100 protein-coding genes (1 of these 100 running past the window's edge) are annotated in these 115,343 nt (G+C 53.9%); 59 read left to right on the top strand and 41 right to left on the bottom strand.

What is annotated here, in order from left to right:
- From murF to mutT, 14 genes are all read left to right on the top strand, one after another.
- Window positions 1–234, top strand: partial view of a UDP-N-acetylmuramoyl-tripeptide--D-alanyl-D-alanine ligase gene (gene murF / locus EOS98_RS18610; protein ID WP_000626637.1) — the end only. 1,125 nt of this gene lie to the left of the window's left edge; 234 of the gene's 1,359 nt are visible here — the last part of the coding sequence; the start codon falls outside the window, past its left edge; the stop codon is at window positions 232–234.
- A complete protein-coding gene (gene mraY / locus EOS98_RS18605) occupies window positions 228–1,310 on the top strand; it encodes a phospho-N-acetylmuramoyl-pentapeptide-transferase (protein ID WP_000964138.1) in 1,083 nt (360 codons plus the stop codon). The genes murF and mraY overlap by 7 nt, the downstream gene beginning before the upstream one ends.
- Window positions 1,311–1,312: 2 nt before the next feature.
- Window positions 1,313–2,629: a UDP-N-acetylmuramoyl-L-alanine--D-glutamate ligase gene (murD, locus tag EOS98_RS18600; protein ID WP_000796443.1), complete on the top strand. Its 1,317-nt coding sequence runs from the start codon at window positions 1,313–1,315 to the stop codon at window positions 2,627–2,629.
- Window positions 2,629–3,873, top strand: coding sequence for a cell division protein FtsW (gene ftsW, locus EOS98_RS18595; RefSeq protein ID WP_001239803.1), 1,245 nt, complete (start codon window positions 2,629–2,631; stop codon window positions 3,871–3,873). The genes murD and ftsW overlap by 1 nt, the downstream gene beginning before the upstream one ends.
- Window positions 3,870–4,937: an undecaprenyldiphospho-muramoylpentapeptide beta-N-acetylglucosaminyltransferase gene (murG, locus tag EOS98_RS18590; RefSeq protein WP_052867545.1), complete on the top strand. Its 1,068-nt coding sequence runs from the start codon at window positions 3,870–3,872 to the stop codon at window positions 4,935–4,937. The genes ftsW and murG overlap by 4 nt, the downstream gene beginning before the upstream one ends.
- Before the next feature lie 118 nt (window positions 4,938–5,055).
- Entirely contained in the window at window positions 5,056–6,531 is a 1,476-nt protein-coding gene (gene murC / locus EOS98_RS18585; protein WP_001096070.1) for a UDP-N-acetylmuramate--L-alanine ligase, read from the top strand.
- Window positions 6,524–7,444 (top strand): D-alanine--D-alanine ligase, encoded by a 921-nt coding sequence (locus EOS98_RS18580; RefSeq protein ID WP_000763903.1) that lies wholly within the window; start codon window positions 6,524–6,526, stop codon window positions 7,442–7,444. Before murC ends, EOS98_RS18580 begins: the two co-directional genes overlap by 8 nt.
- 1 nt (window position 7,445) lies before the next feature.
- Window positions 7,446–8,276, top strand: coding sequence for a cell division protein FtsQ (ftsQ, locus tag EOS98_RS18575; RefSeq protein ID WP_000075728.1), 831 nt, complete (start codon window positions 7,446–7,448; stop codon window positions 8,274–8,276).
- Window positions 8,273–9,535 carry a cell division protein FtsA gene (gene ftsA / locus EOS98_RS18570; RefSeq protein ID WP_000588463.1) on the top strand — a complete coding sequence of 421 codons (1,263 nt, stop codon included), beginning with the start codon at window positions 8,273–8,275 and terminating at the stop codon, window positions 9,533–9,535. The genes ftsQ and ftsA overlap by 4 nt, the downstream gene beginning before the upstream one ends.
- A gap of 60 nt (window positions 9,536–9,595) precedes the next feature.
- Complete coding sequence (gene ftsZ / locus EOS98_RS18565) at window positions 9,596–10,747, top strand: cell division protein FtsZ (RefSeq protein WP_000462785.1); 1,152 nt, start codon at window positions 9,596–9,598, stop codon at window positions 10,745–10,747.
- Between the two features lie 100 nt (window positions 10,748–10,847).
- Window positions 10,848–11,765, top strand: coding sequence for a UDP-3-O-acyl-N-acetylglucosamine deacetylase (lpxC, locus tag EOS98_RS18560; protein ID WP_000595487.1), 918 nt, complete (start codon window positions 10,848–10,850; stop codon window positions 11,763–11,765).
- A 278-nt stretch (window positions 11,766–12,043) separates the two neighbouring features.
- Window positions 12,044–12,541 (top strand): secA translation cis-regulator SecM, encoded by a 498-nt coding sequence (gene secM / locus EOS98_RS18555; RefSeq protein ID WP_000014336.1) that lies wholly within the window; start codon window positions 12,044–12,046, stop codon window positions 12,539–12,541.
- A 61-nt stretch (window positions 12,542–12,602) separates the two neighbouring features.
- Complete coding sequence (secA, locus tag EOS98_RS18550) at window positions 12,603–15,308, top strand: preprotein translocase subunit SecA (RefSeq protein ID WP_000905757.1); 2,706 nt, start codon at window positions 12,603–12,605, stop codon at window positions 15,306–15,308.
- A gap of 151 nt (window positions 15,309–15,459) precedes the next feature.
- Window positions 15,460–15,855, top strand: a complete 396-nt coding sequence (gene mutT / locus EOS98_RS18545) for an 8-oxo-dGTP diphosphatase MutT (protein WP_000736058.1) — start codon at window positions 15,460–15,462, stop codon at window positions 15,853–15,855.
- A gap of 33 nt (window positions 15,856–15,888) precedes the next feature.
- On the opposite strand, the gene EOS98_RS18540 is transcribed toward mutT, so the two are convergent.
- Complete coding sequence (locus tag EOS98_RS18540) at window positions 15,889–16,878, bottom strand: aldo/keto reductase (RefSeq protein WP_001200034.1); 990 nt, start codon at window positions 16,876–16,878, stop codon at window positions 15,889–15,891.
- Window positions 16,879–16,963: 85 nt separating this feature from the next.
- On the opposite strand from EOS98_RS18540, the gene EOS98_RS18535 reads away from it, so the two are divergent.
- On the top strand, window positions 16,964–17,905 hold the full coding sequence (locus EOS98_RS18535; RefSeq protein WP_023250216.1) for a LysR family transcriptional regulator: 942 nt from the start codon (window positions 16,964–16,966) through the stop codon (window positions 17,903–17,905).
- On the opposite strand, the gene yacG is transcribed toward EOS98_RS18535, so the two are convergent.
- The 3 genes from yacG to coaE are packed head-to-tail and all read right to left on the bottom strand — an operon-like array spanning window position 17,902 to window position 19,466.
- On the bottom strand, window positions 17,902–18,093 hold the full coding sequence (gene yacG / locus EOS98_RS18530) for a DNA gyrase inhibitor YacG (RefSeq protein ID WP_001286419.1): 192 nt from the start codon (window positions 18,091–18,093) through the stop codon (window positions 17,902–17,904). The genes EOS98_RS18535 and yacG overlap by 4 nt on opposite strands.
- A gap of 9 nt (window positions 18,094–18,102) precedes the next feature.
- Window positions 18,103–18,846 carry a cell division protein ZapD gene (gene zapD / locus EOS98_RS18525; RefSeq protein ID WP_000557441.1) on the bottom strand — a complete coding sequence of 248 codons (744 nt, stop codon included), beginning with the start codon at window positions 18,844–18,846 and terminating at the stop codon, window positions 18,103–18,105.
- Window positions 18,846–19,466 (bottom strand): dephospho-CoA kinase, encoded by a 621-nt coding sequence (gene coaE, locus EOS98_RS18520; protein WP_001270913.1) that lies wholly within the window; start codon window positions 19,464–19,466, stop codon window positions 18,846–18,848. Before coaE ends, zapD begins: the two co-directional genes overlap by 1 nt.
- A gap of 225 nt (window positions 19,467–19,691) precedes the next feature.
- On the opposite strand from coaE, the gene EOS98_RS18515 reads away from it, so the two are divergent.
- Window positions 19,692–20,735, top strand: a complete 1,044-nt coding sequence (locus EOS98_RS18515; RefSeq protein WP_001217365.1) for a GMP reductase — start codon at window positions 19,692–19,694, stop codon at window positions 20,733–20,735.
- Window positions 20,736–20,765: 30 nt separating this feature from the next.
- Here EOS98_RS18515 and hofC read toward each other — a convergent pair whose 3' ends face one another.
- The 4 genes from hofC to nadC all read right to left on the bottom strand — a co-directional run bounded on the left by hofC (window position 20,766) and on the right by nadC (window position 24,905).
- The gene (hofC, locus tag EOS98_RS18510) at window positions 20,766–21,968 is read right to left on the bottom strand and encodes a protein transport protein HofC (protein WP_127821195.1); all 1,203 of its coding nucleotides are present in this window, start codon (window positions 21,966–21,968) and stop codon (window positions 20,766–20,768) included.
- Entirely contained in the window at window positions 21,958–23,343 is a 1,386-nt protein-coding gene (gspE, locus tag EOS98_RS18505; RefSeq protein ID WP_126524281.1) for a type II secretion system protein GspE, read from the bottom strand. The genes hofC and gspE overlap by 11 nt, the downstream gene beginning before the upstream one ends.
- Before the next feature lie 9 nt (window positions 23,344–23,352).
- The gene (gene ppdD / locus EOS98_RS18500; protein WP_126524280.1) at window positions 23,353–23,790 is read right to left on the bottom strand and encodes a prepilin peptidase-dependent pilin; all 438 of its coding nucleotides are present in this window, start codon (window positions 23,788–23,790) and stop codon (window positions 23,353–23,355) included.
- Between the two features lie 221 nt (window positions 23,791–24,011).
- A complete protein-coding gene (nadC, locus tag EOS98_RS18490) occupies window positions 24,012–24,905 on the bottom strand; it encodes a carboxylating nicotinate-nucleotide diphosphorylase (protein ID WP_001135136.1) in 894 nt (297 codons plus the stop codon).
- An 87-nt stretch (window positions 24,906–24,992) separates the two neighbouring features.
- On the opposite strand from nadC, the gene ampD reads away from it, so the two are divergent.
- Both ampD and ampE read left to right on the top strand, forming a co-directional pair.
- Window positions 24,993–25,556, top strand: a complete 564-nt coding sequence (gene ampD, locus EOS98_RS18485) for a 1,6-anhydro-N-acetylmuramyl-L-alanine amidase AmpD (protein WP_079953725.1) — start codon at window positions 24,993–24,995, stop codon at window positions 25,554–25,556.
- A complete protein-coding gene (gene ampE / locus EOS98_RS18480; protein WP_000172035.1) occupies window positions 25,553–26,407 on the top strand; it encodes a beta-lactamase regulator AmpE in 855 nt (284 codons plus the stop codon). The genes ampD and ampE overlap by 4 nt, the downstream gene beginning before the upstream one ends.
- Window positions 26,408–26,498: 91 nt before the next feature.
- Here the strand turns inward: ampE and EOS98_RS18475 are convergent, their stop codons facing one another.
- The 3 genes from EOS98_RS18475 to aroP form a co-directional block, all read right to left on the bottom strand.
- Complete coding sequence (locus tag EOS98_RS18475) at window positions 26,499–27,449, bottom strand: family 43 glycosylhydrolase (protein WP_076937524.1); 951 nt, start codon at window positions 27,447–27,449, stop codon at window positions 26,499–26,501.
- Window positions 27,449–28,855: a glycoside-pentoside-hexuronide (GPH):cation symporter gene (locus EOS98_RS18470; RefSeq protein WP_000357539.1), complete on the bottom strand. Its 1,407-nt coding sequence runs from the start codon at window positions 28,853–28,855 to the stop codon at window positions 27,449–27,451. Before EOS98_RS18470 ends, EOS98_RS18475 begins: the two co-directional genes overlap by 1 nt.
- 163 nt (window positions 28,856–29,018) lie before the next feature.
- Window positions 29,019–30,392, bottom strand: coding sequence for an aromatic amino acid transporter AroP (gene aroP / locus EOS98_RS18465; protein WP_164550774.1), 1,374 nt, complete (start codon window positions 30,390–30,392; stop codon window positions 29,019–29,021).
- Window positions 30,393–30,954: 562 nt separating this feature from the next.
- On the opposite strand from aroP, the gene pdhR reads away from it, so the two are divergent.
- The 5 genes from pdhR to EOS98_RS18440 all read left to right on the top strand — a co-directional run bounded on the left by pdhR (window position 30,955) and on the right by EOS98_RS18440 (window position 38,644).
- The gene (gene pdhR, locus EOS98_RS18460; RefSeq protein ID WP_000331771.1) at window positions 30,955–31,719 is read left to right on the top strand and encodes a pyruvate dehydrogenase complex transcriptional repressor PdhR; all 765 of its coding nucleotides are present in this window, start codon (window positions 30,955–30,957) and stop codon (window positions 31,717–31,719) included.
- Between the two features lie 159 nt (window positions 31,720–31,878).
- Window positions 31,879–34,542 (top strand): pyruvate dehydrogenase (acetyl-transferring), homodimeric type, encoded by a 2,664-nt coding sequence (gene aceE, locus EOS98_RS18455; protein WP_000003841.1) that lies wholly within the window; start codon window positions 31,879–31,881, stop codon window positions 34,540–34,542.
- Between the two features lie 14 nt (window positions 34,543–34,556).
- Window positions 34,557–36,446, top strand: coding sequence for a pyruvate dehydrogenase complex dihydrolipoyllysine-residue acetyltransferase (gene aceF / locus EOS98_RS18450; protein WP_126524278.1), 1,890 nt, complete (start codon window positions 34,557–34,559; stop codon window positions 36,444–36,446).
- A 200-nt stretch (window positions 36,447–36,646) separates the two neighbouring features.
- Entirely contained in the window at window positions 36,647–38,071 is a 1,425-nt protein-coding gene (gene lpdA / locus EOS98_RS18445; protein ID WP_001519338.1) for a dihydrolipoyl dehydrogenase, read from the top strand.
- A 288-nt stretch (window positions 38,072–38,359) separates the two neighbouring features.
- Entirely contained in the window at window positions 38,360–38,644 is a 285-nt protein-coding gene (locus EOS98_RS18440; protein WP_000765363.1) for an outer membrane protein, read from the top strand.
- A gap of 37 nt (window positions 38,645–38,681) precedes the next feature.
- Here EOS98_RS18440 and EOS98_RS18435 read toward each other — a convergent pair whose 3' ends face one another.
- A complete protein-coding gene (locus EOS98_RS18435; RefSeq protein ID WP_000757452.1) occupies window positions 38,682–39,473 on the bottom strand; it encodes a DUF2950 family protein in 792 nt (263 codons plus the stop codon).
- Window positions 39,474–39,485: 12 nt separating this feature from the next.
- A complete protein-coding gene (locus EOS98_RS18430; protein ID WP_126524277.1) occupies window positions 39,486–41,111 on the bottom strand; it encodes a DUF3300 domain-containing protein in 1,626 nt (541 codons plus the stop codon).
- A 388-nt stretch (window positions 41,112–41,499) separates the two neighbouring features.
- Here EOS98_RS18430 and acnB point away from each other — a divergent pair, with 388 nt between their 5' ends.
- A complete protein-coding gene (gene acnB, locus EOS98_RS18425) occupies window positions 41,500–44,097 on the top strand; it encodes a bifunctional aconitate hydratase 2/2-methylisocitrate dehydratase (protein WP_126524276.1) in 2,598 nt (865 codons plus the stop codon).
- A 39-nt stretch (window positions 44,098–44,136) separates the two neighbouring features.
- On the opposite strand, the gene EOS98_RS18420 is transcribed toward acnB, so the two are convergent.
- Window positions 44,137–44,601 (bottom strand): hypothetical protein, encoded by a 465-nt coding sequence (locus EOS98_RS18420; protein WP_127821194.1) that lies wholly within the window; start codon window positions 44,599–44,601, stop codon window positions 44,137–44,139.
- Window positions 44,602–45,010: 409 nt separating this feature from the next.
- A complete protein-coding gene (locus tag EOS98_RS18415; RefSeq protein WP_001101536.1) occupies window positions 45,011–45,334 on the bottom strand; it encodes a low molecular weight protein tyrosine phosphatase family protein in 324 nt (107 codons plus the stop codon).
- Window positions 45,335–45,604: 270 nt separating this feature from the next.
- Between EOS98_RS18415 and yacL the strand changes: the two genes are divergently transcribed.
- From yacL to EOS98_RS18390, 5 genes are all read left to right on the top strand, one after another.
- A complete protein-coding gene (gene yacL, locus EOS98_RS18410; RefSeq protein ID WP_000384308.1) occupies window positions 45,605–45,967 on the top strand; it encodes a protein YacL in 363 nt (120 codons plus the stop codon).
- Between the two features lie 234 nt (window positions 45,968–46,201).
- Entirely contained in the window at window positions 46,202–47,155 is a 954-nt protein-coding gene (locus tag EOS98_RS18405) for a 2-keto-3-deoxygluconate permease 1 (protein ID WP_001022089.1), read from the top strand.
- Entirely contained in the window at window positions 47,152–48,423 is a 1,272-nt protein-coding gene (gene dtnK / locus EOS98_RS18400; protein WP_000782192.1) for a D-threonate kinase, read from the top strand. Before EOS98_RS18405 ends, dtnK begins: the two co-directional genes overlap by 4 nt.
- Window positions 48,413–49,396, top strand: coding sequence for a D-threonate 4-phosphate dehydrogenase (locus EOS98_RS18395; RefSeq protein ID WP_023206088.1), 984 nt, complete (start codon window positions 48,413–48,415; stop codon window positions 49,394–49,396). The genes dtnK and EOS98_RS18395 overlap by 11 nt, the downstream gene beginning before the upstream one ends.
- A gap of 9 nt (window positions 49,397–49,405) precedes the next feature.
- The gene (locus tag EOS98_RS18390) at window positions 49,406–50,173 is read left to right on the top strand and encodes a DeoR/GlpR family DNA-binding transcription regulator (RefSeq protein WP_000678254.1); all 768 of its coding nucleotides are present in this window, start codon (window positions 49,406–49,408) and stop codon (window positions 50,171–50,173) included.
- Window positions 50,174–50,202: 29 nt separating this feature from the next.
- On the opposite strand, the gene speD is transcribed toward EOS98_RS18390, so the two are convergent.
- The 3 genes from speD to EOS98_RS18375 form a co-directional block, all read right to left on the bottom strand.
- On the bottom strand, window positions 50,203–50,997 hold the full coding sequence (gene speD / locus EOS98_RS18385) for an adenosylmethionine decarboxylase (RefSeq protein ID WP_000734276.1): 795 nt from the start codon (window positions 50,995–50,997) through the stop codon (window positions 50,203–50,205).
- A gap of 20 nt (window positions 50,998–51,017) precedes the next feature.
- Complete coding sequence (gene speE / locus EOS98_RS18380; protein WP_000829968.1) at window positions 51,018–51,878, bottom strand: polyamine aminopropyltransferase; 861 nt, start codon at window positions 51,876–51,878, stop codon at window positions 51,018–51,020.
- A gap of 106 nt (window positions 51,879–51,984) precedes the next feature.
- On the bottom strand, window positions 51,985–52,332 hold the full coding sequence (locus tag EOS98_RS18375) for a YacC family pilotin-like protein (protein WP_000846613.1): 348 nt from the start codon (window positions 52,330–52,332) through the stop codon (window positions 51,985–51,987).
- A 201-nt stretch (window positions 52,333–52,533) separates the two neighbouring features.
- Here EOS98_RS18375 and cueO point away from each other — a divergent pair, with 201 nt between their 5' ends.
- A complete protein-coding gene (cueO, locus tag EOS98_RS18370) occupies window positions 52,534–54,144 on the top strand; it encodes a multicopper oxidase CueO (protein ID WP_000946056.1) in 1,611 nt (536 codons plus the stop codon).
- Between the two features lie 77 nt (window positions 54,145–54,221).
- Here the strand turns inward: cueO and EOS98_RS18365 are convergent, their stop codons facing one another.
- Window positions 54,222–56,612 (bottom strand): glucose/quinate/shikimate family membrane-bound PQQ-dependent dehydrogenase, encoded by a 2,391-nt coding sequence (locus EOS98_RS18365; protein WP_126524275.1) that lies wholly within the window; start codon window positions 56,610–56,612, stop codon window positions 54,222–54,224.
- A 205-nt stretch (window positions 56,613–56,817) separates the two neighbouring features.
- Here EOS98_RS18365 and hpt point away from each other — a divergent pair, with 205 nt between their 5' ends.
- Window positions 56,818–57,354, top strand: a complete 537-nt coding sequence (hpt, locus tag EOS98_RS18360; RefSeq protein WP_000683342.1) for a hypoxanthine phosphoribosyltransferase — start codon at window positions 56,818–56,820, stop codon at window positions 57,352–57,354.
- A gap of 57 nt (window positions 57,355–57,411) precedes the next feature.
- On the opposite strand, the gene can is transcribed toward hpt, so the two are convergent.
- Window positions 57,412–58,074, bottom strand: a complete 663-nt coding sequence (gene can, locus EOS98_RS18355) for a carbonate dehydratase (protein WP_000651590.1) — start codon at window positions 58,072–58,074, stop codon at window positions 57,412–57,414.
- A 108-nt stretch (window positions 58,075–58,182) separates the two neighbouring features.
- Here can and EOS98_RS18350 point away from each other — a divergent pair, with 108 nt between their 5' ends.
- Together EOS98_RS18350 and EOS98_RS18345 are read left to right on the top strand one after the other, a co-directional pair.
- A complete protein-coding gene (locus EOS98_RS18350; RefSeq protein ID WP_000150628.1) occupies window positions 58,183–59,109 on the top strand; it encodes an ABC transporter ATP-binding protein in 927 nt (308 codons plus the stop codon).
- Entirely contained in the window at window positions 59,106–59,876 is a 771-nt protein-coding gene (locus EOS98_RS18345) for an ABC transporter permease (RefSeq protein WP_000983418.1), read from the top strand. Before EOS98_RS18350 ends, EOS98_RS18345 begins: the two co-directional genes overlap by 4 nt.
- A gap of 113 nt (window positions 59,877–59,989) precedes the next feature.
- Here EOS98_RS18345 and EOS98_RS18340 read toward each other — a convergent pair whose 3' ends face one another.
- The 4 genes from EOS98_RS18340 to stiA are packed head-to-tail and all read right to left on the bottom strand — an operon-like array spanning window position 59,990 to window position 64,918.
- A complete protein-coding gene (locus EOS98_RS18340; protein ID WP_126524274.1) occupies window positions 59,990–61,066 on the bottom strand; it encodes a fimbrial protein in 1,077 nt (358 codons plus the stop codon).
- 8 nt (window positions 61,067–61,074) lie between these two features.
- Window positions 61,075–63,621, bottom strand: coding sequence for a fimbrial outer membrane usher protein (locus tag EOS98_RS18335; RefSeq protein WP_126524273.1), 2,547 nt, complete (start codon window positions 63,619–63,621; stop codon window positions 61,075–61,077).
- Window positions 63,622–63,647: 26 nt separating this feature from the next.
- A complete protein-coding gene (stiB, locus tag EOS98_RS18330; RefSeq protein ID WP_001086408.1) occupies window positions 63,648–64,331 on the bottom strand; it encodes a fimbrial biogenesis chaperone StiB in 684 nt (227 codons plus the stop codon).
- Between the two features lie 47 nt (window positions 64,332–64,378).
- Complete coding sequence (stiA, locus tag EOS98_RS18325; protein ID WP_126524272.1) at window positions 64,379–64,918, bottom strand: Sti fimbria major subunit StiA; 540 nt, start codon at window positions 64,916–64,918, stop codon at window positions 64,379–64,381.
- Window positions 64,919–65,287: 369 nt separating this feature from the next.
- On the opposite strand from stiA, the gene EOS98_RS18320 reads away from it, so the two are divergent.
- A complete protein-coding gene (locus EOS98_RS18320; protein WP_000901958.1) occupies window positions 65,288–65,728 on the top strand; it encodes a PTS sugar transporter subunit IIA in 441 nt (146 codons plus the stop codon).
- Window positions 65,729–65,789: 61 nt separating this feature from the next.
- Window positions 65,790–67,019: a polysaccharide deacetylase family protein gene (locus EOS98_RS18315; RefSeq protein WP_045341801.1), complete on the top strand. Its 1,230-nt coding sequence runs from the start codon at window positions 65,790–65,792 to the stop codon at window positions 67,017–67,019.
- A gap of 6 nt (window positions 67,020–67,025) precedes the next feature.
- Here EOS98_RS18315 and panD read toward each other — a convergent pair whose 3' ends face one another.
- The 9 genes from panD to thpR form a co-directional block, all read right to left on the bottom strand.
- Window positions 67,026–67,406, bottom strand: a complete 381-nt coding sequence (panD, locus tag EOS98_RS18310; RefSeq protein ID WP_000621526.1) for an aspartate 1-decarboxylase — start codon at window positions 67,404–67,406, stop codon at window positions 67,026–67,028.
- Window positions 67,407–67,500: 94 nt separating this feature from the next.
- Entirely contained in the window at window positions 67,501–68,355 is an 855-nt protein-coding gene (gene panC / locus EOS98_RS18305; RefSeq protein ID WP_000905350.1) for a pantoate--beta-alanine ligase, read from the bottom strand.
- A 125-nt stretch (window positions 68,356–68,480) separates the two neighbouring features.
- Complete coding sequence (gene panB, locus EOS98_RS18300; RefSeq protein WP_000805489.1) at window positions 68,481–69,272, bottom strand: 3-methyl-2-oxobutanoate hydroxymethyltransferase; 792 nt, start codon at window positions 69,270–69,272, stop codon at window positions 68,481–68,483.
- A gap of 120 nt (window positions 69,273–69,392) precedes the next feature.
- Window positions 69,393–69,872 (bottom strand): 2-amino-4-hydroxy-6-hydroxymethyldihydropteridine diphosphokinase, encoded by a 480-nt coding sequence (gene folK, locus EOS98_RS18295; RefSeq protein ID WP_000150777.1) that lies wholly within the window; start codon window positions 69,870–69,872, stop codon window positions 69,393–69,395.
- Window positions 69,869–71,266 carry a polynucleotide adenylyltransferase PcnB gene (pcnB, locus tag EOS98_RS18290; RefSeq protein ID WP_204355897.1) on the bottom strand — a complete coding sequence of 466 codons (1,398 nt, stop codon included), beginning with the start codon at window positions 71,264–71,266 and terminating at the stop codon, window positions 69,869–69,871. Before pcnB ends, folK begins: the two co-directional genes overlap by 4 nt.
- Window positions 71,267–71,427: 161 nt before the next feature.
- Window positions 71,428–72,324 (bottom strand): tRNA glutamyl-Q(34) synthetase GluQRS, encoded by an 897-nt coding sequence (gene gluQRS / locus EOS98_RS18285; RefSeq protein WP_126524271.1) that lies wholly within the window; start codon window positions 72,322–72,324, stop codon window positions 71,428–71,430.
- Between the two features lie 68 nt (window positions 72,325–72,392).
- Entirely contained in the window at window positions 72,393–72,848 is a 456-nt protein-coding gene (gene dksA / locus EOS98_RS18280) for an RNA polymerase-binding protein DksA (RefSeq protein WP_001155232.1), read from the bottom strand.
- A gap of 176 nt (window positions 72,849–73,024) precedes the next feature.
- The gene (gene sfsA / locus EOS98_RS18275; protein ID WP_000899408.1) at window positions 73,025–73,729 is read right to left on the bottom strand and encodes a DNA/RNA nuclease SfsA; all 705 of its coding nucleotides are present in this window, start codon (window positions 73,727–73,729) and stop codon (window positions 73,025–73,027) included.
- A 16-nt stretch (window positions 73,730–73,745) separates the two neighbouring features.
- Complete coding sequence (gene thpR, locus EOS98_RS18270) at window positions 73,746–74,276, bottom strand: RNA 2',3'-cyclic phosphodiesterase (protein ID WP_001294178.1); 531 nt, start codon at window positions 74,274–74,276, stop codon at window positions 73,746–73,748.
- Between the two features lie 72 nt (window positions 74,277–74,348).
- Here thpR and hrpB point away from each other — a divergent pair, with 72 nt between their 5' ends.
- From hrpB to stfH, 13 genes are all read left to right on the top strand, one after another.
- On the top strand, window positions 74,349–76,778 hold the full coding sequence (gene hrpB, locus EOS98_RS18265; RefSeq protein ID WP_164848125.1) for an ATP-dependent helicase HrpB: 2,430 nt from the start codon (window positions 74,349–74,351) through the stop codon (window positions 76,776–76,778).
- Between the two features lie 140 nt (window positions 76,779–76,918).
- Window positions 76,919–79,441: a bifunctional glycosyl transferase/transpeptidase gene (gene mrcB / locus EOS98_RS18260; RefSeq protein ID WP_000918127.1), complete on the top strand. Its 2,523-nt coding sequence runs from the start codon at window positions 76,919–76,921 to the stop codon at window positions 79,439–79,441.
- Window positions 79,442–79,733: 292 nt separating this feature from the next.
- Window positions 79,734–81,923: a ferrichrome porin FhuA gene (fhuA, locus tag EOS98_RS18255; protein WP_000113219.1), complete on the top strand. Its 2,190-nt coding sequence runs from the start codon at window positions 79,734–79,736 to the stop codon at window positions 81,921–81,923.
- Window positions 81,924–81,971: 48 nt separating this feature from the next.
- Window positions 81,972–82,769: a Fe3+-hydroxamate ABC transporter ATP-binding protein FhuC gene (fhuC, locus tag EOS98_RS18250; RefSeq protein ID WP_001157203.1), complete on the top strand. Its 798-nt coding sequence runs from the start codon at window positions 81,972–81,974 to the stop codon at window positions 82,767–82,769.
- The gene (gene fhuD, locus EOS98_RS18245; protein WP_001205359.1) at window positions 82,769–83,659 is read left to right on the top strand and encodes a Fe(3+)-hydroxamate ABC transporter substrate-binding protein FhuD; all 891 of its coding nucleotides are present in this window, start codon (window positions 82,769–82,771) and stop codon (window positions 83,657–83,659) included. Before fhuC ends, fhuD begins: the two co-directional genes overlap by 1 nt.
- Window positions 83,660–83,673: 14 nt before the next feature.
- Window positions 83,674–85,713, top strand: coding sequence for a Fe(3+)-hydroxamate ABC transporter permease FhuB (gene fhuB, locus EOS98_RS18240; protein WP_127821217.1), 2,040 nt, complete (start codon window positions 83,674–83,676; stop codon window positions 85,711–85,713).
- 940 nt (window positions 85,714–86,653) lie between these two features.
- Window positions 86,654–87,214, top strand: coding sequence for a fimbrial major subunit StfA (gene stfA / locus EOS98_RS18230; protein ID WP_001090554.1), 561 nt, complete (start codon window positions 86,654–86,656; stop codon window positions 87,212–87,214).
- An 85-nt stretch (window positions 87,215–87,299) separates the two neighbouring features.
- A complete protein-coding gene (locus tag EOS98_RS18225) occupies window positions 87,300–89,957 on the top strand; it encodes a fimbrial biogenesis outer membrane usher protein (protein ID WP_127821192.1) in 2,658 nt (885 codons plus the stop codon).
- A 17-nt stretch (window positions 89,958–89,974) separates the two neighbouring features.
- Window positions 89,975–90,727 carry a fimbrial chaperone StfD gene (gene stfD / locus EOS98_RS18220; RefSeq protein ID WP_079971713.1) on the top strand — a complete coding sequence of 251 codons (753 nt, stop codon included), beginning with the start codon at window positions 89,975–89,977 and terminating at the stop codon, window positions 90,725–90,727.
- 18 nt (window positions 90,728–90,745) lie between these two features.
- On the top strand, window positions 90,746–91,258 hold the full coding sequence (locus tag EOS98_RS18215) for a fimbrial protein (protein WP_001250312.1): 513 nt from the start codon (window positions 90,746–90,748) through the stop codon (window positions 91,256–91,258).
- Window positions 91,255–91,731: a fimbrial minor subunit StfF gene (stfF, locus tag EOS98_RS18210; protein ID WP_000737993.1), complete on the top strand. Its 477-nt coding sequence runs from the start codon at window positions 91,255–91,257 to the stop codon at window positions 91,729–91,731. Before EOS98_RS18215 ends, stfF begins: the two co-directional genes overlap by 4 nt.
- Window positions 91,731–92,261 carry a fimbrial protein gene (locus EOS98_RS18205; protein ID WP_126524269.1) on the top strand — a complete coding sequence of 177 codons (531 nt, stop codon included), beginning with the start codon at window positions 91,731–91,733 and terminating at the stop codon, window positions 92,259–92,261. Before stfF ends, EOS98_RS18205 begins: the two co-directional genes overlap by 1 nt.
- Entirely contained in the window at window positions 92,261–93,100 is an 840-nt protein-coding gene (gene stfH, locus EOS98_RS18200; protein WP_126524441.1) for a fimbrial adhesin StfH, read from the top strand. The genes EOS98_RS18205 and stfH overlap by 1 nt, the downstream gene beginning before the upstream one ends.
- Window positions 93,101–93,198: 98 nt before the next feature.
- Here stfH and hemL read toward each other — a convergent pair whose 3' ends face one another.
- Window positions 93,199–94,479: a glutamate-1-semialdehyde 2,1-aminomutase gene (gene hemL, locus EOS98_RS18195; RefSeq protein ID WP_039590357.1), complete on the bottom strand. Its 1,281-nt coding sequence runs from the start codon at window positions 94,477–94,479 to the stop codon at window positions 93,199–93,201.
- 169 nt (window positions 94,480–94,648) lie between these two features.
- On the opposite strand from hemL, the gene clcA reads away from it, so the two are divergent.
- Complete coding sequence (gene clcA / locus EOS98_RS18190; protein WP_000845429.1) at window positions 94,649–96,070, top strand: H(+)/Cl(-) exchange transporter ClcA; 1,422 nt, start codon at window positions 94,649–94,651, stop codon at window positions 96,068–96,070.
- An 81-nt stretch (window positions 96,071–96,151) separates the two neighbouring features.
- Entirely contained in the window at window positions 96,152–96,496 is a 345-nt protein-coding gene (erpA, locus tag EOS98_RS18185; protein ID WP_001278668.1) for an iron-sulfur cluster insertion protein ErpA, read from the top strand.
- A gap of 100 nt (window positions 96,497–96,596) precedes the next feature.
- Here the strand turns inward: erpA and EOS98_RS18180 are convergent, their stop codons facing one another.
- The 3 genes from EOS98_RS18180 to mtnN are packed head-to-tail and all read right to left on the bottom strand — an operon-like array spanning window position 96,597 to window position 98,748.
- Complete coding sequence (locus EOS98_RS18180) at window positions 96,597–97,220, bottom strand: TRIC cation channel family protein (RefSeq protein WP_000964234.1); 624 nt, start codon at window positions 97,218–97,220, stop codon at window positions 96,597–96,599.
- Between the two features lie 36 nt (window positions 97,221–97,256).
- A complete protein-coding gene (btuF, locus tag EOS98_RS18175) occupies window positions 97,257–98,057 on the bottom strand; it encodes a vitamin B12 ABC transporter substrate-binding protein BtuF (protein WP_000240674.1) in 801 nt (266 codons plus the stop codon).
- On the bottom strand, window positions 98,050–98,748 hold the full coding sequence (gene mtnN, locus EOS98_RS18170; protein ID WP_000689822.1) for a 5'-methylthioadenosine/S-adenosylhomocysteine nucleosidase: 699 nt from the start codon (window positions 98,746–98,748) through the stop codon (window positions 98,050–98,052). The genes btuF and mtnN overlap by 8 nt, the downstream gene beginning before the upstream one ends.
- Window positions 98,749–98,832: 84 nt before the next feature.
- Between mtnN and dgt the strand changes: the two genes are divergently transcribed.
- The 3 genes from dgt (at window position 98,833) to cdaR (ending at window position 103,217) form a co-directional block, all read left to right on the top strand.
- Window positions 98,833–100,350: a dGTPase gene (gene dgt, locus EOS98_RS18165; RefSeq protein ID WP_000146450.1), complete on the top strand. Its 1,518-nt coding sequence runs from the start codon at window positions 98,833–98,835 to the stop codon at window positions 100,348–100,350.
- 129 nt (window positions 100,351–100,479) lie between these two features.
- On the top strand, window positions 100,480–101,907 hold the full coding sequence (gene degP / locus EOS98_RS18160; protein WP_000753958.1) for a serine endoprotease DegP: 1,428 nt from the start codon (window positions 100,480–100,482) through the stop codon (window positions 101,905–101,907).
- A 152-nt stretch (window positions 101,908–102,059) separates the two neighbouring features.
- Window positions 102,060–103,217, top strand: coding sequence for a DNA-binding transcriptional regulator CdaR (gene cdaR, locus EOS98_RS18155; RefSeq protein ID WP_000929420.1), 1,158 nt, complete (start codon window positions 102,060–102,062; stop codon window positions 103,215–103,217).
- Between the two features lie 88 nt (window positions 103,218–103,305).
- Here cdaR and EOS98_RS18150 read toward each other — a convergent pair whose 3' ends face one another.
- A complete protein-coding gene (locus EOS98_RS18150; RefSeq protein ID WP_000272193.1) occupies window positions 103,306–103,692 on the bottom strand; it encodes a DUF3461 family protein in 387 nt (128 codons plus the stop codon).
- A 246-nt stretch (window positions 103,693–103,938) separates the two neighbouring features.
- On the opposite strand from EOS98_RS18150, the gene EOS98_RS18145 reads away from it, so the two are divergent.
- Window positions 103,939–105,240, top strand: coding sequence for an MFS transporter (locus tag EOS98_RS18145; RefSeq protein ID WP_000017195.1), 1,302 nt, complete (start codon window positions 103,939–103,941; stop codon window positions 105,238–105,240).
- Between the two features lie 35 nt (window positions 105,241–105,275).
- Here EOS98_RS18145 and dapD read toward each other — a convergent pair whose 3' ends face one another.
- From dapD to map, 3 genes are all read right to left on the bottom strand, one after another.
- Window positions 105,276–106,100, bottom strand: a complete 825-nt coding sequence (gene dapD, locus EOS98_RS18140) for a 2,3,4,5-tetrahydropyridine-2,6-dicarboxylate N-succinyltransferase (RefSeq protein WP_001186673.1) — start codon at window positions 106,098–106,100, stop codon at window positions 105,276–105,278.
- A 29-nt stretch (window positions 106,101–106,129) separates the two neighbouring features.
- Window positions 106,130–108,802: a bifunctional uridylyltransferase/uridylyl-removing protein GlnD gene (gene glnD, locus EOS98_RS18135; protein ID WP_001094519.1), complete on the bottom strand. Its 2,673-nt coding sequence runs from the start codon at window positions 108,800–108,802 to the stop codon at window positions 106,130–106,132.
- Window positions 108,803–109,039: 237 nt separating this feature from the next.
- Window positions 109,040–109,834: a type I methionyl aminopeptidase gene (gene map, locus EOS98_RS18130; protein ID WP_001018214.1), complete on the bottom strand. Its 795-nt coding sequence runs from the start codon at window positions 109,832–109,834 to the stop codon at window positions 109,040–109,042.
- A gap of 450 nt (window positions 109,835–110,284) precedes the next feature.
- Between map and rpsB the strand changes: the two genes are divergently transcribed.
- The 5 genes from rpsB (at window position 110,285) to ispC (ending at window position 115,031) form a co-directional block, all read left to right on the top strand.
- Window positions 110,285–111,010 (top strand): 30S ribosomal protein S2, encoded by a 726-nt coding sequence (gene rpsB, locus EOS98_RS18125; RefSeq protein WP_000246886.1) that lies wholly within the window; start codon window positions 110,285–110,287, stop codon window positions 111,008–111,010.
- Between the two features lie 257 nt (window positions 111,011–111,267).
- The gene (gene tsf, locus EOS98_RS18120; protein ID WP_000808106.1) at window positions 111,268–112,119 is read left to right on the top strand and encodes a translation elongation factor Ts; all 852 of its coding nucleotides are present in this window, start codon (window positions 111,268–111,270) and stop codon (window positions 112,117–112,119) included.
- Between the two features lie 144 nt (window positions 112,120–112,263).
- The gene (gene pyrH / locus EOS98_RS18115; RefSeq protein WP_000224567.1) at window positions 112,264–112,989 is read left to right on the top strand and encodes a UMP kinase; all 726 of its coding nucleotides are present in this window, start codon (window positions 112,264–112,266) and stop codon (window positions 112,987–112,989) included.
- 146 nt (window positions 112,990–113,135) lie between these two features.
- The gene (frr, locus tag EOS98_RS18110; RefSeq protein ID WP_000622423.1) at window positions 113,136–113,693 is read left to right on the top strand and encodes a ribosome recycling factor; all 558 of its coding nucleotides are present in this window, start codon (window positions 113,136–113,138) and stop codon (window positions 113,691–113,693) included.
- A gap of 141 nt (window positions 113,694–113,834) precedes the next feature.
- Window positions 113,835–115,031 (top strand): 1-deoxy-D-xylulose-5-phosphate reductoisomerase, encoded by a 1,197-nt coding sequence (ispC, locus tag EOS98_RS18105; protein ID WP_000811905.1) that lies wholly within the window; start codon window positions 113,835–113,837, stop codon window positions 115,029–115,031.
- Window positions 115,032–115,343 lie beyond the last annotated feature (312 nt).

Raw genomic sequence — 115,343 nt, 5'->3', positions numbered from 1 at the left:
GGCGAGGCCGCAAAAGCGGCGGGTATTGATCGCGTGTTAAGCACCGGAAAACTCAGTCAGGCTATCAGCCACGCCAGCGGCGTCGGCGAACATTTTGCCGATAAAGCCGCGCTCATTGCGCGTTTACACGCTCTGCTTCAGGAGCAACCGATGATGACTATTTTAGTGAAAGGATCACGCAGCGCCGCGATGGAAGATGTGGTTCATGCGTTACAGGAGAAAGGTTCATGTTAGTTTGGCTGGCCGAGCATTTGGTCAAATATTATTCCGGCTTTAACGTCTTTTCTTATCTGACGTTTCGCGCCATCGTCAGCCTGTTGACCGCGCTGTTCATCTCTTTATGGATGGGCCCGCGTATGATCGCTCGTCTGCAAAAACTCTCTTTTGGCCAGGTGGTACGTAACGATGGCCCGGAATCGCACTTCAGTAAACGCGGTACGCCGACGATGGGCGGCATCATGATCCTTACGGCGATTGTGATTTCCGTTCTGTTATGGGCTTACCCGTCTAACCCGTACGTCTGGTGCGTGCTGGTGGTATTGATCGGCTACGGCATTATCGGTTTTGTCGATGACTATCGCAAAGTGGTGCGGAAAGATACCAAAGGGCTGATTGCGCGCTGGAAATATTTCTGGATGTCGGTTATCGCGCTCGGCGTGGCCTTTGCGCTTTATCTCGTCGGGAAAGACACGCCCGCGACCCAACTGGTGGTGCCGTTCTTTAAAGATGTTATGCCGCAATTGGGGCTGTTTTACATTCTGCTGTCCTACTTTGTCATCGTCGGTACGGGTAACGCCGTAAACCTGACCGACGGGCTTGATGGTCTGGCGATCATGCCGACTGTTTTCGTTGCCGCCGGCTTTGCGCTGGTGGCCTGGGCGACCGGGAACATGAACTTCGCCAATTATCTGCATATTCCGTATTTACGCCATGCGGGCGAGCTGGTGATTGTCTGTACGGCGATTGTCGGCGCGGGATTAGGATTCTTGTGGTTTAACACCTATCCGGCGCAGGTTTTTATGGGCGATGTCGGATCGCTGGCGTTGGGCGGCGCGTTGGGCATTATCGCCGTGCTGCTGCGTCAGGAGTTCCTGCTGGTGATCATGGGCGGCGTCTTTGTGGTGGAAACTCTGTCGGTCATCCTGCAGGTGGGTTCCTTTAAACTACGCGGACAGCGTATTTTCCGTATGGCGCCTATCCATCACCACTATGAACTGAAAGGCTGGCCGGAACCGCGCGTGATTGTGCGCTTCTGGATTATTTCGCTGATGCTGGTGCTGATTGGCCTGGCAACGCTGAAGGTACGTTAATCATGGCTGATTACCAGGACAAAAACGTCGTCATTATTGGTCTGGGCTTAACCGGACTCTCTTGCGTGGACTTTTTTCTCGCCCGCGGCGTGACGCCGCGGGTGATGGATACTCGCGTGACGCCGCCGGGTCTGGATAAGCTGCCGCAAGAGGTTGAGCGTCACGTTGGCGGCCTGAACGACGAGTGGCTCTTAGCGGCGGATTTAATCGTCGCCAGCCCTGGTATTGCTCTGGCGCATCCCTCTCTTAGCGCTGCCGCCAGCGCTGGAGTGGAAATTGTCGGCGATATCGAACTGTTTTGCCGCGAAGCGCAGGCGCCGATTGTGGCCATCACCGGCTCGAACGGCAAAAGCACCGTGACCACCTTAGTGGGCGAGATGGCGAAAGCGGCGGGCGTCAATGTCGGCGTTGGCGGCAATATCGGTCTTCCGGCGCTGATGCTGCTGGATGCCGATCGCGAATTGTACGTGCTGGAATTATCCAGTTTCCAACTGGAAACCACGTCAAGTTTGCAAGCGGCGGCGGCAACGGTGCTCAACGTCACTGAAGATCATATGGACCGGTATCCGTTTGGTTTGCAACAGTACCGGGCGGCGAAACTGCGCGTCTACGAGAAGGCGAAAGTGTGCGTAGTGAATGCCGATGACGCGTTGACGATGCCGGTACGCGGGGCCGATGAGCGCTGCGTCAGCTTTGGCGTCAATATGGGGGATTATCACCTTAATCGTCAGCAGGGCGAAACCTGGCTGCGAGTCAAAGGCGAGAAGGTGCTGAACGTGAAAGAGATGAAGCTTTCCGGGCAGCATAACTATACCAATGCGTTAGCGGCGCTGGCGCTGGCGGATGCCGTAGGTCTGCCGCGCGCCAGCAGTTTGAAGGCGTTGACGACATTTACCGGTCTGGCGCATCGCTTCCAGCTGGCGTTGGAGCATAACGGCGTACGTTGGATCAACGACTCGAAAGCGACCAACGTCGGCAGTACCGAAGCGGCGCTAAACGGTTTGCATGTGGACGGTACGCTGCATCTGCTGCTGGGCGGCGACGGTAAGTCGGCAGACTTTTCTCCGCTGGCGCGCTATCTGACCGGCGATCGTATCCGCCTGTATTGCTTTGGGCGCGATGGCGCGCAGCTTGCCGCACTGCGTCCGGAAATCGCCCAACAGACTGAGACGATGGAAGAGGCGATGCGTTTGCTGGCGCCGCGCGTTCAGCCGGGTGATATGGTGCTGCTGTCGCCCGCCTGCGCCAGCCTCGATCAGTTTAAAAATTTTGAGCAACGGGGCGATGTCTTTACCCGTCTGGCGAAGGAGTTAGGTTGATGCGTTTATCTCTCCCCCGTCTGAGAATGCCGCGCGTACCAGGCTTTGGCCTCCTGGCCTGGCTGTTTGCGGCGCTTAAAGGCTGGGTGATGGCTTCGCGCGATAAAGACGCCGACAGTCTGATCATGTATGACCGCACGCTGCTATGGCTGACCTTCGGGCTGGCGGCGATTGGTTTTGTCATGGTGACGTCGGCCTCCATGCCAGTCGGGCAGCGCCTGGCGAACGATCCGTTTTTGTTTGCCAAACGTGATGCGCTCTATATCTTCCTGGCATTTTGTCTGGCGATGGTCACGCTACGTTTGCCCATGACCTTCTGGCAAAAATACAGCACGACGATGCTGATTGCGTCGATCATTATGCTGCTTATCGTGCTGGTCGTCGGGAGCTCGGTCAACGGGGCGTCACGCTGGATTGCGCTGGGGCCGCTGCGTATTCAGCCTGCGGAGTTTACCAAGCTGTCGCTGTTCTGCTACCTCGCGAACTATCTGGTGCGTAAGGTTGATGAAGTGCGAAATAACCTGCGCGGCTTTTTAAAACCAATGGGCGTGATTCTGGTGCTGGCGGTGTTACTGCTGGCGCAGCCTGACCTCGGGACGGTGGTCGTACTGTTTGTCACCACGCTGGCGATGCTGTTTCTCGCCGGGGCGAAATTATGGCAGTTCATCGCCATTATCGGGATGGGCATCTCGGCGGTGATTCTGTTAATCCTCGCCGAACCGTATCGTATTCGCCGCGTTACCTCGTTCTGGAACCCCTGGGAAGATCCGTTCGGCAGCGGTTATCAGCTGACGCAGTCGCTGATGGCTTTTGGTCGCGGTGAGATATGGGGGCAAGGGCTGGGGAATTCGGTGCAGAAACTGGAGTATTTGCCGGAGGCGCACACCGATTTCATCTTCGCCATTATTGGGGAAGAACTGGGTTATATCGGTGTGGTATTGGCGCTTTTAATGGTATTCTTCGTCGCTTTTCGCGCGATGTCGATTGGCCGTAAGGCATTGGAGATTGACCACCGTTTTTCCGGATTTTTAGCGTGTTCTATCGGTATCTGGTTTAGTTTCCAGGCGCTGGTAAACGTTGGCGCGGCCGCGGGGATGCTGCCGACCAAAGGTCTTACGCTGCCGCTGATCAGTTATGGCGGGTCGAGTCTGTTGATTATGTCGACGGCCATTATGTTTTTATTACGTATTGATTATGAAACGCGTCTGGAAAAAGCGCAGGCGTTTACACGAGGTTCTCGATGAATGGTCAACCGAAGCGGTTAATGGTGATGGCGGGCGGTACCGGCGGGCACGTGTTCCCGGGACTGGCCGTTGCGCATCATTTAATGGCCCAGGGCTGGCAGGTTCGCTGGCTGGGTACCGCCGATCGTATGGAAGCGGATTTAGTGCCGAAGCATGGCATCGACATTGACTTTATTCGGATCTCCGGTCTGCGCGGTAAAGGCGTAAAAGCGCTTCTGGCGGCGCCGCTGCGGATTTTTAACGCCTGGCGGCAGGCGCGGGCGATCATGAAGCGGTTTAAGCCGGATGTCGTGCTGGGAATGGGCGGTTATGTTTCCGGCCCCGGCGGTCTTGCCGCCTGGTCATTGGGTATTCCGGTCGTTTTGCATGAGCAAAACGGTATCGCCGGGCTAACCAATCAGTGGCTGGCCAAAATCGCGACCACGGTGATGCAGGCGTTTCCCGGTGCGTTTCCGAACGCGGAAGTGGTGGGTAACCCGGTGCGTACCGACGTACTGGCGTTGCCGTTGCCGCAGGTGCGTCTGGCCGGTCGTGACGGCCCGATTCGCGTGTTGGTGGTCGGCGGTTCTCAGGGGGCGCGAGTCCTGAACCAGACGATGCCGCAGGTTGCCGCCAGACTGGGCGATACGGTTACAATCTGGCATCAAAGCGGAAAAGGCGCGCAGCTCACGGTAGAGCAGGCATATGCCGGGGCGGGACAACCGCAACATAAGGTAACGGAATTTATCGATGACATGGCCGCCGCCTATGCATGGGCGGATGTGGTGGTATGTCGTTCCGGCGCTTTAACGGTGAGCGAGATCGCCGCCGCCGGATTACCGGCGATATTCGTGCCGTTTCAGCATAAAGACAGGCAGCAGTACTGGAATGCGCTGCCGTTAGAAAACGCCGGCGCAGCTAAGATTTTTGAGCAGCCGCAGTTTACTGTAGAGGCTGTCGCCGACACCCTGGCGGGGTGGTCGCGCGAGGCGTTGTTAACCATGGCGGAGCGTGCCCGCGCGGTATCCATTCCGGATGCTACCGAGCGCGTCGCCAGTGAAGTCAGCCGGGTTGCCCGGACATAATTTGTGGCGGTGCCTTTTGCATCGCAGGGTTTTTCTACCCTCAATAATTTGGGTTGCAGGCAAGCCAACGCATCTGCAATTTGAAGTATGGCGGGTATTGGAGTTAATGGCGTAAAGAATGAATACACAACAACTGGCAAAACTGCGTTCCATCGTGCCCGAAATGCGTCGCGTTCGGCACATTCACTTTGTCGGCATCGGTGGTGCTGGTATGGGCGGTATTGCCGAAGTTCTGGCCAATGAAGGGTATCAGATCAGTGGTTCCGATTTAGCGCCGAATCCGGTGACCCAGCAGTTGACGAGCCTGGGGGCGACGATTTTCTTTAACCATCGTCCGGAAAATGTGCGTGATGCCAGCGTGGTCGTCGTTTCCAGCGCAATTTCCGCGGATAACCCGGAAATTGTCGCGGCGCATGAAGCGCGTATTCCGGTTATTCGCCGTGCGGAAATGCTGGCGGAACTGATGCGTTTTCGCCACGGCATCGCCATTGCCGGGACGCACGGAAAAACCACAACGACCGCGATGGTGTCCAGTATTTATGCCGAAGCGGGGCTGGACCCGACTTTTGTGAATGGCGGTCTGGTGAAAGCCGCAGGCGTTCATGCGCGTCTGGGCCATAGTCGTTACCTGATTGCCGAGGCAGATGAGAGCGACGCGTCCTTCCTGCATTTGCAGCCGATGGTCGCGATCGTCACCAACATCGAAGCCGACCATATGGATACCTATCATGGCGACTTTGAAAATTTAAAGCAGACGTTTATTAACTTCCTGCATAACCTGCCGTTCTACGGTCGCGCGGTAATGTGCGTCGACGATCCGGTCATCCGCGAGTTGCTGCCGCGGGTGGGGCGTCAGACCACGACGTATGGCTTTAGCGAGGATGCTGACGTCCGCGTAGAAGATTATCAGCAGATAGGGCCGCAGGGGCACTTTACGCTGTTGCGCCAGGGAATGCCGGATCTGCATGTCACGTTGAATGCGCCGGGTCGCCACAATGCCCTGAATGCCGCTGCGGCAGTGGCGGTAGCGACCGAAGAAGGCATCGCCGATGACGCTATCCTGCGCGCGCTGGAAAGCTTCCAGGGGACCGGGCGTCGTTTTGACTTCCTCGGCGAGTTCCCGCTTGAGCCGGTGAATGGTAAAGCCGGGACGGCGATGCTGGTGGATGATTATGGCCATCATCCGACTGAAGTAGACGCCACCATTAAAGCTGCGCGAGCAGGGTGGCCGGATAAAAACCTGGTGATGCTGTTTCAGCCGCACCGTTACACGCGCACGCGCGATCTGTATGACGATTTCGCCAATGTGCTGACCCAGGTCGATGCGCTGCTGATGCTGGACGTTTACCCGGCGGGCGAAGCGCCGATTCCGGGCGCGGATAGCCGTTCTTTATGTCGTACGATTCGTAATCGGGGAAAAATTGACCCGATTCTGGTTTCCGATCCGGCTCAGGTTGCGACAATGTTAGCGCCGGTGCTGACGGGTAACGACTTGATATTAGTGCAAGGCGCAGGAAATGTTGGCAAAATTGCGCGTTACTTATCTGAAATCAAGCTGAAGCCGCAAATCCAGGAGGAAGAGCAACATGGCTGATAAAATCGCGGTCCTGTTGGGCGGAACCTCTGCGGAGCGGGACGTTTCGTTAAATTCCGGCGCGGCAGTGTTGGCCGGGCTACGTGAAGGCGGCATTGATGCGTATCCCGTCGATCCGCAAGAGGTCGATGTCGCGCAGCTTAAAGCAATGGGCTTTCAGAAGGTCTTTATTGCGTTGCATGGCCGTGGCGGTGAAGATGGCACCTTACAGGGAATGCTTGAACTGCTCGGCCTGCCTTATACCGGCAGCGGCGTGATGGCCTCGGCGCTTTCCATGGATAAACTGCGCAGTAAATTGCTGTGGCAGGGCGCAGGCTTACCGGTTGCGCCGTGGGTCGCGCTGACGCGCGCTGAGTTTGAAAAAGGCCTTAGCGAAGAACAAAAAGCGCGAATTTCGGCGCTGGGTTTACCGCTGATCGTCAAACCCAGCCGTGAAGGCTCCAGCGTCGGTATGACGAAAGTAGTAGAAGAAAATGCTTTACAGGGTGCGTTATCATTGGCTTTTCAGCATGATGACGAAATACTGATTGAGAAATGGCTGTGCGGTCCGGAATTTACGGTGGCGATAGTTGGCGAAGAAATTTTACCGTCAATTCGTATCCAACCGGCAGGAACCTTCTATGATTATGAGGCGAAGTATCTCTCTGATGAGACTCAGTATTTCTGTCCTGCCGGTTTAGAAGCGTCCCAGGAAGCCGCGCTACAGTCTCTCGTCCTGCAGGCATGGAAAGCTTTAGGCTGCACGGGATGGGGGCGTATTGACGTCATGCTGGACAGCGATGGTCAGTTTTATCTGCTGGAAGCCAATACTTCTCCGGGGATGACCAGCCATAGTCTGGTGCCGATGGCGGCGCGTCAGGCGGGAATGAGCTTCTCGCAGTTAGTGGTACGAATTCTGGAGTTGGCGGACTGATATGTCGCAGGCTGCGCTGAACACGCGAAACAGTGATGAAGAGACGCCTTCTTCACGCCGCAATAATGGAACGCGTCTTGCAGGAATTTTATTCCTGCTGACGGTACTGTGCACCGTGTTTGTTAGCGGGTGGGTCGTGTTAGGGTGGATGGAAGATGCGCAGCGTTTACCGTTATCAAAGCTGGTATTAACCGGCGAGCGTCACTACACGCGTAACGATGATATCCGTCAGGCGATACTGGCTCTGGGCGCGCCGGGAACCTTCATGACGCAGGATGTGAACATTATCCAGAGCCAGATTGAGCGTTTGCCGTGGATTAAACAGGCCAGCGTCAGAAAACAGTGGCCTGATGAATTGAAGATTCATCTGGTTGAATATGTGCCGATTGCGCGTTGGAATGATCAACATATGGTCGATGCTGAAGGGAACACCTTCAGCGTGCCGTCAGACCGCATCGGCAAACAGGTTTTACCCATGTTGTATGGCCCGGAAGGCAGCGCGAGTGAAGTGTTGCAGGGATACCGCGAGATGGGGCAGGTGCTGGCTAAGGATAAATTCACTCTAAAGGAAGCGGCGATGACCGCACGTCGCTCCTGGCAATTGACGCTTAATAACGGCATTAAGCTCAATCTCGGCAGGGGCGATACGATGAAAAGGTTGGCTCGCTTTGTAGAACTCTATCCGGTTTTACAGCAGCAGGCGCAAACCGATGGCAAACGGATTAGCTACGTTGATTTGCGTTATGACTCAGGTGCGGCAGTTGGCTGGGCGCCGCTCCCCCCTGAGGAATCTAATCAGCAACAGAATCAGGCACAGGCAGAACAACAATGATCAAGGCGACGGACAGAAAACTGGTAGTAGGACTGGAGATTGGCACCGCGAAGGTTGCCGCTTTAGTAGGGGAAGTTCTGCCCGACGGTATGGTCAATATCATTGGCGTGGGCAGTTGCCCATCGCGGGGTATGGATAAAGGCGGGGTGAATGACCTTGAGTCAGTGGTGAAATGCGTTCAGCGCGCCATTGACCAGGCGGAATTGATGGCCGATTGCCAGATCTCCTCGGTATATCTGGCGCTTTCCGGCAAACATATTAGCTGTCAGAATGAAATTGGTATGGTGCCCATTTCCGAAGAGGAAGTGACGCAGGAAGATGTGGAAAACGTCGTGCATACTGCGAAGTCAGTGCGCGTGCGCGATGAACATCGCGTGCTGCATGTGATTCCTCAGGAGTACGCCATTGACTACCAGGAAGGCATTAAAAATCCGGTCGGTCTTTCCGGCGTGCGTATGCAGGCGAAAGTACATTTGATTACCTGCCACAACGATATGGCAAAAAACATTGTCAAAGCTGTTGAACGTTGTGGTCTGAAAGTTGACCAACTGATATTTGCCGGACTGGCGGCCAGTTATTCCGTGTTAACGGAAGATGAACGTGAACTGGGCGTCTGTGTCGTGGATATCGGCGGTGGTACAATGGATATCGCCGTTTATACTGGCGGCGCGCTGCGTCATACCAAAGTGATCCCTTACGCGGGGAACGTGGTGACCAGCGATATCGCTTATGCCTTTGGTACGCCGCCGAGCGATGCTGAAGCCATTAAAGTCCGCCACGGTTGCGCGCTGGGTTCCATCGTCGGTAAAGACGAAAGCGTTGAAGTACCAAGCGTAGGCGGGCGTCCGCCGCGCAGCCTGCAACGTCAGACGCTGGCGGAAGTGATTGAGCCGCGTTACACCGAGCTGCTCAATCTGGTCAACGAAGAGATATTGCAATTACAGGAACAGCTTCGCCAACAAGGGGTAAAACATCACCTGGCGGCGGGGATTGTGTTAACCGGCGGCGCGGCGCAAATCGAAGGGCTTGCTGCTTGCGCTCAGCGCGTGTTTCATACGCAGGTGCGTATCGGCGCGCCGCTGAATATCACCGGTCTGACGGATTATGCCCAGGAGCCGTATTACTCAACGGCGGTGGGATTGCTTCACTACGGGAAAGAGTCCCACTTAAACGGTGAAGCAGAAGTGGAAAAACGTGTTACGGCATCAGTTGGCTCGTGGATCAAGCGACTTAATAGCTGGCTGCGAAAAGAGTTTTAATTTTTATGAGGCCGCCAGATATTACGGCCTCAGGCGACAGGCACATGACGGAGAGAGATTATGTTTGAACCTATGGAACTAACCAACGACGCGGTGATTAAAGTCATCGGCGTCGGTGGTGGCGGCGGTAACGCTGTTGAACACATGGTGCGCGAGCGCATCGAAGGTGTTGAATTCTTCGCGGTGAATACCGACGCTCAGGCGTTGCGTAAAACGGCGGTTGGCCAGACCATTCAAATTGGTAGCGGCATTACCAAAGGTCTGGGCGCCGGCGCTAACCCGGAAGTCGGTCGTAACGCGGCGGACGAAGACCGTGAAGCGCTGCGTGCGGCGCTTGAAGGCGCAGACATGGTATTTATCGCGGCAGGCATGGGCGGCGGTACCGGAACCGGCGCGGCACCAGTGGTTGCTGAAGTGGCAAAAGATTTAGGTATTCTGACCGTTGCCGTGGTGACTAAGCCTTTCAATTTTGAAGGCAAAAAGCGCATGGCATTTGCGGAGCAGGGTATCACAGAACTGTCCAAACATGTGGACTCGTTGATCACCATCCCGAACGACAAGCTGCTGAAAGTGCTGGGCCGTGGTATCTCCCTGCTCGACGCGTTCGGCGCGGCTAACGACGTGCTGAAAGGCGCGGTTCAGGGTATCGCAGAGCTGATCACCCGCCCGGGCCTGATGAACGTCGACTTTGCTGACGTGCGTACCGTGATGTCTGAAATGGGCTACGCAATGATGGGCTCCGGCGTGGCGAGCGGTGAAGACCGTGCGGAAGAAGCGGCTGAAATGGCTATTTCTTCTCCGCTGCTGGAAGATATCGACCTGTCCGGCGCGCGCGGCGTGTTGGTCAACATTACTGCGGGCTTCGACCTGCGTCTGGATGAGTTCGAAACCGTCGGTAACACCATCCGTGCCTTTGCATCGGATAACGCCACCGTGGTTATCGGTACCTCTCTGGACCCGGATATGAATGATGAACTGCGCGTGACGGTAGTGGCGACCGGTATTGGTATGGACAAACGTCCGGAAATCACTCTGGTCACCAATAAACAGGTGCAGCAGCCGGTGTTGGATCGTTATCAGCAGCACGGTATGGCGCCGCTGACGCAGGAGCAAAAAACGGTCGCGAAAGTGGTTAACGACAATACACCACAGGCGGCGAAAGAGCCGGATTATCTGGATATCCCCGCATTCCTGCGTAAGCAAGCTGATTAAGAATTAGCTGGAATTTGGGATTCTGGGCTCTTTGTGCTAAACTGGCCCGCCGAATGTATAGTACACTTCGGTTGGATAGGTAATTTGGCGAGATTATACGATGATCAAACAAAGGACACTTAAACGTATCGTTCAGGCGACTGGCGTCGGTTTACACACCGGCAAAAAAGTCACCCTGACATTACGCCCTGCGCCGGCCAATACCGGGGTCATCTATCGTCGCACCGACTTGAATCCACCGGTAGATTTCCCGGCCGATGCCAAATCTGTGCGTGATACCATGCTCTGTACGTGTCTGGTGAATGAGCATGATGTACGGATTTCAACCGTTGAGCACCTGAACGCTGCTCTGGCGGGCTTAGGTATCGATAACATCGTTATTGAGGTTAATGCCCCGGAAATCCCGATCATGGATGGCAGTGCCGCTCCGTTTGTCTACCTGCTGCTTGACGCCGGTATTGATGAACTGAACTGCGCCAAAAAATTCGTACGCATCAAAGAGACTGTTCGGGTTGAAGATGGCGATAAATGGGCTGAATTCAGACCGTACAATGGTTTTACGTTGGATTTCACCATCGACTTTAACCATCCGGCGATCGATTCCAGCAGCCAGCGCTACGCGATGAACTTCTCTGCGGATGCGTTCATGCGCCAGATCAGCCGTGCGCGTACCTTCGGTTTTATGCGTGATATCGAATATCTGCAGTCCCGCGGCCTGTGCCTGGGCGGCAGCTTCGATTGTGCCATCGTTGTTGACGATTATCGCGTATTGAACGAAGACGGCCTGCGTTTTGAAGATGAATTCGTTCGTCACAAAATGCTCGACGCGATCGGTGACTTGTTCATGTGTGGTCACAATATTATTGGTGCGTTTACCGCGTATAAATCCGGTCACGCATTGAATAACAAATTGTTACAGGCAGTCCTGGCAAAACAGGAAGCCTGGGAATTTGTGACCTTCCAGGACGACGCAGAACTGCCGTTGGCTTTCAAAGCGCCTTCGACGGTACTGGCATAACGACATACGCTGTCGTATAAAATTCGACTGGTTAACCTGGCACTCTCTCCGGCCAGGCGAGCCAGTCGTTTTTTTTACTATCCTTTATCTGCGCTTTCCTTAATACAGCCATTTTGACAGGGTTAAATGGAAACACGGCGCGTTCGCTGTTTTCTTAGCCGATTTTCACCTTAGCTTCTCGTCATTACTGCTGTAGCGCGTACGCTTTAATGATAAGATTTGTGCGCAAATTGTTTTGATTCCGTAAGCCCATGAGGGGCATATCAGGTGGCAATGACGTGAGTGGAATACTGACGCGCTGGCGACAGTTAGGCAGACGATACTTCTGGCCGCATCTCTTATTAGGGATGGTCGCGGCGAGTTTTGGTTTGCCCGCGCTCAGTAACGCCGCTGAAACCAATACGCCTGCAAGGACGACCGCCAGCACCGCGTCTAAAGTTAACTTTAGCCATCTTGCGCTGTTAGAAGCCTCTAACCGTCGTCCCAATTTCACCGTAGATTACTGGCATCAGCACGCTATTCGCACGGTGATTCGCCACCTTTCTTTTGCAATGGCGCCGCAAACGCTGCCCGTTGCCGACGCGCCGTCGCCATTACAGGCGCATCATATCGCCTTACTGAATACGCTCAGCGCGATGCTCACGCAGGAGGGCACGCCGCCGGCGATTGTTCGCCGCCTCTCCCTGGCGTATTTTGCGCCACAAACCGCATTTAGCATCCCGGCCTGGATAAGTCAGGCGCAGGGTATCCGCGCCGGTCCGCAACGTCTCAGCTAACGAAAAAAGACCCTTTTACTTTATTTGTAGCTCCGCGGCGCGGGGCATTTGAGACTTTATTATGCTAATCAAATTATTAACCAAAGTATTCGGTAGCCGTAACGATCGTACGCTGCGTCGTATGCGTAAGGCCGTCAGCCTTATTAATGCGATGGAACCGGAGATGGAAAAACTCTCCGATGACGAACTGAAAGCGAAAACCAACGAATTTCGCGCCCGTATTGAAAAAGGCGAAAGTGTAGAGAGCCTGATTCCGGAAGCGTTCGCGGTGGTGCGTGAAGCCAGTAAACGCGTCTTTGGGATGCGTCACTTCGACGTTCAGCTATTGGGTGGTATGGTGCTCAACGATCGCTGTATCGCCGAAATGCGTACTGGTGAAGGTAAAACGCTGACCGCAACGCTGCCAGCCTACCTGAACGCGCTGTCCGGCAAAGGCGTTCATGTGGTAACCGTGAACGACTATCTGGCGCAGCGTGACGCCGAAAACAACCGTCCGCTATTCGAATTCCTCGGTATGTCCGTTGGTATCAACCTGCCAGGTATGCCTGCGCCAGCCAAACGTGAAGCTTACGCTGCCGACATCACTTACGGCACTAACAACGAATACGGTTTTGACTACCTGCGCGACAACATGGCGTTCAGCCCGGAAGAGCGCGTGCAGCGTAAACTGCATTATGCGCTGGTGGATGAGGTTGACTCCATCCTGATCGATGAAGCGCGTACGCCGCTGATTATTTCCGGCCCGGCGGAAGATAGCTCGGAAATGTACAAAAAAGTGAACAAAATCATTCCGCACCTGATTCGTCAGGAGAAAGAAGATTCTGACACTTTCCAGGGCGAAGGCCACTTCTCCGTTGATGAGAAAGCGCGCCAGGTTAACCTGACCGAACGCGGTCTGGTGCTGATCGAAGAGCTACTGGTGCAAGAAGGCATTATGGATGAAGGCGAGTCGCTCTACTCGCCTGGCAATATTATGTTGATGCATCACGTCACCGCCGCGCTGCGCGCGCACGCGCTGTTTACCCGTGACGTGGATTACATTGTGAAAGACGGCGAAGTCATCATTGTTGATGAACATACCGGTCGTACCATGCAGGGGCGTCGCTGGTCTGACGGTCTGCACCAGGCGGTAGAAGCGAAAGAAGGCGTTGAAATTCAGAATGAAAACCAGACGCTGGCGTCTATTACCTTCCAGAACTACTTCCGTCTGTATGAAAAGCTGGCCGGTATGACCGGTACGGCGGATACTGAAGCCTTCGAATTTAGTTCTATCTATAAGCTGGACACCGTCGTTGTTCCGACCAACCGTCCGATGATCCGTAAAGATTTGCCGGATCTGGTCTACATGACCGAAGCGGAAAAAATCCAGGCCATTATCGAAGATATTAAAGAGCGTACCGCGAACGGTCAGCCAGTGCTGGTCGGGACGATTTCTATCGAGAAATCTGAAGTGGTCTCCAGAGAGCTGACCAAAGCGGGCATCAAACATAACGTACTGAACGCAAAATTCCACGCCAACGAAGCAGGCATCGTTGCGCAGGCTGGTTATCCAGCGGCGGTCACTATCGCTACCAACATGGCGGGTCGTGGTACCGATATTATGCTGGGCGGTAGCTGGCAGGCGGAAGTCGCCGCGCTGGAAGCGCCGACGGAAGAACAGATTGCGCAGATTAAAGCGGACTGGCAGGTACGCCATGACGCGGTTCTGGCTGCCGGCGGTCTGCATATCATTGGCACCGAGCGCCATGAATCCCGCCGTATCGACAACCAGCTGCGTGGCCGTTCCGGTCGCCAGGGCGATCCGGGTTCTTCCCGTTTCTACCTGTCGATGGAAGATGCGCTGATGCGTATTTTCGCCTCCGATCGTGTCTCCGGTATGATGCGTAAACTGGGGATGAAGCCGGGCGAAGCGATTGAGCACCCGTGGGTGACGAAAGCTATCGCTAACGCGCAGCGTAAAGTAGAAAGCCGTAACTTCGATATTCGTAAGCAACTGCTGGAATATGATGATGTGGCGAACGATCAGCGCCGTGCAATTTATACCCAGCGTAACGAACTGCTGGATGTGTCTGACGTGAGCGACACCATTAACAGCATTCGCGAAGATGTCTTTAAGGCGACTATCGACGCCTACATTCCGCCGCAGTCGCTGGAAGAGATGTGGGACATCCCGGGTTTGCAGGAACGCCTGAAAAACGACTTCGACCTGGAGATGCCGATTGCCGAATGGCTGGATAAAGAGCCGGAGCTGCATGAGGAGACGCTGCGTGAGCGCATCCTGGCGCAGTCCATCGAGGTGTATCAGCGTAAAGAAGAGGTGGTTGGCGCTGAAATGATGCGTCATTTCGAAAAAGGCGTGATGCTGCAAACGCTCGATTCCCTGTGGAAAGAGCACCTGGCGGCGATGGATTACCTGCGTCAGGGTATTCATCTGCGCGGCTATGCGCAAAAAGATCCGAAGCAGGAATACAAGCGCGAATCCTTCGCTATGTTCGCCGCGATGCTGGAATCGCTGAAATATGAAGTGATCAGTACCCTGAGCAAAGTCCAGGTACGTATGCCGGAAGAGGTCGAAGCGATGGAAATGCAGCGTCGCGAAGAGGCGGAGCGCCTGGCGCAGATGCAGCAGCTAAGCCATCAGGATGACGATACCGCCGTGGCTGCCGATCTGGCCGCCCAAACCGGCGAACGTAAGATTGGACGTAACGATCCTTGCCCTTGTGGTTCCGGTAAGAAATACAAACAGTGTCACGGCCGCCTGAGCTAATGCGATAAACTTACCGGCCTGATAAGACATAATGTGTTGCCATCAGGTCGGTGCTGGCATTATTGCCGAAGGGCGCTACGCTTATTCGGCCTGGCATTGAACACAGATAAAAAGGCGCAGGCGACTGCGCCTTTTTTATGGATGCAACAAGATGAAAAAACTGCAAATCGCGGTTGGGATTATCCGCAACCCGAACGACGAAATTTTTATTACCCGACGCGCCGCTGATGCGCATATGGCGAACAAGCTGGAATTTCCCGGCGGAAAAATTGAAGCCGACGAAACACCAGAGCAGGCGTTGATCCGGGAGCTACAGGAAGAGGTGGGGATTACGCCAACACAGGTGACATTATTCGACACTCTGGAATATCAATTCCCGGATAGACACATTACGCTGTGGTTTTGGCTGGTTGAACGCTGGGAGGGCGAACCGTGGGGGAAAGAAGGACAGCCGGGACGGTGGATCGCGCAAAACGCGTTGAATACGGACGATTTTCCGCCGGCCAATGAACCGATTATTCGTAAATTACGCCAATTTGCGCCTTAGTGGGGGATCGCAACACGATCCCCATCGATCTTATTAGCGATTTAATGTCGACATAATTTCCGGCCAGTAGCGGGGGCCGGCCGCGGCGTCGTGAGGAAAAACCGCCTCAATTGCCGCCAGCTCCTGCGGGCTTAGGGTCAGTGATAACGCGCCGAGGTTTTCATCCACCCTGGCGCAGTGGCGGGTGCCGGGAATGGGAACGATGTGCCTGTTGCGGGCCAGCAGCCAGGCCAGCGCTAATTGTGCGGGGGTACACTCTTTTTCGCGTGCCATTTGTTTTATTGCTTCAGCCAGACGTAAATTGCGCGAGAAGTTCTCACCCATGAACCTGGGATTTGTGCGACGGAAGTCATTCGCAGCAAAATCTTCTGGCGTTTTAATCGTACCGGTCAGAAATCCGCGTCCCAGCGGGCTGTAAGCGACGAATCCTATACCCAACCGTTCACAGGTGGAAAGTGCTGAAATTTCCGCTTCGCGGGACCAAAGCGAATACTCACTTTGCAGCGCGGTAATAGGGTGAACGTTATGGGCGCGTTCCAGCGTTTGCGTTGATGCTTCGGATAGCCCGAGATAACGCACTTTTCCCTCGCGCACCAGGTCCGCCATTGCACCGACAGTCTCTTCTATGGGGACTGATGGATCAACGCGATGTTGGTAGTACAGATCGATATGATCGACCCCCAGGCGTTGCAGACTTTGCTCACAACTACGGCGAACGTACTCCGGCCTGCCATTGACGCCACGCGCCATAGGGTTAGCAGGGTCGAGAACGATACCAAATTTCGTCGCTAAAAATACCCGATCGCGACGATCGGCGATGGCTCTTCCGACTAACCTTTCATTGGTATAAGGGCCATACATATCTGCGGTATCGAGCAGTGTTACCCCCTGATCTAACGCATAATGTAGCGTCTTAATTGAGGTGCTGTCGTCATGAGCGCCGTAAAATGCGCTCATGCCCATACATCCCAGTCCGATGGCTGACACTCGCGGTCCGTTTGCGCCTAATGTACGATATTGCATACTACCTCCATGAGGATATTTTGTGCATGGCAGGCAGTCTATACCTGGCGTATAAGATGAAAAATAGGGGGAATAAGCATGGTTTATGAAGGCTGGCTTAATAATGCGTCATGATGTGATGTCCATATTGCATGCTTTTTGCATGATTGCTGAAAACCATAGCTTCACGCGGGCAGCGGCGCAGTTACATATTTCCACGTCGGCGTTAAGTCAGAATATGCGTCAACTGGAGGATGAACTTGGCGTGAAATTGTTGAACCGAACCACCCGGCGTGTCGGTTTGACAGAAGCAGGACATGCCTTTCTTGCCAGTATCAGGCCCGCATTGAACCATATTGATGAGGCGATGGAACATGCCCGCCAGAGCCGCGATATACCCGGAGGGACATTACGCCTGACCGTACCGCGCACGGCGGCTACGCTTTTGTTACAACCTAATCTCGCCGGTTTCATGCGCGATTATCCCGATATTCGGCTGGATATCGATGTGAATGACGGTTTTGTGGATTTAATTAACGAACGCTTTGATGCCGGTATTCGCTTTGGCGATGCGGTACAACTTGATATGAATGTCGTTCCGCTCGGTGATGTTTTACGCCCGGCGATCGTAGCATCCCCTGCATACCTTGCGCGTTTTGGCACGCCGCTGCACCCTCAGGAACTCATCAATCACCGCTGCCTTTGCCATCGTTTTACGCGTGAGAGCGGGCTATATCGGTGGGAGTTTGTTCACGGAGCGCAACGGCTGGAAATTACGCCGGAAGCCGCGTTAATGGTGAATGATAAAGCGTTGCGTCTCTCCGCCGCGCGTGATGGGGCAGGGCTAACCTATGTTTTTGAACAGGATGTCCACGAAGACTTACAGGATGGGCGGTTGTGTTCCGTACTTGACGAGTGGCTGCCTGCGGCGGACCGGTTTTATTTGTATTATCCCGGCCGCGCGCATATGGCGCCAAAACTACGCGTATTTATTGATTATTTTTGTCATAAGGCGATATTGCCGTCTCAACAGAGCCATCACCGTTAGCGCTCTTCGCTCCAGTCGTCGCTATCAGACTGGTCGCCGCTGCTGGCGATTCGTTTCTCTTCGGCGGCCCATTCGCCCAAATCAATTAACTGACAGCGTTTAGAACAAAATGGGCGGAAGGGGCTAATTTCCCCCCAGACGACCGGTTTACCGCAGGTCGGACAGTTTACGACGGTCACGTCAGACATTTTTACTCCTTAGCAACAGGCCAGTTCAAAATCAAGACGCTCCGGCACCAGACCATTTTCACTATCCAGCGGCATAAAGCGAATAGCAAAACGGCTCTTATGGCCGGAAATTTGCGGATAAAGTTGTGAATCGAGCGTCAGCATAAGACGCAGCAAATCGGCGTCGTCCCCGTTATCCTGATAAAAACCGTTCAGGCTGGTTTGCTTACGGAAAGGTGCTGAATTACGGATCAGATCAAGCACCAGCGTCAGCGCCTGGGTGAGGGGATTCAGGCTGGCAAGCCAGCTTTCAATCTGGGCGTCGCGCTGCGCCTGTTGTAGGTGCAGCCAGATATGCAGAGTGGGTAAATCGAAACTGCAACAGCCGCCAGGAATACTTAAGCGTTGACGCACAAGGGCAATCAAGCGATCTTCGCGTAGCTGCTGGCCAATCCTCGGGGCGGAGATCAGCACGCTGCCCGCGGATTTTAACTGCTGGCGCAGGGCTTCAATACGGTCTTGATCGACGCCGGGAACCTCAACCCAGGCCTGTAATTTACGCTGCTGGCGCTCCAGTTCTTTCAGCAGTTCGGTACGGACTTCGCCCCGTTCGAACACATCCAGTAGATCGCTGATGTTACGGAAAAAATGCAGTGCGCCAGCATGGTCTGCAATTGGCAGGTTGATGGAGAGCTGTTGGATCAAAAACTCTATGCGCAGCCACGTACGCATCTTCTCATTGAGAGGGTGTTCAAATAGGACCTGGGTGTGCATTACGGTTTTTCCTGTGAGACAAACTGCGACGCGAGCTTAAGATAACTGGCGTGCAGGCGGGCCACATCTGATGCGATAGCATCCGGTGCGCCGTTATTATCAATAACATCGTCCGCCACGGCAAGGCGCGCTTCACGCGTCGCCTGCGCAGCGAGAATGTGTTCAACATGCTCGCGCGTAACATCATCACGCTGCATTGTGCGTATGAGCTGCGTTTCGGGCGTCACGTCAACCACCAGTACGCGGTTGGCTTTTTGATACAGCCTGTTTTCAACCAGCAGAGGCACAACCCATAACACATAGGGCGACGTAGCCTGTTGAAACTGTCGTTGGGTTTCCTGCTGAATTAAGGGATGAAGCAGAGCGTTAAGCCAGGCTTTTTCTTCCGGATGCGAAAAAATACGCTCACGCAGCGCCCGGCGACGTAACGTGCCGTCGGCGGCGATAAGTTCAGAACCAAAATGTTCCGCTATTGCGTTCAGGGCGGGCTGCCCTGGCTCAACCATCTGGCGCGCGATAATATCCGCGTCGATGACGGTTATTCCGAGGTCAGCGAAGGCATCAGCGACGGTACTTTTACCGCTGCCAATACCGCCGGTTAAGGCTACGGTATACCTCATATCTCCAGCTTCCGGAATTTTAGTTTGACAATCAAAAGGTTAAATTTTAAGCATGCAAAGACGATACGCTCTGAGCATTAACCTACTATTCGCCAGGTAAATTTATGGGATTGTAACGTAAAAAAAGAGAATTTCGCAGTCTTGTACGGCCATGATTAGTGCGTATGATAGCGTCACTGGAGTTGTGAGTTTCGATTTTTCGCCATTAACCCCAGGAATCCGTACATGCGTATTGAAGAAGATCTGAAGTTAGGTTTCAAAGACGTTCTTATCCGTCCTAAGCGTTCTACCCTCAAAAGCCGTTCCGATGTCGAACTGGAACGTCAATTCACCTTTAAACACTCAGGTCAGACCTGGTCTGGCGTACCGATTATTGCGGCCAATATGGATACCGTCGGGACGTTTGAAATGGCGCAAGCATTGGCCGGGTTTGATATTCTGACTGCTGTACATAAACATTATACCGTTGAAGAATGGGCAGCCTTTATCAACACGGCTTCGGCTGATGTTCTGAAGCATGTGATGGTTTCCACCGGGACCTCTGATGCTGATTTCGAAAAAACCGTGCAGATTCTGGCGCTGAATCCTGCGCTGAACTTTGTCTGTATTGATGTAGCCAATGGCTATTCAGAACATTTTGTGCAGTTCGTCGCGAAAGCACGTGAAGCATGGCCGACAAAAACAATCTGCGCAGGCAATGTGGTAACGGGCGAGATGTGCGAAGAGCTTATCCTCTCCGGCGCCGATATCGTGAAAGTGGGAATTGGTCCCGGCTCCGTATGCACGACGCGTGTAAAAACTGGCGTTGGTTATCCGCAACTGTCGGCGGTTATCGAATGTGCTGACGCGGCGCATGGCCTGGGCGGCATGATCGTCAGCGATGGCGGCTGCACCATGCCAGGCGACGTAGCAAAAGCCTTTGGCGGCGGCGCGGATTTCGTTATGTTGGGCGGCATGCTGGCGGGGCACGAAGAGAGCGGCGGCAGCGTGGTAGAAGAGAACGGCGAGAAATTTATGCTGTTCTACGGCATGAGTTCGGAATCTGCGATGAACCGTCATGTCGGCGGCGTTGCGAAATACCGCGCGGCAGAAGGTAAAACGGTTAAATTGCCGCTGCGTGGGCCGGTGGGCAATACTGCCCGCGATATCCTGGGCGGTCTACGCTCAGCCTGCACTTATGTCGGCGCGTCTCGCCTGAAAGAGTTGACCAAACGCACCACCTTTATTCGGGTGCAGGAACAAGAAAACCGCATTTTCAATAGCCTCTAATATTCTGGCTGGCGTAAATGTGCGCCAGCCTTATCCCATCCCGCTCATCGCGTCTCCCAGATGAAAAATCGGCAAATACATCGCCACCACCAGCGTACCGATAATTAAACCGGTGATGATCAATAACGCCGGTTCCAACAGCGACGCCAGATTATCGGCCAGCGCCAGCGTAGTTTCACTGTGGTGACGGGCAAGGTTATGCAGCATGATATCGAGTGAACCGGACGCTTCGCCCGTTCTGACCAGTTGCAGGCATAGCGGACTAAATTCCTGGGTATTTTTTAGCGCCAACCAGACCGGATTGCCCGCGGCGATCTCCTGATGTACCTGCGTTAAACGCTGTGACCAGTAAGGGCAGCCGAGGCTATCGATAGCGCTTTCCAGTCCCTGAAGAAAAGGAATGCCTGCGCTTTGGGTCAATGCCAGTACGGTGAATATTTGCGCTAGTTTCTGGCCTCTTATCAGGCGACCCATAACGGGAAGCCGTAGCAGAAGACGCTGCCGCTGCGCTTGCCAGGACGGCTTTTGTTTTACCCTGCGGTGAGCGATAGCAATGAGCATCGTCAGGAACAAGATGAGCCAACCCCATGCCGCCCCCCATTGCGCTATCGCGATAATACCGCGCGTCAGAAGAGGGAGCGGGGTATTGAAGCTACGGTAAATGGCGGCAAATTCCGGCAGAACAAAGTGCAGCATGGCGAAAACGACCAGGGCGGCCATTGTCAGAATAATGGCGGGATAGCGCAGCGCCTTTTTCACGCTAACCGTAATCTGCCGTTGCGCTTTTTGCTGACGGGCCAGTTCAAAGCAGCATTCGGCCAGTTTGCCGGTCAGTTCTCCGGTGCGGATCATCGTCTGGTAGAGCGGCGGAAATACCTGCGGCCAGGAGACTAATGCGCTGGAAAAAGGGACGCCCTGTTCAAGCTCGTGAGCCAGCGTGCGCAACAGCGCTTGCCATTGTCGGTGGGGATGCTGTTGCGCAAGGAGTTCCAGCCCTTCAGAAAGCGTCAGCCCGGCATGAATGAGCGTGGCCAACTGATGAATAATTTCAGCGCTTTGCTCTTCTTTCCACAGTGCGGCGTTAACGCCCATGCGCTTGATGCGAAGCGGCATAATGCGCTGATGTTGCAGGGTGATGATCAGCGCCAGACTATTGTCCGCCCATACAACGTCTTGTTCCAGTTGACCTTTATCGTTAACGCCTTGCCAGCGCCAGAGCTGTTTAACGCTCATGGGGCATTCCCAGAACGCGCAGTATCTCTTCAAAGGACGTCATGCCTTGTTCAACGGCGCGACAGCCATTTTCAAAAAGCGTCCCTGTACCGGTCTGTTGGAGGTGGGCTTCCAGTGCTTGCGCCGATGCGCCGCTCGCAATTAACTGACGTAATGCCGGGGTAACGGTTAACACTTCGAATAACGCGGTTCGGCCATAAAAGCCGTGGTAGCAATGCTGACAGCCGCTTGCCTGCCAGCGCGGTAGCGCGCTGGGCCAAAGATTGGGCGATAGCACCACGGGATCGCTCAGACGCTGTTTGCAGTGCGGGCAAAGCTTCCTTACCAGGCGTTGCGCTACCACCAGCGTAAGCGCCGATGAGATCATCCAGCGTGCTACGCCCATTTGCTGCAAACGTATCAGGGTTTCACTGGTGGAGTTCGTATGGAGCGTTGAAAGTACCAGATGGCCCGTTTGTGCCGCCTTAATGGCGATTTCTGCGGTGTCGCCGTCACGAATTTCACCTACCATGATGATGTCAGGGTCCTGGCGTAAAAGCGCGCGCAGCACATTTTGAAAGGTGAGCCCGGCGCGGGGATGGACCTGCGTCTGGTTAATCCCATCCAGTGGAATTTCTATCGGATCCTCAACGCTACAGAGGTTGATACCCGGCGTATTCCGGGTTTGTAGCGCGCTGTATAGCGTGACCGTTTTTCCGCTACCGGTGGGGCCAGTCACCAGTACCAGCCCCTGAGGTTGCTGTAGGGCTTGTCTAAAAGCGGTAAGTTGTGCCCCGTACATGCCCAGCGTGTCCAGATCCAGCGTTTGTTCAACCTGATGCAACAACCGTAAGACGACTTTTTCGCCTTCTTTACAGGGAAGCGTGGCGATACGAAAAGAGATGCTGTCGCCCGTCAGGTCAACGGTAAATTGCCCGTCCTGCGGCAGCCGATGTTCAGCGATGTCCAAATTTCCCAGGACTTTCAATCTGGCCGTCAGCGCAAGCCCCGTCTCTTTGGCGATGTCCTGCAGAATATGAAGAACGCCGTCGATGCGGAGTCTTATTCGGTAGCGGCTGGCGCCTGGTTCGAGATGGATATCAGAGGCGCGTTTCGCCATCGCCGAGCGTAATGTCTGATTGAGAAGCTGGGCCGCGGTTTCTCCGCCTTTCGCGGCGTTTGCCGAGGGTGCCTGATCCGGCTTATGCCGATGATTTTCCATTTGCTGGCGAGTCCAGCACACAATATCAATCTGTTTTTGCGTAGCGAAATGCAGAGCGTCCAGTAACGCATGAGAGGGCGCGTCGACCACCGCAACAGTGATACTGTTGCTGGCGCTATTGATCAGTACAGCCTGATGACGTTGACACAAGGTGTTGAGCTGAGCGTCTTTCATCTTGTCTCCTTAGTTGGCGTCAAAACGGAAGACATCTTCACAAGCCTGTTGTAACGCGCTGTCGCTTTGAATATTGCAGTTACGCGTCCAGCCGGTAATGCCGTTAGCATTGTCCCAGGCGGGCGTCATGATGACGTTAAGCCCGCTCAGACTCTCCTGGCCGGTAAGCGTGATGACGCCTTTTTCCACGCTCATGCCCGAAACATAACGGGTGATGGCGGGCGAGGGGATACCGTTGACGCCCGCATCGCATGTGCTCGTCCCACCATGTTCCAGAGCGCAGAGTTCGACGGCGGTACGGTAGGGGACAAACGTTTGCAACATATCCGTCAGCGCCGCTTTACGCAGATAGTTCTGGTAAGCCGGAATGCCAATGGCGCTTAAAATGGCGATGATGCCAATAACGACCATCAGTTCGATAAGCGTGAAACCGCGTTGTTTTTCCATTGTTCGCTCCTTGAGTTAGCTGGCGCTACTGTGGCAAACGAGGAAAGAGCAGGCGAGCGGCAAAAGGTAAAACGGGAAGGCGGATTCTGAAGATTTTCGCTGCGTTACATGACACGGCAACGTTATTGCGAGGCGCTACGAATATTTTACCGAATCACGACGCGGATCTACGGACAGGTGATTTATAGACCCGACGGCGCAGCGCCATCGGGCGGAGAGGATCAGCGAAAACGCATGGAGAGATCGAGCGCGCGTACGTGCTTGGTCAGCGCGCCAACGGAGATGAAATCCACTCCGGTTTCAGCAAATTCGCGTAAGGTTTCCGCGGTGACGTTGCCGGATACTTCCAGCCGCGCCTGGCCGTTGACGCGTTTCACCGCCTCGCGCATCTGGTCGGTGTTGAAATTATCCAGCATGATAATATCCGCGCCTGCTTTCAGCGCATCGTCCAGTTCATCCAGATTTTCGACCTCGACTTCTACCGGCACGTCCGGATGTAGCCAGAACGCTTTTTCCACCGCCTGACGAACAGAACCGGAGGCGATGATATGGTTTTCTTTAATCAGGAACGCGTCAGTGAGGCCCAGACGATGATTGGCGCCGCCGCCGCATAAAACCGCATATTTGAGCGCGGTGCGCAGACCCGGCAGCGTTTTACGCGTGTCGAGCAACTGGGTTTGGGTGCCAGCCAGCAGTCCAACGTAGCGGCGTACTTCACTGGCGACGCCGGAAAGGGTCTGGACAAAGTTTAGCGCCGTGCGCTCGCCGGTCAGCAATACGCGAGCGGGGCCGTTCAGTTCAAACACTGTTTGGTTGGCGTGAATGGCGTCGCCGTCATCGACATGCCAGGTGAGGCGCACATCATCGCCCGCCAGTTGGATGAAGACCTCTTCAACCCAGCGCTTGCCGCAGAAAACGCCGTCTTCACGAGTGATCACCGTGGCATGGGCTTGCGTATCTGCCGGCAAAAGTTGCGCGGTGATATCGTTGCCAGCATCGACTTCTCCACCTAAATCTTCACGCAGCGCCTGAGCAACGGCGGCAGGGATATCGAGATTAATGCGTTCCAGTAGCGCGTCACGTCGGTCGTCTGGGTTATAACGGCGAGGCGGCATGATAAAACTCCAAATTGCTAACGAATCATAAGGTAGAAACATGCTACTCTGAAGCAGCTATAAGCACCACTCAAAAGGAGACTCTGCATGTTGCCAGATAAGGGTTGGTTGGTAGAGGCGCGACGCGTCCCTTCTCCGCATTATGATTGCCGTCCGGATGACGAAAAACCGTCCTTGCTGGTGGTGCATAATATTAGCCTGCCCCCCGGCGAGTTTGGCGGTCCGTGGATCGATGCATTATTCACCGGAACGATAGATCCAGACACCCATCCTTTTTTTGCAGAAATCGCTCATCTTCGTGTTTCGGCCCATTGTCTGATTCGTCGCGACGGTGAAATCGTCCAGTATGTGCCTTTTGATAAGCGTGCGTGGCATGCGGGCGTGTCAAACTATCAGGGGCGGGAACGTTGTAATGATTTCTCCATTGGTATTGAGCTGGAGGGGACGGATACGCTGGCTTATACCGATGCGCAGTATCAGCAGCTAGCCGCCGTGACGCGCACGCTTATCGCTTGCTATCCGGCGATCGCCGACAATATGACCGGACACTGCAACATTGCGCCTGACCGCAAAACGGACCCTGGCCCTGCCTTTGACTGGCCGCGCTTTCGCGCTTTGGTAGCCCTTTCGTCGCACAAGGAGATGACATGACGCTGTTTACGACATTACTGGTGCTGATTGTCGAGCGCCTGTTTAAGCTGGGCGAGCACTGGCAGCTCGATCATCGGCTGGAGGCGCTATTCCGTCGGATTACGCATTTTTCGATGTTGCGCACGATGGGAATGACGGCGATCGCGATGGTGGTGACTTTTCTACTGCTCCAGGCGTTAAAAGGGCTGCTATTTAACGTGCCGACGCTGGTGGTGTGGATTCTCCTGGGCGTGCTGTGTATCGGCGCGGGCAAAGCGCGAGTACATTATCACGCCTGGCTGAAAGCGGCGTCCCGTAACGATCCGCATCCTTGCGAGGCGATGGCCAGCGAGCTTACGCTGATTCACGGCGTGCCGCCGGATTGTAATGAGCGTGAATTTTTGCGTGAGCTGCAAAATGCGTTGTTATGGATAAATTTCCGTTTTTACCTCGCACCGCTATTTTGGTTTATCGTTGGCGGTCCATGGGGGCCGGTAACGCTGGTGGGCTATGCGTTTTTACGGGCCTGGCAGACCTGGCTGGCGCGCTATCAGACGCCGCACCAACGTTTGCAATCCGGCATTGACGCTATTCTTCATGTGCTGGACTGGATTCCGGTACGTCTGGCGGGCGTAGTTTATGCATTACTGGGGCATGGCGAGAAAGCGTTGCCGGCCTGGTTTGCCTCGCTGGCGGATCTGCATACTTCGCAGTATCAGGTGCTCACACGTCTGGCGCAGTTCTCACTGGCGCGCGAACCGCATACTGACAAAGTAGAAACCCCCAAAGCGGCGGTGTCGATGGCGAAGAAGGCCTCGTTTGTGGTGGTGGTGATTATTGCGTTGCTCACCATTTATGGGGCATTAGTGTAATGTTGTGCCGATGGCGCTAACGCTTATGCGGCCTACAATGGAAAAATCTGTAGGCCCGGTAAGCGTTAGCGCCACCGGGCAGTGCAACGGCTTAGATCGTATCGGCTGGCGGCACGCCAAAATCAGGCATCCCGTTTTCGTCCCAGCGCACCCGTTTCAGACGCGTATGGCGGTTGGGATCGTACAACGGATCGCCTTCAATTTCGGTGTAATTTCTCGCGTGGTACACCAGTACATCTTCACCTTCCGGCGTTTGCGTAAAGCTGTTATGTCCCGGCCCATACTGGCGATTTTCATAGCTGGTGGTAAAGACCGGGCGCGGTGATTTATGCCAGTTGGCCGGATCGCGCGGATCGTCGTTTACGTTAATCCACAGTAACCCCATACAGTAGTTTTCATCGGTGGCGCTGGCCGAATAGCTGATAAACAGCTTGTCGCCATGCACCACGACGGCCGGACCTTCGTTAACCCAAAAACCCCGACACTCCCAGTCGTACTCTGGCTTACTGAGTCTTACCGGCTCGCCTTTAATCGTCCACGGATTTTCCAGTTCAGCCAGATAAATATTTGAGTTACCGGCAATATCCGGCGCTTTTTGCGCCCACAGATACCACTGCTTTCCCTGATGATAAAAAGTGGTGGCATCGAGGGCGAAGGTATCAAACGGCGTTTTAATTTGGCCTTTCTCCGTCCACTTGCCGGTGAGTGGGTCGGCATCGGCGCACTCCAGGGCAAACATGCGGTGCTGGAACATTCCCTGCTTATCAAGCGCTTGAGTATGGGTAGCGGCAAAATAGATGTACCACTTGTCCGCCAGATGATGAAGTTCCGGTGCCCAGATGAGCTGGCTCATAGGGCCGCTTTCCGGTTTGCGCCAGACGACAACGGGGTCGGCGGCGCGCAACCCTTCCAGCGAATCAGCCCGGCGGATTTCCAGCCTGTCATATTCCGGTACGGAGGCAATAAAGTAGTAATCGCTGCCGTCGCGTAAAATAAACGGATCGGCACGTTGTTCAATAAACGGGTTTGGCCAGTTTGCCATCAGGCTTTCCTTACGCTTTCAGCGGCTTTGAGCTCCTGCAACTCACTCAATTCGCGGTAATTAGTGCGACGTTTTTCCAAATCGTCCTGGATTTTTTTCATCAGTTCACGGTCAACTTTCAGCAGACGTACCACGCCTGCGGTAATCAGATAGCCAACGCCGGGGATAACGGTAAACAACAGCATAATACCGTTCATCGCCGAGGCGCTTTGCGCTTTGGCGCTGGCGTCATAACCGTACCAGGAGAGCAAAAAGCCGACCATCGCCCCGGCAATCGCCAGGCCCAGTTTCAGGAAGAACAGATTACCGGAGAAGCTAATACCGGTAATGCGTTTGCCGGTTTTCCATTCGCCGTAATCATCGACGTCCGCCATCAGCGACCAGTGCAGCGGGGAAGGGATCTGATGCAGAATATTGAGCAGGAAGTAGAGCGCCACTATCATCACGGTAGCTTTCGGATCAAAGAAATAGAACGCGCAGGAGAAAATCGCCAGCGCGATATTGGTCCAGAAAAATACCTTCAATTTACACCAGCGATCGGTTAAGACTTTTGCCAGCATACTGCCGATCATCATACCGACCACGCCAAGGCTAATAAAAAGCGTAGCGAAATGGGTGCTTTGTCCCATCACCCAGGTGACGTAATACATGGTCGCCGCCATACGGATAAACCCCGGGCAGACGTTACATAAGGTCAATAGCAGAATGCGTACCCATTGATCGTTTTTCCACACGTCTTTGAAATCATTCTTCATATCATCGTGCGTCGGAACGGCAGGGCGAACGCGTTCGCGGACGCTGGCAAAGCAGAACAGAAACATACCCATGCCGATAATCGCCAGCACGGTCATCGCCAACTGATAGCCTTTGGCTTTGTCGCCGCCGCCAAACCAGTCCACCATCGGCAATAGCGTTAACGATAGCAACAGCGTCGCGATGCCGACTAACACGAAGCGATAAGCCTGACAGGCCACGCGCTCTTTTGGATCATTGGTGATCACGCCGCCCAGTGAGCAATAGGGAATATTGATGGCGGTGTAGGTCACAGAAAGCAGAAAATAGGTGACGAAAGCATAGACAACTTTGCTGTTATAGCCCCAGTCCGGCGTCGTGAACATCAGCACGCTGAACAGCGCGTAGGGAAATGCAATCCACAGTAGCCAGGGGCGGAAACGACCATATTTACTTTGGGTACGATCGGCAAGCGCGCCCATCACCGGATCGGTAACGGCATCGATAACGCGTACTGAAAGGAGTAAAACACCGACTAACGCCGGGGCAAGACCAAAAATATCCGTATAAAAATAATTAACAAACAGCATGATAGCGCCAAAAATAATGTTACATCCGGCGTCGCCCATGCCATACCCGATTTTCTCTCTTACCGAAAGTCTGCCCTTATCCATTGAGACTTCTCCCCATCAGATGATGGCGGTAATTATTCGCCTGCGAGCTTTTATTTGCGTAGCAGGATCACGCCGCTGATATGGATAAAATGGTTATACGTGGAAAACTGTGAGGCAGATAACACCCTCCCCGGACGGGGAGGGCGGAAAAGTAACGTCACGATCAGTGGGCTTTCACCGTTTTTGCCGTTTTTTCTTTACACAGGTAGCCGACGCCCAGGATGAGCAGCCATACCGGAATCAGCCACACGGAGATCGCCATACCTGGCGTCATCAGCATAATGATCAATACCGCCGCCATAAACAGCAGGCAGAGAACGTTGCCGAACGGATAAAACAGGGCCGGGAAGCGGGTTTTCACGCCCTGCTGCTGTTTCGCGCGACGGAACATCATATGGGCAAGGCTAATCATCGCCCAGTTAATGACCAGCGCGGAGACCACCAGCGCCATCAGCAGTCCGAATGCGGACTCTGGGGCCAGGTAGTTGATCAGCACGCACAGCGCCGTCACGACGGCGGAAACCAAAATGGAGCTCACCGGCACGCCGCGTTTATCGACGTTCAGCAGCGCTTTCGGCGCATTTCTCTGCTGGGCCAGACCGAACAGCATACGGCTGTTGCAGTAAACGCAGCTGTTATAAACCGATAGCGCGGCGGTGAGAACCACGATATTCAGCGCATTGGCGACAAACGTATCGCCCAGCTCATGGAAGATAAGGACAAACGGGCTGGTATCGGCGGTGACGCGAGTCCATGGCAGCAGCGAAAGCAGAACCGCCAGCGAGCCGATATAAAAAATCAGGATGCGATAGATAACCTGATTGGTAGCTTTGGGAATGCTCTGTTCCGGGTTATCGGCTTCAGCGGCGGTGATCCCTACCAGCTCCAGTCCGCCGAACGAAAACATAATAATGGCCATCATCATCACCAGCCCGGTCCAGCCATGCGGCAGAAAGCCGCCCTGTTCCCACAGGTTGCGCACGGTGGCCTGCGGACCAGCGGTATCGCTGAAGAGTAACCACGCGCCGAACAGAATCATAGCGATGACGGCGATCACTTTAATAATGGCGAACCAAAACTCCATCTCACCGAACACTTTAACGTTGGTCAGGTTGATGGCGTTGATAATCACAAAGAAGGCTGCCGCAGAAGCCCAGGTGGGGATCTCCGGATACCAGAACTGGATATATTTACCCACTGCGGTCAGTTCCGCCATGGCAACTAATACGTACAGCACCCAGTAGTTCCAGCCGGAAGCGAATCCGGCAAAGCCGCCCCAGTATTTATAGGCGAAGTGGCTAAAAGAGCCGGCGACCGGTTCTTCAACCACCATCTCTCCCAGCTGGCGCATAATCAGAAAGGCAATAAAGCCTGCAATCGCATAGCCCAGGATAATTCCTGGCCCCGCCGACTGAATAACGGAGGCGCTTCCCAGGAACAAGCCTGTCCCTATCGCGCCGCCCAATGCGATAAGCTGAATATGGCGGTTTTTCAGGCCGCGCTTGAGCTGCTCGCCGTGCTGCTGACTGTCCATTATAAAACCTCGTGTATCGGGCGCGGTTTATTCATAACGCGCTTATTTTGAACGATGCAGTAGTGCGTGTGTAAGTTTGCAATTCCGCTTTTTGTATTGATTTATTTACAAGCTCGTTTTTTAAAATGTCACTTCAACTCTTTCGTCTTGATCAGAATAATGGTATGTGGCCGCGAATGCACCTGCTTTGTGCAGGGGTGATGACGAGTTGCGTAAAAAGAAAGCACTTGTAAATACCTCCTTTTATTTTCCCTTACAGATGTTAATTTGTTTTTATTCATTATTTATGCATAAAAATGCATTTAATCTACTGTTGAATCGGTTCAGATGAGATTTTTTATCGTTTCAAATACGTTAAATCTACCTCCTGGTGGGTAAATTTAACATTTGTGCACAGTTACAGTTTTGAAACATGATTTCTGTAAAATTGTTAAAATGTGCCTCCTTTACTGATTTCAATCAAAACCTGTATGGACAGAAGGTGAATACTTTGTTACTTTAGCGTCACAGACATGAAATTGGTAAGACCAATTGACTCCGGGCAAATGGCTTAAGACAGGAAATCATGGCCTACAGCAAAATCCGCCAACCAAAACTCTCCGATGTGATCGAGCAGCAGCTGGAGTTTTTAATCCTTGAGGGAACATTGCGTCCCGGAGAAAAACTCCCACCGGAACGTGAACTGGCAAAACAGTTCGACGTCTCCCGTCCCTCCTTGCGCGAGGCGATTCAACGTCTCGAAGCGAAGGGATTGTTGCTTCGTCGCCAGGGCGGCGGAACCTTCGTGCAGAGCAGCCTGTGGCAGAGCTTTAGCGACCCGCTGGTGGAACTGCTCTCCGATCACCCTGAATCCCAGTTTGACCTGCTCGAAACGCGCCATGCGCTGGAAGGCATTGCGGCTTATTACGCGGCGCTGCGCAGCACCGACGAAGATAAAGACCGTATTCGCGAGCTGCACCATGCCATTGAGCTGGCGCAAGAGTCCGGCGATCTGGATGCCGAGTCCGAAGCCGTGCTCCAGTATCAAATCGCCGTCACCGAAGCGGCGCACAACGTGGTATTGCTTCATCTGCTAAGGTGTATGGAGCCGATGCTGGCGCAAAATGTGCGGCAGAACTTCGAATTGCTGTATGCGCGTCGGGAGATGCTGCCGCTGGTGAGTACGCATCGCACCCGTATATTTGAAGCCATTATGGCCGGAAAACCAGAAGAAGCGCGTGAAGCGTCACACCGCCATCTGGCGTTTATCGAAGAGATTATGTTGGACAGAAGCCGTGAGGAGAGCCGTCGTGAACGCGCTTTACGCCGTCTGGAGCAGCGCAAGAATTAGTTTTTTCTGGCAGAACGTTAACCAGAAGATGTTGTGAATAACGCGCAAAAATGTGCGCGGCAACTAAACGCAGAACCTGTCTTATTAAGCTTTCTGACGAAAGTTTAATGGGACAGGTTCCAGATAACTCAACGTATTAGATAGATAAGGAATACCCCCATGTCAGAACGTTTCCCAAATGACGTGGATCCGATCGAAACTCGCGACTGGCTACAGGCGATCGAATCGGTCATCCGTGAAGAAGGTGTTGAGCGCGCTCAGTATCTGATTGACCAACTGCTTTCTGAAGCTCGTAAAGGCGGCGTGAAAGTCGCGGCAGGCGCAGGGGCCAGTAATTACATCAACACTATTGCCGTTGAAGACGAACCGGAATACCCGGGCAATCTGGAGCTGGAACGTCGCATTCGTTCTGCTATCCGCTGGAACGCCATCATGACCGTGCTGCGCGCGTCTAAAAAAGACCTTGAGTTGGGCGGCCACATGGCGTCCTTCCAGTCTTCCGCCACGATCTATGATGTCTGTTTCAACCATTTCTTCCGTGCGCGCAACGAACAGGATGGCGGCGATCTGGTGTACTTCCAGGGCCACATCTCTCCGGGCATCTACGCTCGCGCGTTCCTGGAAGGTCGTCTGACCCAGGAACAGATGGATAACTTCCGTCAGGAAGTTCACGGTAATGGCCTCTCTTCCTATCCGCACCCGAAACTGATGCCGGAATTCTGGCAGTTCCCGACCGTCTCTATGGGTCTGGGCCCAATCGGTGCTATCTACCAGGCGAAATTCCTGAAATATCTGGAACACCGCGGCCTGAAAGATACCTCTAAACAGACCGTTTACGCCTTCCTCGGCGACGGCGAGATGGACGAGCCGGAATCCAAAGGCGCGATCACCATCGCCACCCGTGAAAAACTGGACAACCTGGTCTTTGTTATCAACTGTAACCTGCAGCGTCTTGACGGCCCGGTCACCGGTAACGGCAAGATTGTTAACGAACTGGAAGGCATCTTTGCAGGTGCTGGCTGGAACGTTATTAAAGTCATGTGGGGCGGTCGTTGGGATGAACTGCTGCGTAAAGACACCAGCGGTAAACTGATCCAGCTGATGAACGAAACCGTTGACGGCGACTACCAGACCTTCAAATCCAAAGACGGCGCTTACGTGCGTGAGCACTTCTTCGGTAAATATCCGGAAACCGCCGCGCTGGTGGCCGACTGGACTGACGAGCAGATTTGGGCGCTGAACCGTGGTGGTCACGATCCGAAGAAAGTCTACGCGGCACTGAAAAAAGCGCAGGAAACCAAAGGCAAAGCGACCGTAATCCTGGCCCATACCATTAAAGGTTACGGCATGGGCGACACCGCGGAAGGTAAAAACATCGCTCACCAGGTTAAGAAAATGAACATGGACGGCGTGCGTTACGTCCGCGATCGTTTCAACGTGCCGGTTGCCGATGCTGATCTCGAAAAACTGCCGTACATTACCTTCCCGGAAGGTTCTGAAGAACACAAATACCTGCATGAACGCCGTCAGGCGCTGCATGGCTACCTGCCAAGCCGTCAGCCGAACTTCACCGAGAAGTTAGAGCTGCCTCAACTTTCAGATTTCGGCGCGCTGCTGGAAGAGCAAAGTAAAGAGATTTCCACTACGATCGCTTTCGTGCGTGCCCTGAACGTGATGCTGAAGAACAAGTCGATCAAAGATCGTCTGGTTCCGATCATCGCCGACGAAGCGCGTACTTTCGGTATGGAAGGTCTGTTCCGTCAGATTGGTATCTACAGCCCGAACGGCCAGCAGTACACCCCGCAGGACCGTGAGCAGGTTGCTTACTACAAAGAAGACGAGAAAGGCCAGATTCTGCAGGAAGGTATCAACGAGCTGGGCGCAGGCGCATCCTGGCTGGCTGCGGCGACCTCTTACAGCACCAACGATCTGCCGATGATCCCGTTCTACATCTACTACTCCATGTTCGGGTTCCAGCGTATCGGCGACCTGTGCTGGCAGGCTGGCGACCAGCAGGCTCGCGGCTTCCTGATCGGCGGGACTTCCGGTCGTACTACGCTGAACGGCGAAGGTCTGCAGCACGAAGATGGTCACAGCCACATTCAGTCGCTGACTATCCCGAACTGTATCTCTTACGACCCGGCTTACGCTTACGAAGTGGCTGTCATCATGCATGATGGTCTGGAGCGTATGTACGGTGAGAAACAAGAGAACGTTTACTACTACATCACCACCCTGAACGAAAACTACCACATGCCGGCCATGCCAGCAGGTGCCGAGGAAGGTATCCGTAAAGGTATCTACAAACTCGAAACCCTTGAAGGTAGCAAAGGTAAAGTTCAGCTGCTGGGCTCCGGTTCTATCCTGCGTCACGTGCGTGAAGCGGCACAGATTCTGGCGAACGACTACGGCGTAGGTTCTGACGTGTACAGCGTGACCTCCTTCACCGAACTGGCGCGTGATGGCCAGGATTGTGAACGCTGGAACATGCTGCACCCGCTGGAAACCCCGCGCGTTCCGTACATCGCTCAGGTGATGAACGACGCTCCGGCAGTGGCATCTACTGACTATATGAAACTGTTCGCCGAGCAGGTTCGTACTTACGTACCGGCTGACGACTATCGCGTACTGGGTACGGATGGCTTCGGTCGTTCCGACAGCCGTGAGAACCTGCGTCATCACTTCGAAGTTGATGCTTCTTATGTGGTTGTCGCAGCGCTGGGCGAACTGGCTAAACGTGGCGAAATCGACAAGAAAGTGGTAGCGGATGCGATTACCAAATTCAACATCGATGCAGATAAAGTTAACCCGCGTCTGGCGTAAGAGGTAAAAGAATAATGGCTATCGAAATCAAAGTACCGGACATCGGGACAGATGAAGTTGAAATCACCGAGATTCTGGTCAAAGTGGGCGACAAAGTGGAAGCTGAACAGTCGCTGATCACCGTAGAAGGCGACAAAGCCTCTATGGAAGTCCCGTCTCCGCAGGCTGGCGTCGTGAAAGAGATCAAAGTCTCTGTCGGCGATAAAACCGAGACCGGTGCACTTATCATGATTTTCGATTCCGCCGACGGTGCAGCCGACGCTGCACCTGCTAAGGCAGAAGAGAAGAAAGAAGCGGCGCCGGCAGCAGCACCTGCTGCGGCAGCGGCGAAAGACGTTCACGTTCCGGATATCGGCAGTGACGAAGTTGAAGTGACTGAAGTGATGGTGAAAGTGGGCGACACCGTTGAAGCTGAACAGTCGCTGATCACCGTCGAAGGCGACAAGGCCTCTATGGAAGTGCCGGCGCCGTTCGCGGGCACCGTGAAAGAGATCAAAGTGAACACCGGTGATAAAGTGTCTACCGGCTCACTGATTATGGTCTTCGAAGTGGCGGGCGCAGCGCCTGCCGCAGCACCAGCGAAAGCGGAAGCCGCTCCGGCTGCGGCTGCTCCAGCAGCAGCGACGGGCGTAAAAGACGTTAACGTACCGGATATCGGCGGCGACGAAGTTGAAGTCACCGAAGTGATGGTCAAAGTCGGCGATAAAGTTGCCGCTGAACAGTCGCTGATCACCGTCGAAGGCGACAAAGCCTCCATGGAAGTGCCTGCGCCGTTCGCGGGCACCGTGAAAGAAATCAAAATCAGCACCGGCGATAAAGTGAAAACCGGTTCTCTGATTATGGTCTTCGAAGTAGAAGGCGCAGCGCCTGCGGCCGCTCCGGCTAAACAGGAAGCGGCGGCACCGGCTCCGGCGGCGAAAGCTGAGAAGCCTGCTGCCCCGGCTGCCAAAGCGGAAGGCAAGTCTGAGTTCGCTGAAAACGACGCGTACGTTCACGCTACTCCGCTGATTCGCCGCCTGGCGCGCGAGTTTGGCGTAAACCTGGCGAAAGTGAAAGGCACCGGTCGTAAAGGCCGTATTCTGCGCGAAGACGTTCAGGCTTACGTGAAAGACGCAATCAAACGCGCGGAAGTTGCGCCGGCTGCTGCGGGCGGTGGTATCCCGGGTATGCTGCCGTGGCCGAAAGTGGACTTCAGCAAGTTTGGTGAAGTTGAAGAAGTGGAACTGGGCCGTATCCAGAAAATCTCTGGCGCGAACCTGAGCCGTAACTGGGTGATGATCCCGCACGTTACGCACTTCGACAAAACCGATATCACCGATCTGGAAGCGTTCCGTAAACAGCAGAACGCCGAAGCTGAGAAGCGCAAACTGGATGTGAAATACACGCCAGTGGTCTTCATCATGAAAGCGGTTGCCGCTGCTCTGGAACAGATGCCGCGCTTCAACAGCTCTCTGTCCGAAGACGGTCAGCGTCTGACCCTGAAAAAATACATCAACATCGGCGTGGCGGTTGATACCCCGAATGGCCTGGTGGTTCCGGTCTTTAAAGACGTGAATAAGAAGAGCGTGACCGAGCTGTCTCGTGAACTGACCACCATCTCCAAAAAAGCGCGTGATGGTAAGCTGACCGCTGGCGAAATGCAGGGTGGTTGCTTCACTATCTCCAGCATCGGCGGTCTGGGAACTACCCACTTCGCGCCGATTGTTAACGCGCCGGAAGTGGCTATCCTCGGCGTTTCTAAGTCGGCGATGGAACCGGTGTGGAATGGGAAAGAGTTTGTGCCGCGTCTGATGATGCCTATCTCTCTTTCCTTCGACCACCGTGTGATCGATGGTGCTGATGGTGCGCGTTTCATTACCATTATCAACAATATGTTGTCTGACATTCGCCGTCTGGTGATGTAATGAAAAAGCCGGCCCGACGGCCGGCTTTTTTTTGATAATCTCATGGAGTTTGTGAGGTTATTAGCGAAAGCGATAATTCGTGATCCGTTTGTTGTTTCAAAATTGTTAACAATTTTGTAAGATACGGGCGGATAGAACGACCCGGTGGATGATGGGCGATCAAGTACCCCGGACCGCCGGATACAAATAAAGAGGTCATGATGAGTACTGAAATCAAAACTCAGGTCGTGGTACTTGGGGCGGGCCCGGCAGGCTATTCTGCCGCTTTCCGTTGCGCTGATTTAGGTCTGGAAACCGTAATTGTAGAACGCTACAACACCCTTGGCGGTGTTTGTCTGAACGTCGGCTGTATCCCTTCTAAAGCGCTGCTGCACGTAGCAAAAGTTATCGAAGAAGCCAAAGCGCTGGCTGAACACGGTATCGTCTTCGGCGAGCCGAAAACCGATATCGACAAGATTCGTACCTGGAAAGAAAAAGTTATCACTCAACTGACCGGCGGTCTGGCGGGTATGGCCAAAGGCCGTAAGGTGAAAGTGGTCAACGGTCTGGGTAAATTCACCGGGGCGAACACCCTGGAAGTTGAAGGCGAAAACGGCAAAACCGTGATCAACTTCGACAACGCGATCATCGCGGCAGGTTCTCGTCCGATCCAATTACCGTTTATTCCGCATGAAGACCCGCGCGTATGGGATTCTACCGACGCTCTGGAACTGAAAGAAGTGCCAAAGCGTATGCTGGTCATGGGCGGCGGTATCATCGGTCTGGAAATGGGTACCGTATACCACGCGCTGGGTTCAGAGATTGACGTGGTTGAAATGTTCGACCAGGTTATCCCGGCGGCTGATAAAGACATCGTTAAAGTCTTCACCAAGCGCATCAGCAAGAAATTCAACCTGATGCTGGAAACCAAAGTGACTGCCGTTGAAGCGAAAGAAGACGGTATCTACGTTTCGATGGAAGGCAAAAAAGCCCCGGCTGAAGCGCAGCGTTATGATGCGGTTCTGGTGGCGATTGGTCGTGTGCCGAACGGTAAAAACCTCGACGCGGGCAAAGCAGGCGTGGAAGTTGACGACCGTGGCTTTATCCGCGTGGACAAACAGCTGCGCACCAACGTGCCGCACATCTTCGCTATCGGCGATATCGTCGGTCAGCCGATGCTGGCGCACAAAGGCGTTCACGAAGGCCACGTTGCCGCTGAAGTTATCGCCGGGAAGAAACACTACTTCGATCCGAAAGTTATCCCGTCTATCGCTTACACCGAGCCAGAAGTGGCATGGGTTGGCCTGACCGAGAAAGAAGCGAAAGAAAAAGGCATCAGCTATGAAACCGCCACCTTCCCGTGGGCAGCTTCTGGCCGTGCTATCGCTTCTGACTGCGCAGACGGTATGACCAAACTGATTTTCGACAAAGAATCTCACCGCGTGATCGGCGGGGCGATTGTCGGCACCAACGGCGGCGAGCTGCTGGGTGAAATCGGTCTGGCGATCGAAATGGGCTGTGATGCGGAAGACATCGCGCTGACCATTCATGCGCACCCGACGTTGCACGAGTCCGTCGGTCTGGCTGCTGAAGTGTTCGAAGGTAGTATTACCGACCTGCCGAACCCGAAAGCGAAGAAGAAATAATCTTCTGTAGGTGGCAATGCGCCACCCGATACAAAAAAGCGGCTTTACAGCCGCTTTTTTTATGCATAGCAAATCAGATGTGTCAAATGATGGCGAAGGATAACGAAACCGCAAAATTTATCTTTTCCGCAGCAGTACGTTTTTCAAAGCTTATGCCGTCGGTAGTGCCTTTGTCTGTCATTTTCGACCAACTAATTGTTTCATAAGAAATACCTCTCCTTACTTTGTCATCACCCTGAAATTAGTAACTCTATAAAATAATAGCGAGCTAATTATGAGGTTTGATATATGAAACTTTTTCTGACAACAGCAGCGCTAACTGCGACGTTGATTTCCGGCATGGCATTTGCCAGCGATCCCGTCATCCCCTGGGCGACTAACAGCGGCGGTACGGAAAGTACGCATATTGCGGCAATGGGCGAGGATTTGAATGCGCAGCATCAGCAGATCACCCACACGCATGAAGGCGTATGGGCGGCTAATTCCGGCAGCATTCAGGCTGATGAAGCCGCGCTGACCAGCAACAAGCCGCCGGTACAAGGCCACCCGGAATTAATGCCGCATCAGGGCTAATGATCATGGCCTGGCGATAACGCCAGGCGCTTACGGGTTATTCGGCGACCTGCCACTGCGCGTCTGGCGCAAAACGCGTGATAGCCTGAACTTTACTCTCCGTCTCCTTGCCTAAATCCGCCTGATAAATACGATCGTCCTGGTTGACCATAAAACTCATCACCCCGGTTTCGCCGTAATGCATCGGCCAGGCCAGAAGCGCCGCGCCGTGACCGTCGTTATCGCTGATAATACGGAAATGGTAGCCGTGATAGCCCTCGTCTGGCGCTGCGGGGCTAAAGTTTGGGCCTAACGGGCTGGGGACGTCGCCTGCTTTGGTTGGCCAGTACAGGCCATCTTTTTGGCCTTCGCTACTGATTATCCTGTGCGCCCAGCGATGGTTTTGTAAGTAATAATCCTGCTGCGCATCAACGTAAGCATGCATGGCCTGTAAGGTAGAAAGTTCATTTCGCCCAATAGTACGGGTGAGGATCTCATTCCCGGCTGCCGCCATATCAAAGCGCCAGCCGCCAGTCTCTTTCACCATGGGCACCGGGAGCTGCCAGTCTTCTCGTCCGACATTCAGGTGCGCCGTATTGTCTTTTTGTACAATGCGATGGCCTTCGCGCCAGTCACGATTGAAGCGGGCCACGGCCTCGGGATCGGCACCTTCCGGCGGCAGAAATTGCCGCCAGTCATCGCCCAGTAGCGCGGTAAGCTGCGTTTCGTTTTTTCCGGCTACCGCCGCGGCGAAGGCGCTGGCGGCCGCTTCCGGGGAGGGGAACCGTTCCTGCGCGTAGCCCAGCAAGGGTAATGACAGTAACAGAGCGCTTAACATAACCTTTTTCATTATCTGCTCCGGTTAACGGCGATGAAATTCATGATGTTCAGAAAAATGTTCCCGCGCGGCGGCGCGTTGCTCGGTGTTTAAGTGACTGCCGCGACGGCTTTCCAGGCCGCGTAGCTGTTGCGATTGCCATGACGGCGATCGACTGTCGTTCCCGCTAAACACATTGGCGTGCATATTCTGGCGAAATGCCTGACGCTGTTGCGGCGTAGAGGATTCAATACGCTGGCGGGCGGTGTCTCGCTGCTGTTGTGAAACAGGGTGCTGCTGGGCTTTAGCCTTCAGCTCGGAACGATGCTGCTGCGTGGTGGATTTATTCAGTGTCTGCTGCGCCGCCTCGCGACGACTGCTGTTTTGTGTTCCGTCATAGCCACGGTAATTATTACGCTGGGCAATTTGATTTAACTGCTGCGATGCCGCTTTGCGCTGTCTATCGCGGGATGTCTCGCCTGACAGGTTAGCGGGTGATGTATGGCTGCGCTGTTGGAATTGCGTCATGGCCGCCTGGCGCTGACTGTCGCGAGACACTGGCGCTTGCTGCGTTGCGCTTAACCCGCCGCTAACATTGGTGGGATGGAACCGTTGCGCAACGGTATTATTCGGATAGGGGACGCCATTGCGCCAGGCGGGATTATGCTGCCAGCCCATCGTTTGGCCCGGCAGGTTTTGCCCGGATATCCGGTTGAAATTATTGACATTGATGTTGATATTATCGCCATTGTGTTGATAACCGTTACCACCATGATGGTAATCATCATCATGATGGTCGTCGTCATGGTGGTGATGATCGTCGTCATCCCAGTCTATGCTGCTGAACAACGCATAGGTGGTGGCGACGCCCAGGCTATAACCAAAACCTTTAACAAAACTATCGGCAAACTGCTGCCCCGGAGGGGGCGGTAAATACACCGGCGGATAAGCGGTATTGGGCCAGGTGCCATATACCGTCGCGGGGTTATAGTTCGGCACGTACACCACCTGCGGATTCGCGGGTTCAATTTTGATGACGGTCGACGGTGTCGCTGGCGTACTGGCGGATGTGGTGGTTGTTGTCGTCGTGACGGCGGTAGAAGCGCTGGACTTCGGCACGCTGGTGACGGTTTGCTGCGGCGTTGATTTTAGCGAACCGGTTTGTTGAGCGAGCAGACGCAACCTTTGCACCGCATCCATCACATCCTGTGGCTGGGCTAAGAACGCATCGCCCAGGTTTTGCACCCATTGCGGATTCTCGCCCATAAGCGCCATCAACTGGGGAAAGGCGACCAGCGATTTGACGCTGGGGTCCCACGGTTGGCTGGCCACCGCCTGAATAGCGGCATCGCCCTGCAGCGTGGGGTTATCCCGCGACCACTGGACGGCCTGAACCACGTTCGCCGGGTAGGTGGAGGCCATGAGCACCTGCGAAAGCAGGGCATCGGGATAAAGCGCGACAGGCGCGACCCATTGATCGATTTGCGCAGTGGTAAAGGTCGTTTTCGCGACAGGCGCGGGCACAGCGGTCTGCGTTTGCTCAGGGGCGGGAGCTGCCGCCTGCGCGGGCGCTTCGGGAGCGCGGCTTTTAACATACAGTACGCCCGAAGCGGCAAATAACCCGGCACTGCACACAAGGGCAATGAGATGGGGTTTAAAGGGCAACGTCATTTTATCTCTCCCGATTCCAGAGAATCGCTATGGTCATTATGCCTGCCGCCGACGGGGTGCAGTTTCGCGTGAGTATAAAGGGACGATAGTTTAATTTTTAGCTAATGTTGGGATCGATAACGTTACGTGACGATCAAAGCACGAAATGAGGTAAGCATTTATGGCTGCAGCTCCCGTCTCAGTAGAGCATTAGACCATCCTTAACGATTCAGCCACTTTTTTATGTTGCTTTTTTGTAAACAGATTAACACTTAAAGAAAATCCTGTTATTGTGCCTTATGCGGTACCGGGCATTTACCCTACTAACTACTGTCTCACAGGAGCGTGAAGAGAATCGCCCATCAACAAAAGCGCCGCATTATGACAATGAGAGCGAGGAGATATCGTCGTGCTAGAAGAATACCGTAAGCACGTAGCTGAGCGTGCTGCCCAGGGGATTGTGCCAAAACCTTTAGACGCAACCCAAATGGCTTCGCTTGTCGAGCTGCTGAAGACCCCGCCTATGGGCGAAGAAGAATTCCTGTTAGACCTGTTGATCAACCGCGTTCCTCCTGGCGTAGATGAAGCCGCTTATGTTAAAGCCGGTTTTCTCGCTGCTGTCGCGAAAGGCGACACCACCTCCCCGCTGGTCTCCCCAGAAAAAGCCATTGAACTGCTGGGCACCATGCAGGGTGGTTACAACATTCATCCGCTGATTGATGCGCTGGACGATGCGAAACTGGCGCCGATTGCGGCCAAAGCGCTGTCCCACACCTTGCTGATGTTCGATAACTTCTACGACGTAGAAGAGAAAGCCAAAGCGGGCAACGCCTACGCTAAGCAGGTTGTTCAGTCCTGGGCAGATGCCGAATGGTTCCTGAGCCGTCCTGCGCTGGCGGACAAAATTACCGTTACCGTCTTCAAAGTCACCGGTGAAACCAACACCGATGACCTGTCTCCGGCGCCGGATGCGTGGTCGAGACCGGATATCCCGTTACATGCGCAGGCGATGCTGAAAAACGCCCGTGAAGGCATTGAGCCGGATCAGCCAGGCGTTGTCGGCCCGATCAAACAAATCGAAGCATTGCAGAAAAAAGGCTACCCGCTGGCTTACGTGGGTGACGTGGTGGGCACCGGTTCTTCCCGTAAATCCGCGACCAACTCCGTGCTGTGGTTCATGGGCGATGACATCCCGAACGTGCCGAATAAGCGCGGCGGCGGCCTGTGCCTCGGCGGCAAAATTGCGCCTATCTTCTTTAACACTATGGAAGATGCGGGCGCGCTGCCGATTGAAGTTGACGTTTCTAACCTGAATATGGGCGATGTGATTGACGTCTACCCGTACAAAGGCGAAGTGCGTAACCACGAAACCGGCGAGCTACTGGCAACCTTCGAACTGAAAACCGACGTGCTGATCGACGAAGTGCGTGCCGGTGGTCGTATTCCGCTGATTATCGGCCGTGGCCTGACCACCAAAGCGCGTGAAGCGCTGGGGCTGCCGCACTCAGACGTTTTCCGTCAGGCAAAAGACGTGGCGGAAAGCAGCCGCGGCTTCTCTCTGGCGCAGAAAATGGTCGGTCGCGCCTGCGGCGTGAAAGGTATCCGTCCGGGCGCGTACTGCGAACCGAAAATGACCTCCGTCGGTTCTCAGGATACTACTGGCCCGATGACCCGCGATGAGCTGAAAGACCTGGCCTGTCTGGGATTCTCCGCCGATCTGGTCATGCAGTCGTTCTGTCACACCGCAGCCTATCCGAAGCCGGTTGACGTCACCACGCACCACACGCTGCCAGACTTCATTATGAACCGTGGCGGCGTCTCTCTGCGTCCGGGCGACGGCGTGATCCACTCCTGGCTGAACCGTATGCTGCTGCCGGATACCGTCGGTACCGGCGGTGACTCCCATACCCGTTTCCCGATTGGTATCTCTTTCCCGGCGGGCTCAGGCCTGGTGGCGTTTGCCGCCGCGACCGGCGTGATGCCGCTGGATATGCCGGAATCGGTGCTGGTGCGTTTTAAAGGCAAAATGCAGCCGGGCATCACCCTGCGCGATCTGGTCCATGCCATCCCGCTGTACGCCATCAAACAGGGCCTGCTGACCGTTGAGAAGAAAGGCAAGAAAAACATCTTCTCTGGCCGCATCCTGGAAATCGAAGGTCTGCCGGATCTGAAAGTCGAGCAGGCGTTTGAGCTGACCGATGCTTCTGCCGAGCGTTCCGCTGCCGGTTGTACCATCAAGCTGAACAAAGAGCCGATCGTTGAATACCTGACCTCCAACATCGTCCTGCTGAAGTGGATGATCGCCGAAGGCTACGGCGACCGTCGTACGCTGGAACGTCGTATCCAGGGTATGGAAAAATGGCTGGCGGACCCGCAGCTGCTGGAAGCCGATGCTGACGCGGAATACGCAGCGGTGATCGACATCGATCTGGCGGATATCAAAGAGCCAATCCTCTGTGCGCCGAACGATCCGGACGACGCGCGTCTGCTGTCTGACGTGCAGGGCGAGAAGATCGACGAAGTGTTCATCGGTTCCTGCATGACCAACATCGGCCACTTCCGCGCGGCTGGTAAGCTGCTGGATAGCCACAAAGGCCAGTTGCCAACCCGCCTGTGGGTAGCGCCGCCAACCCGTATGGACGCTGCGCAGCTGACCGAAGAAGGTTACTACAGCGTGTTTGGTAAGAGCGGTGCGCGTATTGAGATCCCAGGCTGTTCCCTGTGTATGGGTAACCAGGCGCGTGTAGCCGACGGTGCGACGGTCGTCTCGACTTCAACCCGTAACTTCCCGAACCGTTTAGGTACCGGTGCGAACGTCTTCCTGGCTTCTGCGGAGCTGGCGGCGGTTGCAGCGCTTATCGGCAAACTGCCGACGCCGGAAGAGTACCAGACCTACGTGGCGCAGGTGGATAAGACGGCGGTGGATACTTACCGTTACCTGAACTTCGACCAGCTCTCTCAGTACACTGAGAAAGCAGATGGGGTGATTTTCCAGACTGCGGTGTAACAGAGACGGGCCCGGATTTCCGGGCCCGAATGGCGCTTCTTATTTATTATTACGCTTCACTTCCCGTAGCCCCGGCAAATACGTAATTACCCCGCCCATTATTGCCCCGGCTACAATCGCTGGAATAAGCATAATCAATACTTCACCATATATTAATGGTAGTATGCTTATGTCAAAACCATATCGCGCAAAATTAAACAGCGTCGTGATCAGACCACCTGCAATGGCGCAAAGGATCATCCTGTTAATTATTTTTTGATATAATTTCAGGGGTATCAGCGCGCAGGTGACACCGGTTAACCATGCGGGGAGGAGACTGTATATCCAGCCGGTAATAATCACTAATTCTGGTATTGTTCTGCAGAAATAGAACAAAAATGAGTCTGGTCCGCCAATAATGGCGGGTAAAAAGTTTATGATACCTATCGCGATGGCTGCGCCTATTAACGGCCCAAACAGAATAAACCAACCGCTATGATAAATTATTCGTCGAAATACAGACATAATGTATCCTTCCTGAATTTTCCTTCAACCGTCTGACAAAAAATACAACTCACTACGGCTTCTCTGCTGATATCGCCCATTGCTGGAGCTCAGTTGAAAAGCGCTTATCAAGTTGCCAACAATTTCATGACAACGACCCGGATGATAAGGAAGCGTCTGAAAGACTAGCAGGCGTCGGCGTGGGCAGGGTATTGATGATTTCTGAAAAAACGCCAGAGGGACACCGGGCTGGTAATGCTATAACTGGATGAGGGGCAGCCATTTTTAATGCCTGCGCTCTTCCGGCACATAATAAAAGTTCATCTAAACGGCGCGCTGCCTGATGTGAAATTTGTCGTCGAGTTTTCGCTTAACGAAGATTAAGTGAATGTAAGCGTGATGGATGATGGACATTTCCTTGCGGCAACGCCTATATCCCCAGCACTTCCGGCACCAGCTCTTCCAGTTGCCTGACCAGTTCAGGGTCCATATAGCGGTAGTCATCGGGGATATCGAGTACGTGCAGGGGCTTATTTTCAATAATACGACGATATTCAGCCATCAACCGATCTTTATGTTTCTGCTCCATAACGCAGATAACGTCAGCCCACTGAAGTAACCCGCACGACACGCTTTTTTTGGCGTTGCGGCTGGTGCCGGCGGAACGGACGCTAAGGCCTGGATAGCGGCGGAACACCTGCTCCGCCGTGGGGCTGCGCCATTGATTACGGCTGCATATGAAAAGCACATTCATTAAATAAATACTCTTCCAGATCGCGCTTCGCTAACGGCGAGTTTGTCAGTCGTGGAGACTCAATACCCCACGGTGCGGCACGTAGCACTTTGTCGGAGCGCGTGTAGATATATTGAAGCGCTAGAGTGACTTTCTGTATGAATAATAAACCGTTTTGGCATTTTTATTTTATCTTTTGTGCGCCCCGCTGTTTTTCTTTCACCGTGCTGCGATAATTACCTCAAGGCGCAATGCGGTATTGGCGCATTGCCAGGGCAGAGGAAAACAATTATGGATTACGAATTTCTGCGCGACGTTACCGGAGGGGTAAAAGTACGAATGTCGATGGGCCACGAGGTGGTCGGTCACTGGTTTAATGAAGAGGTTAAAGACAATCTCTCGCTACTGGATGAAGTAGAACAAGCCGCGCGTACGGTCAAAGGCAGCGAACGCTCCTGGCAACGAGCAGGGCATGAATACACGATCTGGATGGACGGCGAAGAAGTGATGATTCGCGCCAATCAGCTGGATTTTTCCGGCGATGAGATGGAAGAGGGGATGAGTTATTACGATGAAGAGAGTTTATCCCTGTGCGGCATGGAGGATTTTCTGCGGGTCGTCGCCGCGTATCGGGAATTCGTCAGTAAAGCCTGACCCTCTCTTCGTTATTGTCCCGCAACGCCAGTCGACGGACAGTTGGGGGCGGTAGTGGAAACGAAATCACCACACATTCCAGCCGGGAGTATCCCGGCTTTTTTATAGCAGAATGATTTTTTGATTTTTATTAATCATTTTAAAACTGTGATCTGACGCGTTTGTGATCTTAATTTGATTGAATATAATCGTTATGATTTTATTCAATCACAACAAGCAACAGGCGGTAAGACCATGAACATCAAAAAAGCAATAGAGCGCGTACCCGGCGGCATGATGGTCGTACCGCTCGTTATTGGCGCAGTCATTAACACCTTCGCCCCGCAGGCGCTTGAGATCGGCGGTTTTACCACCGCCTTATTTAAAAACGGCGCGGCGCCGCTGATTGGCGCTTTTCTGCTGTGTATGGGAGCCGGTATCAGTGTGAAAGCCGCGCCCCAGGCGTTATTGCAGGGCGGGACGATTACGCTCACTAAGTTGCTTGTCGCCATCGGCATTGGCCTGGGCGTGGAGCATCTTTTCGGCGCGGAGGGTATTTTTGGCCTGAGCGGCGTGGCGATTATCGCGGCGATGAGCAATTCGAATGGCGGACTTTATGCTGCGCTGGTAGGCGAATTCGGCAATGAGCGCGACGTCGGCGCTATCTCTATTTTGTCTCTTAATGATGGCCCTTTCTTTACGATGATTGCGCTGGGCGCGGCAGGGATGGCGAACATTCCCATTATGGCGCTGGTGGCGGTGCTGGTTCCGCTGGTTGTCGGCATGATCCTCGGCAATCTTGATCCTCATATGCGCGATTTTTTGACCAAAGGCGGCCCGCTGCTCATTCCTTTCTTTGCTTTTGCGCTGGGGGCGGGCATCAATCTGGAAATGTTACTGCAAGGCGGACTTGCCGGAATTCTGCTCGGCGTGCTGACAACGTTCGTTGGCGGTTTCTTTAATATTCGCGCAGATCGTCTGGTTGGCGGAACTGGCATTGCCGGGGCGGCGGCCTCCAGTACCGCGGGTAATGCCGTTGCGACGCCGCTGGCTATTGCGCAGGCCGACCCTTCGCTCGCCGAGGTGGCCGCTGCTGCCGCTCCGCTGATTGCCGCCTCGGTGATCACCACGGCAATCCTGACGCCAGTGTTGACCTCCTGGGTTGCGAAAAAACAGGCGCGTCAGGCTTCTTTGGAGAAAAACGCATGAAAATGATAGTTATCGCCGATGATTTTACCGGATCGAATGATACCGGCGTCCAGTTGGCGAAGAAGGGGGCGAGAACGGAAGTCATGTTGAGCGCGTCGCAAAAACCGTCCCGCCGCGCCGATGTGTTAGTCATTAACACCGAAAGCCGGGCGATGCCCGCAGATCAGGCGGCATCTGCCGTTTATGCCGCGCTTTCCCCGTGGTGTGAGACATCGCCAGCGCCGCTGGTGTACAAAAAAATCGACTCCACATTTCGCGGCAATATCGGCGCCGAAGTGACGGCGGCCATGCGCGCCAGTCAGCGAAAACTGGCCGTTATCGCCGCCGCGATCCCTGCGGCCGGACGCACGACGCTTGAAGGAAAATGTCTGGTTAATGGCGTCCCGCTACTGGAAACAGAATTTGCCAGCGATCCGAAAACGCCCATTGTCTCTTCCCGCATTGCCGAGATAGTGGCGTTGCAAAGTGAGATCCCTGTGTATGAAGTCTTTTTGCAGGATGTCCGACGCGGTGGGTTAAGCGCCTTACTTACGGCTTATGCGGCTGAGGGCGAAGGGATTATCGTCGTGGATGCGGTGGAAGAGCGGGATCTGACGTTGATTGCGCAAGCGGCGTGCGAACAACCGTCGATGCCGCTGCTCGTCGGCGCAGCGGGTCTGGCGAATGCGTTGCCGGTTGAACTTTTTATGCAAGACCGGCAGCGGCTGCCGGTGCTGGTGGTGGCCGGTTCGATGAGCGAAGCCACGCGACGTCAGGTGGATAATGCGCTGTGCCGGGGACGTGCGGAGGTCGTGGATATTGATGCCGCGCGCATGGTGTCGGATAGCGCGGAACAGGAAATCGCGTCTGTCGTAGAGCAGGCCTGCGCGCTGTTAAGTCAGCATCGACATACGATTTTACGCACCAGCCGTCGCGCAGAAGATCGACAGTTAATCGACGCGCTGTGCGAAAAATCCGCGATGAGCCGTCAGCAATTGGGCGAGCGACTGAGCCAGCGGCTTGGCGTCGTCACGTTAAACATTATCGAGCAGGCGCGGATTGGCGGGTTGTTTCTGACCGGCGGCGATATCGCTACCGCCGTCGCCGGCGCGCTTGGCGCTGAAGGTTATCGCATTCAGAGCGAGGTGGCGCCCTGTATTCCCTGTGGAACGTTTGTAAACAGCGAAATTGACGATCTGCCGGTCATTACCAAAGCGGGCGGATTCGGTTCAGACAGTACGTTGTGTGACGCGCTTTATTATATTGAGGAGATGTATTGTGGAGACTAAAACCGTTGCCATTACCATGGGCGATCCAGCGGGCATTGGGCCGGAAATTATTGTTAAAGCGCTAAGCGAAGACGGTCTCAACGGCGCGCCGCTGGTGGTTATTGGATGCCTCGCAACGTTGAAACGTTTACAGGCGAAGGGCATCACGCCGAACATTGAGCTACGGGCCATTGAACGGGTCGCCGAAGCGCGTTTTGCGCCCGGCATCATTCATGTGATTGATGAGCCGCTGGCGCAGCCGGAGGCGCTGGAGGCCGGGAAAGTTCAGGCGCAGGCGGGGGATTTAGCGTATCGCTGCGTGAAGCGCGCCACCGAGTTAGCGTTACGGGGCGACGTACAGGCTATCGCTACCGCGCCGCTGAATAAAGAGGCGCTGCACCTGGCGGGGCACAACTATCCGGGCCATACCGAGCTGCTCGCGACCCTGACCCATAGCCGCGATTACGCGATGGTACTTTACACCGATAAACTAAAAGTGATTCACGTTTCAACGCATATCGCGCTGCGTAAATTCCTTGATACGTTAAGTACCACGCGTGTCGAAACGGTGATTGGCATTGCTGATACTTTCCTCAAGCGTGTGGGTTACGTTAAACCGCGTATCGCCGTGGCAGGCGTGAATCCTCATGCGGGCGAGAATGGCCTGTTTGGCGATGAAGAGACGCGTATCCTGACGCCAGCCATTACCGATGCCCGCGCAAAAGGTATGGACGTTTATGGGCCGTGCCCGCCGGATACTGTATTTCTCCAGGCTTATGAGGGGCAGTATGATATGGTGGTGGCGATGTATCATGACCAGGGGCATATTCCGTTGAAATTGCTTGGCTTTTATGATGGCGTGAATATCACCGCGGGGCTGCCGTTTATTCGGACCTCTGCCGATCATGGCACCGCATTTGATATCGCCTGGACGGGAAAAGCAAAATCTGAGAGCATGGCCGTATCGATCAAACTGGCAATGCAACTGGCATAATTCCCTGTTATGAAAGGACAACACCGTCTGGATCTCATTGTGGCGTATCTGAAAAACCATACGCTGGTTACGGTAGAACAGCTGGTTGAGGCGGTTGACGCATCGCCAGCCACTATCCGTCGCGATTTGATCAAGCTGGATGAGCAGGGCGTGATCAGCCGTAGTCATGGCGGCGTGGCGCTGCGGCGTTTTGAACCCGCCCAGCCCACCACCAATGAAAAACAACTGCGATCGCCCGCTGAAAAACGGGCCATCGCACGCGTTGCCGCATCGCTGGTGAATGCTGGCGATGCCGTCGTGCTGGATGCCGGTACGACAATGATGGAGCTGGCGAAATGCTTAACCCATCTTCCGCTGCGGGTCATCACCGTCGATCTGCATATTGCGCTGTTTTTAGCTGAGTTCCGGCAAATTGAAGTGACGATTGTCGGCGGTCGTATCGATGACAGCAGTCAGTCCTGTATCGGTGAGCATGGGCGTAAGCTGTTGCGCAGCGTTTATCCGAACATCGCGTTTATGAGCTGTAATTCATGGGGGGTAAAAACGGGCGTGACGACCCCAACGGAAGATAAGGCCGGGCTTAAACAGGAGATTATTGCTAATGCGCAGCGCAAAGTGTTGCTGGCGGACAGCAGTAAGTATGGCGCGCATTCGCTCTTTAATGTGGTGCCGCTTGAGCGCTTTAATGATGTGATTACCGACGTCAATCTGCCGCCGTCAGCGCAGGTTGAACTGAAAGGGCGCGCTTTTGCGCTAACGCTGGTGCAGCCGGAGTGACAGCGCCGTCAGGCGCTGTCAGTGGTGAATCAGACCGCCGAAATATTGCGGCCGTAGTAAATCTCGCGCATCTCTTTCCACAGCGCGGCGGTGATCTCCTGGCGTTCGGTTTCAGTGAGATCTTCCGGTTTGGTGTGAAACATGTAGTGCTTAAGATCGAACTCTTTAAGCAGCATCTTGGTATGGAAAATATTTTCCTGATACACATTTACGTCCACCATGTCATACAGCGACTTCATATCTTCCGACATAAAATTCTGAATAGAATTAATCTCATGATCGATAAAGTGCTTCATACCGTTGACGTCGCGGGTAAAGCCGCGTACGCGGTAATCGATGGTGACAATATCGGACTCTAGCTGGTGGATCAGGTAATTGAGCGCTTTTAGCGGTGAAATCACCCCGCAGGTTGACACTTCGATGTCGGCGCGAAAGGTGCATAGCCCGCCTTCCGGATGGCTTTCCGGATAGGTATGCACGCAGATATGGCTCTTATCGAGGTGCGCCACTACGGTTTCCGGCAGCGGGCCGGGATGTTCGGTTTGATCGATAAGTTTCGGGTCGATCGGCTCTTCGCTCACCAGAATCGTGACGCTGGCGCCCTGGGGTTCATAATCCTGACGGGCGATGTTCAGGATGTTCGCGCCGATAATGGAGCATGTCTCTGACAGGATCTCGGTCAGTCGGTTGGCGTTATAGAGTTCATCGATATAGGCGATATAGCCATCGCGCTCTTCTGCGGTTTTGGCGTAGCAGATATCGTAAATACAAAAACTCAGGCTTTTCGTCAGATTGTTAAAGCCATGCAGTTTCAGCTTTTTCAATTTTTATCACCCCCTTAACGTCACTGTGCGGACAGTGCGTCATGTAGATATTGCGGTAGCGCAAATGCAGCGGCATGAATAGCCGGGTTGTAATAGCGACATTTGAGGCCGGCGGCATGAAAACGCGCCTGAATAATTTCGCTCGACAGGTGACGAAGAGCGTCGTTGTCCGTCGCCCAGGCGAAGGTCATAATGCCGCCGTAATAGGTCGGAATCGCCGCCTGGTAGAAGCCGACATCGCTGAAGTAATGACTCAGCTTGCGGTGGCTGTCGAGCGCTTCATCCTGTTGCAGGAAGCACACGCCGTTCTGGGCGACAAAAATGCCGCCCGGATTCAGGCAACGCTTACAGCCTTCATAAAAGGCGGAGGTAAACAGGCTTTCGCCGGGGCCTATCGGATCGGTACAGTCGGAAATGATCACATCAAAGGTCTGATGGGTCTGATTGACGAAATTCACGCCGTCGTCAATCACCAGCGTAAAGCGCGGATCGTCGTAGCTGCCGGCATTGTGGTTGGGTAAATACTGGCGGCAAAACGAGACTACGCCAGCGTCTATCTCTACCATGGTGATGGTTTCGACATTTTTATGCCGGGTAACTTCACGTAGCATTGCGCCGTCGCCGCCGCCGATAATCAGAACGTGTTTCGCATGACCGTGCGCCAGCAGCGGGACGTGGGTCATCATTTCATGATAAATAAACTCGTCGCGTTCGGTGGTCTGCACCACTCCGTCCAGCGCCATCACGCGGCCAAAAGCGGCGTTTTCAAAGATGATTAAATCCTGGTGATCGGTTTTTTCATGATACAGAACGTTGTCTACGGCAAAGTACTGACCAAACTGGTCGTGTAGCGTTTCATGCCACATCGTATTTTCGGCCATTGGCTGATACCTCCATTGTTAACACCCGTAAAAAAAGGGCGCAACATCATAGCTAACAATGACCGTGGATGCACGGTCATTATTTCAGCAATAGGATCGCGGAGGATTATTTAACGTAGGCTAACAGGCTCAGAGAATCGCGGGCCAGAGCTTTGCATTTTTTAGCGACCGGAATACCGATGCCGCTAAGATCGCGGTAGCTGTCTTCGCCCAACGATTTCATATCGAAGGTGTCGTAGTTACTCAGGTCCCACTGATTTTGCTGGGCAAAAAAGACCAGCGCACGGCGAATCTGACTGTTGGGTAAATTTTGGTAACCACAGTCATTTTTCAGAAAAACGAAAACCGCCGTTAAATCGGCCATATCTTCAGCTTCGGATTCAGTAAGCGCATAGCTATTTGCGCATAAGGCCATCAGGCTGCCAAACAACACGGGTCTGAAAAACGTCTTCATTGCTTCTACCACGGCATCAGGGAAAGTCAACGTTAGCATACTGAGAACGTAGCGACGACTTTTATTATCAGGATTAGTCGCGGCGTTTTCATTCTTATTGTATTGCTGTCAGGAATGGTAAAGACGTGTTGCTGGCTTGACCTTCCCGTTAGGGCAGGGTCTAAGCTTAGACACCCGCCTGTTCATTATAAGGAAATGATTATGTTACGCCGTGATTTCTTAAAATATTCAGTGGCGCTGGGGGTTGCATCAGCGCTGCCGCTGTGGAGCCGCGCCGCTTTTGCCGCCGAACGTCCCGCGTTGCCTATTCCTGACCTGTTAACGGCAGATGCGAGCAACCGTATGCAGTTAATTGTTAAAGCCGGACAGTCGACATTCGCCGGTAAGAACGCGACAACCTGGGGCTACAACGGTAATTTGCTGGGGCCAGCGGTACAGCTTCACAAAGGAAAAAGCGTGACCGTTGATATCCATAACCAACTGGCCGAAGACACGACGCTTCACTGGCATGGTCTGGAGATTCCGGGCATCGTCGACGGCGGTCCGCAGGGGATTATTCCCGCAGGCGGAACCCGCACGGTGACGTTTACGCCGCAGCAACGCGCCGCGACCTGCTGGATTCATCCGCACAAACACGGCAAAACCGGGCGCCAGGTGGCGATGGGCCTTGCCGGACTGGTGCTGATTGAAGATGACGAGATTCGCAAATTGCGCCTGCCGAAACAGTGGGGCATCGACGATGTGCCGGTGATTATTCAGGACAAACGCTTCTCCGCCGATGGCCAGATTGATTATCAACTGGATATTATGACCGCCGCCGTCGGCTGGTTTGGCGATACGCTGCTGACCAATGGCGCTATCTATCCGCAGCATTCCGCGCCGAAAGGCTGGCTACGTCTGCGCTTGCTAAATGGCTGTAATGCGCGTTCGCTGAATATCGCCGCCAGTGATAATCGCCCGCTTTATGTGATCGCCAGCGACGGCGGCCTGCTGGCGGAGCCGGTGAAAGTCACCGAACTGCCGTTATTAATGGGCGAGCGTTTTGAAGTGCTGGTGGATATCAGCGACGGGAAAGCCTTTGATCTGGTGACGCTGCCGGTCAGCCAGATGGGAATGGCGATCGCTCCGTTTGATAAACCGCATCCGGTGATGCGTATCCAGCCGCTGCGGATTACCGCCTCCGGTACGCTGCCGGATACGTTGACGACGATGCCGGCGTTGCCGTCGCTGGAAGGGCTGACGGTGCGCAACCTGAAACTGTCGATGGACCCGCGTCTTGATATGATGGGGATGCAAATGCTGATGAAGAAATATGGCGCTCAGGCGATGAGCGGCATGGATCATGACAACATGAACGCGCATATGCAGGGCGGCAATATGGGGCATGGCGAGATGGATCATGGCAACATGGATCACAGCGGGATGAATCATGGCGCGATGGGCAATATGAATCACGGCGGAAAATTCGATTTCCATAACGCTAACTTTATCAACGGCCAGGTCTTCGATATGAACAAACCGATGTTCGCGGCGCAAAAAGGCCGACATGAACGTTGGGTCATTTCCGGCGTGGGCGACATGATGCTGCATCCTTTCCATATTCACGGCACGCAGTTCCGTATTCTGTCAGAGAACGGCAAAGCGCCAGCGGCGCACAGAACGGGCTGGAAGGATACGGTACGCGTTGAGGGCGGTATCAGCGAAGTGCTGGTCAAGTTCGATCACGACGCGCCGAAGGAACATGCCTATATGGCGCACTGTCATCTGTTAGAACATGAAGATACGGGAATGATGTTAGGATTTACGGTCTGACCGATGTCTGTGACGCAGGCCGGGTAAGGCGAAGCCGCCACCCGGCACAATGCCCGGCATACGCCGGGCATTAATGGTTATTTCGCGTCGTCAGGCAAAGCATAGGCCACGATATAGTCGCCCATCTTCGTACCAAACGAACCGTGGCCTCCGGCAGAAACGACCACGTACTGCTTACCGTTTACCTCATAGGTCATCGGCGTTGCCTGGCCTCCGGCGGGTAAACGTCCCTGCCACAGTTTTTCCCCGTTGCTCATGTTATAAGCACGCAGGTAGTTGTCGGCGGTCGCGGCAATGAACAGCACATTACCGGCGGTTGAGATTGGCCCGCCCAGCATGGGCATCCCCATGTTGAACGGCACCGGAACCGGCATCGGGAACGGCATACTGTCGCGCGGCGTCCCTATACGTTTCTTCCACACGATTTCATTGGTCTTCAGATCCAACGCGGAAATATAGCCCCAGGCCGGTTGTTTACACGGCAGGCCAAACGGCGAAAGGAACGGATTCAGCGTGACGCCGAACGGTACGCCGTACTGTGGCTGAATACCTGCTTCTGTACCGGTACCTTTCGCGTCTTTCGGCGGCTCCATCGGATTACCCGGGCCGCGTGGGATCAGCTTCGAGACAAACGGCAGCGCCATCGGGTTAGCGATAGCGACCTGACGGTCTGGATCGACGGAAATACCGCCCCATTCAAACATCCCCAGGTTGCCAGGGAATACCAATGTCCCCTGCTCGGACGGCGGGGTGAAGATACCTTCATAGCGCAACTGGTGGAACATAACGCGGCACACCAGTTGGTCGAACATGGTCGCGCCCCACATATCCGCGCCGGAGAGATCTTTTTTCGGGCGGAAGGTTAAATCAGAGAACGGCTGAGTTTTGGCGACGTAATCGCCTTTTGCCGCGCCCTGCGGGACCGGTTTTTCCGGGGCGGGCACAACCAACTCGCCATTACGTCTGTCCAGCACAAAGATATTACCGGTTTTCGCTGGCGCATAGATAACCGGAACGGTAGTACCGTCAACGGTAATATCTGCCAGCGTCGGCTGTGCCGGCAGGTCCATATCCCACAGATCGTGATGGACGGTCTGATAACTCCAGGCCAGTTTCCCGGTGGTGGCATTCAGCGCCAGAATGGAGCTGGCATAACGTTCCTGCTCCGGCGTGCGGTTACCGCCCCAGATATCCGGCGTGGTCACGCCCATCGGCAGATAGACCAGATCCAGTTTCGCATCATAGGCGGCAGGCGCCCAGGAGTTCGGCGAGTTAAAGGTAAAAGCGTGCTCATCGGCTGGAATCGCGTTCGGATCTTTCGCCCCAGGATCGAAGGCCCACATGAGTTTACCGCTATTAACATCAAAACCACGGATAACGCCGGACGTTTCGCGGGTAGAGAAGTTATCCGTGACCGAACCGGCAATGACAATTGTTTTATCGGTGATAATCGGCGGCGACGTCGGTTCATACAGTCCCGGCGTGGTGTCCGGCATATTGGTTTGCAGATTCAGGATGCCTTTATTGGCGAAGGTTTCACACAGCTTGCCGGTTTCGGCATTCACCGCGAAAAGGCGACCGTCATTGACCGGAAGGATAATGCGGCGCGGACAGTCGGCGATGACCTCCGGCGAGGCGGTATCCGCTTTGGCCTCATGATAAGAGACGCCGCGGCAGGTCACATGCTGGAAAGACGAATCGGTCTTCAACTGAGGATCAAAATGCCACTTCTCTTTACCGCTGGCGGCGTCCAGCGCGAACAGTCGCTGGTGAGCTGTACACAGATAAAGCGTATCGCCGACTTTAATCGGGGTCACTTCGTTGGTGATTTCGCCCGGATCGTTGGGTTGTTTCAGATCGCCGGTGCGGAAGACCCACGCTTCTTTCAGTTGGTGAACGTTATCCGCAGTGATCTGTTTCAGCGGCGAATAGCGTTGGCCTTCCTGATTACGTCCATAGGCCGGCCAGTCTTCGTCGGCGATCGACGAGCTTGTTGCGGCGGGCGTGGCGTCGGCGCGAAGCGTACCGTTGATCTCCTGCGGGTCGTTGAAGCCAGCCCAGGTCAGAATGCCGCCGCTAATCAGCAGCGCCACGACCAGTGCCGCTACTGCGCCGCTGGAAGGAACCACCAGCCGATGCCAGACAAACGGCAATATTAGCCAGATGCCGAAAAACACCAGGATATCGCTACGCGGCGTGAGCGCCCAGAAGTCGAACCCGACTTCCCACACGCCCCAAATCATTGTCGCCAGCAGCAGGGCGGCATACAGCCACAGCGCGGCACGTTTACTGCGCCATAGCAATCCGGCCACAACCAGCATCACGAGGCCCGCGATGGGGTAGTACCAGGAACCGCCAATAGCAACCAGCCAGACACCTCCGATAAGAAGATACAGCCCACAAAGTGCTGCAAAGAGGGCCGTCAGCGTCACGAGTAATCGTGGCGATCGTGCGTTATTTTCTGCCATAAAAAGACACCATCCCAAATTGTTAATTTTTTAGTAGCAATTAAGTATAGGAATTAACATGTGTGATCGTCATCACAAAATGAGCTTTCTTATCAAATGCCGCGAATGAATACGTTTGCTGTTATACTGCGTGCCTTGCGCGTCAATGCGGCGTTATTAGTCACCGGCATTGAGTGATTTGTTTTTAAATCATATGGTTATAAATATGAAACATACTGTTGAAGTCATGATCCCCGAAGCGGAGATCAAAGCACGTATTGCCGAGCTGGGTCGTCAGATTACCGAACGTTATAAAGACAGCGGCAGTGAAATGGTGCTGGTAGGTCTGTTGCGTGGCTCATTTATGTTTATGGCGGACCTGTGCCGTGAAGTTCAGGTTCCTCATGAAGTCGATTTTATGACCGCCTCCAGCTATGGTAGCGGCATGTCCACCACCCGCGACGTGAAAATCCTCAAAGATCTGGATGAGGATATTCGCGGTAAAGACGTGCTGATTGTCGAAGACATTATTGATTCCGGTAATACGCTGTCGAAGGTCCGTGAAATCCTGGGCCTGCGCGAGCCGAAATCGCTGGCGATTTGTACGCTGCTGGATAAACCGTCTCGCCGCGAAGTGGACGTGCCGGTTGAGTTCGTTGGCTTTTCGATTCCGGACGAATTTGTAGTCGGTTACGGTATCGACTACGCCCAGCGTTATCGCCATCTACCGTATGTTGGTAAAGTGGTGCTGCTGGACGAGTAAGCGCAGAAATGCCGGATGGCGTCGCTAAAGCGACTTATCCGGCCTATAGCTAATGGCTTATTGGTGGGGAATGTATTTCAGACTTAGGGCGGAGATACCCTTATGATAGCCGTTCTCCAGCGTTTTTTTGTTGGTGGCGGTGACGTCAAGATCGCGCAGCAGGCCATCATTGATACTGTACGCCCAGCCGTGAATGGTCACATTCTGACCGCGTTTCCACGCTGACTGCATAATGGTGGAATGCCCCAGGTTATAGACCTGCTCCATGACGTTCAATTCATAGAGCGCGTCCAGACGTTGCTCTTCGGGCATTTTTCCCAACAGCGAGCTATGTTTAAGCCAGATGTCGCGGATATGCAGCAGCCAGTTATTAATCAAGCCCAGCTCAGGGTTTTCTACCGCAGCCTTGATACCGCCGCAACCGGAGTGGCCGCAAATGATAATATGCTCAACTTCCAGAACATCAACCGCATACTGAACCACGGAGAGACAGTTCAGATCGGTGTGAATAACCAGGTTAGCCACATTACGGTGAACAAACAATTCGCCCGGTTCAAGCCCGGTTAAACGCTCTGCGGGAACGCGGCTGTCGGAACATCCAATCCATAGAAAGCGCGGTTTTTGCGCTTGCGCCAGTTTCTCAAAAAATCCGGGGTCCTCTTCCACCAGCATTTTTGACCATAGTGCATTGTTGCTGATGAGTGTATCTATGTCTTTCATGGAAGTTAACGACCTGTAACCAAATAAGTGCGTTGGGCTAATATAGGGCAACTCCGTAGTTATTTAAACCATATATAAAGTGTAAGAACGTAAAGTAAGTGAGAATTTATGACCATTGCGCTGGAACTTCAACAACTTAAAAAAACCTATCCCGGCGGCGTTCAGGCGCTGCGCGGCATAGATTTGCAGGTCGAAGCGGGGGATTTTTACGCGCTTCTGGGGCCAAATGGAGCAGGGAAATCGACCACCATCGGTATTATCAGCTCATTGGTTAATAAAACGTCCGGGCGCGTTAACGTTTTTGGTTACGACCTGGAAAAAGACGTGGTTAACGCCAAGCGACAGCTAGGATTGGTGCCACAGGAGTTTAACTTTAACCCGTTTGAAACGGTGCAGCAGATCGTAGTGAATCAGGCCGGTTACTACGGCGTGGAACATAAAGAGGCGGTTTTACGTAGCGAAAAGTATTTAAAACAGCTCGATCTGTGGGAAAAACGTAGTGAACGCGCGCGGATGCTGTCCGGTGGGATGAAACGCCGCCTGATGATCGCCCGCGCATTGATGCATGAGCCTAAACTATTGATTCTCGACGAGCCGACGGCGGGTGTCGATATCGAATTGCGTCGCTCGATGTGGGGATTCCTGAAAGACTTAAACGCCAAAGGCACCACCATTATTCTCACCACCCACTATCTGGAAGAGGCGGAAATGCTGTGCCGTAATATCGGTATTATTCAGCACGGCGAGCTGGTGGAAAATACCTCCATGAAAAATCTGCTTTCAAAGCTGAAATCGGAGACGTTTATTCTGGATTTAGCGCCAAAAAGCCCGCTACCTAAGCTTACGGGTTATCAATATCGTCTGGTGGATACCTCGACTCTGGAGGTGGAAGTGTTACGCGAGCAGGGGGTTAACAGCGTCTTTAGCCAACTGAGCGAGCAGGGGGTACAGGTATTAAGTATGCGTAATAAAGCCAACCGTCTGGAAGAACTGTTTGTGTCGCTGGTGCATGAAAAACAAGGAGATCGCGCATGATGCAGCTTTACTGGGTTGCCCTTAAAAGCATCTGGGCGAAAGAGATCCACCGCTTTATGCGGATCTGGGTGCAAACGCTGGTGCCGCCCGTCATCACCATGACGCTCTATTTTATTATTTTCGGCAACCTGATTGGTTCGCGCATCGGCGAAATGCATGGTTTTAGCTATATGCAATTTATTGTGCCGGGCCTGATTATGATGGCGGTCATTACTAACTCCTACGCGAATGTCGCGTCGTCATTTTTTAGCGCCAAGTTTCAGCGCAATATTGAGGAACTGCTGGTCGCGCCGGTACCAACGCATGTGATCATCGCCGGATTTGTCGGCGGCGGCGTGGCGCGCGGGCTGTGCGTGGGGATTCTGGTGACGGCGATTTCGCTCTTTTTCGTGCCTTTCCAGGTGCATTCCTGGGTATTTGTCGCGCTAACGCTGATTCTGACCGCGATTCTGTTCTCGCTGGCCGGACTGCTGAACGCCGTGTTTGCGAAAACCTTTGACGATATCAGCCTGATTCCCACCTTCGTGCTGACGCCGCTGACCTACCTCGGCGGGGTATTTTACTCGCTGACGCTGTTGCCGCCGTTCTGGCAAGGGCTGTCGCACCTGAACCCGATCGTCTACATGATCAGCGGCTTCCGCTACGGCTTCCTGGGTATCCATGATGTACCGCTGGTGACGACGTTTGGCGTACTGGTGATCTTTATCGCCGCTTTCTACCTGCTGTGCTGGTCGCTGATCCAGCGTGGGCGCGGGTTGCGCAGTTAAGCGTTGACAGGGGCGTTGGGTTGCGCTTTGCTTCACCCCATCTACGGCTCCGTAATATCAATGGGTTACGGGTCTGTAGGTGGGGGGAGGCTTGCTGAACCCCAACGCTTCTCTCAGCGAATCTGAATCTCCAGCGTGGCGGTAGCCTGGTATTCTCCGGTGTGGGGAACATGTCCGGTGGTATTGACCGGCGCGGCGGTGAACTCGGTGCTGCCTTTACCGTCTGTGTAATCTTCAATCGGCAATTCGGCGCTGCCGCCGGGAACGATGGTCTTATCGTATTTATCGGAAATCCGTATTCCTAAATTCTCATTGTCGGTTTTCAGGTATTCCGGGTTGTGCGGATCGGTTTCTCCGTTCAATGACATTGACAGGTTGGTGCCGTCCGCCACGTTGCTACAGGTAAAGTTTACCTGAGTGGTGACGTGCGAGTTCTGCGGACTGTCGCCGAGATTACGAATATCTTTGCCCTCAATATCCGGCAGCCTGACCTCGATAACCTGCCCGGCGTTGATGGAACAGGACTGCGGCACGGTAATAGTTCCGGACAGGGTGACGTGCGCGACAGGGGGAACGGCGGGGGAAATATTATCTCCGCTGCTGCCCGGCGTTTTTGATAAATAGAGATTCATGATCGTTGTTTGCGGGATCGAGATTTCGCCGACCAAAGGATGAGTAATATAAATTCTTACCGTGCCTTTATTGCCCGCCGTCATTGATTTCATTTCTGCATCGCCACAGCCGCCTGCGGAACTATCTTCATTGCTGATTGAGGAAAACGGGACAGGAATATTCTGGTTCAACTTCCCGGCTACATACGCTTCGGTGCCAATTTCCAGTTTGCCTGCCACGAGGACATAGTAATCCATATGTCCGTAGTATCGCGTCTCGCTGTGCGTGCCTTTCTGCGTCAGATCGCCGGTGGTCGCGGTGAAATAGTTGTACCCGCGATAATCACTGTTATCGCAGTCGCATTTAGCCGAATATTCTCCGCCAGCTGACCAGTGCTCTTCAACGATGGTTCCCGTCTGGTTCCCATCCGTATCGGTAATGGTTTGATTAAAACTAAAAGGAAAAGTATGCGTGCCGTTGGTGGGTTGACACCAGCCGCTTCCGTTGCCCATCGTTCCTTCTGCCAGCGCATGGCCTGAAAATAGCGACAGCGCCAGCAGTATCCATAAATTCTTCATTGTGTTCCTCACTGGCAGACGGCGTTCGCCATCACGATGCCGTTCATATTTTTGCTGATATCCAGGTGGTAATCCGCGCTGCAAGAGGCGCTTCCCCAGTTCACCAGCAGCAGGCCCTCTTCCGGCAGGCCGCTGAGGAAGACCTGGCCTTTATCGCCGACGATACTGGCCAGGTTCGCATCCTGCCCATCGACGCTTGCCGTCGCGCCAAAGGGCACGGGCTCGCCATTGCTGCGCGTCAGCGTTAACAGCACGCGATAGCCCTTATGCGTGTCATACGCCGCGCGCACCACCGCATTACGCGTCGGGTAGACGGTCTGGTTGTTGAGCGGAATATCCACGTTGTCGGCAAACGTGCTGCTGTCGAGCGAGATATCGTAGCGATAATACGGCGTGACGTTGGGGATCACCGTATAACCCCGGAAGTCGGTGGCGACGCCGGTCTGGTTTTCAACCGAAACGCCGCTGGCGCCGGGCGCTTTAATTAAAATCGCCGCGCCGGTAATCGGCTGGCTCAGGGTAATACCGTTTTCGTGCGCCAGAATGCCGCCGCTGATGCCGTAGCTGACCTGTTGGCTATCTGGCGACTGATTGTAACCGGCGTTGAGGTTGGCATAAGTGCCTTTGTAGCTGGCGTTTACCCCGCCGGAATCACCGTCTTGTGTACTGTGGCTCTGCTGTAACGACCAGTTCAGGTTTCTGTCACGCAGCGCGGTGCCGCTAAGGGTGGTGCTGTTCACCGTGGCATCGTGCTTACGCGTGTTCAGCATATAGCTGGCGTATAGCCTGGAATCGAACACCGTAAACGGAACATGCAGCGACAGCGTGAACAGCCGATCGTTCTGGTTATAACGATCGTCGTCGTTATCATCATCGTCATTGTCCGAACGGTACTGGTAGGTGTTTTTGTTATAGCTGTAGCTCAGCGTATAGCTCACCGGACCCCAGCTATTGTTGTAGCTGGCGCTCAGGGATTCCATCTGCTGCGCGCTGTGCCAGTAATCTTCTTTTACCCAACTTAGCGTTAAGGAACCGAGCGTATCGCTAATTTGCTGGTTGACCGAGGCTTCGAAACGATTATGGCGCTTGCCGTAGTTATCATAAAAATCGTCGTCCGGGTTGATCACCTCGCTCAGCGAATTGTAGTTTTCGCTGGCGTAACGATAGCCGGCCAGCGAAAACGTGGTGCCCGTACTGACGACGCCCTTGCTGTAGCGGACGCGCCAGGATTGCCCGATTTCTTTGCGGCCATCGTCAAATTTGGCGTGCGACCAGATGCCGTCCAGGGAAATGGCCCCCAGCATCTGCATATTTTGCCCGACGCCGAAGGCGACGGACTGGTATTTATCGCCAGCAATCTGGCTGCCGCCGTACAGGGTGATGCCCCATGGCAGGCCGTACAGCAGGGTCGCCTGGCCGAAGTCGTCCAGCGTGTGGTTGTTATAATCGCGGTATTTACCCACGGTCACGCTGTATTTTGCCCGTCCGGTGCGCTGCAGAATCGGCAGCGAAGAGTAGGGCACGATAAAATGCTGTTCGCTGCCGTCGGCTTCTTTTACCGTTACGTCATAGTCGCCGTTGCTGCCGGTGGGAAACATATCGTTGATTTCAAATTCGCCCGGCGAAACGGCGGTCTGATAGGCGATATAGCCGTTTTGCCGCACGATAACCTGCGCGTTTGAGCGGGCGATGCCGCGAATCGTCGGGGCGTAACCACGCTGGCTGTTGGGCTGCATTTGATCGTCAGAGGTGAGCTGGAGGCCGCGAAAAGGTACGCTGTCGAACACGTCGGATGGCGTATTGCTGTCTCCGGCGGTGAACTGGCTTTTCAGCGCGATAATGTCGCGCTGTAAATAGTTATAAACGCTGTTCCAGCTACCGCTCTCGCCGTTATTTGAGCTCCAGTTACTGTAGTTGCGAAAACGCCACGGCCCGAGGTTAAAACCCGGCTGGAGAGCGAGATACTTCGATTCCGCATCGTCGGAATCCTCGCTGGAACCGTACTCTTTATAGCCGCTGAAGCTGTAGTTCAGCATCAGCGCGGTAATCCCCTCCTGCCACTTTTCCGGCGGCACGTAGCCGCGCGCGTTGTTGGCGATGTAGAGTTGCGGGATGCTTACTGATAATGCCTGTCGCTGAAAATCAAACTGCTGGCTGGCGCCGGGGATAACGTTGAGATCGACGCAGCCTTTTTCACTCTCCAGGGTTGGAAAAAGGCCGGTTTTGACGCCGTTATCTTTTAGTTCCTGAAGCCGTAAACAGCCCTGTAATGCCTGTTGACCGTCACTGAGCGTCGTGAGTTGAAAATCAACGTTTCGCGCGCCGATTTCTGTTTTGTTGATATTGATAGTGACGTAATAGGTGCCAGGCAGCTGGCTTTTGTCGTTATCAAATGTCGACAGATCGACGCTTGTGCGACTCGCCTGCCCATGGTTTTCAATAAATGCCGGATTGAAATAGTCGCGCGCCCATGCAACGTGTGTAAACGTGCTGCCCAGCGCGATACACACAGCGCAGCGCGATAAATAAAATACCCGGTGTTGCCTTTTGCGCATCGGCACTCTCATCCCTGTCACTCTTCTCAAGGCGTTTGTTTATGTTCGGGGCCAGTACCGCCAAAATCGTTGATGATAGACCAGACAATCGGGCCGCTGGCGGCGGCAGGCAGCGTGTACTGCGCGTTGCCGAAAGGCGCCACATAGCGCGGGGCTTTCACTTTTTGACTGCCAACGGAAAGGGTGGCGAAGTTCATATAATAGGGCGTGGGGTTCTTCACGGTGAGCGTGCGACCCTGACGCGACCACGTTAACCGATCGGCAACTTCTTCTGGTTTTTGGGTTAACGCTTTTGGCCGGTAAATCAGCTTAAATTCCGCTTTAACGGCCAGCATGAGCGTGTTGTGTTTATTGTCCGGATTGCTGCTGGGAATCGATTTAATATCCAGCCAGTACAGCGACTCGCGATCTTCCGGCAAATTGCCGCCGGTACGGATAATTCGCAGTACGTTCTTTTGCCCGCCATTAAGGCGAAAAAGCGGCGGGGTGACCATAAACGGCGCATCGCCGCTCGCCCCTGTTTCGCTGATCGATTGCGCCCAGGACTGAATTAAATAGGGAACGTTGTCGCTATTGCTTATCGATATGGACGCATCTTTGGCATCGCCGTGAAAAATAACCCGCGTTGTGCCGATGTTTATCCCTGCGGCATGCGCCAGCGAACCGCACAACAGGCAACAAAGCAACCCTGCTTTAGCCAATGAATTCATTGATGACCTCAATAAACAAAGGGGCCAGCCGACGCTGGCCACCAGGATCAGTTATATTGCAGATAGAATGTTGCGGTTGCATCGACCGTTCCCGACTTAACGGGAACCGCGGTGGAGATATAGCGGGCGGTGAAAGGCATTGAGAGTTCCGTCACCCCCTCTGCTGTAGGGAGGTTGACTGGGGCAGACCATGCCTGAAGATCGTTAAAGGTCATAGTGGTGTCAGCGTTATCAAGAATTTGCACGCCAATATTCTCAGCATCAGCGTCATTTTTCAGGATGGTCGCATCGGTTCCGTCGAGTGTGCCTTCAAAGCGCGCCTGTACACTGCTGTAGATGTTTGCGTCGCAGTTTTCGAGATCGATGGTGAAGCCTTTATCCCCTGCCGTCTGCCCTGCGGCAGTAAAAAGAGAGGCAAATTCGTCCTGTAATGTCACCTCTACTGAATCCGTTGTTACCGTACAGGCGTTTTGCTTAATGAGGCCGGTGATATGTACGGTGCCGTCTTTGGCGGTGTCTGCCAGCGCGGCGGGGGAGAGGGTGATGGCAGCCAGTGCCACAGTGAGTGTTTTTAAGGTGAGTTTCATGATCTTTGATCCTTTAAGATATTATAAATATTGACATAGTAACAATATCTATAGTGTGGGAAGTTATTGTTCTTTTTATTGCCGAATGAGTAAATATAATGTCCGATGATTTTTGCGGCGCGAAGAAAAATTCAGAATACATAAATATGAAATATCTATAATATATATTTAATCAATTATTTTGGTGAGTGTTTGTTTAATTGAATCGCCGTGATTACCCTTTAATGGGCCAGATTCTATGAAGGCTGCTAACAATTTTAAAAATAATGCAAAATTTTTTGAATAAAAAATGATCGTAGTCATAGTGTGTTGTCGGCCAAAAAAACATGCTGACATCATGCAGGATTGGAGCTCAATGGAGGAGAAGTTATGCTGGGATGGGTCATTTCCTGTCATGACGATCGGGCGCAGGAAATGCTCGAAGGTCTTGAAAAGAAGTATGGGCCGTTGGCGCAGTGTCGGGCGGTCAATTTCTGGCGTGGGCTAAGCGTAAATATGCTCAGCCGCATGATGTGTGACGCCCTCCATGCCACCGACTCCGGTGAAGGCGTGATATTTTTAACCGACATTTCCGGCGCGGCGCCTTATCGTGTCGCGTCGCTGATGAGCCATAAACATTCTCAATGTGAAGTTATTTCAGGTGTCAGCTATTCATTGATGGAAGAAATGATTCCATGGCGAGAGTCAATGAGCAGTTCAGCATTTCGCGACCAGATTGTCGCGCTTGGCGCGCCGGATGTCACCAGTCTCTGGCATCAGCAGCAGAAAAATCCGCCTTTTGTATTGCTGCATGATTCGTATGAGTTTTGATCAATACCATTGACGACGCTTTTGCTACAATGACGGCGTTTTTTCGTCTTGGTTATGATATATGGTTATGCGCGTTGTTCTTATCTTGCTGTTCTTTTTCGCCGGTAATGTGTTGGCTGCCTTGCCCGCTCGTTATATGCAAACGACGAAAGATGCCGCCATCTGGTCGCAGATTGGCGACAAAATGGTGACCGTAGGGAATATCCGCGCCGGACAAATTCTTTCCGTAACGCCTGTTGCGGCTGATTATTATGCCTTTAAATTCGGCTTCGGTGTGGGCTTTATCGATAAAGGCCATCTGGAATCCGTGCAGGGAAAACAAAAAGTGGAAGATGGCCTGGGCGATCTTAACAAGCCGCTCAGCAATCAGAATCTGGTGACCTGGAAGGACACGCCGGTGTATAACGCGCCGGACATCAGTAGCGCCCCGTTTGGCGTATTGGTGGATAATTTGCGTTACCCCATTATTAGCAAGCTGCAAGGCCGGCTACACCAAACCTGGTATCAGATCCGTATTGGCGACAGGCTGGCTTATGTCAGCGCCATGGATGCGCAGGAAGACAACGGCATTCCGATTTTGACCTATCATCACATCTTACGTGATGAAGAGAATACCCGTTTTCGCCATACGTCCACCACGACTTCGGTTCGGGCATTCAGCAACCAAATGACCTGGCTTCGCGATCGCGGCTATGCCACGTTGACGATGTACCAACTGGAGGATTACATCCATAACCGCGCGAATTTCCCGGCGCGCGCGGTGGTTATCACCTTTGACGATGGCCTTAAATCGGTGAGTCGCTATGCGTATCCGGTATTAAAGCAGTACGCTATGAAAGCGACGGCATTTATTATCTCATCGCGTATTAAGCGCCATCCGCAAACATGGAATCCCAGGTCGCTGCAATTTATGAGCGTGTCCGAATTGCGCAAGATAAGCGATGTTTTTGATTTTCAGTCGCATACCCATTTTTTACACCGGGTAGACGGGCACCGTCGCCCGATTTTATATAGTCGCAGCTACCATAATATTCTGTTTGATTTTGAACGCTCGCGGCGGGCGCTCGCACAGTTTACTCCGCACGTATTTTATCTTTCTTATCCCTTTGGCGGTTATAACGCGACCGCGATCAAAGCAGCAAAAGACGCCGGTTTCCATCTGGCGGTCACTACGGTGAGAGGGAAGGTGAAGCCGGGGGATAATCCGATGCTGCTCAAAAGGCTGTATATTCTGCGCACGGATTCGCTGGAAACCATGTCGCGGCTGATCAGCAACCAGCCGCAGGGATAAGGACTATCAGGCAACCTGTACCGGAATAGCTTTCGCGGTGCGCTTCATTTCGTTGTCGCCTTCAAAATAGGCCACTTTCGGACGCCATGTACGCGCTTCTTCATCAGACATGGTGACGAAGCTGGCGATAATCACAATGTCGCCAACTTCAGCGCAGTGCGCCGCCGCACCGTTCACCGAGATGATTCTGGAGCCGCGTTCAGCCGCAATCGCATAGGTTGAGAAACGTTTCCCATTGGTCACGTTCCAGATATCAATCGCTTCGTTCTCCAGAATACCGGAGGCATCAAGGAAATCCTGGTCAATGGCACAGGAACCTTCGTAGTGCAGGTCCGCCTGCGTGACTTTTACGCGGTGGAGCTTGCCTTGCAGCATGGTGCGAATCATAACTTCTTTACCCTGTCGTTTACCTTGGCTAAGCAGGCGCTTGTGGCCTGCTTTGGAAATTCTCAGGCAGTATTGCCCGATTTTTAACCCCTGTCTACTGGGCTAATGTAACGCTTTGATTATCGATCAGACGCGCCTGACCCAGCCAGGCGGCGGCCAGAATCACTGCGCGTTTGCTGGTTTCCGTCAGCTCCTGCAGCGTGTCGGCATCACGGATTTGAATGTCGTCGGCACGGAAGCCTTTTTCATTCAGTTCCTGTTCGGCAATGGCAATAATCTCTTGCAGCTCACGATTACCCGCAATCAGTTTTTCAGCGATGCTATTCATCACGTTGTGTAGACCCGGCGCAATTTTGCGCTGCTCTGCGGTCAGATAACTGTTACGTGAGCTGAGCGCCAGACCGTCTTTGGCGCGAATAATCGGCACGCCGACGATCTCAATGTCATAACTCATATCCGCCACCATTTTGCGGATCAGCGCCAGTTGCTGGAAATCCTTCTCGCCAAAGCAGGCGATATCCGGCTGGATCAGGTTGAACAGCTTGCTGACGATAGTCGAGACGCCGCGGAAGTGGCCCGGACGGCTGGCGCCTTCCAGCATGGTAGAGAGGCCGGGAACATCAACGTACGTCTGGCCTTCCAGCCCCTGCGGGTAGATTTCCTCAACGGCTGGCGCAAAGACATAATCGACTTTGCGTTTGTTCAGCTTTTCACAATCTTCCTGCAGCGTGCGCGGATAACGCACCAGATCGTCCGGCCGGTCAAACTGCATCGGATTGACGAAAATGCTGACGATCACCACATCAGCCCGGGCTTTTGCCTCATCGACCAGCTTCATATGGCCGTCGTGCAGGTTGCCCATGGTGGGAACCAGTGCGACGCGTTTACCTTCCTGACGCAGACGACGAATATGCTGGCGCAGCAGCGGCAGGGTTTCAATGATTAGCACAACAAAACTCCTTGAGTTGCTTGATGATCCTGCCCGATGGCGCTGCGCTTATCAGGCCTACATCCGTTGAGGATCGGTAGGCCGGATAAGACGCGTCGCGTCGCCATCCGGCACGGTCAGAAAAATTAGTGAAAGCTGTGTTCTTCGCCCGGATAAACGCCGGACTCCACTTCAGCCATATACTGCCGTACGGCGGCGCGCATGTCGCCCGCCTCGGCAAGGAAATTTTTCGCGAATTTGGGAATATGGCCGCCGGTGATGCCAAACGCATCGTGCATCACCAGGATCTGACCGTCGGTGACGTTGCCCGCGCCGATGCCGATCACCGGAATCGAGAGCGCTTCCGTGACGCGCTTCGCCAGCTCAACCGGCACGCACTCCAGCACCAGCAGTTGAGCGCCAGCGGCTTCTAAAGCCAGCGCGTCATCCAGCAGCACTTGTCCGGCGTCGCCGCGGCCCTGAATTTTATAGCCGCCGAAGATATTCACCGACTGTGGCGTTAGCCCCAGATGACCACAAACCGGCACGGCGCGTTCGGTGAGCATTTTCACCGTATCAACCAGCCAGGCGCCGCCTTCAATTTTGACCATATTGGCCCCCGCACGCATCACGATAGCCGCGTTTTCACATGCCTGTTCCGGGGTGGCGTAAGCCATAAACGGCAGGTCGGAGAGCAATAGACAGTTAGGCGCGCCACGTCGCACGGCACGAGTGTGGTAAGCGATATCTTCCACGGTGACAGGCAGAGTGGAGTCATGCCCCTGAATCGTCATGCCCAGCGAGTCGCCAACCAGCATCACATTGATACCTTCGTCGGCAAATAACTTAGCGAAGCTGTAGTCGTAGGCGGTAATTGTCGCGAAGCGTTTTTTCTCTTGCTTGCATTTCTGCAGCAGTGAAATGGTGGTGGGTTTCATAACGTTTCCTGATGGTAAAAGTTATATTTCCCGGCATTCTAACAGTCATATTCAGGGGGGCAATTGATTTAAGCAATCGTTTGGCGCTAAAGCAGTAAACGCTAAAGGGGAGGCGATGTTTTACCAGTGGGCGGGTTTTGCAGCACCAAGATGGGTGAGATGCTGATGCAGGCTGATACCATCCGGAAAGATCAGATCAGGAGCGATTTCGAATAACGGCCACAGCATAAAACCGCGGTTTTTCATGTCGTAGTGCGGTACGGTCAGACGGTCGGTGTTAATGACTTCATCGCCAAACAGCATAATGTCGAGATCCAGCGTGCGCGGCCCCCAGCGTTCGGCTTTGCGCACCCGGCCCTGTTGCAGCTCAATGCGCTGGGTATGGTTAAGCAATTCTTCGGGGGCGAGGGCGGTATCCAGCGCCACCGCGGCGTTCAGGTAGTCCGGCTGATCCTGTGGACCAAGCGGCGGCGTGCGGTAAAACGAAGACACCGTGACGATACGGCTATCGGGAATGTCGGCGATAGCCTTCAGGGCGGCATTGACCTGCTCCAGCGGAGAGGCCAGATTACTGCCAAGCGCGATATACGCGATCGTCATACGGTGCCCTCGCGGCGCGGCGCGCGTTTGCGCGGACGTGAACGGCGGCGGCGTGGAGCAGGATCGTCGTCCAGCTCGTTGAGCATCCCTTTTTGTTCCGGCGGCGCGGAAGCCTGAAACTCGGCCCACCACTGCGCCAGACGTTGCAGTTCAGTATTATTTTCCACCTGAGCGCGCAGCTCCAGTAAATCAAACGCGGCGCGGAATTTGGGATGCTCCATCAGTTTCCAGGCGCGTTTGCCCTGACGTCGCGACATCCGTAACTGAAGCTGCCAAATATCACGGGTAAGTGTGGTAAGGCGTTTCGGGATCGCCAGTGAACGGCAGGCTTCATCCAGCACGTCATTCATGGCCAGCGCGAAAGCATCGTAATAGGCAAGGCCGCTCTCCTGAGCGATTTTTTGCGCCATCTCCAGCAGCGGATACCAGAACATGGCGGCAAACAAAAATGCCGGGTTAACGCGCATCTCGTTACGGATGCGGTTATCCGTATTCTTCAACACCTGCGCAATGATGCGTTCCATTGCGCTGTCGCCGTTTTCGGTGAAATAACGCGTAATGGTAGGAAACAACGGCTGGAAGAGGTTGTATTCCCGCAGTTGTTGATAGGTTTCAAAACCGTTCCCCGCCTGCAGCAGCTTCAGCGACTCTTCGAACAGGCGCGCGGGAGGAATGTCGTTTAGCAAGGTAGCCAGACGCGGGATTGGCTCAGCCGTTTCAGGGCTGATACGCATATTGAGCTTCGCAGCGAAACGCACGGCGCGCAGCATTCGAACCGGATCTTCGCGGTAGCGCGTTTCCGGATTGCCGATCAGGCGAATCACGCCTTCTTGCAGATCCTGCATTCCGCCGACGTAATCGCGCACGGTAAAATCCGCTACGCTGTAGTAAAGGCTGTTGATGGTGAAATCGCGGCGCTGGGCATCTTCTTCGATAGAGCCGAAGATGTTATCGCGCAGCAGCATACCGTTTTGCCCACGCTGGGAGGTCGTACGGTCGCTTTCACTGCCTTCATGATGACCACGAAACGTTGCCACTTCGATAATTTCCGGGCCAAACATCACGTGAGCCAGGCGGAAACGACGCCCCACCAGACGGCAATTGCGGAATAATTTCCGTACCTGATCCGGTGTTGCGTTGGTGGTCACGTCGAAATCCTTCGGCTTTTTGCCGAGCAGGAGATCGCGGACGCCGCCGCCGACCAGGTAGGCTTCATAGCCCGCTTTGTTCAGCCTGTACAGTACCTTGAGGGCATTTTCACTGATATCTTTGCGGGAGATAGCGTGCTGTTCACGCGGGATAATCGTCATATGTGGACGGGCGACGGCTTGTTCTGCCTCGCTCTCCTCGCGGCTTAACACCTTACGGCAAAAATTAGCGACTCGGGTAAAAATAGCGCACCTCGGTAGTGTCATACATTAATAAGATCAACTTACTCTATGTCTTTCGCATTACGGCAGACGGGCGTAAGAGAGCAACGCGACCTGGGCTGTAAGCATCATTAACGCCGCAGCAATGCGAAAGACGATGAGCAAAAATAGCGGCTAATCATAGCTCAGCGAGACGCATTTGAGAATGCCGGATTTACATTAGCCGATGTGGGTACGGCTGTAAGCCTCCAGTGCGTCACCGCAAAGCGCAGCAACTCCTCAACAGACATCTCCTGCCACGCTACGACGTCGCGTTGGCCTAAAAAGCGCAATGCCTGGACCAGTACCGGGCGCGGATCGCCTTGCGGCAGGGCAGGGGCATGATTTTGCTTGGAAAGTTTAGCGCCTTGTTCGTTGAGCGCCAGCGGAAGGTGCACGTAACCAGGCGCACGCCAGCCAAACTGTTTATACAGCGAAAGTTGTCGGACAGTGGGTTCGATTAAATCTGCGCCGCGGACGATCTCCGTCACCCCCTGAAAATGATCGTCGACCACCACGGCCAGATTATAAGCAAACAGTCCGTCGCGGCGGTGGATAATAAAATCTTCGCTCGCCAGCTGTGGGTCAACCTGGATGTCGCCGCGCAAGGCATCATGGAAACGCATCACCGGATGCTGCTGTTTAATTCTGACGGCGGCATTCTCCGGCCCGTGGCATAACGTCCGGCAATGGCCGTCGTAAATACCGCCCAGACGTTGAATGCGCGAGCGGGGGCAAGTGCAGTAGTAGCTCAGTCCCTGCTCATGAAGCCAGGCCAGCGCCTCGCGATAAGCCTCATGACGTTGTGATTGCCATAAGACCTCGCCATCCCAGTGCAGGCCGTAATGTTCCAGCTGGCGCAGAATGGTCGCTGCGGCACCGGGAACTTCACGTGGGGGGTCGATATCCTCGATGCGAACGCGCCAAATTCCGCGTTGCGCACGGGCTTGTAGATAGCTGCCGAGGGCGGCGATTAACGAGCCGAAATGCAGTTCGCCGGATGGCGACGGCGCGAAACGGCCAATATAGTGTGAGTCAGTCATGCTGCGGGCAATAAAGAATAAGGCGGGAAAACTCCCGCCTGTCATAAATAGGGTAGAAACGAACGGGATTAACCCGCCATCTGTTTTTCGCGAATTTCAGCCAGCGTTTTGCAGTCGATGCACAGATCGGCTGTTGGACGCGCTTCCAGGCGGCGGATACCAATCTCCACCCCGCAGGACTCGCAATAACCGAAGTCTTCATCTTCCACTTTCTTCAGCGTCTTCTCGATCTTTTTGATCAGTTTGCGCTCACGGTCACGATTACGTAACTCCAGGCTAAACTCCTCTTCCTGCGCGGCGCGATCGACCGGATCGGGGAAGTTGGCGGCTTCGTCCTGCATGTGCGTCACAGTGCGATCGACTTCATCCCGGAGTTGATTACGCCATGCTTCAAGAATACGCTTGAAGTGCGATAGCTGGGCTTCGTTCATATACTCTTCGCCCGGTTTCTCCTGGTACGGCTCCACCCCAGCGATGGCGAGAATACTCAGGGACGATGTTTTACGGTTTTGCCCTTCTTGCATGTTGCTTCTCCTTAACACGCACTATCGATCCCCATGTTCGGGGGAAAATCAGGTCGCTATAAATAGCAGATGCTTTTCCGGATAGCAATTATCTAAACGTAACACTTGACAACCCTGTGAGGAAAAGCGTATTTACGCACGCGGCCAGAATACTTAATAATCAGGCTGTTATTCCACTACAACGTTATGGGTACTGGTTCGTTCAGTTCCATTTTTTGGGCTGAAAGTTCTGCTTTATAAGCTAAAACTTCCACGCCTTTATTCTGAGCCTCGCTCAATAGCTGCGCGTATTTTATATCGATATGACGTGCGGGTGAAAAACGTGTAATGGCGGAGTGCAGCACCGCGAATACCACCACTGCGCGATGACCTGCCGCCGCAACGCCCATCAACTCCCGAAGATGTTTTTGCCCTCGTTCGGTGATGGCGTCGGGAAAATAACCGTTTTCTTTTTCCGCTAACGTGACCGATTTCACTTCAATATAGCAGTCCGGGCGGAAATCTGCCTGTAACATAAAATCTATACGGCTGCGCTCGGCGCCATATTTGACTTCACTTTTCAGAATATTGTACCCCGCCAGCGCCGGCAGGCGATTCTCCTGAATTGCTTCTTTCGTTAGCTGGTTCGCCCGCAGCGTATTCACGCAAATGAATGCGCCGAATTGCGTTTCAGTCAATTCCCAGGTATGCGGATATTTGCGTTTAGTATTTTCTGATGTCGAATACCAGACGGTATCGCCAGGCGTGGCGCAGCCGGTCATCGCGCCGGTATTAGGACAGTGCAGCGTAAGCGTTGTACCGTCAGGGGTGATCACATCGGCTAAAAAACGTTTATAGCGCTGAATCAGCGTAGCGCGTTGTAAAGGGGGTGAGAATAGCATCGACATTCCTTCATTATTATTCGCCCAGCGTCCAGCGCTGCAGCTCGGCATAGCGGGTACGGCCTTGCCCATACGAAGAGGCGTAAAGCGCAAACGACGTGACCGGAAATGACCAGCAAAAGCCCGGCGGCGGGATAGCCACCGTATGGCTGGCGTCGCGCAGCAGCGTAATATGCGGGTGAAAAGGCTGCGGGCTTTGGTAACAACCGCTGCGGGCAGCCTGCGCGCGCAGCATATTAGCCAACTGCAACAACCCGCGCGGCGGCTGGCGCATCCCCAGCCACACCACGCGCGAACGCAGCCACTGACCGGCGTCATCCAGATGTAGCGTAAAGCCCGGCTGGCGAATTCGTCCGGCCAGTTGCGCAAGCGCGCGCTGCTTATCGCTACTGACGTCGCCTAAAAAGGCCAGCGTCAGGTGCAGGTTCGCCGCTGCCACGGGGCGTCCGTCTTCAGACGCAAAATGGGCGGCGCGCCAGGCGATAATTTGCGCGCGCGCGTCGTCGGGTAAGTCAATCGCAAAAAACAGCCGTTTTGGCTCAGACATAGGGATACTCGGTTATGGATTAACACGATGCTACAATGCGGCGCAAAGAAAGTTAACCCCGTGGAGCCGTTTGTGACGTCATTGCCCGTTGCCGCCGTATTGCCTGAATTGTTGACAGCCCTAAAAACCGCGCCGCAGGTTTTGTTGTCCGCGCCTACCGGGGCGGGGAAATCCACCTGGCTGCCGTTGCAACTCCTGCAACAGGGGCCGGTTGCTGGAAAAATTCTCCTGCTTGAACCGCGTCGTCTGGCGGCGCGTAATGTCGCGCAGCGTCTGGCGGAAGCGTTGAATGAAAAGCCTGGCGAAACGGTAGGTTACCGGATGCGCGCGCAAAGCTGCGTGGGGCCGCGTACCCGGCTGGAAGTGGTGACCGAAGGCGTATTGACCAGAATGATTCAGCGCGATCCCGAATTACGCGGCGTGGGGCTGGTGATACTGGATGAATTTCATGAGCGCAGTTTACAGGCGGATTTAGCGTTGGCGCTGTTGCTGGATATCCAGCAAGGGCTCCGTGACGATCTCAGGCTGTTAATCATGTCAGCGACGCTGGATAACGACAGGCTCTGCCAGCGACTGCCTGATGCGCCGACGATCGTCTCGGAGGGGCGCGCGTTTCCCGTGGAGCGACGTTATCAGCCGCTCGCGGCGCATTTGCGTTTTGATGAAGCCGTCGCGATGGCGACAGCGGAACTGCTGCGCAATGAAAACGGTTCGCTGCTGCTATTTTTACCCGGTGTAGGCGAAATACAGCGCGTTCATGAACATCTGGCGTCGCGGGTAGGGAGCGATGTCCTGCTTTGTCCGCTGTATGGCGCATTGTCTCTGGAAGCGCAACGCAAAGCGATTGTTCCCGCCCCCGCCGGGATGCGTAAAGTGGTGTTGGCGACTAACATTGCCGAAACCAGTTTGACGATTGAGGGGATTCGTCTGGTCGTCGATAGCGCTCAGGAGCGCGTGGCGCGATTCGACGCGCGAACGGGACTGACGCGGCTGGTTACGCAGCGTATCAGTCAGGCATCAATGACGCAGCGCGCGGGGCGCGCCGGACGACTGGCGCCGGGTATCTGTTTACATCTGCTGGCCAAAGAACAGGCGGAGCGGGCGGCGGCGCAAAGCGATCCGGAAATCTTACACAGTGACCTTTCCGGTTTGTTGATGGAGGTGTTGCAGTGGGGATGTCACGATCCGGCATCGCTTTTCTGGCTGGACAGGCCGCCGGAGGCGAATCTTCAGGCCGCCCGCCGTTTATTATTGATGTTAGGCGCGCTGGAGGGCGAGCGGTTAAGCGCGCGGGGCCGGAAAATGGCGGCAATGGGTAACGATCCGCGCCTGGCGGCGATGTTAGTCAACGCCGACGAGGGCGACAGCGCCGCCACCGCCGCCATGCTCGCGGCCATCCTTGAGGACCCGCCGCGCGGCGGCGGTACGGATTTAAGCGTGCTATTTTCGCGGCGACAGCCGGGCTGGCAGCAGCGTAGCCAGCAGCTTTTAAAACGGCTGCAGGTGCGTAATGGCGAGCCGGATAGCGCGCTTATTATGCCGCTGTTGGCCAGAGCGTTTAGCGACCGCATCGCGCGGCGTCGTGGTCAGGAAGGGCGCTATCAGTTAGCCAATGGTATGGGCGCGATGTTAGATGCGGATGACGCGTTGGGACGTCATGAATGGCTGATCGCGCCGCTGTTGCTGCAAGGTAGCGCCTCGCCGGACGCCCGAATATTGTTGGCGCAGCCGCTGGATATTGCCTCGCTGATTCAGGCGTGTCCTGATTTACTGCGCCAGTCTGACACGGTTGAATGGGACGAAGCGCAGGGAACGTTGAAAGCGTGGCGCAGAATGCGTATTGGACAGTTGACGGTTAGTGTTCAGCCACTGGCGAAACCGTCTGAAGAGGAGCTTCATCAGGCGATGCTGAACGGCATCCGCGATAGAGGTCTGGCCGTCCTTAACTGGACGCCGGAAGCGGAGCAGTTCCGTCTGCGTCTGCACTGTGCGGCGAAATGGCTGCCGGAATATGACTGGCCTGCCGTGGATGAGGCGTCGCTGCTGGCGACTCTGGAAAACTGGTTGCTGCCGCACATGACAGGCGTACAGTCGTTACGGAGTCTGAAATCTCTGAATGTGACTCAGGCGTTACGGGGACTGCTTGACTATGCCATGCTGCAACGTCTGGATAGTGAACTGCCTGGGCATTACACTGTGCCGACGGGAAGCCGAATAACGATTCGTTATCATGAAGATAACCCGCCCGCGCTGGCGGTCAGAATGCAGGAAATGTTTGGCGAAGCGAAGACCCCAACCATCGCTCAGGGCCGCCTGCCGCTGGTGCTGGAACTGCTTTCGCCTGCGCAGCGACCGCTACAGATTACACGCGATTTAAGCGCTTTCTGGCAGGGGGCGTATCGCGAAGTGCAAAAAGAGATGAAGGGCCGTTACCCCAAACATGTCTGGCCGGACGATCCGGCGAATACGGCCCCAACGCGGCGCACGAAGAAGTATTCGTGACGTGTTATACGTTGCCTCCAGGCCGGATAAGGCGTTAATCGCCATCCGGCAAAAGAGTAAATTGAGAGATTTCTTCTTCTGTCGTCTGGCGGAAGAATACAGAATCGGGCCTTTGCGCCTGTATGTTGCGGAGAAAAAGCATGGCGGGGAATGACCGCGAGCCGATTGGACGTAAGGGGAAACCGTCACGTCCTGTGAAACAAAAGGTGAGCCGTCGTCGGCAGCATGACGACGATTATGATGATGACTATGAGGATGAAGAACCGATGCCGCGTAAAGGTAAGGGCAAAGGGCGTAAGCCTCGTGGCAAGCGCGGCTGGCTGTGGCTATTGCTAAAACTGTTTATCGTTTTTGTGGTGCTGTTCGCCATTTACGGCGTCTATCTGGATCAAAAAATCCGCAGCCGTATTGATGGCAAGGTCTGGCAGCTTCCGGCGGCGGTATATGGTCGGATGGTGAACCTTGAGCCAGACATGCCTGTCAGCAAAAACGAGATGGTGAAATTGCTGGAAGCGACGCAGTATCGTCTGGTGACGAAGATGACCCGTCCCGGCGAATTTACCGTGCAGGCCAATAGCATTGAGATGATCCGTCGTCCGTTTGACTTCCCGGACAGCAAAGAAGGGCAGGTGCGCGCGCGGTTGACGTTCAGTGACGGGCGTCTGGAAACCATCGTCAATCTGGATAACAACCGCCAGTTTGGCTTCTTCCGCCTCGATCCGCGGCTTATCACCATGCTTTCTTCGCCAAATGGCGAGCAGCGTTTATTCGTCCCGCGCAGCGGTTTCCCGGATCTGCTGGTCGATACGCTGTTGGCGACGGAAGACCGTCATTTCTATGAGCATGATGGCATTAGTCTTTACTCTATCGGGCGTGCGGTACTGGCCAACCTGACGGCGGGACGTACGGTGCAGGGGGCCAGTACGCTAACCCAGCAGCTGGTGAAGAACCTGTTCCTCTCCAGCGAAAGATCATACTGGCGTAAAGCGAATGAAGCCTACATGGCGCTGATCATGGATGCCCGTTACAGTAAAGATCGTATTCTTGAGCTGTACATGAACGAGGTCTACCTCGGTCAAAGCGGGGACAATGAAATTCGCGGTTTTCCGCTGGCGAGCCTGTATTACTTTGGGCGTCCGGTAGAGGAACTGAGCCTCGATCAGCAGGCGTTACTGGTGGGGATGGTAAAAGGGGCGTCGATTTATAACCCGTGGCGCAACCCGAAACTGGCGCTGGAGCGTCGTAACCTGGTGCTACGCCTGTTACAGCAGCAGAAAATCATCGATCAGGAACTCTATGACATGCTGAGCGCGCGTCCGCTTGGCGTGCAGCCGCGCGGCGGCGTTATTTCACCGCAGCCAGCGTTTATGCAGATGGTTCGTCAGGAACTGCAGGCGAAGCTGGGGGATAAAATTAAAGATCTCTCCGGCGTGAAGATCTTCACCACCTTTGACTCCGTGGCGCAGGATGCCGCAGAAAAAGCCGTTGTCGAAGGCATTCCGGCGTTGAAGAAGCAGCGTAAATTGAGCGATCTGGAAACCGCGATGGTGGTAGTGGATCGCTTTAGCGGCGAGGTGCGCGCGATGGTTGGCGGGGCGGAGCCGCAGTATGCCGGCTATAACCGTGCCATGCAGGCGCGCCGTTCCATCGGGTCGCTGGCGAAACCGGCGACCTATCTGACCGCGTTAAGTCAGCCGAACTTATACCGTCTGAACACCTGGATTGCCGATGCGCCGATTTCTCTGCGCCAGCCGAATGGTCAGGTCTGGTCGCCGCAGAACGACGATCGTCGCTACAGCGAAAGCGGGAAAGTGATGCTGGTGGATGCGTTAACTCGCTCAATGAACGTACCGACGGTCAATCTGGGGATGGCGTTAGGTTTACCGGCGGTAACCGATACCTGGACGAAGCTCGGCGTGCCGAAAGATCAGCTCAATCCGGTTCCGGCGATGCTGTTAGGGGCGCTGAACCTGACGCCGATCGAAGTGGCGCAAGCGTTCCAGACTATCGCCAGCGGCGGAAATCGCGCGCCGTTATCAGCGCTGCGTTCGGTTATTGCGGAAGATGGTAAGGTGCTGTACCAAAGTTATCCGCAAGCTGAACGCGCCGTACCGGCACAGGCGGCTTACCTGACGCTCTGGACAATGCAGCAGGTCGTCCAGCGTGGTACGGGGCGTCAGCTTGGCGCGAAATATCCGGGTCTGCATCTGGCGGGTAAAACCGGGACGACAAACAACAATGTCGATACCTGGTTTGCCGGTATCGACGGCAGCCAGGTGACTATCACCTGGGTAGGCCGTGATAACAACCAGCCGACGAAATTGTACGGCGCCAGCGGCGCGATGGCGATTTACCAGCGCTATCTGGCGAACCAGACGCCGACGCCTTTAGTTCTGACGCCGCCGGAAGATGTGGTGGATATGGGCGTTGATTACGACGGTAATTTTGTCTGTAGCGGCGGTATGCGCACTCTGCCGGTCTGGACGGACGATCCAAATACGCTGTGCCAGCAGGGCGAGATGATGCAGCAGCAACAGCAGCCGTCAGGCAATCCGTTCGATCAGTCGTCTCAGCCGCAGCAGCCTGCGCAGCAACAGCCGCCGAAAGAAGAGAAGAGCGACGGCGTTGCCGGCTGGATTAAGGAGATGTTCGGCGGCAATTAATCACGGTAATAGTGCCGGGTGGCGCTGTGGTTACCCGGTCTACACCGTTACGACTCCATTATGTGCGACGTAGGCCGAATAAGACGCTTACGTCGCCATCCGGCAAACCCTCCATAAATAACATTTCAGTCTAATTTATTAACCCTTCCTTTTCATCTGGTTGTTTCTTAACCCCTTAGTTTTCGTAGGGCCGCGTATCGCTTGCCATTGCGACGATATTTCGCCTATCATGCTGCGGTTATAATAATAATTATCGTTTACGTTATCATTCACTTTCATCAGAGATATACCAATGGCGCGTCTTAAAACTGCTCAGCCAAACTCCTCACTGCGTAAAATCGCAGTTGTAGTAGCCACAGCGGTTAGCGGCATGTCTGTCTATGCACAGGCGGCGGTTCAACCGAAAGAAGAAACCATTACCGTAACCGCAGCGCCTGCCGCGCAGGAAAGTGCCTGGGGACCGGCTCCGACCATCGCCGCGAAGCGTTCCGCCACTACCACCAAAACTGATACACCTATCGAAAAAACGCCACAGTCGGTTTCGGTGGTCACTAACGAAGAGATGCAGATGCATCAATTCCAGTCAGTAAAAGAAGCGTTGGGTTACACGCCGGGCGTAACGGTAAGCAGCCGCGGCGCTTCCAATACCTATGACTTCGTGATTATCCGTGGCTTCTCTTCCGTCGGCCTGAGCCAGAATAACTATCTGGATGGCCTGAAATTGCAGGGGAACTTCTACAACGATGCGGTTATTGATCCCTACATGCTTGAGCGTGTTGAGTTGATGCGTGGCCCAACGTCCGTCCTCTACGGTAAGAGCAACCCGGGCGGTATCATTTCGATGGTTAGCAAGCGGCCGACTACTGAGCCGCTGAAAGAAATTCAATTCAAAATGGGAACGGACAATTTGTTCCAGACCGGTTTTGATTTTAGTGATTCCCTGGATGACAACGGTGAGTTCTCATATCGTCTGACGGGACTGGCGCGTTCGACAAATGAGCAGCAAAAGAGTTCTGAGTCGCAGCGCTATGCGATTGCGCCCTCTTTTACCTGGCGTCCTGATGAGAAAACGAATTTTACGTTCCTTTCTTATTTCCAGAACGAACCAGAGACCGGCTACTACGGCTGGCTGCCGAAAGAGGGAACGGTTGAACCGTTACCGAATGGTAAACGCTTGCCAACAGATTTCAATGAAGGGGCGTCAAACAACACCTATTCTCGTAACGAGAAAATGGTGGGATACAGTTTCGAGCATGGCTTCAACGACACTTTTACCGTGCGCCAGAATTTACGTTTTGTCGAAATGAAAACCGCGCAAAAAAGCGTCTATGGCACGGGGATTGCGGCGGACGGCCATACGCTTAACCGCGGTACTATCGTTGACAACGAGCGTTTACAGAATTTCAGCGTAGATACACAACTGGAAAGTAAATTCGCGACCGGCGATATTGATCATACGTTGCTGACGGGTGTCGATTTCATGCGTATGCGTAATGATATTAACGCGACGTTTGGTAGCGCGCCGTCAATCGATCTCTATAACAATTACCATCCTGAATACTTTGCTTTCGGCGGCGCTGAGCCGTACCAGATGAACGAAAGTAAACAAACAGGCCTTTATGTTCAGGATCAGGCGGAATGGAATAAGTGGGTATTTACTCTCGGCGGCCGTTATGACTGGTCTAAACAAGCGACAACGGTGCGTCAGAATTCCACTACGCCGACAGAAGGATATATTGAACGTAATGACCACCAGTTCACCTGGCGCGGTGGCGTAAACTACGTATTCGATAATGGAATTTCACCTTACTTCAGCTATAGCCAATCTTTCGAGCCAAGCGCCTTCGATTTGTGGAGCACCCCACGCGTTTCTTACAAGCCGTCAAAAGGCGAGCAATATGAAGCAGGGGTGAAATATGTACCGAAAGACATGCCGGTTGTTGTTACGGGTGCGGTTTATCAGCTGACCAAAACCAATAACCTGACCGCCGATCCAACCAACCCATTAGCGCAGGTGCCGGCAGGCGAAATTCGTGCGCGAGGTGTAGAGCTGGAAGCCAAAGCAGCATTGACGGCTAATATCAATATGACGGCGTCTTACACTTATACTGATGCTGAATACACGAAAGACACTAACCTGAAAGGGAATACGCCAGAGCAGGTGCCTGAACACATGGCGTCGTTGTGGGGCGATTACACCTTCAACGATGGTCCGTTGTCAGGTTTAACGCTGGGAACAGGCGGTCGTTTTATTGGCTCCAGTTACGGCGATCCGGCCAATAGCTTCAAGGTAGGCAGCGCAGCGGTGATGGATGCGGTCGTCAAGTACGATCTGGCGCGTTTTGGTATGGCGGGCTCCAGCATTGCGGTTAACGTTAATAATCTGCTCGACCGCGAATACGTCGCCAGCTGCTTCCAGACCTACGGCTGTTTCTGGGGCGCAGAACGTCAGGTCGTTGCAACGGCAACCTTCCGTTTCTAATTTCTTTTTGGGCACGGCTTGCCGTGCCCGTTTTACAAGTTGGCTGCGATGCAGGAAAACCACATTCATTCCGATACCACCTTTGCGCTGCGAAGCGTCGCTTTTCGTGTGCCGGGCCGCACGCTTTTACACCCCCTCTCGTTAACGTTTCCCGCAGGTCGCGTCACCGGACTTATTGGCCATAATGGCTCCGGTAAATCCACGCTGTTAAAAATGCTGGGCCGCCATCAGCCGCCTTCCGAAGGGGATATTCTGCTCGACAATCAGCCGCTGGCGAGCTGGAGCAGCAAGGCGTTTGCCCGCAAAGTTGCCTATCTGCCTCAACAATTGCCGCAAGCGGAAGGAATGACGGTGCGCGAACTGGTGGCGATTGGCCGCTATCCGTGGCACGGCGCGCTGGGACGCTTTGGCGTCGCGGACCGGGAAAAAGTAGACGAGGCGATTACGCTGGTCGGCTTAAAACCGCTGGCGCATCGTCTGGTAGACAGTCTTTCCGGCGGCGAGCGCCAGCGCGCGTGGATTGCCATGCTGGTCGCGCAGGACAGCCGTTGTCTGCTGCTGGATGAGCCGACGTCAGCGCTGGATATCGCCCATCAGGTTGACGTGCTGGCGCTGGTGCATCGTTTAAGCCAACAGCGCGGGCTGACGGTGGTTGCGGTGCTGCACGATATCAACATGGCGGCCCGCTACTGTGATTATTTAGTCGCGCTACGCGGCGGTGAAATGATTGCGCAAGGAACGCCTGCGGAACTGATGCGCAGTGACACGCTGGAGAAGATTTACGGTATCCCGATGGGTATCCTTCCGCATCCGGCGGGCGCCGCACCTGTGAGTTTTGTGTATTAATGCGTGATTTATATCCTCTGACTCGCCGCCGTTTATTAACGGCGATGGCGCTCTCGCCGCTACTTTGGCAAATGAATACGGCGCAGGCTGCCGCTATCGATCCCCGCCGGATTGTGGCGCTGGAGTGGCTGCCGGTTGAGCTGCTGCTGGCGCTCGGTATTACGCCGTATGGCGTGGCGGATGTGCCAAATTATAAGCTGTGGGTTAGCGAACCGCCGTTGCCGGATTCGGTGATTGATGTGGGTCTTCGCACTGAACCCAATCTCGAACTACTGACGGAGATGAAGCCGTCGTTTATGGTCTGGTCGGCAGGTTACGGTCCCTCGCCGGAAAAACTGGCGCGGATCGCGCCGGGGCGCGGGTTCGATTTTAGCGACGGCAAAAAGCCGCTGGCGGTAGCCCGACGCTCGCTGGTTGAACTGGCGCAGACGCTGAATCTGGAAGCTGCGGCAGAAAAACATCTGGCGCAATACGATCGCTTCATCGCCAGCCAGAAGCCGCATTTTATCCGCCGCGGGGGGCGTCCGTTACTGATGACGACGCTTATCGATCCGCGGCATATGCTGGTGCTCGGCCCGAATTGCCTGTTCCAGGAGGTGCTGGACGAGTATGGCATCGTCAATGCCTGGCAGGGTGAAACCAACTTTTGGGGCAGTACGGCGGTCAGCATCGATCGGCTGGCGATGTATAAAGAAGCGGATGTGATCTGCTTCGATCACGGGAATAGCACCGATATGAACGCGCTGATGGCAACGCCGCTGTGGCAGGCCATGCCGTTTGTCCGCGCCGGGCGTTTTCATCGGGTGCCCGCCGTTTGGTTCTATGGCGCGACCCTCTCCACGATGCATTTTGTCCGCATCCTGAATAACGTGTTGGGAGGCAAAGCGTGAGCAGAAAACGTGAAATGCCGGATGGCGGCGCGAAAAACGCCTTATCCGACCTACGGTTCGGGCGCTTTGTAGGCCGGATAAGGCGAAGCCGCCATCCGGCGTTGCTGTTATTGGCGCTGTTTGTTGCCGCCTGCTGGCTGACATGGGTTAACTTCTCCGTTGCGCTACCGCGCAGCCAGTGGCAACAGGCTATCTGGTCACCGGATATCGACATCATTGAGCAGATGATTTTTCATTACAGCCTGCTGCCAAGACTGGCGATTTCGCTACTGGTGGGCGCGGGACTTGGGCTGGTAGGCGTCCTGTTCCAGCAAGTATTACGTAACCCGCTGGCGGAACCGACCACGCTGGGCGTGGCGACCGGCGCGCAATTGGGGATCACGGTGACTACGCTATGGGCGATTCCCGGCGCGCTGACCACGCAGTTTGCCGCCCTGACGGGAGCCTGCATTGTCGGCGCGCTGGTGTTCGGCGTGGCGTGGGGCAAACGCCTGTCGCCGGTAACCCTAATCCTCGCCGGGCTGGTGGTCAGCCTCTATTGTGGCGCAATCAACCAGTTACTGGTGATTTTCCACCACGATCAGTTGCAAAGCATGTTTTTATGGAGCACCGGAACGCTAACGCAAACCGACTGGAGCGGCGTGCAGCGTCTGTGGCCGCAGTTGCTGGGCGGTGTGATGCTCACATTATTGTTGCTACGTCCGATGACGCTGATGGGGCTGGATGACGGAGTTGCGCGTAATCTGGGTCTGGCGCTGTCGTTAGCGCGTCTGGCGGCGCTGTCGCTGGCGATTGTGTTGAGCGCGCTGCTGGTCAACGCGGTGGGCATTATCGGTTTTATCGGCCTGTTTGCGCCGCTGCTGGCGAAAATGCTTGGCGCAAGACGTCTGCTGGCGCGCCTGATGCTGGCGCCGCTCATTGGGGCGCTTATTTTGTGGCTATCCGATCAGATTATCCTTTGGCTCACCCGCGTATGGATGGAAGTTTCCACCGGTTCAGTGACGGCGCTAATCGGCGCGCCGCTGCTCCTGTGGCTGCTGCCGCGGCTTAAAAGCATGAGCGCGCCGGATATGAACGCCAGCGATCGTGTGGTGGCGGAGCGTCGGCATGTCCTCGCTTTTGCCGTTGCCGGTGGCGCGCTCCTGCTGCTGGCAACATGGGGCGCGCTCTCTTTTGGTCGCGACGCGCACGGCTGGACGTGGGCGAGCGGAACGCTGCTTGAAGAACTGATGCCGTGGCGCTGGCCGCGGATACTGGCGGCGTTAATGGCGGGCGTTATGCTGGCGGTGGCGGGCTGCATTATTCAGCGTCTGACCGGTAACCCAATGGCCAGCCCGGAAGTGCTGGGGATCAGTTCCGGAGCCGCGTTTGGCGTGGTGTTGATGCTGTTTTTGGTGCCGGGGAATGCCTTCGGTTGGCTACTGCCCGCCGGAAGCCTGGGCGCGGCGGCGACACTGCTGATTATTATGTTAGCCGCCGGGCGCGGCGGTTTCTCGCCGCAACGGATGTTGCTGGCGGGGATGGCGCTCAGCACCGCGTTTACCATGCTGCTAATGATGCTCCAGGCGAGCGGCGACCCGCGGATGGCGGAAGTGTTGACCTGGATCGCAGGATCTACCTATAACGCCACTGGCGGGCAGGTTACGCGAACCGCGATCGTGATGGTGATTTTGCTGGCCATTGTGCCGTTGTGTCGCCGCTGGTTAACGATTTTGCCTCTGGGCGGCGATGCCGCGCGCGCGGTGGGCATGGCGCTTACGCCGTCGCGTATCGCGCTGCTGGCGCTGGCGGCTTGTTTGACGGCAACCGCGACGATGACCATTGGGCCGCTGAGTTTCGTTGGACTGATGGCGCCGCATATTGCGCGGATGCTCGGTTTTCGCCGGACGATGCCGCATATGGTCATCTCGGCGCTGGCAGGGGGCGTTTTACTGGTCTTTGCCGACTGGTGCGGCAGGATGGCGCTATTTCCGTATCAGATCCCGGCGGGACTGCTTTCAAGCTTTATTGGCGCGCCGTACTTTATCTATTTGCTACGTAAACAGAGTCGGTAAAAAAAGCTGTGCCACATTTATGTCGGGTGGCAGCCATGCTCAACCCGACCTATAAATTACACAATATCAATATGTTGTGGCAATATTTTGTAGACCTAAAAATCGCTGAACGCTATCAGCGTGCGAAAGCTGTCCTGTCACGTTTTATCGAGGGAACTCTGCTTGTATGTTCAGCAAGAAGCAGGTGTTATTTCTGTATCGATAAGTCATGTGCTATTTCAGTGGCGCGCCGCTGTCTCCTGAACAGGGTGACTAATTTCAACATATCCAGGCCCGAAACGTTGATGATAAATTGCGGCATGATCTATCCAATAATAAGAATTACCGGTTTCGGTATTAAGCCTTTTTAAATATTAAGATGTGGATGCCGCATCTTTAATGCATCTCGTAAATCAATTTTAATTTAATAATAAGTTTTCATTATAAAACTTCGATAATAAAATATTGTTTTTTTATCGAAGTAATAAAAAACAACTCTATTAAAATAAATTAATTGCCACGAGTAAACAAAAAAAATGTAACTTAGCATTTTTTGATTTTTTTGATGGAATTTATACCAAAAATAAATCTTATGCATCATTGCTATACACTCAGTACTGTAATTCTGATCTTTTTTTATTCATTTTGACATGTTTATTGTTTTTTTGGCTCTCCCGTCTTGCTTGTTTTGTTTGTTTTTTGAACGGTAAAAAATATTTATTATTTAATGCTGATGATCCTTTAAATAAAAAACACTTGTCTTTGGGTTTTTAATGGAAAATACTTTGCCGCGCCTAAGGGATGTTATTTATTAACGTGTTGTTTGCTTCTTTTGAATGTTGCATCGGGAATTTCATAACTCGTCATATAATATATATCTACCCATATAAACATGGGGTATTGAGTATAGCTCCGTGTGAATAGCGTAAAAATACTCACCAACTTTTAATAAGGATGAAAAATGAATACAGCAGTAAAAGCTGCGGTTGCTGCCGCACTGGTTATGGGTGTTTCCAGCTTTGCCAATGCTGCGGGCAGTAATACTGGTACGGTTACTTTTACCGGTACTATTGAAGATTCACCGTGTTCAATTGTGGTTGGCGACGAACACCAGACCGTTAACCTGGGCCATATCGGTACCGGTTCTCTGATGGGCGGTAAAGAATCTTCAAAAGTCGATTTCCATATCGGTCTGGAAAACTGCGCATTCACCACTGAGAAAGAAGCGTCTACCGTTTTCTCTGCCATCGGTAACGAATCCAGCGCTAATCCGGGCAGCGTTGCGCTGATGCGCATCGGCGGCGGCGAAATGGCGGGTTCCAGCATTGTTATCGGCAACCACTTGGGTTCCGCGATCAAATTGGGCGACGCTTACAGCGAAAACCTGACGATGAACGGCAGCGTTGCGGCGGCGAAACAGACTCTTAACTTCAAAGCCTGGGTGAAAGGCGATTCCGCTGCCACCACTATCGATACCGGCGAATTCAGCAGCACCGTAAACTTCACGATCAGCTATCTGTAAGTGAAATATTATCCTGCGGCAGTCTGCCGCAGGATAATGCTCAAAGTAAAAAAATAGATTATATATTTCAGGGATAGATTGTCTGATGGCTCACTATAAAAAATTTCGTCTGAGCACGCTTGCGGCCGTGGTGGGTATTGTTCTGGCTGTCGGTCTGGAAAATAGCTATGCGGAAGCGCCCATTCAATTTAATACCCGATTTCTTGATGTTAAAGATGATGCCAGCCTGGATCTCTCCCGTTTTTCCCGTAAAGGCTACATTATGTCGGGGAGCTATCATCTTCAGGTGCTGGTCAATCAGAGTCAAATTGCCCAGGATAATATTATTACGTATTCCGTTGATAATAACGATCCTGATAACACCTATCCCTGTTTATCGCCTGAACTGGTATCGCTGCTGGGGTTAAAACCTGAAATAGCAGATAAAATGATCTGGATAAATGCCGGTCAGTGTCTGCAACCAGATCAACTGGAAGGGATGGAAACCCAAACGGATTTAAGCCAGTCAACGCTGACGGTGATTATTCCGCAGGCGTATCTGGAATACAGCGATGAAGAGTGGGATCCACCTTCCCGCTGGGATGAAGGGATTCCCGGCGTGTTATTTGACTACAACGTTAACAGCCAGTGGCGACATGCTGAACATGATGACGGCGATGAATATGACATCAGCGGCAACGGCACGGTGGGCGCCAACCTCGGCGCGTGGCGTTTGCGCGCGGACTGGCAGGCTAACTATCGTCACGAAAATGACAGCGAAGATAAAGACAACTTTGGCTCCAGTTCCGAACAGAACTGGGACTGGAACCGCTATTACGCCTGGCGGGCGATCCCACAGCTCCGGGCGCAGCTAACGCTGGGCGAAGGATCGCTGGAATCCGATATTTTTGACGGCTTTAACTATGTTGGCGGCAGCCTTATCACCGACGATCAGATGTTACCGCCTAATCTGCGCGGCTACGCCCCGGATATATCAGGCGTGGCGCGCACCAACGCCAAAGTCACCGTGACCCAGCGCGGGCGGGTGATTTATGAGTCGCAGGTCCCGGCAGGGCCGTTTCGCATTCAGGATATTAATGAAACGGTATCCGGCGATCTACACGTCAAAATTGAAGAACAAAGCGGTCAGGTGCAGGAATATGACGTCAGCACCGCCTCCATTCCGTTTCTGACCCGTCCCGGCCAGGTGCGCTACAAGTTGGCAGCCGGGCGACCGCAGGACTGGGATCACAATATGGAAGGCGGCTTTTTCACCTCAGCCGAAGCCTCCTGGGGGATCGCTAACGGCTGGTCGCTGTACGGCGGCGCCATCGGCGAGCAGGATTATCAGGCGCTGGCGTTAGGACTGGGGCGCGATCTGGCGCTGCTGGGCGCGTTTTCCGTCGATGTCACCCATTCCCGTGCGGCGCTGCCAGAGGGTAGCGCCTACGGCGACGGCACCATTCAGGGTAACTCGTTCCGTGCCAGCTACGCTAAAGATTTTGATGATATAGACAGCCGTCTGACGTTTGCTGGTTATCGCTTTTCCGAAGAAAACTACATGACGATGGACGAGTTTATCGATACGCATAATGACGATAACGATCGTCAGCGTACCGGCCACGATAAAGAGATGTATACCCTGACGTACAGCCAGAACTTTTCGGCAATAAACGTCAACGCCTATATCAACTACACCCATCGCACCTACTGGAATCAACCCAACCAGGACAGCTATAACCTGACGCTGTCGCACTATTTCGATGTCGGCGAGGTGCGCGGGATCAGTCTGTCGGTGAACGGTTTTCGCAACGAATATGACAATGAGCGTGATGACGGCGTGTACGTCTCGCTCAGTATTCCGTGGGGCAACAACCGCACGCTGAGCTACAACGGCTCCTTTAGCGATGACAACAACAGCAATCAGGTCGGCTATTACGAGCGCATTGACGATCGCAATAACTACCAGATCAACGCTGGCCGCGCGGATAACGGCGCGACTCTCGACGGCTATTACCGTCATCAAGCGAGCTATGCCGACATTGACGTCAGTGCGAACTATCAGGAAGGCGACTATACCTCCGGCGGGCTGAACATCCAGGGCGGCGCGACGCTGACTGCTAAAGGCGGGGCGCTGCACCGCACCAGCGTCAACGGCGGCTCGCGGCTGCTGGTGGATGTCGGCGATGAAGCGAACGTACCCATCTCCGGTTACAGCACGCCGGTATATACCAACGCGTTTGGTAAAGCCGTCATTGTCGACGTCAACGACTACTACCGCAACCAGGTGAAAATCGACATTACCCAGTTGCCGGAAGACGCGGAAGCAACCCTCTCCATTGCTCAGGCGACCCTGACGGAAGGGGCGATCGGTTATCGCCGCATGGAGGTGCTCAGTGGTAAAAAAGCCATGGCCAGTATCCGCCTGCGTGATGGCGGCACGCCGCCCTTCGGCGCGGAGGTTTACAACAGTCGCCAGCAACAGTTAGGGATCGTAGGTGAAGACGGCAGCGTTTATCTGATCGGCATTAACCCCGGCGAGCGGTTGCAGGTGACATGGGAAGGTAAAACGCAGTGTGAAGCGGCGTTACCCGATCCGCTGCCGGGCGATCTGTTTAGCGGCCTGCTGCTGCCGTGCATCGGCGACGCTTCATCACCTAAGGCAACGCAGCCCGAAGAGAAACCATTACTCCAGCTTCATACGCAGCGGCTGACGTCTTCAACGCAACCCGAAGCGCTCTCTTCTCGTTATCCAACACATTGATTCAGGAAATCGCATTCATGATGCCATTAAAACGTTATAACCTGGCCGCTGTTTTGCTGCTTTTGCTGGGCGGCTACGGTAGCGCCCAGGCCGCCATCGCGCCCGATCGCACCCGCCTGGTGTTTCGCGGCGAAGATAAATCGATAAGCGTCGATCTGAAAAACGCCAACAGCAAACTGCCCTATCTGGCGCAGTCCTGGGTGGAAGATGAGAAGGGCGCCAAAATCACCTCGCCTTTAATCGTCGTCCCACCGGTCCAGCGCATTGAGCCGTCGGCAATCGGACAGGTCAAAATTCAGGGGATGCCGGCGCTGGCGTCGCTCCCCAAGGATCGGGAAACCCTTTTTTATTACAACGTGCGCGAAATTCCGCCGCAAAGCGACAAGCCCAACACGCTGCAAATCGCCCTGCAAACGCGCATCAAAGTTTTTTACCGCCCGCAGGCGCTATCGAAAATCGATATGCAGCATCCCTGGCAATACAAGATCACCCTTCAGCGTCAGGGCAATGGCTATCAGGTGAGCAATCCGACCGGTTACTACGTGGTGTTAAGCAACGCCAGCAGCCGCATGGACGGCACACCGGCCAGAGGCTTTAGCCCTTTAGTGATTGCACCAAAAAGCAACGTGACGCTGGGAGGAGACGCCAGTGAATTAGGTCGCTCGCCTGTGCTGACTTACGTCAACGATTATGGCGCGCGGTTACCGCTGATTTTTAACTGTACTGACAACAGTTGTGCGGTAGATGAAGCAAAAAGCAGAAAGTCGTAACCGACAAGGAGACGCAAGATGAGGCAATGGCGGTTACGGCTGGGCACGGTAACGTGTGCGGCCATGCTGAGTGCGGTCAGTATGCCGCTGGCAGCAGGAAGTAAGACGGTCAACATGACGCTGACGATAGTCGTTAATGCCGCGCCGCCCTGTACTGTGACCGGCGGTGAGGTGGAATTTGGCAATGTGTTGACGACGAAAGTGGACGGGGTGAATTACCGGCAGGCGGTGGGCTATCGCCTGAGCTGTAACGGCAGAGTGAGCGATTACCTGAAGTTACAGATTCAGGGGAATGCGGTGACTATCAATGGCGAGTCGGTATTGCAAACCGATGTCGATGGATTGGGTATCCGTCTGCAAACCGCCATGGATGGCGCGCTGATTTCACCCGGCAATACGCAATGGTTGTCATTTCAATACAGCGGTGGCAGCGGTCCGGCCATTGAGGCAATTCCCGTCAAAAATAATGGCGTAACGTTAACAGGTGGCGCGTTTAACGCAGGCGCCACGCTGGTGGTGGATTACCAATGAAAAAAATGGCTTTGATAGTGTTAATAAGCAGCAGTTTTGCCGCGCAGTCGGCTGAGAACCTTAAGTTTCACGGCACATTAATTTCACCGCCGAATTGTACGATTAACAATGATCAGACGATCGACGTTGAGTTCGGTAACCTGCTGATTAATAAAATAGATGGTACGCGTTATGCGCAGAATGTTCCGTATGAGATCACCTGTGATTCAACGGTGCGCGATGAGACGATGGCGATGACCCTGACGCTAAGCGGTTCCGTGAGTGATTTTAATCCGGCGGCGGTAAACACCAGCGTGGCGGGGCTGGGGATTGAACTCAGGCAGAACGATCAACCCTTTACGTTGGGGTCCACCATTACGGTGAATGAACAATCGATACCTGTTCTGAAAGCCATACCGGTTAAAAAGAGCGGTGCTTCGCTGAAAGAAGGCGGCTTCGATGCGACGGCAACATTACAGGTGGATTATCAGTAATGGCTAAAAGACAGGCGTTATTACACGGCGCGGCCTGCATCCTCTGTGGGGCGCTGATATTGCCGGTCTCAGCGGCAGATAACCTGCATTTTTCCGGTAGCCTGGTGGCCAGTCCTTGCACGCTCACGATGCAGGGGGCGGGGATTGCCGAAGTCAATTTTTCGTCGCTTGACAGTTCTGATTTCACTCCCGACGGCCAGTCTGCTCGTAAGCCTTTGGTGTTTGAACTCACGGATTGCGATTCGGCGCTGAGTAACGGGGTGCAGGTGTCTTTCACTGGAACCGAAGCGACCGGAATGCGCGGTATCCTGGCCATCGATAGCCATTCAGGTGCTTCCGGGATCGGGATTGGTATTGAAACGTTATCTGGCGTTCCCGTGGGCATGAACGATGAAGAGGGTGCGATATTCACGCTGGTGACGGGGAATAACGCGCTAAGCCTGAATGCCTGGGTACAACGCCTTCCTGGCGAAGATCTGGTTCCGGGAACGTTCTTCGCAAGCGCACTAGTTACCTTTGAGTATTTATGATGAGAAACATACAGATTTTATTTTTACTGTTGGCGGTCGTTTGTTGCCGTTCAATAGCGGCGGGACCCATGCTGAAAGCGACATTTTCAAGCACCACGATGTATTATGGTATTGGCCCTAATAGCGACAAATCTATTGTGGCGGAGGTGACGATAGCGACTCCGGAGGGAATATACTATGGCTCCTGGAACCTTGGGGGACATCGTAAAGGAGATACGCTACCCGCCAACTCCTGGTCTGGGCCAGAACCTGCGCCGAAGGTTGTATTGAAGGATTTTGATAACACTGTTTCGCGATCTGCGTGCAAGAATCTTCCCTCGAACTGGAGGGGGTGTGGCTCTTTTACCCTGCAGATTACGGTACAAAGCGATGATTATGGTTGCCCCTGGCTGGCGTCGAGCCATATCGTTGCTACCGCTTTTATCACTAACGAAACGTATTCTCCGCCGGATACGCGCAGTTCAGTTTGCCCGAAAGTTCCCGTTGATACTTTTGATATCTCCTGGGATGCGAACGTTTCGAAACAGAAAACAACCCTCATGCTTGATGCCACCGGTGGCACGGTGAATCGCACGTTACATACCTATTTGATGGAGGGCGGAAAACTTTGCGATGGCAGCAAATTTGACGACCGTGGCGCTTATTGCCGTTTTGTCTCATCGGGTATTACGCTCAATGTGCTGGGCTGCGACCAGTCGAGCGTCACGACCAGCGCCGTTGATCATCCGATAACCGATGTTGAGCTTCATGACATTAATGTAGCGGTGAACACCCGCAACATTGGCTCCGGGCAGTTCACGTCGACCTGTAGCTTTCAGTATATTATTGATGAGCTTTAGGTTGTCTGGTGCGGTTCAGGCTAACCTGCGATGAACCAAAAAAAAGCCGGGTGGCGGCTTCGCCTTACCCGGCCTACGTTGTTTTTGGACGTTCTCTTTTACAATTTCGCAAACACCCGACGCGCGGCGTCAATAGTATTATTAATGTCGTCCATGCTGTGTGCGACCGACATAAAGCCCGCCTCAAACGCCGATGGCGCCAGATACACGCCTTCCTCCAGCATCAGGTGGAAGAAACGCTTAAAGCGTTCCACGTTGCACGCCATCACGTCCTGATAGCAGGTTACGCTCTCAGCGTCGGTGAAGAAAATCCCGAACATGCCGCCGACATGGTTAACCACCAGCGGAATATTCGCTTCTTCGGCAGCTTCCAGCAAACCTTCCGCCAGACGGGTGGTGAGCTCATCCAGCGTTTCATGAATGCCGGGCTGGGCGACTTCATTCAGGCAGGCGAAACCGGCCGCCATCGCAATCGGGTTGCCGGAAAGGGTGCCCGCCTGGTAAACCGGGCCCGTCGGCGCCAGCGCATCCATTACATCGCGACGACCGCCAAACGCGCCTACCGGCATCCCGCCGCCGATGATTTTACCCAGACAGGTCAGGTCAGGCACGACGCCGTAGTAATCCTGGGCTCCGGCCAGCGCTACGCGAAAACCGGTCATCACTTCGTCGATAATCAGCAGCGCGCCGAACTCATCGCACAAGGCGCGCAGACCTGGCAGGAATTCCGGCAGCGGCGGGACGCAGTTCATATTGCCCGCCACGGGTTCGACGATGATACAGGCGATTTCCTGCGGATATTGTTCAAACGCCGCGCGCACTGACGCCAAATCGTTATAAGTGCAGGTCAGCGTATGTTTCGCGAAATCTGCCGGCACGCCCGGCGAGTTTGGCTGACCGAGCGTCAGCGCGCCAGAACCGGCTTTGACCAGCAGGCAGTCTGCGTGGCCGTGGTAGCAGCCTTCGAATTTGATAATCTTATCGCGGCCAGTAAAACCACGCGCCAGGCGAATAGCGCTCATGGTCGCTTCGGTGCCGGAGTTCACCATGCGCACCATGTCCATGGTCGGCACCAGGTTGGTGACCAGTTCCGCCATTTTCACTTCCATTTCGGTTGGCGCGCCGAAGCTTAAACCGCGCTCCGCAGCTTCGATCACCGCATTGCGGATAGCCGGATGGTTATGCCCCAGTACCATTGGCCCCCAGGAACCGACATAGTCGATATACGCTTTGCCATCGACATCATAAAGATACGCGCCGTCCGCTTTTTCGATAAACAGCGGGGTGCCGCCCACGCCAGTGAAGGCGCGAACAGGGGAGTTCACGCCGCCGGGGATCAGCTCGCGGGCCGCGCTATAGAGATTTTCAGACTTACTCATGGAAAGATTCCTGGTTCGTAGAAAAAGTGAATACCCGCTATTCTAAGTTATTCAGAGAAGGTTATGAAAGTTTTACGCATTTGAAACAATACGATTTGCAGGGGATTTTCGCGGCGTTGGCGAGTAGAATGCCGACTTTAGATTTGTATTACCAATTAATGATCTTCTGATGAAAACAGACACTTCCACCTTTTTAGCTCAGCAAATTGTGCGTTTACGGCGCAGAGATCAGATTCGCCGGTTAATGCAGCGGGATAAAACGCCGCTGGCCATCCTGTTCATGGCGGCCGTTGTCGGCACGCTTACCGGACTGGTTGGCGTCGCCTTTGAAAAGGCCGTTTCCTGGGTACAAAACATGCGCATTGGCGCGCTGGTTCAGGTCGCGGACCATGCGTTTTTGCTTTGGCCGCTGGCCTTTATCCTTTCGGCGTTACTGGCGATGGTCGGCTACTTTTTGGTGCGAAAATTTGCGCCGGAAGCCGGCGGCTCGGGTATCCCGGAAATTGAAGGCGCGCTGGAGGAGCTACGTCCGGTACGCTGGTGGCGCGTGTTGCCGGTGAAGTTTATCGGCGGGATGGGAACGTTGGGCGCAGGAATGGTATTAGGGCGCGAAGGGCCAACGGTGCAAATCGGGGGCAACCTGGGGCGCATGGTGCTGGATGTTTTTCGTATGCGCAGCGCCGAAGCGCGGCATACGTTGCTGGCGACCGGCGCGGCGGCGGGGCTCTCTGCGGCGTTTAACGCGCCGCTGGCGGGTATCCTGTTTATTATTGAAGAGATGCGCCCGCAGTTTCGCTACAACCTGATTTCGATTAAAGCGGTGTTTACCGGCGTCATCATGTCGAGCATTGTGTTCCGCATATTTAACGGCGAAGCGCCGATTATTGAAGTCGGCAAACTGTCTGATGCGCCGGTTAACACGCTGTGGTTATACCTTATCCTCGGTATTATTTTTGGCTGCGTCGGGCCGGTATTTAATTCGTTGGTGCTGCGTACCCAGGATATGTTTCAGCGCTTTCATGGCGGCGAAATTAAAAAATGGGTGCTTATGGGCGGCGCGATCGGCGGCCTGTGCGGTATTCTGGGGTTGATTGAGCCGGAAGCGGCAGGCGGCGGGTTTAACCTTATTCCTATCGCCGCGGCAGGTAATTTTAGCGTCGGGCTACTGCTGTTCATCTTTATTGCCCGGGTTGTCACGACGCTGCTTTGCTTTTCTTCCGGCGCGCCGGGGGGCATTTTCGCCCCGATGCTGGCGTTGGGAACGCTGCTTGGTACGGCCTTCGGTATGGCGGCGGCAGTGCTTTTCCCGCAGTATCACCTGGAGGCCGGTACCTTTGCGATTGCCGGGATGGGGGCGCTGATGGCGGCGTCGGTGCGCGCCCCGCTGACGGGGATTGTGCTGGTGCTGGAGATGACTGATAACTACCAGCTCATTTTGCCAATGATTATCACCTGTCTTGGCGCGACACTATTAGCCCAGTTTTTGGGCGGGAAACCGTTATACTCAACCATCCTGGCGCGCACTCTGGCGAAGCAGGATGCGGAACAGGCGGCGAAAAGCCAGAATGCGCCTGCGGGCGAGAATACTTGAACGAATTACCAGGGTATTAGATAATGACTGCCAATATTGGGTGAAAATTTATCCAATTACCGATGTCGTTTGGAGCAAAATATGAGTGATGACGTAGCGCTGCCGCTGCAGTTTACCGACGCAGCAGCGAATAAAGTAAAAAGTCTTATCGCTGACGAAGATAACCCGAATCTGAAACTGCGCGTGTATATCACCGGCGGTGGTTGCAGCGGCTTCCAGTATGGTTTTACCTTTGACGATCAGGTTAACGAAGGGGATATGACCATCGAAAAACAGGGCGTTGGCCTGGTGGTTGACCCGATGAGTTTGCAGTATCTGGTGGGTGGTTCGGTCGATTATACCGAAGGCCTGGAAGGTTCCCGCTTCATTGTAACCAACCCGAATGCGAAAAGTACCTGCGGGTGTGGCTCTTCCTTCAGCATTTGATTGCTGTTCGTTGTGCCGGATGGCGACGCGAGCGTCTTATCCGGCCTACAGGAAAGATGTTCCAGGCCCGATAAGCGTAGCGCCATCGGGCAAAACAATATCAACGTCCGTTTTCATCCAGTGCAAACGTCGGCAATTTCAAATGCCAGCGAATGGCCGCCAGCCGAATGAACAGCGTGACGACCATACCCATCATGCTGGCGCTTTCCAGCGGTACTGAAAACGTATAAAACGCGGTGGCGTGAACAATCCCGCCGATAATACAGGCCGTGGCATAGATTTCGGTGCGTAGGATCATGGGGATCTCGCGTGCCAGAACATCGCGAATAATCCCGCCGCCGACGCCGGTAATCACGCCCATACAGACAGCCACTAATGGCCCCGTTTCAGCGAGGAAGGCTTTATTCACCCCAATGCCGACAAACACCGCCAGCCCGACCGCATCCAGTACCGGCAACATCCATTTCGGTAGACGTCTTGGCTGGCGAACCAGCAGGATGGTCAGCATACTGGTGACCATGGCGACGACCAGATCGGTAGGATCTTTAACCCAGAATACCGGGCCGTTATCCAGCGCCATATCGCGGATTGTCCCGCCGCCGACGGCAGTAACGACGCCGAGCACCAGGACGCCGAACGGGTCCATACGTAATTTCCCGGCCAGCAACACGCCAGAGATAGCAAATACAGCCGTGCCTACAATATCCAGCCAATAGACGAGCATTGTCGAATCCCCACTGGGAGCCTGGTAAGACAGGCTCTAATTCACCTGTGAAAGCGCATTACAGAGTTGTTTTGCGGCGAGGATAATACGCGGGCTTGCGCGTTCAAACCAGTCGCTGTTAAGCGGAATAACCGGAATTTTTAACAGGTTTCCCCAGTATTGTTCAATTTTGAGAATTTCGCCCGCTTTTCCGGCCACGATAATGGCCTGAGGATGCCTTGCCAGCACCTGCTCACGGCTGACTTGCGGCCACGGCACGCGGCTGTCAGCAAAGACGTTTTCTCCGCCGCAGGTCGTCAAAACCTGATGTTGAATAGACCCTTTACCGCTGGTAAACAGAGGATTCATGCCAAACTGAAGAAAGACGCGCTTTTTAGCTTTACCGGCATACTCGGCGTTGAGCGCGGCGTACTCGTTTAGCAATGTCTGCGCTGCCTGCTGAGCCTTTTCCGGCTGCGGGCTCCAGGCGGCCAGTTGACGGAGCGTGTCGGCGATCTGTTCGATGCTTACCGCGTCTACCCACATGACCTTAATACCTAATGACGTCAGTTGGTTTACCTGGCGTTCCGCATTACCGCCGCGCCAGGCGACGACCAGATCCGGCTTCAGCGCCACAATGCGTTCCAGATTCATTCCCTGCCAGGTAGAGACCTGTTCTATTTTTTGCGCTTCGGGCGGGTAGTCGGAATAGCTGCTGACGCCAACGGGCGTAATCCCGGCGGCAAAAGCAAGCTCCGTATTGGCGGGAGAGAGGGTAATGACGCGCGGCGCAGCGTAAAGCCACACCGGGAGCGTAAGCAGCAGGGCGACCAGCGCCCTGAACATTTGCTTAACCATGCGCCAGTTTCTGTACCAGCGTTTCGACCATCAGAGTCGACTGTTTCGCCGCCACCGCGAGGAATTCGTCAAAGCTGAGGTGCGATTGCTGATCGGCCACGTCAGAAATAGCGCGTACCACCACGAACGGCACGTTGAAGTTATAGCAGACGTGGGCGATAGCGGTGGCTTCCATCTCTACGGCGACCGCGTCGGGGAAGTTATGCCGAATTTTCGCCAGCCCGACGGAGCCGTTAATAAACGCGTCGCCGCTAACAATAAGGCCGCGTACCGCGTTCAGATTCAACTCCCTGATGCAGGATTCCGCGGCGGCGATCAGTTTGTCATCGGCCTTAAATCCGGCCGGACAGCCCGGTAATTGCCCGTATTCATAGCCGAAAGCGGTCACATCAGCGTCGTGGTAACGCGCTTCGTCAGAGACGACGATATCGCCGACCTTCAGCGTGGACGCCAGACCGCCTGCGGAACCGGTATTGATGATCACGTCCGGCTTGCAGTGCTCCAGAAGCAACGTTGCGCCCAGCGCCGCCGCGACTTTACCGATACCGGATTTCAGCAACGCCACTTCGGTGCCGTTCAACTGGCCAGTGTAAATTTCGCAGCCGCCCAGCGTAATCGTCTGACGGTTGTCAATTTTGTCACGCAGCAGCGTAACTTCTTCTTCCATTGCGCCAATGATGCCGATTTTCATAGATTTACTCGCGATAAGTCAGTTTTGGGGGCATAGTTTATCATGCGCTTATGGGGAAGCGCATTTCTCAGGCGGGGAGAGGATATGGCATCGATCGATTTCCGAAATAAAATTAACTGGCATCGTCGTTATCGTTCACCGCAGGGCGTAAAGACGGAACATGAGATCCTGCGGATTTTTGAAAGCGATCGCGGGCGGATTATCAACTCTCCGGCTATACGCCGTTTGCAGCAAAAAACGCAGGTTTTCCCGCTGGAGCGCAATGCCGCGGTGCGTACTCGCCTGACGCATTCGATGGAGGTGCAGCAGGTAGGGCGTTATATCGCGAAAGAGATTTTAAGCCGTCTGAAAGAGCAAAACCGGCTGGAGGAGTACGGTCTGGATGCGCTGACCGGTCCCTTTGAAAGTATTGTGGAAATGGCCTGCCTGATGCACGACATCGGTAATCCGCCGTTCGGTCATTTTGGCGAGGCGGCGATCAATGACTGGTTTCGTCAGCGGCTGCATCCGGAAGATGCGGAAAGTCAGCCGCTCACGCATGATCGCTGTGTGGTTTCCTCGCTACGGCTACAGGAAGGCGAAGAAAATCTGAACGATATTCGCCGCAAGGTACGTCAGGATATCTGCCATTTTGAAGGCAATGCACAGGGAATTCGTCTGGTGCATACGCTCATGCGGATGAATCTTACCTGGGCGCAGGTTGGCGGAATTTTAAAATATACCCGTCCGGCATGGTGGCGAGGGCCGGTGCCGGATTCCCATCGCTATTTAATGAAGAAACCGGGCTATTATCTTTCTGAAGAGAAGTATATTGCGAGGTTACGTAAAGAACTGCAGTTAGCGCCTTACAGTCGCTTTCCATTAACGTGGATTATGGAAGCCGCAGATGATATTTCTTATTGTGTCGCCGATCTTGAAGACGCGGTAGAGAAAAGAATCTTTAGCGTTGAGCAGCTTTATCACCATTTATATCACGCGTGGGGCCACCATGAGAAGGATTCGCTGTTTGAGCTGGTGGTAGGAAATGCGTGGGAAAAATCACGCGCCAATACATTAAGCCGCAGTACCGAAGATCAGTTTTTTATGTATTTACGGGTAAATACATTAAATAAACTGGTGCCCTATGCCGCTCAGCGTTTTATTGATAATTTGCCGCAGATTTTTGCCGGTACCTTCAATCAGGCGTTGCTGGAAGATGCCAGCGGTTTTAGCCGCCTGCTTGAACTCTATAAGAATGTGGCGGTTGAACATGTGTTTAGCCATCCGGATGTAGAACAGCTTGAACTACAGGGATACCGGGTGATCAGCGGGTTATTAGATATCTATCAGCCGCTATTAAGCCTGTCGCTTAACGACTTTCGCGAGCTGGTGGAAAAAGAACGGTTGAAACGCTTCCCCATAGAATCGCGCTTATTTCAGAAACTTTCTACGCGCCATCGTTTGGCCTACGTGGAAGTCGTCAGTAAATTACCCACGGATTCGGCGGAGTACCCGGTACTGGAATATTATTATCGCTGTCGGTTGATTCAGGATTATATCAGCGGGATGACTGACCTTTACGCATGGGATGAATATCGGCGTTTGATGGCGGTCGAACAGTAAATGGACTTTTGTAAAGATGGACAATAAATTTTTACTTTTTCCAGAAACTTTATTCCGGAACTTCGCGTTATAAAATGAATCTGACGTACACAGCAATTTTGCGTTACCTGTTAATCGAGATTGAAACACATGAAAAAAACCACATTAGCAATGAGTGCACTGGCTCTGAGTTTAGGTTTGGCATTGTCGCCTCTGTCTGCCACGGCGGCTGAAACGTCCTCTTCAGCAATGACTGCCCAGCAGATGCCAAGCCTGGCACCGATGCTCGAAAAAGTGATGCCATCGGTGGTCAGTATTAATGTAGAAGGTAGCACCACGGTGAATACGCCGCGTATGCCGCGTAATTTCCAGCAGTTCTTTGGCGATGACTCCCCGTTCTGCCAGGACGGTTCTCCGTTCCAGAATTCTCCCTTCTGCCAGGGCGGCGGTAACGGCGGCAACGGCGGTCAACAACAGAAATTCATGGCGCTGGGCTCCGGCGTAATTATTGACGCCGCGAAGGGCTACGTCGTCACCAACAACCACGTGGTTGATAACGCCAGCGTGATTAAAGTACAGCTTAGCGATGGGCGTAAATTCGATGCTAAAGTGGTGGGCAAAGATCCGCGTTCTGATATCGCGCTGATTCAAATTCAGAATCCGAAGAACCTGACGGCGATTAAGCTGGCGGACTCCGACGCGCTGCGCGTGGGGGATTATACCGTCGCTATTGGTAACCCGTTTGGTCTGGGCGAAACGGTGACGTCAGGTATCGTTTCGGCGCTGGGGCGTAGCGGCCTGAACGTAGAAAATTACGAGAACTTTATTCAGACCGACGCCGCGATTAACCGCGGTAACTCCGGCGGCGCGCTGGTGAACCTGAACGGTGAGCTGATCGGTATTAACACCGCGATTCTGGCGCCGGACGGCGGCAACATCGGTATCGGCTTCGCTATCCCCAGTAACATGGTGAAAAACCTGACGTCGCAGATGGTGGAATACGGCCAGGTGAAACGCGGCGAACTGGGGATCATGGGGACTGAGCTGAATTCCGAATTGGCGAAAGCGATGAAAGTCGACGCCCAGCGTGGCGCGTTCGTCAGCCAGGTGATGCCGAATTCGTCCGCGGCGAAAGCGGGTATCAAAGCCGGGGATGTCATTACCTCGCTGAACGGTAAACCGATCAGCAGCTTTGCGGCGCTGCGCGCTCAGGTCGGCACTATGCCGGTCGGCAGCAAAATCAGCCTCGGTCTGCTGCGTGAAGGTAAAGCGATTACGGTTAATCTGGAACTGCAGCAGAGCAGCCAGAGTCAGGTTGATTCCAGCACCATCTTCAGCGGGATTGAAGGCGCTGAAATGAGCAATAAAGGCCAGGATAAAGGCGTTGTGGTGAGCAGCGTGAAAGCGAATTCACCCGCCGCGCAAATTGGCCTCAAAAAAGGTGATGTGATTATCGGCGCTAACCAGCAGCCGGTGAAAAATATCGCCGAGCTGCGTAAGATTCTCGACAGCAAACCGTCGGTTCTGGCGCTGAATATTCAGCGTGGTGATAGTTCTATTTATTTGCTGATGCAGTAATCACCTTTGTCCCCCTTCCTCCATGGAAGGGGGCAACACTTTTCTGTGAAACCCCCCACAACTCCATACTTATTTGCACCGTTTTGTGCATTTGCACAATGTCGAGACCTGTCATCTTCCTTATGCTTGTGCTCTGCTCACAGGAGGGATTTATGGCTGGCTGGCATCTTGATACCAAAATGGCGCAGGATATCGTGGCGCGCACTATGCGCATCATTGATACCAATATCAACGTAATGGATGCCCGCGGGCGTATTATCGGCAGCGGCGATCGGGAACGTATTGGTGAATTGCACGAAGGCGCGCTGTTAGTGCTGTCGCAGGGCCGGGTTGTGGATATCGACGACGCCGTGGCGCGACACCTGCACGGGGTGCGTCAGGGGATTAATCTTCCCTTACGCCTTGAGGGCGAAATTGTCGGCGTGATCGGCCTCACCGGCGAACCAGAGCACCTGCGTAAATATGGCGAACTGGTGTGTATGACTGCCGAAATGATGCTGGAACAGTCGCGGTTAATGCACCTTTTGGCGCAGGATAGCCGCTTGCGTGAAGAGCTGGTAATGAACCTGATTCAGGCCGAAGAAAATACGCCGGCGCTGGTGGAATGGGCGCAGCGTTTGGGGATCGATTTGAACCAGCCGCGTGTGGCGGCGGTGGTGGAAGTCGACAGCGGCCAGCTTGGCGTCGATAGCGCAATGGCGGAACTTCAGCAGTTGCAGAATGCGCTTACCACGCCGGAGCGTAACAACCTGATAGCCATTGTTTCTCTCACCGAGATGGTGGTGCTCAAACCCGCCTTAAACTCGTTTGGTCGCTGGGATGCTGAAGATCATCGTAAGCGCGTAGAGCAGCTTATCTCGCGAATGAAAGAGAATGGTCAGCTACGTTTTCGCGTAGCGCTGGGCAATTACTTTACCGGGCCGGGCAGTATTGCACGCTCATACCGCACGGCGCGCACTACGATGATGGTCGGCAAACAGCGGATGCCAGAAAGCCGCAGCTATTTTTATCAGGATTTGATGCTGCCGGTTCTGTTAGATAGCCTGCGTGGCGGCTGGCAGGCCAATGAGCTGGCGCGCCCGCTGGTAAAACTCAAAGCGATGGATAACAACGGGTTATTACGTCGGACGCTGACGGCGTGGTTTCGCCATAATGTCCAGCCGCTGGCGACCTCTAAGGCGCTGTTTATTCATCGTAACACGCTGGAATATCGGCTAAATCGTATTTCGGAACTGACCGGGCTGGATTTGGGAAATTTTGACGATCGGCTGTTGCTGTATGTGGCGCTACAACTGGATGAACAGCGTTAAGCCCGGCGGCGCTACGCTTATCAGGCCTACCGGGATATATCTGTAGGCCGGATAAGGCGTAACACGTCGCCATCCGGCAACACACAGCTTACTTGCGGGTAAGCTTGTCCAGATCGGCTTCGATTTCACTGATCTTATTCGCGACGACGCTTTCCAGATGGCGCAAGTCGTCGAGGATCTTACGTTTGAGATCGAGTTCTGAGCGGTCGCGCTGGCAGATTTGGTCCAGCTCGTCAATCACATAGCGTAGGTTAGGGCTAATCTCCTGTACTTCTTTATAACCCTGACCGATGCCATCGGCCACCACCGTTTTACGCTGGCGTGGATACTTAAACTTCACGCTTTTAGCAAAGAATTCACCTCTATCCTTTTGAAAATAGATTTTCAGGATATCGTTATTGGCTTCTTGCCGCAGGCTGTAACGATCGATTTCCTCAGGATTGGTAATGCCCAGACTTTTTAGATTGTCATACATAGCGGTATCCTTCATCACACTATAACTTTTGAATAATTAACGAAAAATTGGTTTTTCGCCACCAGTGTATACAAAAAAAGCGCGGTTGATCGCAGAAGACGTCTCGGCAACGTCATGAGCAAAAGGGCGGCGGTTATTGATAGCTTAAGTAATTCAACGCGATATTCCGTTTATAGAGAAAGCGTTTGAGGTCAGTGTGGAAAATTGACCGGAGGCAGTGGTCGATAACCTTGAGAGGCGGAGTCTATGTCCGGAACGTATAATGCTACTATTCGCCGGGTGGTGGTTTCCGCCTGGATAGGAAACTCCATTGAATATTATGATTTTCTATTATACGGCCTGGCAAGCGCGCTGGTATTTGGCCCGCTTTTTTTCCCTGGCGCCAGCCCATTGACTGCAACGTTATCTTCTTTTGCCAGTTTCGGCGTGGGATTTATTTCCCGGCCGCTGGGCGCGCTATTTTTTGGCAACAGGGGAGATACGCTTGGGCGTAAAAACACGTTATTAATCACGTTAGGGGGGATGGGCGCGGTCACGTTTCTCATCGGTTGCCTGCCTTCTTACGCCAGTATTGGCGCGCTGGCGCCTGCTTTACTGGTTATTCTGCGTTTTCTACAGGGATTTATGGTTGGAGGCGAATGGGGAGGCGCCATGTTGATGGTCGTGGAATATGCTGCTGGAAAGCACCGGGGGCGGTTAAGCGCGCTATCGCAAACAGGAGGACTCACGGGACAATTATTGGCGACAGGCGTATTTATAGTCGTGACCCAATTACCGCAGGAGGCGTTGTTATCGTGGGGATGGCGTATTCCTTTTCTGCTCAGTGCGCTTTTGGTGTTGCCTGGATTATATATGCGTCATCGTCTGGATGAGACGCCTGTCTTCCGTGCGTTTAAAAAGCAGCAGGCCATTAATCATAGGCAGCAAAGAGAAGAAAGGCCGGTGGTCAAAGTAGTACGAGAACAATGGCGCAGCATTTTGCTGATTATAATTCTGCGTTTTGCGGAAAGCGTTCCCTTTTTTCTTGCTACCGTCTTCGCGGTTTCCTGGGCGACGACGCAGCTTGGGATTGCCAGCCTGACTATTCTGTACATTGTAATGTTCACCTGTCTGCTGGCGTATCCCATGCACGTACTATTTGGCATCATGTCGGATCGGCGTGGCTGCCGTCAGGTGTATATTTTCGGCGCGCTTTTTGTCGCGGCAATGGCTTTTCCCTTTTTCTGGCTGCTGGAAAGCCGTTCGCTCATACTGATGACAATGGGCTACGTTCTGCTTATTAACATTGGTCATAATTCACTGAATGCTGTGCAACCTTCTTTTTTCGCCGGACTGTTTCATCCGCCTGTACGCTACAGCGGTTCATCAATTGGCGCTCAGTTGGGGGCGGTTGTGGCAGGGGGATTCACGCCGTTTATCGCTAAAGCGTTAAGCGCAGTCTATGATAACAGTTGGACTTTGGTTGCCGGTTATGTCGTTTTAACTGCGCTGGCTTCGGCGTTTGCGGCAAAGATTGCGCCGGAAACCGTGTTACCGCATTCGCCGTAATGCAAAGGGGGCTGTCGCCCCCACTTTTCACTCGCTTAATCAATAGTGCGCAATAATTCGTTAATGCCCACTTTACCACGCGTTTTGGCGTCGACTTTTTTCACGATTACCGCGCAGTACAAACTGTACTTGCCGTCTTTTGACGGCAGGTTGCCGGAAACGACCACGGAGCCCGCCGGTACGCGGCCATAGTGAACTTCACCGGTTTCGCGATCGTAGATTTTGGTGCTCTGGCCGAGGTATACCCCCATGGAAATGACGGAACCTTCTTCGACAATGACGCCTTCCACGACTTCAGAACGCGCGCCAATAAAGCAGTTGTCTTCAATGATGGTCGGGTTAGCCTGCAGTGGCTCCAGTACGCCGCCGATACCCACGCCGCCGGAAAGGTGAACATTTTTACCAATCTGCGCGCAGGAACCCACCGTCGCCCAGGTGTCAACCATGGTGCCTTCGTCAACGTAGGCGCCGATGTTAACGTAAGACGGCATCAGCACGGTGTTGCGGGCGATAAATGCGCCCTGACGAACGGCCGCAGGCGGAACGACGCGGAAGCCTTCTTTCTGAAAACGCGCTTCGTCGTAATCAGCGAATTTCATCGGGACTTTATCGAAGTAGCGGCTTTCCGCACCGTCGATAACCTGGTTATCGTTAATACGGAAAGAGAGCAGAACCGCTTTCTTCAGCCACTGGTGAGTGACCCACTGACCGTCGATTTTTTCTGCGACACGCAGCGCGCCGGAATCAAGTAGAGAAATGACCTGGTTTACCGCCTCTCGGGTCACGGTATCTACATTAGCCGGCGTAATATCGGCGCGGCGCTCAAAAGCGGTCTCAATAACGTTCTGTAGCTGCTGCATTGTTAAACTCTTTCATATAAATAAACACACTACCCTTTATCGTTTGGATTGAGGGCCGCTGTCAACCGTTGTTGCACCTCAAGTTGCAGCACATTATTAAGTGCGCGCCGATCCGCTGTGGCGATTATGAATAAATCTTCTACTCGTTCACCAATGGTTGTAATTCGGGCGCCATGAAGCGAAATTCCCAGATCGGCAAAAATTTGTCCGACCCTGGCCAGCAGACCAGGTTGATCGAGCGCGATCAATTCCATGAATGATTTTCTGTCGGTATGGGTGGGCAGAAAATTGACTTCCGTTTCGACCGTAAAGTGCCGTAACTTTGCCGGTTGCCGACGCGGCTGCGGCGGCTGCCAGCTACGCTGCGTAATGGTTTGTTCAAGACCGGTGCGAATAACGTCATGGCGATCCGCCGCCAGCGGGCTGCCGTCTGGTTCCAGAACGATAAACGTATCCATTGCCATGCCGTCGCGAGTGGTAAAGATCTGCGCGTCATGGACGCTTAAATTACGCCTGTCCAGCTCGGCGCAGACGGCGGCAAACAGATAGGGTCTGTCCGGACTCCAGATAAAAATTTCGGTTCCGCCGCGCGTGGCCTGCGGACTGAGCAACACTAACGGTTGGCGCAGATCGTGCTGCAATAAATGGCGTGCGTGCCAGGCGAGCTGATTTGGACTATGACGAACAAAATAGTTAGCGCGACAGCGGGTCCAGATTTTGTGCAGCGCGGCTTCATCAATATTGTCCATTCGCAGCAGCGCCAGCGCCTGAAGCTGATGGTGACGCACGCGCTCACGCATATCCGGCGTATTTTGCATTCCACGTCTGAGCTGTTTTTCAGTGGCGAAGTACAGCTCGCGCAGCAGGCTCTGTTTCCAGCTATTCCACAAGGTTTCGTTGGTCGCGCAGATGTCCGCGACGGTCAGGCAGACCAGAAAACGCAGCCGTGTTTCGGTTTGCACCTCTTCGGCGAACTGCTTGATGACTTCCGGATCCTGGATGTCGCGGCGCTGGGCGGTGACTGACATCAGCAGGTGTTGGCGCACCAGCCAGGCGACCAGTTGCGTTTCGCGTGAGTTCAAACCGTGCAGTTCGGCGAAGGTGAGTACATCCTGCGCGCCCAGTACCGAATGGTCGCCGCCGCGTCCTTTCGCAATATCGTGGAACAGCGCGGCGATCAGGATCAGTTCCGGATGGGGAAGCCGCGGCCAGAGATCGACGCATAGCGGATGGCGCTGGCGCGTCTCTTCTTTTGCAAAGCTCTCCAGTTTGAGCATTACGCGGATAGTGTGTTCATCCACCGTGTATGCGTGGAACAGGTCAAACTGCATTTGTCCGACGATGTGCGACCACTGCGGCATATAAGCCCACAGTACGCTGTGGCGATGCATGGGCAGCAGGCCGCGGCTGACCGCGCCGGGATGGCGTAGCATACTAAGAAACAGAGTGCGCGCCTCCGGGATGTAACACAGCGGTTGGCTCAGGTGGCGGCGGGCGTGGCGCAAATGGCGTAACGTCGTAGAGTAAATGCCGGTGATCGCGCTATTGCGCACCATCATATAAAACATGCGCAGGATCGCTTGCGGTTCGCGGATAAACAGCGTGTCGTCACGCAGATCAATGAGCGTGCCGCGCAGTTGAAACTCATCGTCAACAGGACGCGGTTTTTCATCCGCAGGCAGCGCCAGAATCGCCTCGTCAAATAGCTGAAGCAGCATCTGATTAAGTTCGCTCACCCGGCGCGTAACCCGGAAGTAGTCTTTCATCATCCGCTCAACCGGATCATTGCCCTCGCCGCTGTAGTTAAGGCGTTGAGCGACGCTTAACTGGCGGTCGAACAGCAGGCGGTTATCGTAGCGGCTGACCACCAGATGTAGCGCAAAGCGAATGCGCCACAGGATATGCAGGCATTCGTTGAGCTCCGCGCGCTCAGCCGGGGTTAAAAAGCCGAATCCCACCATCTCATCGAGCGAGGTAGCGCCGAAGTGACGTCGGGCGACCCACTGTAACGTATGGATATCGCGCAGGCCGCCGGGGCTGCTTTTAATATCCGGCTCCAGATTATAGCTGGTGCCGTGATAGCGCTGGTGGCGCTGGTTCTGCTCTTCTACTTTGGCGGCGTAAAATTTGTCGGACGGCCAAAAACCTTCGCTGAAAATATGTTTTTGTAGTGCCAGAAACAGAGCGACATCACCGATCAGCAGGCGCGTTTCGATGAGGTTTGTCGCAACGGTTAAATCAGACAGACCTTCCAGCAGACACTCTTCCAGCGTACGTACGCTATGCCCGACATCCAGCTTGACGTCCCATAATAAAGTCAGCAGTTCGCCGACCTTTTGCGCCTGTTCATCGGGCAGCTTTTTGCGGCTTAAAATGAGCAGATCAATATCGGAAAGCGGATGCAGTTCGCCGCGTCCATAGCCGCCGACGGCGACCAGCGCCAGATCGGCAATCTGACCGAAACCGGCCTCAATCCACAGGCGTTGCAACAACTGGTCGATAAATTCGGTTCGGGCTTCAATAAGCTGTTCAGCACAAATGCCGCTGTCAAATGCCTCCCCCAGCCAGTGTTGAAAGATGTCGATGCGGGCTTTGATACCGGCGACGGTCAGTTCAGCGCGTGGCCAGACGCCAGGGTTTTGCGGCTGGTCAGGGAGGGTGGGGAGTGCGGTATTCGCGTGCTGTTCAGGAAGAGTATTCATATGCGCCACCCATTAAAAAGCCGGATGGTGGCGTGAACGCCTTATCCGGCCTACGTATTTACTCTTCATCCTTCAAGTTGCTTCTACGTTGGCTGCGCTCGTTCACTCCAGTCACGTACTTATGTACGCTCCTGAAGATTCACTCTCTTGCCGCCTTGAGGCAACTCGAATGATTTTGAGTAAAGGTGTAATTTGTAGGCCTGATAAGATGCGAAGGCATCGCCATCAGGCAAAACATTATTCGTCGTGTGTGATGATCGCCGGGATGGTGTCATCTTTACGCAGCGTCAGAATTTCACAGCCGTTTTCCGTTACCACAATAGTATGCTCGTACTGAGCAGACAAGCTGCGGTCTTTGGTTTTTACCGTCCAGCCGTCTTTCATGGTGCGGATACGGTAATCCCCGGCGTTCAGCATCGGTTCAATGGTAAAGGTCATGCCAGGCTGCAACACGACGCCGCCATCGTCTGCATCATAATGCAGCACCTGCGGTTCTTCATGGAAGCCGCGACCAATACCGTGTCCGCAGTATTCACGTACCACGGAGAAACCTTCGCCTTCGGCATATTTCTGGATGGCGGCGCCAATGGTGCGCAGGCGGATGCCCGGTTTCACCATTTTGATGCCCAGATACAGGCTCTCTTGCGTGACGCGGCACAGACGCTCGCCCAGAATGGTCGGTTTGCCGACGATAAACATCTTCGAGGTATCGCCGTGGAATTCATCTTTAATCACGGTCACGTCGATGTTGACGATATCACCATCTTTCAGATGTTTAGCGTCATCCGGAATGCCGTGGCACACCACTTCATTAATAGAGATACAGACGGATTTCGGATAGCCGTGGTAGCCGAGGCAGGCGGAGATCGCGTGTTGTTCGTTAACGATGTAATCGTTACAGATACGGTCCAGTTCGCCGGTGGTGACGCCCGGTTTGATATACGGTTCGATCATTTCCAGCACTTCGGCTGCCAGACGGCCCGCGACGCGCATTTTTTCGATGTCTTCAGATGTCTTGATAGAGATAGCCATGAATTCTGTCCATCAGTGCCGATGATTTCGGCAATAATTGTGTAAGTGCTGACAATGGTATCAGTCAGGGGTGTACCCTGCCAAATTGAGAATCATTCTGAACTTCGCCTTTCGTGCCACAGGTGCGTTGGCGACATTTTTTCACCCCAGTCACTTATTGGCCGTAAGCTCCCGGGGATGCAAAAATTTGCCGCCTGCCTGTAACACGAAATTCATCGTTCAATTCAGCATTGAGTGCCAACAATTATTGGTGTCGGTGGCGTATTTGTGGTATAAAGCGCGCCGGACTTCCGATCCATTCGAAGACTACACACGATGGACGGGAGCGACAAATCTCACTTTGTGTAACAACACACACGTATCGGCACATATTCCGGGGTGCCCTTTGGGGTCGGTAATATGGGATACGTGGAGGCATAACCCCAACTTAATCTATAGAGGTTTTAAATCATGGCAACTGTTTCCATGCGCGACATGCTCAAGGCTGGTGTTCACTTTGGTCACCAGACCCGTTACTGGAACCCGAAAATGAAGCCTTTCATCTTCGGCGCGCGTAACAAAGTTCACATCATCAACCTTGAGAAAACTGTACCGATGTTCAACGAAGCTCTGGCTGAACTGAACAAGATCTCTGCTCGTAAAGGTAAAATCCTTTTCGTTGGTACTAAACGCGCTGCAAGCGAAGCGGTGAAAGAAGCTGCTAACAGCTGCGACCAGTTCTTCGTGAACCATCGCTGGCTGGGCGGTATGCTGACTAACTGGAAAACAGTTCGTCAGTCCATCAAACGTCTGAAAGACCTGGAAACTCAGTCTCAGGACGGTACTTTCGAAAAGCTGACCAAGAAAGAAGCGCTGATGCGTACTCGTGAGCTTGAGAAACTGGAAAACAGCCTGGGCGGTATCAAAGACATGGGCGGTCTGCCGGACGCTCTGTTCGTTATCGATGCTGACCACGAGCACATTGCTATCAAAGAAGCGAACAACCTGGGTATCCCGGTATTTGCTATCGTTGATACCAACTCTGATCCGGACGGCGTTGACTTCGTTATCCCGGGTAACGATGACGCAATCCGTGCTGTTAGCCTGTACCTGGGCGCTGTCGCTGCAACCGTTCGTGAAGGCCGTTCTCAGGATCTGGCTTCCCAGGCGGAAGAAAGCTTCGTAGAAGCCGAGTAATAAGGCTTGATAACTCCCTAAAATAGTTCGAGTTGCAGGAAGGCGGCAAGCTCGAGAATTCCCGGGAGCTTACATCAGTAAGTGACCGGGATGAGCGAGTGAAGGCAACGCGCCTGCGGCTCGAAATATGAAGGGGAGAGCCCTTATAGACCAGGTAGTATCACGTTTGGTTAGGGGGCCTGTATATGGCCCCCTTTTTCACTTTTATATCTGTGCGGTTTGATGCCGGGCAGATCAAATCTTTCGAGGATTTTAGAATGGCTGAAATTACCGCATCCCTGGTAAAAGAGCTGCGTGAGCGTACCGGCGCAGGCATGATGGATTGCAAAAAAGCGCTGACTGAAGCGAATGGCGACATTGAGCTGGCAATCGAAAACATGCGTAAGTCCGGCGCTATCAAAGCGGCGAAAAAAGCAGGCAACGTGGCTGCTGACGGCGTAATCAAAACCAAAATCGACGGCAACGTCGCTTTCATTCTGGAAGTTAACTGCCAGACTGACTTCGTGGCTAAAGATGCTGGCTTCCAGGCATTTGCTGACAAAGTGCTGGACGCCGCTGTTGCTGGCAAAATCACTGACGTAGAAGTTCTGAAAGCACAGTTCGAAGAAGAGCGCGTTGCCCTGGTAGCGAAAATCGGCGAGAACATCAACATTCGTCGCGTCGCTTCCCTGGAAGGCGACGTTCTGGGTTCTTACCAGCACGGTGCGCGCATCGGCGTTCTGGTTGCCGCTAAAGGCGCTGACGAAGAGCTGGTTAAACAGCTGGCGATGCACGTTGCGGCAAGCAAGCCGGAATTCGTTAAGCCGGAAGACGTGTCTGCTGACGTGGTAGAGAAAGAGTACCAGGTACAGCTGGACATCGCGATGCAGTCCGGTAAGCCGAAAGAAATCGCAGAGAAAATGGTTGAAGGCCGCATGAAGAAATTCACCGGCGAAGTTTCTCTGACTGGTCAGCCTTTCGTCATGGAACCGAGCAAATCTGTTGGCCAACTGCTGAAAGAGCACAACGCTGACGTGACTGGCTTCATCCGCTTTGAAGTGGGCGAAGGCATTGAGAAAGTCGAGACTGACTTTGCAGCAGAAGTTGCTGCGATGTCTAAGCAGTCCTGATTTTCCTGAGGAGCCGCCTGAGGGCGGCTTCTTTTTGCGCCTCTCTTGTAAAATCAGCCGACGCCTGGCGTCTGCGCTGAAATGCGACGTACAATGTCGCCGGAATTAACTCATATCAATCGTTGACAGTCTCAGGAAAGAAACATGGCTACCAATGCAAAACCCGTCTATAAACGCATTCTGCTTAAATTAAGCGGCGAAGCTCTGCAGGGTACGGAAGGCTTCGGTATTGATGCAAGCATACTGGATCGTATGGCTCAGGAGATCAAAGAACTGGTTGAACTGGGTATTCAGGTTGGTGTGGTGATTGGCGGTGGTAACCTGTTCCGTGGCGCGGGTCTGGCAAAAGCGGGGATGAACCGCGTTGTGGGCGACCACATGGGCATGTTGGCCACCGTCATGAACGGCCTGGCAATGCGTGATGCGCTTCACCGCGCCTATGTGAACGCCCGCCTGATGTCGGCAATTCCTTTAAACGGCGTGTGCGACAACTACAGTTGGGCCGAGGCGATTAGCCTGCTGCGTAATAACCGTGTTGTGATTCTGTCTGCAGGTACGGGTAACCCGTTCTTCACTACCGACTCTGCGGCCTGTCTGCGCGGGATCGAAATTGAAGCGGATGTCGTACTGAAAGCGACCAAAGTGGATGGCGTATTCACTGCCGATCCGGCAAAAGATCCTTCCGCGACCATGTACGATCAGCTGACTTACAGCGAAGTGCTGGATAAAGAGCTGAAAGTGATGGATCTGGCGGCGTTCACGCTGGCTCGTGACCACAAACTGCCGATTCGTGTTTTCAACATGAACAAACCAGGCGCGCTGCGTCGTGTGGTGATGGGCGAAAAAGAAGGGACGTTAATCACGGAATAATTCCCGTGAGCGCCAAATACGGGTAAGATTCTGTTCTATTGACGGGTCTTATTACCTGGCAGAAATTAAACGAGACTATACTTAGCACATCTTTGTATTGTGTGACCGTCTGGTCTGACTGAGACTAGTTTTCAAGGATTCGTAACGTGATTAGCGATATCAGAAAAGATGCTGAAGTACGCATGGAAAAATGCGTTGAAGCGTTCAAAACCCAAATCAGCAAAGTGCGCACGGGTCGTGCTTCTCCCAGCCTGCTGGATGGTATTGTCGTAGAATACTATGGCACTCCGACCCCGCTGCGCCAGTTGGCAAGCGTAACGGTAGAAGACTCCCGTACCTTAAAAATTAACGTGTTTGACCGTTCTATGGGGCCAGCCGTTGAAAAAGCGATCATGGCGTCAGACCTCGGTTTGAATCCAAGCTCTGCGGGCACCGATATTCGCGTTCCGCTGCCGCCGCTGACCGAAGAACGTCGTAAAGATCTGACGAAAATTGTCCGTGGCGAAGCGGAGCAGGCGCGTGTCGCCGTTCGTAACGTCCGCCGTGATGCGAACGATAAAGTAAAAGCTCTGCTGAAAGATAAAGCGATCAGTGAAGATGACGATCGTCGCTCTCAGGAAGAAGTACAGAAAATGACCGACGCGGCAATTAAGAAAGTTGATGCGGCGTTGGCAGATAAAGAAGCAGAACTGATGCAGTTCTGATTGATCTGTACGCAGATATAAACTCATTCCACCGCTAAACCTGGCGGATGAGTGGTGTACAAAGCGCCGCGCAGAAGACATTATCAGGTCTCCTGTGCGGCGTTTTGCTTTTTATTCCGTTTCAACACTTCTGGACGTTTCATGAAGCAATTAACCATTCTGGGCTCGACCGGCTCTATTGGTTGCAGCACACTGGACGTGGTGCGCCATAATCCTGATAGCTTCCGCGTTATCGCGCTGGTGGCGGGTAAAAATGTCGCCCGCATGGCGGAGCAGTGCCTGGAGTTCTCGCCGCGTTATGCCGTGATGGACGATACGTCGAGCGCAGAACAGCTCAAAATAATGCTTCAGCAGCATGGCAGCCGCACCGAGGTTCTGAGCGGTCAGCAGGCTGCCTGTGAGATGGCGGCGCTTGATGAGGTCGGGCATGTGATGGCGGCCATTGTGGGCGCGGCTGGTTTACTGCCGACCCTGGCGGCGATTCGCGCAGGGAAGACGATTCTGCTGGCGAATAAAGAATCGCTGGTGACCTGCGGGCGGCTGTTTATGGACGAAGTAAAACGCAGCAACGCCCGGCTTTTACCCGTCGATAGCGAACATAACGCGATTTTTCAGAGTTTGCCGCAATCTATTCAGCATAATCTGGGATACGCTGACCTTGAGCAAAATGGCGTAACGTCGATTTTGCTTACCGGGTCTGGTGGCCCGTTTCGTGAAACGCCAATGTGCGATCTGGCAGCGATGACGCCGGATCAGGCATGTCGTCATCCGAACTGGTCGATGGGGCGAAAAATCTCCGTCGACTCCGCCACCATGATGAATAAAGGTCTGGAATACATTGAAGCGCGTTGGTTATTTAATGCCAGCGCACGTCAGATGGAAGTGTTGATCCATCCGCAATCGGTCATTCATTCGATGGTGCGTTATCAGGACGGCAGCGTTCTGGCGCAGCTTGGAGAACCTGACATGCGTACGCCTATTGCGCATACGATGGCATGGCCGAATCGCGTCACGTCCGGCGCGCAGCCGCTTGATTTTTGCAAACTCAGCGCGCTGACGTTTAGCGCGCCAGATTATCAGCGTTATCCGTGCCTGAAGCTGGCGATGGAGGCGTTTGAGCAAGGTCAGGCGGCAACGACGGCGCTCAATGCGGCAAACGAAATCACCGTTGCCGCGTTTCTGGCGCAACAGATTCGTTTTACCGATATCGCCGGGCTCAATTTAGCGGTGCTGGAGAGGATGGATTTACAGGAACCGGCAAGCGTTGAGGACGTATTGCAGGTTGACGCCATCGCGCGTGAAGTAGCCAGAAAACAAGTGATACGGCTCTCACGCTGACGATTATCCCGCGACAGAAGATCGTGCTATTTGTTAGCGTTGGGCTTCGGTGATATAGTCTGCGCCACCTGATCGCAGGTTTTTGGCTTTTTTCGGTCAGGTTAGCCGTGGTTTTACACGGCTTTTTTGTGGATACACAAAATCATTCAGGACGCATCGGGACGGCAGGCGAATACGTTCCCGGCGTGCGCAGACAGCGCACGACAGGGGCGATGACGCGCAGTCATCCGCGAAGCGAACCGAAGAGAATGTGTATAAAGGCTTCAGTATTCCTGAGTACCGCTAAATCCTTTCAGGGACAAAAAACGCGTT

It is taken from the genome of Salmonella sp. SSDFZ69 (assembly GCF_004010755.1).
In the GTDB taxonomy this organism is placed as follows: Bacteria; Pseudomonadota; Gammaproteobacteria; order Enterobacterales; family Enterobacteriaceae; genus Salmonella; species Salmonella enterica.
Note: the sequence above shows the minus strand (reverse complement) of the source record. Positions and strands in the feature narration are given on the sequence as shown.

Bases quoted from the DNA above. Each gene is read 5' to 3' on its own strand.
- folK (WP_000150777.1), bottom strand. From the start codon at position 69,872: ATGACGATCGCGTATATCGCGCTTGGCAGTAATCTGGCCTCTCCGCTG.
- dgt (WP_000146450.1), top strand. From the start codon at position 98,833: ATGGCATCGATCGATTTCCGAAATAAAATTAACTGGCATCGTCGTTAT.
- clcA (WP_000845429.1), top strand. From the start codon at position 94,649: ATGAAAACAGACACTTCCACCTTTTTAGCTCAGCAAATTGTGCGTTTA.
- EOS98_RS18320 (WP_000901958.1), top strand. From the start codon at position 65,288: ATGCTGGGATGGGTCATTTCCTGTCATGACGATCGGGCGCAGGAAATG.
- stfF (WP_000737993.1), top strand. From the start codon at position 91,255: ATGAAAAAAATGGCTTTGATAGTGTTAATAAGCAGCAGTTTTGCCGCG.
- EOS98_RS18470 (WP_000357539.1), bottom strand. From the start codon at position 28,855: ATGGATAAGGGCAGACTTTCGGTAAGAGAGAAAATCGGGTATGGCATG.
- ppdD (WP_126524280.1), bottom strand. From the start codon at position 23,790: ATGGAAAAACAACGCGGTTTCACGCTTATCGAACTGATGGTCGTTATT.
- mtnN (WP_000689822.1), bottom strand. From the start codon at position 98,748: ATGAAAATCGGCATCATTGGCGCAATGGAAGAAGAAGTTACGCTGCTG.
- EOS98_RS18150 (WP_000272193.1), bottom strand. From the start codon at position 103,692: ATGTATGACAATCTAAAAAGTCTGGGCATTACCAATCCTGAGGAAATC.
- thpR (WP_001294178.1), bottom strand. From the start codon at position 74,276: ATGTCTGAGCCAAAACGGCTGTTTTTTGCGATTGACTTACCCGACGAC.
- hemL (WP_039590357.1), bottom strand. From the start codon at position 94,479: ATGAGTAAGTCTGAAAATCTCTATAGCGCGGCCCGCGAGCTGATCCCC.
- fhuB (WP_127821217.1), top strand. From the start codon at position 83,674: ATGCCGGATGGCGGCGCGAAAAACGCCTTATCCGACCTACGGTTCGGG.
- glnD (WP_001094519.1), bottom strand. From the start codon at position 108,802: ATGAATACTCTTCCTGAACAGCACGCGAATACCGCACTCCCCACCCTC.
- EOS98_RS18515 (WP_001217365.1), top strand. From the start codon at position 19,692: ATGCGTATTGAAGAAGATCTGAAGTTAGGTTTCAAAGACGTTCTTATC.
- murD (WP_000796443.1), top strand. From the start codon at position 1,313: ATGGCTGATTACCAGGACAAAAACGTCGTCATTATTGGTCTGGGCTTA.
- ftsZ (WP_000462785.1), top strand. From the start codon at position 9,596: ATGTTTGAACCTATGGAACTAACCAACGACGCGGTGATTAAAGTCATC.
- stiB (WP_001086408.1), bottom strand. From the start codon at position 64,331: ATGAATTCATTGGCTAAAGCAGGGTTGCTTTGTTGCCTGTTGTGCGGT.
- aceF (WP_126524278.1), top strand. From the start codon at position 34,557: ATGGCTATCGAAATCAAAGTACCGGACATCGGGACAGATGAAGTTGAA.
- EOS98_RS18375 (WP_000846613.1), bottom strand. From the start codon at position 52,332: ATGAAGACGTTTTTCAGACCCGTGTTGTTTGGCAGCCTGATGGCCTTA.
- EOS98_RS18145 (WP_000017195.1), top strand. From the start codon at position 103,939: ATGTCCGGAACGTATAATGCTACTATTCGCCGGGTGGTGGTTTCCGCC.
- hpt (WP_000683342.1), top strand. From the start codon at position 56,818: ATGAAACATACTGTTGAAGTCATGATCCCCGAAGCGGAGATCAAAGCA.
- EOS98_RS18540 (WP_001200034.1), bottom strand. From the start codon at position 16,878: ATGCAATATCGTACATTAGGCGCAAACGGACCGCGAGTGTCAGCCATC.
- EOS98_RS18215 (WP_001250312.1), top strand. From the start codon at position 90,746: ATGAGGCAATGGCGGTTACGGCTGGGCACGGTAACGTGTGCGGCCATG.
- EOS98_RS18580 (WP_000763903.1), top strand. From the start codon at position 6,524: ATGGCTGATAAAATCGCGGTCCTGTTGGGCGGAACCTCTGCGGAGCGG.
- EOS98_RS18430 (WP_126524277.1), bottom strand. From the start codon at position 41,111: ATGACGTTGCCCTTTAAACCCCATCTCATTGCCCTTGTGTGCAGTGCC.
- EOS98_RS18440 (WP_000765363.1), top strand. From the start codon at position 38,360: ATGAAACTTTTTCTGACAACAGCAGCGCTAACTGCGACGTTGATTTCC.
- EOS98_RS18390 (WP_000678254.1), top strand. From the start codon at position 49,406: ATGAAAGGACAACACCGTCTGGATCTCATTGTGGCGTATCTGAAAAAC.
- ftsA (WP_000588463.1), top strand. From the start codon at position 8,273: ATGATCAAGGCGACGGACAGAAAACTGGTAGTAGGACTGGAGATTGGC.
- lpxC (WP_000595487.1), top strand. From the start codon at position 10,848: ATGATCAAACAAAGGACACTTAAACGTATCGTTCAGGCGACTGGCGTC.
- EOS98_RS18205 (WP_126524269.1), top strand. From the start codon at position 91,731: ATGGCTAAAAGACAGGCGTTATTACACGGCGCGGCCTGCATCCTCTGT.
- mutT (WP_000736058.1), top strand. From the start codon at position 15,460: ATGAAAAAACTGCAAATCGCGGTTGGGATTATCCGCAACCCGAACGAC.
- EOS98_RS18420 (WP_127821194.1), bottom strand. From the start codon at position 44,601: ATGTCTGTATTTCGACGAATAATTTATCATAGCGGTTGGTTTATTCTG.
- pdhR (WP_000331771.1), top strand. From the start codon at position 30,955: ATGGCCTACAGCAAAATCCGCCAACCAAAACTCTCCGATGTGATCGAG.
- degP (WP_000753958.1), top strand. From the start codon at position 100,480: ATGAAAAAAACCACATTAGCAATGAGTGCACTGGCTCTGAGTTTAGGT.
- mrcB (WP_000918127.1), top strand. From the start codon at position 76,919: ATGGCGGGGAATGACCGCGAGCCGATTGGACGTAAGGGGAAACCGTCA.
- can (WP_000651590.1), bottom strand. From the start codon at position 58,074: ATGAAAGACATAGATACACTCATCAGCAACAATGCACTATGGTCAAAA.
- coaE (WP_001270913.1), bottom strand. From the start codon at position 19,466: ATGAGGTATACCGTAGCCTTAACCGGCGGTATTGGCAGCGGTAAAAGT.
- EOS98_RS18180 (WP_000964234.1), bottom strand. From the start codon at position 97,220: ATGCTCGTCTATTGGCTGGATATTGTAGGCACGGCTGTATTTGCTATC.
- ftsQ (WP_000075728.1), top strand. From the start codon at position 7,446: ATGTCGCAGGCTGCGCTGAACACGCGAAACAGTGATGAAGAGACGCCT.
- stfD (WP_079971713.1), top strand. From the start codon at position 89,975: ATGATGCCATTAAAACGTTATAACCTGGCCGCTGTTTTGCTGCTTTTG.
- EOS98_RS18345 (WP_000983418.1), top strand. From the start codon at position 59,106: ATGATGCAGCTTTACTGGGTTGCCCTTAAAAGCATCTGGGCGAAAGAG.
- fhuC (WP_001157203.1), top strand. From the start codon at position 81,972: ATGCAGGAAAACCACATTCATTCCGATACCACCTTTGCGCTGCGAAGC.
- EOS98_RS18535 (WP_023250216.1), top strand. From the start codon at position 16,964: ATGAAGGCTGGCTTAATAATGCGTCATGATGTGATGTCCATATTGCAT.
- fhuA (WP_000113219.1), top strand. From the start codon at position 79,734: ATGGCGCGTCTTAAAACTGCTCAGCCAAACTCCTCACTGCGTAAAATC.
- ftsW (WP_001239803.1), top strand. From the start codon at position 2,629: ATGCGTTTATCTCTCCCCCGTCTGAGAATGCCGCGCGTACCAGGCTTT.
- stiA (WP_126524272.1), bottom strand. From the start codon at position 64,918: ATGAAACTCACCTTAAAAACACTCACTGTGGCACTGGCTGCCATCACC.
- panB (WP_000805489.1), bottom strand. From the start codon at position 69,272: ATGAAACCCACCACCATTTCACTGCTGCAGAAATGCAAGCAAGAGAAA.
- lpdA (WP_001519338.1), top strand. From the start codon at position 36,647: ATGAGTACTGAAATCAAAACTCAGGTCGTGGTACTTGGGGCGGGCCCG.
- cdaR (WP_000929420.1), top strand. From the start codon at position 102,060: ATGGCTGGCTGGCATCTTGATACCAAAATGGCGCAGGATATCGTGGCG.
- gluQRS (WP_126524271.1), bottom strand. From the start codon at position 72,324: ATGACTGACTCACACTATATTGGCCGTTTCGCGCCGTCGCCATCCGGC.
- tsf (WP_000808106.1), top strand. From the start codon at position 111,268: ATGGCTGAAATTACCGCATCCCTGGTAAAAGAGCTGCGTGAGCGTACC.
- fhuD (WP_001205359.1), top strand. From the start codon at position 82,769: ATGCGTGATTTATATCCTCTGACTCGCCGCCGTTTATTAACGGCGATG.
- EOS98_RS18350 (WP_000150628.1), top strand. From the start codon at position 58,183: ATGACCATTGCGCTGGAACTTCAACAACTTAAAAAAACCTATCCCGGC.
- EOS98_RS18475 (WP_076937524.1), bottom strand. From the start codon at position 27,449: ATGGCAAACTGGCCAAACCCGTTTATTGAACAACGTGCCGATCCGTTT.
- secA (WP_000905757.1), top strand. From the start codon at position 12,603: ATGCTAATCAAATTATTAACCAAAGTATTCGGTAGCCGTAACGATCGT.
- dtnK (WP_000782192.1), top strand. From the start codon at position 47,152: ATGAAAATGATAGTTATCGCCGATGATTTTACCGGATCGAATGATACC.
- stfH (WP_126524441.1), top strand. From the start codon at position 92,261: ATGAGAAACATACAGATTTTATTTTTACTGTTGGCGGTCGTTTGTTGC.
- EOS98_RS18225 (WP_127821192.1), top strand. From the start codon at position 87,300: ATGGCTCACTATAAAAAATTTCGTCTGAGCACGCTTGCGGCCGTGGTG.
- stfA (WP_001090554.1), top strand. From the start codon at position 86,654: ATGAATACAGCAGTAAAAGCTGCGGTTGCTGCCGCACTGGTTATGGGT.
- murC (WP_001096070.1), top strand. From the start codon at position 5,056: ATGAATACACAACAACTGGCAAAACTGCGTTCCATCGTGCCCGAAATG.
- speE (WP_000829968.1), bottom strand. From the start codon at position 51,878: ATGGCCGAAAATACGATGTGGCATGAAACGCTACACGACCAGTTTGGT.
- sfsA (WP_000899408.1), bottom strand. From the start codon at position 73,729: ATGCTATTCTCACCCCCTTTACAACGCGCTACGCTGATTCAGCGCTAT.
- zapD (WP_000557441.1), bottom strand. From the start codon at position 18,846: ATGCACACCCAGGTCCTATTTGAACACCCTCTCAATGAGAAGATGCGT.
- ampD (WP_079953725.1), top strand. From the start codon at position 24,993: ATGTTGCCAGATAAGGGTTGGTTGGTAGAGGCGCGACGCGTCCCTTCT.
- EOS98_RS18335 (WP_126524273.1), bottom strand. From the start codon at position 63,621: ATGCGCAAAAGGCAACACCGGGTATTTTATTTATCGCGCTGCGCTGTG.
- mraY (WP_000964138.1), top strand. From the start codon at position 228: ATGTTAGTTTGGCTGGCCGAGCATTTGGTCAAATATTATTCCGGCTTT.
- murG (WP_052867545.1), top strand. From the start codon at position 3,870: ATGAATGGTCAACCGAAGCGGTTAATGGTGATGGCGGGCGGTACCGGC.
- gspE (WP_126524281.1), bottom strand. From the start codon at position 23,343: ATGAAAGACGCTCAGCTCAACACCTTGTGTCAACGTCATCAGGCTGTA.
- dksA (WP_001155232.1), bottom strand. From the start codon at position 72,848: ATGCAAGAAGGGCAAAACCGTAAAACATCGTCCCTGAGTATTCTCGCC.
- cueO (WP_000946056.1), top strand. From the start codon at position 52,534: ATGTTACGCCGTGATTTCTTAAAATATTCAGTGGCGCTGGGGGTTGCA.
- ampE (WP_000172035.1), top strand. From the start codon at position 25,553: ATGACGCTGTTTACGACATTACTGGTGCTGATTGTCGAGCGCCTGTTT.
- aceE (WP_000003841.1), top strand. From the start codon at position 31,879: ATGTCAGAACGTTTCCCAAATGACGTGGATCCGATCGAAACTCGCGAC.
- erpA (WP_001278668.1), top strand. From the start codon at position 96,152: ATGAGTGATGACGTAGCGCTGCCGCTGCAGTTTACCGACGCAGCAGCG.
- nadC (WP_001135136.1), bottom strand. From the start codon at position 24,905: ATGCCGCCTCGCCGTTATAACCCAGACGACCGACGTGACGCGCTACTG.
- EOS98_RS18315 (WP_045341801.1), top strand. From the start codon at position 65,790: ATGGTTATGCGCGTTGTTCTTATCTTGCTGTTCTTTTTCGCCGGTAAT.
- yacG (WP_001286419.1), bottom strand. From the start codon at position 18,093: ATGTCTGACGTGACCGTCGTAAACTGTCCGACCTGCGGTAAACCGGTC.
- rpsB (WP_000246886.1), top strand. From the start codon at position 110,285: ATGGCAACTGTTTCCATGCGCGACATGCTCAAGGCTGGTGTTCACTTT.
- btuF (WP_000240674.1), bottom strand. From the start codon at position 98,057: ATGGTTAAGCAAATGTTCAGGGCGCTGGTCGCCCTGCTGCTTACGCTC.
- yacL (WP_000384308.1), top strand. From the start codon at position 45,605: ATGGATTACGAATTTCTGCGCGACGTTACCGGAGGGGTAAAAGTACGA.
- panD (WP_000621526.1), bottom strand. From the start codon at position 67,406: ATGATTCGCACCATGCTGCAAGGCAAGCTCCACCGCGTAAAAGTCACG.
- EOS98_RS18415 (WP_001101536.1), bottom strand. From the start codon at position 45,334: ATGAATGTGCTTTTCATATGCAGCCGTAATCAATGGCGCAGCCCCACG.
- hofC (WP_127821195.1), bottom strand. From the start codon at position 21,968: ATGAGCGTTAAACAGCTCTGGCGCTGGCAAGGCGTTAACGATAAAGGT.
- pyrH (WP_000224567.1), top strand. From the start codon at position 112,264: ATGGCTACCAATGCAAAACCCGTCTATAAACGCATTCTGCTTAAATTA.
- EOS98_RS18365 (WP_126524275.1), bottom strand. From the start codon at position 56,612: ATGGCAGAAAATAACGCACGATCGCCACGATTACTCGTGACGCTGACG.
- ispC (WP_000811905.1), top strand. From the start codon at position 113,835: ATGAAGCAATTAACCATTCTGGGCTCGACCGGCTCTATTGGTTGCAGC.
- map (WP_001018214.1), bottom strand. From the start codon at position 109,834: ATGGCTATCTCTATCAAGACATCTGAAGACATCGAAAAAATGCGCGTC.
- dapD (WP_001186673.1), bottom strand. From the start codon at position 106,100: ATGCAGCAGCTACAGAACGTTATTGAGACCGCTTTTGAGCGCCGCGCC.
- EOS98_RS18435 (WP_000757452.1), bottom strand. From the start codon at position 39,473: ATGAAAAAGGTTATGTTAAGCGCTCTGTTACTGTCATTACCCTTGCTG.
- EOS98_RS18340 (WP_126524274.1), bottom strand. From the start codon at position 61,066: ATGAAGAATTTATGGATACTGCTGGCGCTGTCGCTATTTTCAGGCCAT.
- EOS98_RS18405 (WP_001022089.1), top strand. From the start codon at position 46,202: ATGAACATCAAAAAAGCAATAGAGCGCGTACCCGGCGGCATGATGGTC.